Source organism: Pseudoalteromonas sp. 0802, assembly GCF_013350085.1.
GTDB lineage: Bacteria > Pseudomonadota > Gammaproteobacteria > Enterobacterales > Alteromonadaceae > Pseudoalteromonas.
This window is the reverse complement of record NZ_JABVXE010000001.1, coordinates 700,369-815,711: the sequence shown is the minus strand read 5'-3', so window position 1 is coordinate 815,711 and position 115,343 is coordinate 700,369. Positions and strand designations below refer to the sequence as shown.

The 115,343-nt window shown below is 41.8% G+C and carries 107 protein-coding genes and 5 tRNA genes (2 of these 112 only partly in view); 68 read left to right on the top strand and 44 right to left on the bottom strand.

Translation table 11 applies throughout. The features are described 5' to 3' along the window. A protein-coding gene (gene speA, locus HUS61_RS03755) for a biosynthetic arginine decarboxylase (RefSeq protein ID WP_175082140.1) crosses the window boundary here: on the top strand, positions 1–752 show its final stretch. 1,162 nt of this gene lie to the left of the window's left edge; 752 of the gene's 1,914 nt are visible here — the last part of the coding sequence; the start codon falls outside the window, past its left edge; it ends in the stop codon at positions 750–752. Between the two features lie 3 nt (positions 753–755). Beyond that, positions 756–1,679: an agmatinase gene (gene speB, locus HUS61_RS03750; protein WP_175082141.1), complete on the top strand. Its 924-nt coding sequence runs from the start codon at positions 756–758 to the stop codon at positions 1,677–1,679. 56 nt (positions 1,680–1,735) lie between these two features. Here the strand turns inward: speB and HUS61_RS03745 are convergent, their stop codons facing one another. Together HUS61_RS03745 and gloB are read right to left on the bottom strand one after the other, a co-directional pair. Next, positions 1,736–3,322: a LysM peptidoglycan-binding domain-containing protein gene (locus tag HUS61_RS03745; protein ID WP_175082142.1), complete on the bottom strand. Its 1,587-nt coding sequence runs from the start codon at positions 3,320–3,322 to the stop codon at positions 1,736–1,738. A 147-nt stretch (positions 3,323–3,469) separates the two neighbouring features. Next, positions 3,470–4,243, bottom strand: a complete 774-nt coding sequence (gene gloB, locus HUS61_RS03740; RefSeq protein ID WP_175082143.1) for a hydroxyacylglutathione hydrolase — start codon at positions 4,241–4,243, stop codon at positions 3,470–3,472. Between the two features lie 53 nt (positions 4,244–4,296). Between gloB and HUS61_RS03735 the strand changes: the two genes are divergently transcribed. Then, positions 4,297–5,055, top strand: a complete 759-nt coding sequence (locus HUS61_RS03735; protein ID WP_054551627.1) for a class I SAM-dependent methyltransferase — start codon at positions 4,297–4,299, stop codon at positions 5,053–5,055. On the opposite strand, the gene HUS61_RS03730 is transcribed toward HUS61_RS03735, so the two are convergent. Then, complete coding sequence (locus HUS61_RS03730; protein ID WP_175082144.1) at positions 5,026–5,889, bottom strand: MBL fold metallo-hydrolase; 864 nt, start codon at positions 5,887–5,889, stop codon at positions 5,026–5,028. The genes HUS61_RS03735 and HUS61_RS03730 overlap by 30 nt on opposite strands. Positions 5,890–5,979: 90 nt before the next feature. After that, positions 5,980–6,447 (bottom strand): ribonuclease HI, encoded by a 468-nt coding sequence (rnhA, locus tag HUS61_RS03725; protein ID WP_054561796.1) that lies wholly within the window; start codon positions 6,445–6,447, stop codon positions 5,980–5,982. 68 nt (positions 6,448–6,515) lie between these two features. On the opposite strand from rnhA, the gene dnaQ reads away from it, so the two are divergent. From dnaQ to HUS61_RS03685, 8 genes are all read left to right on the top strand, one after another. Then, positions 6,516–7,226, top strand: a complete 711-nt coding sequence (dnaQ, locus tag HUS61_RS03720; protein ID WP_054561795.1) for a DNA polymerase III subunit epsilon — start codon at positions 6,516–6,518, stop codon at positions 7,224–7,226. Between the two features lie 9 nt (positions 7,227–7,235). After that, positions 7,236–8,609, top strand: a complete 1,374-nt coding sequence (locus HUS61_RS03715) for a TIGR03503 family protein (RefSeq protein ID WP_054561794.1) — start codon at positions 7,236–7,238, stop codon at positions 8,607–8,609. Between the two features lie 98 nt (positions 8,610–8,707). Beyond that, positions 8,708–8,784, top strand: a tRNA-Asp gene (locus HUS61_RS03710). A 27-nt stretch (positions 8,785–8,811) separates the two neighbouring features. Next, a tRNA-Asp gene (locus HUS61_RS03705) sits at positions 8,812–8,888 on the top strand. A gap of 10 nt (positions 8,889–8,898) precedes the next feature. Then, positions 8,899–8,975, top strand: a tRNA-Asp gene (locus HUS61_RS03700). Between the two features lie 31 nt (positions 8,976–9,006). Next, positions 9,007–9,083, top strand: a tRNA-Asp gene (locus tag HUS61_RS03695). 50 nt (positions 9,084–9,133) lie between these two features. Beyond that, positions 9,134–9,210: transfer RNA gene (locus tag HUS61_RS03690), tRNA-Asp, on the top strand. Between the two features lie 251 nt (positions 9,211–9,461). Next, positions 9,462–10,184, top strand: a complete 723-nt coding sequence (locus HUS61_RS03685) for a helix-turn-helix domain-containing protein (RefSeq protein ID WP_175082145.1) — start codon at positions 9,462–9,464, stop codon at positions 10,182–10,184. Between the two features lie 23 nt (positions 10,185–10,207). Here HUS61_RS03685 and HUS61_RS03680 read toward each other — a convergent pair whose 3' ends face one another. After that, complete coding sequence (locus HUS61_RS03680) at positions 10,208–10,672, bottom strand: sel1 repeat family protein (RefSeq protein WP_054551621.1); 465 nt, start codon at positions 10,670–10,672, stop codon at positions 10,208–10,210. Positions 10,673–10,793: 121 nt separating this feature from the next. Between HUS61_RS03680 and HUS61_RS03675 the strand changes: the two genes are divergently transcribed. Further along, the gene (locus HUS61_RS03675) at positions 10,794–12,086 is read left to right on the top strand and encodes an NCS2 family permease (protein WP_055021512.1); all 1,293 of its coding nucleotides are present in this window, start codon (positions 10,794–10,796) and stop codon (positions 12,084–12,086) included. Positions 12,087–12,112: 26 nt separating this feature from the next. Here HUS61_RS03675 and HUS61_RS03670 read toward each other — a convergent pair whose 3' ends face one another. Beyond that, positions 12,113–12,871 carry a hypothetical protein gene (locus HUS61_RS03670; protein WP_130167058.1) on the bottom strand — a complete coding sequence of 253 codons (759 nt, stop codon included), beginning with the start codon at positions 12,869–12,871 and terminating at the stop codon, positions 12,113–12,115. A 297-nt stretch (positions 12,872–13,168) separates the two neighbouring features. Between HUS61_RS03670 and cysB the strand changes: the two genes are divergently transcribed. Further along, a complete protein-coding gene (gene cysB / locus HUS61_RS03665; RefSeq protein WP_054551618.1) occupies positions 13,169–14,146 on the top strand; it encodes an HTH-type transcriptional regulator CysB in 978 nt (325 codons plus the stop codon). A gap of 54 nt (positions 14,147–14,200) precedes the next feature. Here cysB and HUS61_RS03660 read toward each other — a convergent pair whose 3' ends face one another. The 3 genes from HUS61_RS03660 to pabB form a co-directional block, all read right to left on the bottom strand. Next, the gene (locus HUS61_RS03660) at positions 14,201–15,577 is read right to left on the bottom strand and encodes an L-serine ammonia-lyase (protein WP_062566218.1); all 1,377 of its coding nucleotides are present in this window, start codon (positions 15,575–15,577) and stop codon (positions 14,201–14,203) included. A 101-nt stretch (positions 15,578–15,678) separates the two neighbouring features. Then, positions 15,679–16,257 (bottom strand): CoA pyrophosphatase, encoded by a 579-nt coding sequence (locus tag HUS61_RS03655; RefSeq protein ID WP_175082146.1) that lies wholly within the window; start codon positions 16,255–16,257, stop codon positions 15,679–15,681. A 17-nt stretch (positions 16,258–16,274) separates the two neighbouring features. Continuing rightward, positions 16,275–17,618, bottom strand: a complete 1,344-nt coding sequence (pabB, locus tag HUS61_RS03650; protein ID WP_175082147.1) for an aminodeoxychorismate synthase component I — start codon at positions 17,616–17,618, stop codon at positions 16,275–16,277. Between the two features lie 181 nt (positions 17,619–17,799). On the opposite strand from pabB, the gene HUS61_RS03645 reads away from it, so the two are divergent. The 6 genes from HUS61_RS03645 to HUS61_RS03620 all read left to right on the top strand — a co-directional run bounded on the left by HUS61_RS03645 (position 17,800) and on the right by HUS61_RS03620 (position 28,803). Then, complete coding sequence (locus HUS61_RS03645) at positions 17,800–19,326, top strand: fumarate hydratase (protein ID WP_054551614.1); 1,527 nt, start codon at positions 17,800–17,802, stop codon at positions 19,324–19,326. 401 nt (positions 19,327–19,727) lie between these two features. Next, positions 19,728–20,768, top strand: coding sequence for a Glu/Leu/Phe/Val dehydrogenase (locus tag HUS61_RS03640; protein WP_055021514.1), 1,041 nt, complete (start codon positions 19,728–19,730; stop codon positions 20,766–20,768). Positions 20,769–20,901: 133 nt separating this feature from the next. Then, positions 20,902–21,558 carry a CatA-like O-acetyltransferase gene (locus HUS61_RS03635; RefSeq protein WP_181447714.1) on the top strand — a complete coding sequence of 219 codons (657 nt, stop codon included), beginning with the start codon at positions 20,902–20,904 and terminating at the stop codon, positions 21,556–21,558. 131 nt (positions 21,559–21,689) lie between these two features. Continuing rightward, on the top strand, positions 21,690–24,596 hold the full coding sequence (locus HUS61_RS03630) for a ligand-binding sensor domain-containing diguanylate cyclase (RefSeq protein ID WP_175082148.1): 2,907 nt from the start codon (positions 21,690–21,692) through the stop codon (positions 24,594–24,596). Positions 24,597–24,686: 90 nt separating this feature from the next. Beyond that, positions 24,687–25,511: a M90 family metallopeptidase gene (locus HUS61_RS03625; protein ID WP_175082149.1), complete on the top strand. Its 825-nt coding sequence runs from the start codon at positions 24,687–24,689 to the stop codon at positions 25,509–25,511. Positions 25,512–25,617: 106 nt separating this feature from the next. Beyond that, the gene (locus HUS61_RS03620; protein WP_175082150.1) at positions 25,618–28,803 is read left to right on the top strand and encodes an amidohydrolase family protein; all 3,186 of its coding nucleotides are present in this window, start codon (positions 25,618–25,620) and stop codon (positions 28,801–28,803) included. 54 nt (positions 28,804–28,857) lie between these two features. Here the strand turns inward: HUS61_RS03620 and HUS61_RS03615 are convergent, their stop codons facing one another. Both HUS61_RS03615 and HUS61_RS03610 read right to left on the bottom strand, forming a co-directional pair. Further along, the gene (locus HUS61_RS03615; RefSeq protein WP_175082151.1) at positions 28,858–29,019 is read right to left on the bottom strand and encodes a hypothetical protein; all 162 of its coding nucleotides are present in this window, start codon (positions 29,017–29,019) and stop codon (positions 28,858–28,860) included. A gap of 131 nt (positions 29,020–29,150) precedes the next feature. Then, on the bottom strand, positions 29,151–29,528 hold the full coding sequence (locus HUS61_RS03610; protein WP_054561783.1) for a hypothetical protein: 378 nt from the start codon (positions 29,526–29,528) through the stop codon (positions 29,151–29,153). 150 nt (positions 29,529–29,678) lie between these two features. Between HUS61_RS03610 and HUS61_RS03605 the strand changes: the two genes are divergently transcribed. Further along, positions 29,679–30,431 carry a Nif3-like dinuclear metal center hexameric protein gene (locus tag HUS61_RS03605; protein ID WP_175082152.1) on the top strand — a complete coding sequence of 251 codons (753 nt, stop codon included), beginning with the start codon at positions 29,679–29,681 and terminating at the stop codon, positions 30,429–30,431. Positions 30,432–30,436: 5 nt separating this feature from the next. Here the strand turns inward: HUS61_RS03605 and HUS61_RS03600 are convergent, their stop codons facing one another. After that, positions 30,437–31,201: a YdcF family protein gene (locus HUS61_RS03600; protein WP_175082153.1), complete on the bottom strand. Its 765-nt coding sequence runs from the start codon at positions 31,199–31,201 to the stop codon at positions 30,437–30,439. Between the two features lie 317 nt (positions 31,202–31,518). Next, positions 31,519–32,406, bottom strand: coding sequence for a LysR substrate-binding domain-containing protein (locus tag HUS61_RS03595; RefSeq protein ID WP_054551603.1), 888 nt, complete (start codon positions 32,404–32,406; stop codon positions 31,519–31,521). Positions 32,407–32,768: 362 nt separating this feature from the next. Here HUS61_RS03595 and HUS61_RS03590 point away from each other — a divergent pair, with 362 nt between their 5' ends. Both HUS61_RS03590 and HUS61_RS03585 read left to right on the top strand, forming a co-directional pair. Continuing rightward, a complete protein-coding gene (locus tag HUS61_RS03590) occupies positions 32,769–33,413 on the top strand; it encodes an alpha/beta hydrolase (RefSeq protein WP_282658896.1) in 645 nt (214 codons plus the stop codon). 2 nt (positions 33,414–33,415) lie between these two features. Further along, positions 33,416–34,240 carry an alpha/beta hydrolase gene (locus tag HUS61_RS03585; RefSeq protein ID WP_175082155.1) on the top strand — a complete coding sequence of 275 codons (825 nt, stop codon included), beginning with the start codon at positions 33,416–33,418 and terminating at the stop codon, positions 34,238–34,240. On the opposite strand, the gene HUS61_RS03580 is transcribed toward HUS61_RS03585, so the two are convergent. The 4 genes from HUS61_RS03580 to fadE all read right to left on the bottom strand — a co-directional run bounded on the left by HUS61_RS03580 (position 34,237) and on the right by fadE (position 40,078). Further along, positions 34,237–34,716: a YchJ family protein gene (locus HUS61_RS03580; RefSeq protein WP_175082156.1), complete on the bottom strand. Its 480-nt coding sequence runs from the start codon at positions 34,714–34,716 to the stop codon at positions 34,237–34,239. The genes HUS61_RS03585 and HUS61_RS03580 overlap by 4 nt on opposite strands. 40 nt (positions 34,717–34,756) lie before the next feature. Then, positions 34,757–35,194 (bottom strand): SulA-like leucine-rich domain-containing protein, encoded by a 438-nt coding sequence (locus HUS61_RS03575; RefSeq protein ID WP_054551944.1) that lies wholly within the window; start codon positions 35,192–35,194, stop codon positions 34,757–34,759. 302 nt (positions 35,195–35,496) lie between these two features. Next, positions 35,497–37,422, bottom strand: coding sequence for a S9 family peptidase (locus HUS61_RS03570; protein WP_175079039.1), 1,926 nt, complete (start codon positions 37,420–37,422; stop codon positions 35,497–35,499). A gap of 199 nt (positions 37,423–37,621) precedes the next feature. After that, positions 37,622–40,078 (bottom strand): acyl-CoA dehydrogenase FadE, encoded by a 2,457-nt coding sequence (fadE, locus tag HUS61_RS03565; protein ID WP_054551597.1) that lies wholly within the window; start codon positions 40,076–40,078, stop codon positions 37,622–37,624. A gap of 336 nt (positions 40,079–40,414) precedes the next feature. On the opposite strand from fadE, the gene HUS61_RS03560 reads away from it, so the two are divergent. Continuing rightward, a complete protein-coding gene (locus HUS61_RS03560; RefSeq protein ID WP_054561775.1) occupies positions 40,415–41,179 on the top strand; it encodes a class II glutamine amidotransferase in 765 nt (254 codons plus the stop codon). 15 nt (positions 41,180–41,194) lie between these two features. Here HUS61_RS03560 and HUS61_RS03555 read toward each other — a convergent pair whose 3' ends face one another. The 5 genes from HUS61_RS03555 to cmoA all read right to left on the bottom strand — a co-directional run bounded on the left by HUS61_RS03555 (position 41,195) and on the right by cmoA (position 45,567). Continuing rightward, positions 41,195–42,001, bottom strand: coding sequence for a DUF3108 domain-containing protein (locus HUS61_RS03555; protein ID WP_175079043.1), 807 nt, complete (start codon positions 41,999–42,001; stop codon positions 41,195–41,197). Further along, the gene (gene purN, locus HUS61_RS03550; RefSeq protein ID WP_054551594.1) at positions 41,946–42,593 is read right to left on the bottom strand and encodes a phosphoribosylglycinamide formyltransferase; all 648 of its coding nucleotides are present in this window, start codon (positions 42,591–42,593) and stop codon (positions 41,946–41,948) included. The genes HUS61_RS03555 and purN overlap by 56 nt, the downstream gene beginning before the upstream one ends. Further along, entirely contained in the window at positions 42,593–43,645 is a 1,053-nt protein-coding gene (gene purM, locus HUS61_RS03545) for a phosphoribosylformylglycinamidine cyclo-ligase (RefSeq protein WP_175082157.1), read from the bottom strand. Before purM ends, purN begins: the two co-directional genes overlap by 1 nt. 200 nt (positions 43,646–43,845) lie before the next feature. Continuing rightward, a complete protein-coding gene (cmoB, locus tag HUS61_RS03540) occupies positions 43,846–44,814 on the bottom strand; it encodes a tRNA 5-methoxyuridine(34)/uridine 5-oxyacetic acid(34) synthase CmoB (protein ID WP_054551592.1) in 969 nt (322 codons plus the stop codon). Positions 44,815–44,841: 27 nt separating this feature from the next. Further along, the gene (gene cmoA / locus HUS61_RS03535) at positions 44,842–45,567 is read right to left on the bottom strand and encodes a carboxy-S-adenosyl-L-methionine synthase CmoA (RefSeq protein WP_058585302.1); all 726 of its coding nucleotides are present in this window, start codon (positions 45,565–45,567) and stop codon (positions 44,842–44,844) included. Between the two features lie 118 nt (positions 45,568–45,685). On the opposite strand from cmoA, the gene HUS61_RS03530 reads away from it, so the two are divergent. Further along, a complete protein-coding gene (locus HUS61_RS03530) occupies positions 45,686–46,366 on the top strand; it encodes a DUF3334 family protein (RefSeq protein ID WP_054561772.1) in 681 nt (226 codons plus the stop codon). A gap of 60 nt (positions 46,367–46,426) precedes the next feature. Here the strand turns inward: HUS61_RS03530 and HUS61_RS03525 are convergent, their stop codons facing one another. Beyond that, positions 46,427–46,921, bottom strand: coding sequence for a hypothetical protein (locus HUS61_RS03525; protein WP_175086982.1), 495 nt, complete (start codon positions 46,919–46,921; stop codon positions 46,427–46,429). A gap of 150 nt (positions 46,922–47,071) precedes the next feature. On the opposite strand from HUS61_RS03525, the gene HUS61_RS03520 reads away from it, so the two are divergent. After that, complete coding sequence (locus tag HUS61_RS03520; protein ID WP_175082159.1) at positions 47,072–48,088, top strand: DUF5924 family protein; 1,017 nt, start codon at positions 47,072–47,074, stop codon at positions 48,086–48,088. A gap of 120 nt (positions 48,089–48,208) precedes the next feature. On the opposite strand, the gene HUS61_RS03515 is transcribed toward HUS61_RS03520, so the two are convergent. Both HUS61_RS03515 and HUS61_RS03510 read right to left on the bottom strand, forming a co-directional pair. Continuing rightward, positions 48,209–48,703: a M48 family metallopeptidase gene (locus HUS61_RS03515; protein ID WP_130167071.1), complete on the bottom strand. Its 495-nt coding sequence runs from the start codon at positions 48,701–48,703 to the stop codon at positions 48,209–48,211. A 22-nt stretch (positions 48,704–48,725) separates the two neighbouring features. After that, complete coding sequence (locus HUS61_RS03510) at positions 48,726–49,574, bottom strand: DUF72 domain-containing protein (RefSeq protein ID WP_166339428.1); 849 nt, start codon at positions 49,572–49,574, stop codon at positions 48,726–48,728. A gap of 227 nt (positions 49,575–49,801) precedes the next feature. On the opposite strand from HUS61_RS03510, the gene aspS reads away from it, so the two are divergent. The 5 genes from aspS (at position 49,802) to HUS61_RS03485 (ending at position 53,826) form a co-directional block, all read left to right on the top strand. Further along, positions 49,802–51,571: an aspartate--tRNA ligase gene (aspS, locus tag HUS61_RS03505; protein ID WP_175079050.1), complete on the top strand. Its 1,770-nt coding sequence runs from the start codon at positions 49,802–49,804 to the stop codon at positions 51,569–51,571. Between the two features lie 109 nt (positions 51,572–51,680). After that, positions 51,681–51,887, top strand: coding sequence for a hypothetical protein (locus HUS61_RS03500; protein ID WP_058585269.1), 207 nt, complete (start codon positions 51,681–51,683; stop codon positions 51,885–51,887). Continuing rightward, positions 51,884–52,474, top strand: coding sequence for a pentapeptide repeat-containing protein (locus HUS61_RS03495; RefSeq protein WP_175082160.1), 591 nt, complete (start codon positions 51,884–51,886; stop codon positions 52,472–52,474). Before HUS61_RS03500 ends, HUS61_RS03495 begins: the two co-directional genes overlap by 4 nt. A 31-nt stretch (positions 52,475–52,505) precedes the next feature. Then, on the top strand, positions 52,506–53,093 hold the full coding sequence (locus HUS61_RS03490) for a GNAT family N-acetyltransferase (protein WP_175082161.1): 588 nt from the start codon (positions 52,506–52,508) through the stop codon (positions 53,091–53,093). 28 nt (positions 53,094–53,121) lie between these two features. Continuing rightward, positions 53,122–53,826: an alpha/beta hydrolase gene (locus HUS61_RS03485; RefSeq protein ID WP_371319664.1), complete on the top strand. Its 705-nt coding sequence runs from the start codon at positions 53,122–53,124 to the stop codon at positions 53,824–53,826. Between the two features lie 7 nt (positions 53,827–53,833). Here the strand turns inward: HUS61_RS03485 and HUS61_RS03480 are convergent, their stop codons facing one another. After that, the gene (locus tag HUS61_RS03480) at positions 53,834–54,721 is read right to left on the bottom strand and encodes an MBL fold metallo-hydrolase (RefSeq protein WP_175082162.1); all 888 of its coding nucleotides are present in this window, start codon (positions 54,719–54,721) and stop codon (positions 53,834–53,836) included. 238 nt (positions 54,722–54,959) lie between these two features. Here HUS61_RS03480 and HUS61_RS03475 point away from each other — a divergent pair, with 238 nt between their 5' ends. Further along, on the top strand, positions 54,960–55,802 hold the full coding sequence (locus tag HUS61_RS03475; protein WP_054551580.1) for an isopenicillin N synthase family oxygenase: 843 nt from the start codon (positions 54,960–54,962) through the stop codon (positions 55,800–55,802). Between the two features lie 172 nt (positions 55,803–55,974). Then, positions 55,975–57,423, top strand: coding sequence for a DEAD/DEAH box helicase (locus HUS61_RS03470; protein WP_175082163.1), 1,449 nt, complete (start codon positions 55,975–55,977; stop codon positions 57,421–57,423). Between the two features lie 52 nt (positions 57,424–57,475). On the opposite strand, the gene HUS61_RS03465 is transcribed toward HUS61_RS03470, so the two are convergent. Then, a complete protein-coding gene (locus HUS61_RS03465) occupies positions 57,476–58,228 on the bottom strand; it encodes a DUF3307 domain-containing protein (RefSeq protein ID WP_175082164.1) in 753 nt (250 codons plus the stop codon). Next, positions 58,225–58,839, bottom strand: a complete 615-nt coding sequence (locus HUS61_RS03460) for a hypothetical protein (protein ID WP_175082165.1) — start codon at positions 58,837–58,839, stop codon at positions 58,225–58,227. Before HUS61_RS03460 ends, HUS61_RS03465 begins: the two co-directional genes overlap by 4 nt. Before the next feature lie 155 nt (positions 58,840–58,994). Here HUS61_RS03460 and HUS61_RS03455 point away from each other — a divergent pair, with 155 nt between their 5' ends. From HUS61_RS03455 to HUS61_RS03405, 11 genes are all read left to right on the top strand, one after another. Beyond that, positions 58,995–59,489 (top strand): NYN domain-containing protein, encoded by a 495-nt coding sequence (locus tag HUS61_RS03455; protein WP_175082166.1) that lies wholly within the window; start codon positions 58,995–58,997, stop codon positions 59,487–59,489. A 370-nt stretch (positions 59,490–59,859) separates the two neighbouring features. Beyond that, positions 59,860–60,774 carry an N-acetylglucosamine kinase gene (gene nagK, locus HUS61_RS03450; protein WP_175079057.1) on the top strand — a complete coding sequence of 305 codons (915 nt, stop codon included), beginning with the start codon at positions 59,860–59,862 and terminating at the stop codon, positions 60,772–60,774. Next, positions 60,774–61,886 carry an N-acetylglucosamine-6-phosphate deacetylase gene (gene nagA, locus HUS61_RS03445; RefSeq protein WP_175082167.1) on the top strand — a complete coding sequence of 371 codons (1,113 nt, stop codon included), beginning with the start codon at positions 60,774–60,776 and terminating at the stop codon, positions 61,884–61,886. Before nagK ends, nagA begins: the two co-directional genes overlap by 1 nt. Before the next feature lie 63 nt (positions 61,887–61,949). Then, positions 61,950–63,080, top strand: coding sequence for a transmembrane glucosamine N-acetyltransferase NagX (gene nagX, locus HUS61_RS03440; protein WP_175082168.1), 1,131 nt, complete (start codon positions 61,950–61,952; stop codon positions 63,078–63,080). 210 nt (positions 63,081–63,290) lie between these two features. Continuing rightward, a complete protein-coding gene (gene nagB, locus HUS61_RS03435; protein WP_138558935.1) occupies positions 63,291–64,085 on the top strand; it encodes a glucosamine-6-phosphate deaminase in 795 nt (264 codons plus the stop codon). Positions 64,086–64,199: 114 nt separating this feature from the next. Then, complete coding sequence (gene nudC, locus HUS61_RS03430) at positions 64,200–65,117, top strand: NAD(+) diphosphatase (protein ID WP_175082169.1); 918 nt, start codon at positions 64,200–64,202, stop codon at positions 65,115–65,117. Between the two features lie 19 nt (positions 65,118–65,136). After that, the gene (locus HUS61_RS03425) at positions 65,137–66,315 is read left to right on the top strand and encodes a cystathionine beta-lyase (protein ID WP_175082170.1); all 1,179 of its coding nucleotides are present in this window, start codon (positions 65,137–65,139) and stop codon (positions 66,313–66,315) included. Between the two features lie 115 nt (positions 66,316–66,430). Further along, positions 66,431–67,249: an ABC transporter permease gene (locus HUS61_RS03420; RefSeq protein WP_063705939.1), complete on the top strand. Its 819-nt coding sequence runs from the start codon at positions 66,431–66,433 to the stop codon at positions 67,247–67,249. Continuing rightward, a complete protein-coding gene (locus HUS61_RS03415) occupies positions 67,246–68,154 on the top strand; it encodes an ABC transporter ATP-binding protein (protein ID WP_058585256.1) in 909 nt (302 codons plus the stop codon). Before HUS61_RS03420 ends, HUS61_RS03415 begins: the two co-directional genes overlap by 4 nt. Positions 68,155–68,156: 2 nt before the next feature. Beyond that, complete coding sequence (locus HUS61_RS03410) at positions 68,157–68,531, top strand: PH domain-containing protein (protein ID WP_054561750.1); 375 nt, start codon at positions 68,157–68,159, stop codon at positions 68,529–68,531. Positions 68,532–68,751: 220 nt separating this feature from the next. After that, positions 68,752–69,540 (top strand): putative porin, encoded by a 789-nt coding sequence (locus HUS61_RS03405; RefSeq protein WP_175082171.1) that lies wholly within the window; start codon positions 68,752–68,754, stop codon positions 69,538–69,540. 57 nt (positions 69,541–69,597) lie between these two features. Here HUS61_RS03405 and HUS61_RS03400 read toward each other — a convergent pair whose 3' ends face one another. Next, on the bottom strand, positions 69,598–71,448 hold the full coding sequence (locus tag HUS61_RS03400; RefSeq protein ID WP_175082172.1) for a M2 family metallopeptidase: 1,851 nt from the start codon (positions 71,446–71,448) through the stop codon (positions 69,598–69,600). A 168-nt stretch (positions 71,449–71,616) separates the two neighbouring features. Here HUS61_RS03400 and HUS61_RS03395 point away from each other — a divergent pair, with 168 nt between their 5' ends. Then, on the top strand, positions 71,617–73,896 hold the full coding sequence (locus HUS61_RS03395) for an acyl-CoA dehydrogenase (protein WP_130167080.1): 2,280 nt from the start codon (positions 71,617–71,619) through the stop codon (positions 73,894–73,896). Between the two features lie 59 nt (positions 73,897–73,955). On the opposite strand, the gene HUS61_RS03390 is transcribed toward HUS61_RS03395, so the two are convergent. Beyond that, on the bottom strand, positions 73,956–76,325 hold the full coding sequence (locus HUS61_RS03390; protein WP_175082173.1) for an EAL domain-containing protein: 2,370 nt from the start codon (positions 76,323–76,325) through the stop codon (positions 73,956–73,958). A 191-nt stretch (positions 76,326–76,516) separates the two neighbouring features. Between HUS61_RS03390 and pyrC the strand changes: the two genes are divergently transcribed. The 10 genes from pyrC to HUS61_RS03340 all read left to right on the top strand — a co-directional run bounded on the left by pyrC (position 76,517) and on the right by HUS61_RS03340 (position 85,670). Beyond that, positions 76,517–77,563, top strand: a complete 1,047-nt coding sequence (pyrC, locus tag HUS61_RS03385) for a dihydroorotase (protein ID WP_175082174.1) — start codon at positions 76,517–76,519, stop codon at positions 77,561–77,563. Positions 77,564–77,903: 340 nt separating this feature from the next. Next, the gene (locus HUS61_RS03380; RefSeq protein WP_036967526.1) at positions 77,904–78,113 is read left to right on the top strand and encodes a cold-shock protein; all 210 of its coding nucleotides are present in this window, start codon (positions 77,904–77,906) and stop codon (positions 78,111–78,113) included. Positions 78,114–78,547: 434 nt separating this feature from the next. Continuing rightward, complete coding sequence (locus tag HUS61_RS03375) at positions 78,548–79,162, top strand: response regulator transcription factor (RefSeq protein WP_063705929.1); 615 nt, start codon at positions 78,548–78,550, stop codon at positions 79,160–79,162. A 474-nt stretch (positions 79,163–79,636) separates the two neighbouring features. After that, entirely contained in the window at positions 79,637–80,407 is a 771-nt protein-coding gene (locus HUS61_RS03370) for a DUF3450 domain-containing protein (protein ID WP_062564205.1), read from the top strand. Between the two features lie 6 nt (positions 80,408–80,413). Then, positions 80,414–81,778, top strand: coding sequence for a MotA/TolQ/ExbB proton channel family protein (locus HUS61_RS03365; RefSeq protein WP_054561743.1), 1,365 nt, complete (start codon positions 80,414–80,416; stop codon positions 81,776–81,778). Next, positions 81,778–82,302: a MotA/TolQ/ExbB proton channel family protein gene (locus HUS61_RS03360; RefSeq protein WP_054551558.1), complete on the top strand. Its 525-nt coding sequence runs from the start codon at positions 81,778–81,780 to the stop codon at positions 82,300–82,302. The genes HUS61_RS03365 and HUS61_RS03360 overlap by 1 nt, the downstream gene beginning before the upstream one ends. Positions 82,303–82,316: 14 nt before the next feature. Next, the gene (locus tag HUS61_RS03355; protein ID WP_054551557.1) at positions 82,317–82,721 is read left to right on the top strand and encodes a biopolymer transporter ExbD; all 405 of its coding nucleotides are present in this window, start codon (positions 82,317–82,319) and stop codon (positions 82,719–82,721) included. Continuing rightward, entirely contained in the window at positions 82,721–83,338 is a 618-nt protein-coding gene (locus HUS61_RS03350) for an energy transducer TonB (RefSeq protein WP_054551556.1), read from the top strand. The genes HUS61_RS03355 and HUS61_RS03350 overlap by 1 nt, the downstream gene beginning before the upstream one ends. 11 nt (positions 83,339–83,349) lie before the next feature. Further along, complete coding sequence (locus HUS61_RS03345) at positions 83,350–84,609, top strand: tetratricopeptide repeat protein (RefSeq protein WP_175079071.1); 1,260 nt, start codon at positions 83,350–83,352, stop codon at positions 84,607–84,609. Positions 84,610–84,665: 56 nt separating this feature from the next. Beyond that, on the top strand, positions 84,666–85,670 hold the full coding sequence (locus HUS61_RS03340) for a hypothetical protein (RefSeq protein ID WP_175082175.1): 1,005 nt from the start codon (positions 84,666–84,668) through the stop codon (positions 85,668–85,670). 14 nt (positions 85,671–85,684) lie between these two features. Here the strand turns inward: HUS61_RS03340 and HUS61_RS03335 are convergent, their stop codons facing one another. Both HUS61_RS03335 and HUS61_RS03330 read right to left on the bottom strand, forming a co-directional pair. Continuing rightward, on the bottom strand, positions 85,685–86,020 hold the full coding sequence (locus HUS61_RS03335) for a TraR/DksA C4-type zinc finger protein (protein WP_054561739.1): 336 nt from the start codon (positions 86,018–86,020) through the stop codon (positions 85,685–85,687). 51 nt (positions 86,021–86,071) lie between these two features. After that, positions 86,072–87,049, bottom strand: coding sequence for a tRNA-dihydrouridine synthase (locus HUS61_RS03330; RefSeq protein ID WP_175082176.1), 978 nt, complete (start codon positions 87,047–87,049; stop codon positions 86,072–86,074). A 173-nt stretch (positions 87,050–87,222) separates the two neighbouring features. Between HUS61_RS03330 and HUS61_RS03325 the strand changes: the two genes are divergently transcribed. The 10 genes from HUS61_RS03325 to adk all read left to right on the top strand — a co-directional run bounded on the left by HUS61_RS03325 (position 87,223) and on the right by adk (position 96,656). Beyond that, a complete protein-coding gene (locus HUS61_RS03325) occupies positions 87,223–87,711 on the top strand; it encodes a hypothetical protein (protein WP_175082177.1) in 489 nt (162 codons plus the stop codon). A 54-nt stretch (positions 87,712–87,765) separates the two neighbouring features. Continuing rightward, complete coding sequence (locus tag HUS61_RS03320; RefSeq protein WP_175082178.1) at positions 87,766–88,629, top strand: DUF692 domain-containing protein; 864 nt, start codon at positions 87,766–87,768, stop codon at positions 88,627–88,629. Next, positions 88,622–89,380, top strand: a complete 759-nt coding sequence (locus tag HUS61_RS03315) for a DUF2063 domain-containing protein (RefSeq protein ID WP_282658898.1) — start codon at positions 88,622–88,624, stop codon at positions 89,378–89,380. Before HUS61_RS03320 ends, HUS61_RS03315 begins: the two co-directional genes overlap by 8 nt. A gap of 85 nt (positions 89,381–89,465) precedes the next feature. Then, the gene (locus tag HUS61_RS21595) at positions 89,466–89,588 is read left to right on the top strand and encodes a hypothetical protein (RefSeq protein WP_254907726.1); all 123 of its coding nucleotides are present in this window, start codon (positions 89,466–89,468) and stop codon (positions 89,586–89,588) included. 161 nt (positions 89,589–89,749) lie between these two features. Beyond that, positions 89,750–90,295 carry an adenine phosphoribosyltransferase gene (gene apt, locus HUS61_RS03310; RefSeq protein ID WP_054551549.1) on the top strand — a complete coding sequence of 182 codons (546 nt, stop codon included), beginning with the start codon at positions 89,750–89,752 and terminating at the stop codon, positions 90,293–90,295. A 3-nt stretch (positions 90,296–90,298) separates the two neighbouring features. Continuing rightward, entirely contained in the window at positions 90,299–92,752 is a 2,454-nt protein-coding gene (gene dnaX / locus HUS61_RS03305) for a DNA polymerase III subunit gamma/tau (RefSeq protein ID WP_175082179.1), read from the top strand. Positions 92,753–92,811: 59 nt separating this feature from the next. Next, a complete protein-coding gene (locus HUS61_RS03300) occupies positions 92,812–93,138 on the top strand; it encodes a YbaB/EbfC family nucleoid-associated protein (protein WP_054551547.1) in 327 nt (108 codons plus the stop codon). 10 nt (positions 93,139–93,148) lie between these two features. Continuing rightward, entirely contained in the window at positions 93,149–93,757 is a 609-nt protein-coding gene (gene recR / locus HUS61_RS03295) for a recombination mediator RecR (RefSeq protein ID WP_054551546.1), read from the top strand. Positions 93,758–93,918: 161 nt separating this feature from the next. Then, positions 93,919–95,832: a molecular chaperone HtpG gene (gene htpG, locus HUS61_RS03290; RefSeq protein ID WP_175082180.1), complete on the top strand. Its 1,914-nt coding sequence runs from the start codon at positions 93,919–93,921 to the stop codon at positions 95,830–95,832. Between the two features lie 179 nt (positions 95,833–96,011). Next, positions 96,012–96,656, top strand: a complete 645-nt coding sequence (gene adk, locus HUS61_RS03285; RefSeq protein ID WP_036967590.1) for an adenylate kinase — start codon at positions 96,012–96,014, stop codon at positions 96,654–96,656. A gap of 80 nt (positions 96,657–96,736) precedes the next feature. On the opposite strand, the gene tpx is transcribed toward adk, so the two are convergent. Continuing rightward, the gene (tpx, locus tag HUS61_RS03280; RefSeq protein WP_175082181.1) at positions 96,737–97,318 is read right to left on the bottom strand and encodes a thiol peroxidase; all 582 of its coding nucleotides are present in this window, start codon (positions 97,316–97,318) and stop codon (positions 96,737–96,739) included. Positions 97,319–97,523: 205 nt separating this feature from the next. Here tpx and HUS61_RS03275 point away from each other — a divergent pair, with 205 nt between their 5' ends. Together HUS61_RS03275 and HUS61_RS03270 are read left to right on the top strand one after the other, a co-directional pair. After that, a complete protein-coding gene (locus HUS61_RS03275) occupies positions 97,524–98,528 on the top strand; it encodes a response regulator (RefSeq protein WP_175079076.1) in 1,005 nt (334 codons plus the stop codon). 3 nt (positions 98,529–98,531) lie between these two features. Beyond that, positions 98,532–99,494: a diguanylate cyclase gene (locus HUS61_RS03270; protein ID WP_175082182.1), complete on the top strand. Its 963-nt coding sequence runs from the start codon at positions 98,532–98,534 to the stop codon at positions 99,492–99,494. Between the two features lie 55 nt (positions 99,495–99,549). Here the strand turns inward: HUS61_RS03270 and HUS61_RS03265 are convergent, their stop codons facing one another. The 5 genes from HUS61_RS03265 to HUS61_RS03245 form a co-directional block, all read right to left on the bottom strand. Continuing rightward, positions 99,550–100,431: a universal stress protein gene (locus HUS61_RS03265; RefSeq protein WP_175082183.1), complete on the bottom strand. Its 882-nt coding sequence runs from the start codon at positions 100,429–100,431 to the stop codon at positions 99,550–99,552. A 6-nt stretch (positions 100,432–100,437) separates the two neighbouring features. Further along, positions 100,438–101,952: a SpoVR family protein gene (locus tag HUS61_RS03260; protein ID WP_175082184.1), complete on the bottom strand. Its 1,515-nt coding sequence runs from the start codon at positions 101,950–101,952 to the stop codon at positions 100,438–100,440. 20 nt (positions 101,953–101,972) lie between these two features. Further along, a complete protein-coding gene (locus tag HUS61_RS03255) occupies positions 101,973–103,259 on the bottom strand; it encodes a YeaH/YhbH family protein (protein ID WP_130167088.1) in 1,287 nt (428 codons plus the stop codon). 26 nt (positions 103,260–103,285) lie between these two features. Then, complete coding sequence (locus HUS61_RS03250) at positions 103,286–105,208, bottom strand: PrkA family serine protein kinase (RefSeq protein WP_054551538.1); 1,923 nt, start codon at positions 105,206–105,208, stop codon at positions 103,286–103,288. A 239-nt stretch (positions 105,209–105,447) separates the two neighbouring features. Then, complete coding sequence (locus HUS61_RS03245) at positions 105,448–106,029, bottom strand: superoxide dismutase (RefSeq protein ID WP_054551537.1); 582 nt, start codon at positions 106,027–106,029, stop codon at positions 105,448–105,450. Between the two features lie 264 nt (positions 106,030–106,293). On the opposite strand from HUS61_RS03245, the gene HUS61_RS03240 reads away from it, so the two are divergent. Then, on the top strand, positions 106,294–106,632 hold the full coding sequence (locus tag HUS61_RS03240; protein WP_054551536.1) for a Grx4 family monothiol glutaredoxin: 339 nt from the start codon (positions 106,294–106,296) through the stop codon (positions 106,630–106,632). 55 nt (positions 106,633–106,687) lie between these two features. Here HUS61_RS03240 and HUS61_RS03235 read toward each other — a convergent pair whose 3' ends face one another. The 6 genes from HUS61_RS03235 to HUS61_RS03210 form a co-directional block, all read right to left on the bottom strand. Beyond that, complete coding sequence (locus HUS61_RS03235; protein ID WP_175082185.1) at positions 106,688–107,980, bottom strand: PAS domain-containing sensor histidine kinase; 1,293 nt, start codon at positions 107,978–107,980, stop codon at positions 106,688–106,690. After that, a complete protein-coding gene (locus HUS61_RS03230; protein WP_175082186.1) occupies positions 107,980–109,308 on the bottom strand; it encodes a sigma-54 dependent transcriptional regulator in 1,329 nt (442 codons plus the stop codon). The genes HUS61_RS03235 and HUS61_RS03230 overlap by 1 nt, the downstream gene beginning before the upstream one ends. Positions 109,309–109,389: 81 nt before the next feature. After that, a complete protein-coding gene (locus tag HUS61_RS03225; protein ID WP_175079081.1) occupies positions 109,390–110,595 on the bottom strand; it encodes an ABC transporter permease in 1,206 nt (401 codons plus the stop codon). A gap of 11 nt (positions 110,596–110,606) precedes the next feature. After that, positions 110,607–111,920 (bottom strand): ABC transporter permease, encoded by a 1,314-nt coding sequence (locus HUS61_RS03220; protein WP_175079082.1) that lies wholly within the window; start codon positions 111,918–111,920, stop codon positions 110,607–110,609. 2 nt (positions 111,921–111,922) lie between these two features. Next, the gene (locus HUS61_RS03215) at positions 111,923–112,630 is read right to left on the bottom strand and encodes an ABC transporter ATP-binding protein (protein ID WP_054551528.1); all 708 of its coding nucleotides are present in this window, start codon (positions 112,628–112,630) and stop codon (positions 111,923–111,925) included. Positions 112,631–112,651: 21 nt separating this feature from the next. Continuing rightward, positions 112,652–113,905 carry an efflux RND transporter periplasmic adaptor subunit gene (locus tag HUS61_RS03210; protein WP_175082269.1) on the bottom strand — a complete coding sequence of 418 codons (1,254 nt, stop codon included), beginning with the start codon at positions 113,903–113,905 and terminating at the stop codon, positions 112,652–112,654. Positions 113,906–114,601: 696 nt separating this feature from the next. Here HUS61_RS03210 and gltB point away from each other — a divergent pair. Beyond that, positions 114,602–115,343: the 5' end (the start) of a glutamate synthase large subunit gene (gene gltB / locus HUS61_RS03205; protein WP_175082187.1), read on the top strand. It continues 3,716 nt past the right edge of the window; the window shows 742 of its 4,458 coding nt (coding positions 1–742); its start codon is at positions 114,602–114,604; its stop codon lies off the right edge, out of view.

The window sequence follows — 115,343 nt, the reverse complement described above, 5'->3', positions numbered from 1 at the left end:
TAAGTGATGACAATGACGACCGTGCATTAATCGAAATTTATCATGATAGCCAAGGCGATTTAGCCGAAGCACATAATCAATTTGCACTTGGTTTGTTAGATTTAACAGAGCGAGCATGGGCGGAGCAAGTTAACTTACGTGTATGTTATGAACTTAACAAACATATGGATAACAAAAACCGTTTTCATCGCCCGATTATTGATGAATTAAATGCGCGTTTAGCAGATAAGTTTTTTGTGAACTTTTCATTGTTCCAGTCATTACCGGATGCATGGGGTATTGACCAAGTGTTTCCTGTTCTACCATTAAGTGGTTTAACAGAAGCACCACAAAAACGCGCTGTGTTACTTGATATTACCTGCGATTCAGACGGTGCTATGGAGCATTATGTAGACGGTCAAGGTATTGAAAGTACATTGCCTGTGCCAGCATTTAGCGAAGAAAAACCTTACTTAATGGGCTTTTTCTTAGTGGGTGCTTATCAGGAGATTTTAGGTGATATGCACAACTTATTTGGCGACACACACAGTGCAATTATAAAAATGGATGAGCAAGGTCAGGCGCAAATCACTGAAGTTAACGAAGGTGATACCGTTGCAGACATGATGCGTTACGTACATTTAGATGTAGAAAGTTTCCAGCAATCTTACGCCCAGCTGGTGGCAGCTAAATTGTCAGAATCTGAGCAGCAAAGCGTTTTAGATGAGCTGCAAACTGGCTTAAATGGTTACACTTATTTAGAAGAGTTATAAGCAATGTCGACATTGTTTGACCACACAGATCATTCATTGTACTCAAACGGCATGACGTTTTTACGTCAGCCGATGGTGCAAAACATCACAGCAATCGATGCCGATGTAGTGGTGTTAGGTTTACCCTTTGATTTGGCGACCTCAGGTCGCCCAGGTGCACGTTTAGGCCCTGATGCAATTCGTCGTGCCTCAGTGCACCTGGCATGGGAAGAAACCAAGTACCCGTGGACGTTTCCGTTGTTTGAGCGTTTAAAATTAGCTGATGCGGGTGATTTTACTTACCCAGTAGGCGACCCAGAATATTTTACCGCGCAGTTAGAATTAGCGGCTGAGCAAATACTTCGTCAAGGTAAAACATTATTGGGTTTAGGTGGCGACCACTTTGTGACTTTGCCGCTACTGCGTGCCCATGCTAAGCAACACGGTAAAATGGCATTAGTGCATTTTGATGCCCACACAGATACTTACAGCAATGGTTCGCGCTATGATCACGGCACCATGTTTTATCATGCGCCGATGGAAGGGCTTATTGATGTTGATCACAGTATTCAAATTGGTATTCGTACTGACTTTGATCAGAGCAAGCATGAGTTTGCGGTGATTGATGCAATGGCAGCCAATGATTTGCCAGCGCAAGATATCGCAGAGCAAATCAAAGCACGTGTTGGTGACTTACCTGTGTATCTAACCTTTGATATTGATTGCCTTGATCCAGCATTTGCTCCAGGGACAGGCACTCCAGTGTGTGGTGGCTTAACCAGCGATAAAGTACTCAAAGTACTTCGTGCATTGAAAGGCATTAATATGGTCGGTATGGATGTGGTTGAAGTGTCGCCATCTTATGACCAAAGTGAATTAACGGCGATTGCCGCAGCGACCATTGCCAATGAGTTATTACACTTATGGGCTTTGAGGCATAAATACTAAATGAGAGAGACAAAGAGCGCCATTAGGCGCTCTTTTTTTGATATTAGATGAAGCAATTAAGCGCTTCTAACATCAACCTTTAATTTAAGCTTTTGCCCAGGTTGAATGTATTTTTGCCCAGCTAATGAGTTCCATTTAATAATATCTTCTACAGACACATTAAACTTAGCAGCAATGCGCGCTAACGAGTCACCACGACGAACTTTATAGGTAATGGTGCGCTCTTTGCTTTGTGTAGCAGCAAGTTGTGACTTTTCCTGTTTATACACAGTTAGCTTTTGACCAACACGCAGTACAGCGTCTTTTTTTAGCTTATTCCATGTTGCAAGTTCAGCTATGGTCACATCGTACTCACGGCTGATATCCCACAATGTATCGCCACTGGCCACTTTATGGCTAAGTTTTTTACGTGTTGTTTTATTCGCTGCCATACGCACTGATTTTGGTAAATGCTGGCTATTAATCTCCCCATCGCTCAGTGGCACAAGTAATTGCTGACCAACACGAATAGTATTCGATGAAAGCTTATTCAGGGTTTTAATCGCGTTTGTGCTTGTTGAAAACTTCTTCGCAATCACAGATAAACTGTCACCTCGTGCAACAACATATTGCTGCCAGCGTAGGCGGTCTTTTTGCTCTGTTTTAGCTAGCTTGTCAGTAAACGCTTCAACTTTATCAGATGGTAATAATAAAAAGTGTGGGCCGTTTGGATCTGTCGCCCAGCGATTGAAGCCAGGATTCAAACGATACAGCTCTGTTAAGCTAATACCTGCCATGTCAGCGGCAAGTGCTAAGTCAATTTGGCTCCCTACATTAACTGCTTCAACGACTTGAGCATTAATAATTGGTTGCCACTTAACACCAAATTCGTCACTGCGCTTTACTAGATCAGACAGCGCTAACAGCTTAGGTACGTAGGCAGTGGTCTCTCTTGGTAAATCAAGTGACCAAAAATCCGTTGGTAAATGCTTTTTACGGTTCTTTTTAATGGCACGCAGTAAACGACCTTCACCTGAGTTATAGGCTGCAATGGCATTTAGCCAATCGCCTTCTAAGGTTTTGTGTAAATATGATAAGTAATCTAGCGCTGCACGGGTCGATTGTACAATGTCACGGCGACCGTCATACCACCAGTTCTGTTTTAAATCGAAACGCTCACCAGTTTGTGGCATAAATTGCCAGATGCCAGAAGCACTGCGATGTGAATAACCAAATGGGTCAAACGCACTTTCTACAATAGGTAAAAGCGCAATTTCGATTGGCATTTGACGCTTTTCGACTTCTTCTACAATAAAGTATAGGTAAGGCTCAGCGCGCTTAGAGATACGATCTAAATAGGCCTGATGACGCGCATAATAGTTACGCTCAGCAACAACTGGGCGATTTTGTGGCACATCAATCGAAAGCTGATAACGAATACGCTCCCATACATCATCAAATACAGGAGGCGGTTCATCAATATCGGTTAATTGTTGATATTGAGCGTTAATCATCAATGCATCATTGATATCGCTCGGACTTGCGCCGTCTAATTGTTGCTCAACATTATTGCTTGCAACATCTGTACTTGCTGAATCAGAAGCTGTTAATTGACAGCCACTTAAAATCAGCGCAAGTGATAAAACTAAAGGAGACTTATACATATATACCCATACATCAGGTAAAAAAACTCGGCGAATATTACCTGCTCTGAGAACATATTGCCACTTTATGACCAGTTAATGTCAGCTTATTATTGCAAGATGCTGATCTAAATATACAAAATTGTAACTACCGGCATTTACGTTTTTTTAAAAGTTATCTTTCCAGGCTCTGAGACCTGCAAAGCGTTGCCAAGGTTCATTCAGATCCAAATTAATTTTTAGCTCATCAGGCAGTTCATCAGTGATTGTTGCTATATTGCTACGTAAAAATGGATTTATTTGTTTTTCCACGCCTAATTGAGTTGGTAAACTTATTTCGTCTTTGGCGCGCAGCGTATCAACGTTATCACTGTAGCTGAGTAAGTACTCATTGTTTGGTTCAACGGCTTTTGCGAAGGCTAAGTTGGCTTGCGTGTATTCATGGGTGCAGTAGATTTTACACTCATCTGGCAGGGCTCTTAGCTTACATAACGAGTGCCACATTTGTTCTGCGCTGCCTTCAAATAATCGTCCGCAGCCAGCACTGAATAAGGTGTCGCCAGTAAAACTTAATTCGTCGTTAATGTAACAAACATGGTCTAGGGTATGACCAGGTGTCGCAAGCACAGTAAAGGTGTAATCATACACAGTGACTTTATCCGCTTCTGATACGCCATGAGTAATACCTTTAAAAGGGCTATGTCTTGGCCCATAAACCGGAATATCACGAAATTCCTTAACCAGTGCAGCCACTCCATCAGTATGATCATAATGGTGGTGAGTAATCAAAATACCGCTAAGTGTTAAGTTATGCTCGCTTAGATAGTGTAAAACAGGCTCTGCTTGACCGGGGTCGACGACCCAGGCTGTTTGCTCAGCTTCATTGCTGATGCACCAAATGTAATTATCAGAAAAGGCTTTAATTGCTTTAACTTGCACCATGTTTAATTGCTCTATAAAGTGACAGTTAACACACAGTATAACGAGCTCAGAAAATGAAACCAGCCCTTAGTTTTCAAGAAGGTCCTAAGCCATACACTTGGCAGCAGTTCCCTCATGGTGACTATTTACGTGCTGAAATTGAACGTAAGCTAACACCATGGCTGCCACGCATGTTTGGTTATCACATGCTAAAACTTGGTAATTTAAGTGGCGAGCTGGCAACCAGTGAAAGCCCTATAAAGCATCAAGTTTGTGTCGCAGAGCAGGGGTTATTTACTGGTGTTATTGCTGATGTCGATGAGTTACCTTTTTATGAGCACAGTGTTGATGCCTGCATATTATCGCATTGCTTAGAATATCATTCTGATCCACACCACATCTTACGTGAAGCACATCGTACTTTAATTCCCGGTGGCTATCTGGTGATCACGGGCTTTAACCCGTTTAGCTTGTGTGGCTTGGCGCAGCTTTTACCTTTTAGTCGCCAAAAGTTACCTTGGACAGGGCGCTTTTTTACGCCATCACGAGTAAAAGACTGGTTGAATCTATTAGGCTTTGAGATTATTTCCGACGAGCGATTTATTCATTCATCGCTTGCAAGAGGCAACCGTTTGTCACGTTTTGCGGCGTGGCGCAGCTTTGGCCAGCAATATTTAAAGCCAATGGGCAGTGTGTATATGCTGGTGGCTCGAAAACGTGTGGCCCCGCTGACACCAATTAAACCTAAATGGCATGCAAGGCCGCAATTTTCGCCAGTGAAAGGAGCTGGGCTCAGGCAAACATCAAAGCAGCACTGTGAGCGGGATAGCTAAATAGTGTTGTTGTGTGTCTGTTTTGCTTGGGTACTGACCTGCACGAATATTTAATTGAATAGAAGGGTGCAACAGTTTTGGTACTGCTAATGTTGCATCGCGGCCTTCCCGAGTTTCAATAAAATGTTGCTTATCGCCTTTTAAATGAATGTTTTGCTCACGCTGCTCTTTCACTGTGGTTTTGTTCGCAAGAGGGCGGCCATCTGGTTGATAGTCATGACACATCCAAAGTAGCGTATCGTCAGGAAAAGCTAAAATTCGCTGTAGTGAATCGTATAACTCACCGGCACTGCCACCTGGGAAATCACAGCGAGCTGTGCCACTGTCTGGCATAAAGAAGGTGTCACCAACAAATACATTGCCATCAATGTGAAAACACACGCTGTCAGGGGTATGGCCCGGTGTGGCAATCACATCTACGGTGTAATCACCTAACTGAAATTGTGCTTTATCAGCAAATAAAATATCAAAAGGTTCACCATTACATGGCATATCAAGATTATAAAGTTGGCTAAAGTGTTGTTGCACTTGTGTGATCCCTTCACCCGTGCCGAGTTTACAAGGGTGTGTGTCTTGTAATTGCTGCTTTATGTAACTTGCTGCAGTGATATGGTCAGCATGGGCATGAGTTTCAAGGAGCCATTGTAGTGTCAGCTGCTCAGTCTTTATATAGTTGATGATCTCATTGGCGGTGGTAAAACTTAACTCACCACTTGGCATATCAAAATCAGCTGGCGCATCAATCAGCAAGCACTGTTTAGTGCTTTCGCAACTGACTAAGTAACAGAGAGTGGCGCTTTGTTGATGAAAAAAAGAGTGAATGCGCAGAGCCATAATGAATCCTTTATATTTCGTTATAGCCAAATCTTATAACATATAACAAAAATATAAAACGGCCTGCGCCAAGTTTATTTCAAGGGGCTTTTAATTACCGTCGTAACCTGTGTCTTCAAGTAATTGATCGCTGCCAGCTGCTTCGCGGGCTAGATCGTCAACAATCTCATTGTATTTATTGCCGCTATGGCCTTTTACCCAACGCCACTCTACCTCGTGTTGTTGGCAGGCAGCATCGAGTCGTTTCCATAAATCGACATTCTTAACAGGTTTTTTAGCAGCGGTTTTCCAGCCGCGCTTTTTCCAATTTTCAACCCATGACTCAATGCCTTGTTTCACGTATTGGCTATCGGTCGTCAGAATGACGTGACAAGAGCGGGTGAGGGTTTCTAGTGCAACGATAGCTGCGAGCATTTCCATCCGATTATTTGTTGTTAGGGTGTAGCCTTGACTTAACTGCTTTTCGTGGCCGTTGTATCGCATCACGATGCCATACCCTCCAGGCCCTGGATTTCCTAAACATGATCCATCGGTGTAAATCTCTACGGTTTTCTGCACTGTTTTACCTTGATATTGTGTACAATAAAGTGAATATAGAAAGATACCAGAGTCAGGCTTAAGACGATATGGCACATAGACAAATAGTTTTAGATACAGAAACCACGGGTATTGACCCAAAGCAAGGCCACCGCATTATTGAAATCGGTTGTGTTGAACTTGTAAATCGCCGTCTTACTGGCAACAATTTTCATGTGTATATCAATCCACAACGTGAAATAGAAGAAGAAGCAATAGACGTTCACGGTATCACCAATGAATTTTTGCGTGATAAACCCCTGTACCACCAAATTGCCCATGAGTTTTTAGAGTATATTCGTGGCGCTGAGCTTGTTATTCATAACGCAGCGTTCGATATCGGCCACATGGATAATGAGTTTGCATTGTTAAATCAAGGTTTTCCGAATACTGCCGATGTATGTACTGTACTTGATACTTTAAAAATGGCGCGTGACTTGCACCCAGGTCAAAAGAATAACCTTGATGCACTTTGCCGTCGTTACGATATTGATAACTCAAAGCGTACGTTACACGGCGCTTTACTGGATTCTGAGATCTTAGCCGATGTTTACCTGTCGATGACGGGTGGGCAAGTAAAGCTGAATCTTAATCAAAATAAAGATGAAGGCTCAACTCAACAAGCTGGTGGTATTCGCCGACTAAGTGCTGATAGAGCACCGCTTGTGGTATTAAGAGCAACAGAACAAGAGCACGCCGCTCACGAAGAGCGTTTAGACTTGGTTGCAAAGGGTGGCCAATGCCTGTGGCGTGCAGAATAAGGTAATAAAATGAGAAAACAACTACTAGCAGGATTAGTGTGTTTAATTCCCTTAGCGGGATTTGCCAACGAGCAAGATAAAATAACCCCATTAGAACGTGATGGGGTGCAAAATGAAATTCCCCTGCTAGAGAACCGTTTTCGTATTGACCATAAAGTCGATAAAGTAACCTTACTTTTCTTTCGTAAACGCGGTGCTCCTGCCGTTGTTTTAGTACGCCCTGACGGCACTAAGTATTACGCTACTGACTCAGTAAACAATGATGACCTCGACTGGCATGATGAACTGAGCTACGACCTGATCACCATTAGCAACCCTATGCCTGGCCCTTGGCAAGTGGTCGGCAGCATCTTGCCAGATAGCCGTATTATGGTGCTGGGTGAAATAGAGCTTAATGTTGATCCACTTCCGCCTATGCTGTTTCGTGGCGAAACAGTAAAACTGACTGGCCGCGTATTAAATGATGGTGAACCAATAGAAGTTGGTCAGTTTCGCGATGTGATAAGTTTGCACGTTGATTTTGTCAGCACTAATAATAGTGATTACGCAAACTTTGGTGCGGGCACGCAAAGTGTTACTGACTTTAGAGATGATGGCCGCGGCTTTGATGAGCGTCCGCTTGATGGTGTGTTTACCGGTGAGTTTAAGCTGGTCTTTCCGGCAGGAGAGTGGCAACCAGAACTATATATAGAAACGCCTATATTAAAGCGTACTGTAGTACAAAAGCCAATTGTGGTGCATGAGCCGCCTTTTGATTATGAAGTAGCACTTGCTGAGCAAGATGAAGATGACCACATTTTAACAATCAGCTTAAATCCTGAAATCGTCAAACCAGAAACTGTACTTATTCAAGGAAAAATATATTACCCCAATAATGAAGAGCAAATGTTCTCTTTAGATGCTGATAAATCGCAAACACGAGAGCTTGCAATTAAAAATTATGATTGGGGACGATACAGTGTTGAGCTCTCTGTATTTGGTAGCAACATAAATGACCGTGAATTTATGGCGACGTTACCGACTTATAAATTTGAAATTGAGCGACCAATTGAAGCTGTACCAGAAATTGTTCGCCCAGAAATTGATTTAGAAGCGCAAGCAGAGCAACAACGAATTCTTGAAGAAGAACAAAAAGCGTCCACCATGCTGATGGTGACCTTAATTGTTGTTGGAAATTTAACCGTCCTTTTATTAGGTTGGCTGGCAATTAGAATCTTTGTTCAGAAGAAACCGCTAAAATTTAAAATTTCTTTACCGTTTTTAAAGAAAAAAAATCAAACCGAAAATGATGAGCAAGCAACGAATGAAAATGAAGTTGGCAAAAATGGCTCAAAAAATGACAAATCAGGTGAAATTTTAAACCTTTCGATGTCAGATGACTAAAAAACCTGTAAAAATACAAAAAACCCCTTGACGAACCAGAGGGTGATTCGTATTATTCACGCCGCTGTCAGGGGAGACTCAGTCAGCAACGAAAATGTGGAGTGGTAGTTCAGTTGGTTAGAATACCGGCCTGTCACGCCGGGGGTCGCGGGTTCGAGTCCCGTCCACTCCGCCAATTTTCGACAATTTGTAAGTATGCGCTGGAGTGGTAGTTCAGTTGGTTAGAATACCGGCCTGTCACGCCGGGGGTCGCGGGTTCGAGTCCCGTCCACTCCGCCACTTATGGTGCGGAGTGGTAGTTCAGTTGGTTAGAATACCGGCCTGTCACGCCGGGGGTCGCGGGTTCGAGTCCCGTCCACTCCGCCAACAAATTAAGTAATAACAATGATATCTCTGCGGAGTGGTAGTTCAGTTGGTTAGAATACCGGCCTGTCACGCCGGGGGTCGCGGGTTCGAGTCCCGTCCACTCCGCCATTTGATATCATAAACAAATTAAGTGCATTACCCCATGCACATACCACTGCGGAGTGGTAGTTCAGTTGGTTAGAATACCGGCCTGTCACGCCGGGGGTCGCGGGTTCGAGTCCCGTCCACTCCGCCATTTGTTTTCCTCAAGCAAATGATTAGATAATTCTTTACTTTACACCTTACTATTTCCTTATACTGACAACGTATCTCGTATCTCGTATCTCGTATCTCGTATCTCGTATCTCGTATTTCGTATCTCGTATCTCGTATCTCGTATCTTTCATCCTATCTTGCTAATATTCTTCATTATTCCTATTTATTCAGCTTTTTATATCTGCATGAATAGCAAAGAATGGCGGCTCCACAACAAAAAGGAAATGCGTTATGAGTACATTCGGAACACAGCTAAAATACTACCGCAGTGAGCTGAAACTAAGCCAACCAGAATTTGCAGAGCAAGTTGGAATAGAGCAAAGTTACCTTTCAAAACTTGAGAACGATAAATCTGTGCCTTCTAATGACACATTTCGTTCAATATTAACGGCGCTCAATCTAACAATTTGCGACTTTATGGAGCCATTAAAACATTCTGTAGATAAAGCGAGATTAATTAATGTGCCTGACATTGAAGCTTGGTATAAGCAACAAAGTAATAAGCAATTCATTAAACAGCGCTCACTCGTCTATATTGCCATACTGTTAAGTGCGCTAGGTTGTGCCATGTTTTATTTAGGGCATCAAGAAAAGCTATTCAATACAAAGTTCTATGAGTACAAATCATATGGTGTAGTGAAAGATAATGAACCAGATGGCATTTTTCATGATTGGCGTACGCTACTCGTAGAACAAAGCCGCGAGAAAATAGATGCTAAACGTCGAGAAATGATCAGAAGGCATGATTTTAAATTTATTATTTCAGCGGACTATAAAGGTATTTCGTTTGTAGAACCTGGCGAGCAAGGCAGGCGTTTATATAGCCTTACTTCAAAAACACCTATTATCAAGCCCCATAAAGGCCATGTGTGGCTTGAGTTTATAGGTATCTTATTGTTTGTAGTTGGTGCAGGTCTCATCACATTTGAGAGTAAACTGACAAGACAGCATTAATGAGTTGTAGAACCTGACGCGTGTTAGCTGGCGTCAGGATCACGAGGAATTAAATGTGCAAATTGCTGCTGGTGGATTTGTTCATATAGGGTAGCTGCATAGCTTTGCGCATCATGTAATCTGCGCGTACTGATGTGTTTTCTAAGATCATCAAGTGCAGCCGTTGCAGGTTCATAACCTTGGCTACTTGCCAGACTTAACCATACCGCGCCATGAAAAACACTGTGCGGTACACCTTGCCCTTTGATGAAAAACAGCCCCATATAAAATTGCGCCCTATGGTTACCTGCCATAGCTGCTAAGCGCATCCATTTTGCAGCAAGGGGAGGCTGTTCATTTTTTAAATAATACAAAGCTTTGTTTAGTACGTTTTCAACAGATTGAGTACTTTTATTTGGCGCCGACCCTTTATCGGGTTGGGTAATAAAGGCAAGTACATTATCAAGCTGTTGCTCTAAATCTAAGCCTACTGGCGAATTATCAGACATAGTTTAGTTATTTTCTTGAAATAAAAGACCTTATTAGTTTAGAACATTGCAAGGTAAAATGTCCTCTTATTGAGATAAAATATGATAAAATTAGCCAATTAATCTCAACTTAAAGTTCAACATGTTCGAAAGACTTTTCAAAATCACTGAAAACAACACCTCTGTGCGCCGCGAGACTATTGCTGGCATCACAACATTCATTACCATGGTTTACATTGTATTTGTTAACCCTGCAATGCTTGCAGAAGCGGGAATGGATCAAGGTGCGGCATTCGTAGCAACCTGTATTGCTGCTGCAATTGGCTGTTTTATTATGGGTTTATGGGCAAACTACCCATTAGCACTTGCTCCGGGTATGGGCTTAAACGCCTTCTTCACTTATGGTGTTGTTTTGGGCATGGGCTACACTTGGGAAGCTGCATTAGGTGCAGTTTTTATGTCTGGCTGTATCTTCTTATTCTTAAGCCTATTTAAGGTGAGGGAGTGGATCATTGATGCTATTCCTCTGGTGTTAAAACGTGCCATTGCCACAGGTATCGGTGCTTTCTTAGCCCTTATTGCACTGAAAAACGCCGGTATTATCGTAGCAAGCCCTGCAACCTTAGTGCAGTTAGGCGATATCACAGCCCCAGGCCCACTACTTGCGATTTTTAGCTTCTTTGTTATTGCAGCACTGTTATACCGCGATATGAAAAGCGGCGTACTTATCAGTATTTTATTAGTAACCGCAATTGCCCTTGGTTTAGACCTTGTGGAGTATCAAGGAATTATTTCAATGCCGCCTTCAATTGCACCAACCTTTATGCAATTGGATTTTGCAGCAGCATTCGAAATCTCAATGCTAACAGTGGTTTTTGCGTTCTTATTTGTTGATTTGTTTGATACTTCAGGCACTTTAGTGGCTGTAACGCAAAAAGCAGGTATTGCTGATGAACAAGGTAAAATGCCTCGTTTAGGTCGCGCACTAAGTGCCGACAGTACAGCTACTATTGCAGGCTCAATGCTTGGTACGTCAACAACAACGTCTTATATTGAATCAGTTGCAGGTGTGTCTGTGGGCGGCCGTACAGGTCTTACCGCTGTGGTTGTAGGTATTTGTTTCTTGTTAATGATGTTCTTTGCACCACTTGCTGGCATGATCCCAGCTTATGCAACGGCAGGTGCAATTTTATATGTTGCTGTGTTAATGATGCAGAATTTAAAGCTAGTAAATTGGGATGATATGACAGATGCCATTCCAGTGAGCGTTGTATTATTGATGACGCCGTTAACTTTCTCGATTGCGCACGGTATCGCCCTTGGTTTTATCTCGTATACTGCCGTGAAGTTGGTATGTGGTAAAAAAGATGAAATCAGTATTAGTGTGTGGGTATTAACAGCGCTGTTTATTGTTAAGTTTGCGTTTTTATCTTAATTTGCACAAAGCAAAGAAAAAGTGGTTTACCACTTTTTCTTTGGTGCGAATAATACGTCTAAATCGTCCTGCTCTTGTTCTGCTTTCTTCTTTAGTGACGTTGCATTTGATGCTTTCAACTCAGAGCTAATCGTTTCTAAATAGCCTTCAACTTCTTGTCTTTTCGAGTTTACATATTCATCGCTATAGCTAACTGAGGTCAGTGTTGCTAGTGCTTTTTCAAAATACTGTCTGGCAGAGCCCACCATATTTGCTGAGCGAGCTGAAATCCCGCGCTTAATTTGGCTTTCTACATTGATTCTTAACTGCAATTTTTCAAGGCGTTTATCTTCAGCAACAAATACTTGGCTATCTACTTTGCCTTTACCATGCTCTGAGCGAAGTACTGCTCGTAATTTCTTTATACCTTGAATTAGAGCTATTAATTGTTTGTCGTTATCTGGTAGTGCTAATGCATCGCTATTATTTGCTTCGATAGGAGAGGCTAGGCGTTCTTTAGATTCTTTTAGTCTGTTTTTTAATTCTTTTGAGCTTGGAGAAAGCTCGACCATTGAAACAAGTGCATCATAAATACGGCGTTGAATAATACGCAGAATATTTTCAGACATGGGGATATTGGCACTGTTAAGCAGTACATCTTCTGCTTCTTCAATGATTTTTTTTTGTTTTGTAAGCTCTTTACGGCGCTCTGCTTCTTGTTTTTCTTTATGTTGCTGCACAGCGCTGACCCATAATGCGATCACGATTAATGCAACAATGAGCATGATGATGATAGAAACAATCATTACTAAATCTCAGTTTTAACTATCTAATTTTTTTATCTTACCTTAAAAAGATTAGATCTGAACAGTTTTGCGGTAGTTATCTCGAATAAACTTATTACGATTACTACTTTATAACGAGTATAGCGCTAAACTAGCACCTTTATTGAATATTTTGCGAGTAAACACGGCTACCGAGCAGTAATTTAATGTGTTAGCCTTAGAAACAATCGATATAAATGTATAGCGCGATGAAATATCGCTTGGCATTGCGCTTTGCAGCCTTTATAAATAAACAATAACAACGTTTACAATGCAGCCATGAAACTACAACAACTCAGATATATAGTCGAAGTCCAAAATCATAAACTGAATGTCTCTGCGACAGCCGAAAGTTTATTTACCTCGCAACCGGGGATCTCAAAACAAGTTCGTATGCTTGAAGACGAACTGGGTGTACAGATCTTTGGCCGTAGTGGCAAACACCTTACCCATGTAACCAGTGCCGGTAACGAAATTATTAATATTTCACGAGAAATACTGTCGAAAGTTGAAGGTATTAAAGCGGTTGCCAATGAGCATACCTTGCCTGATCAAGGTAAACTTAACATTGCGACCACTCATACTCAGGCTCGTTACGCATTACCGAATGTTATTCAAGGCTTTATGAAAAAGTACCCAGCAGTGTCTTTACACATGCATCAGGGTACGCCACAGCAAATTTCCGATGCGGCAGCACGCGGTGATGCTGATTTTGCCATTGCGACTGAGGCGCTGCATTTATATTCTGATTTAGTTATGTTGCCGTGCTATCACTGGAATCGTAGTATTGTTGTGGCAAAAACACACCCGCTTGCGCAAAAGGCCGATAATTTAACGGTTGCCGATGTGGCTAAATACCCACTTATTACTTATGTGTTTGGTTTTACTGGTCGTTCTGAGTTAGATAAAGCTTTCAATGCACATGGACTTGAGCCGCATATTGTTTTTACTGCAACAGATGCTGATGTAATCAAAACTTATGTTCGTTTAGGTCTAGGTGTAGGTGTTGTTGCGTCAATGGCGATTGATCAAATAACCGATACTGATTTAGTCTGTATTGATGCAAGCCACTTATTTGAAGCGAGCACCACTAAAATTGGTTTTAGAAAGGGCAGCTTTTTACGCAGTTACATGTATGATTTTATTGAGCGTTTTGCACCGCACTTAACGAAAGAACTGGTTGAGCGAGCAAGCTTATTACGTAACCAAGAAGATGTTGATAAGCTCTTCGAAAACATTGAGTTACCAGTAAAATAGAGATAAAAAAAGCCGTTTAAAGCGGCTTTTTTTATGCTGAAAGCGTGCTGTAAATTAACACTCGATGATATTAACCGCTAAGCCACCGCGAGCGGTTTCTTTGTATTTCGTTTTCATATCATTACCTGTGTCGAGCATGGTTTTAATAACCTTATCAAGGGTCACTTTTTGCTCGCCAGAACCACGCATTGCAAGGCGTGACGCATTAATTGCTTTAATTGAGCCCATCGCATTACGTTCAATACACGGTACTTGTACAAGGCCGCCAACAGGGTCACAGGTTAGGCCTAGGTTGTGCTCCATGCCGATTTCAGCGGCGTTTTCAACCTGTACTACATTACCACCCATGATTTCAGTAAGTGCACCGGCTGCCATTGAGCAAGCAACGCCCACTTCACCTTGGCAACCTACTTCAGCACCCGAAATTGACGCGTTCTTTTTGTATAAAATACCAATTGCTGCCGCTGTTAATAAATAACGAGTCGCAATATCACGGTCTACTTCTTTAATGAAAGTGTGATAATACATTAATACCGCTGGCAAAATACCTGCAGCACCATTGGTTGGTGCGGTAACAACACGGCCGCCGGCAGCGTTCTCTTCGTTTACTGCAAGGGCAAATAAATCAACCCAATCCATAGCACGTAATGGATCGTTGTTTACCTCAATATTTAATTTAAGGTGTAAACTAGGGGCGCGACGCTTTACCTTTAATCCGCCTGGTAAGATACCTTCTGTACGCATACCACGTTCAATACAGGCCTTCATTACTTGCCAAATATTAAACAGCTCATCTTTGATGTCTTTTTCGCTGCGCAGGGTTTTTTCGTTGTGCATCATAAGCGTTGATACACTGAACCCTGACTCACGGCATAGCTCTAACAACTCTTTTGCCGTGTTAAACGGATAAGGTGCTGGGTTTTCTTCGCGGATTTCGAGTGCTTTTTGTTTTTCGTTCTCGAACTCATCATCACTGACTATAAAGCCGCCACCGATTGAGTAATACACTTTACTGAATAACTTTTCGCCATTTTGGCTGGCAATGATTTCCATTGCATTTGAATGTTTTGGTAATGTTTTACGACGATGAAATACAATCGCACCTTGCTTCGGAAAGTTGGCTTTATGGCTTTGGTTTAAATAAATAACCTGTTCTTTTTCGATTTTTGCGAGGATATCGTCGACTAAATCAGCATCAATGGTTTCTGGATCATAACCGGCAAGGCCTAAGATCACAGCTTTACCAGAGCCATGGCCAATACCTGTTTGACCGAGTGAGCCAAATAGCTCAACTTTAATATCGGTGACGTTTGCAAGTAAGTTTTTTTCTTCTAGTTCGTTTACAAATAAACGCGAAGCGCGCATTGGGCCAACAGTGTGAGATGACGATGGGCCAATACCAATACTAAACATATCGAATGCACTGATCATAATTTGCTACTCATTTTTCTATTAACGGCATACTACCTGCCTTTGAACGGTGCCACATGATAACGTTTAAACGTGCCTGTGTAACCCTAAAAGCAGGATAATTAAACTGGTAGGGCGAGCTGTTTTATAAAGTTATTAATTATGCTCGCTGTTGCTCCCCAAAGCAGTCCGTGGGGGGTCATCAAACCTTGCAAAGTAATGGTTTTGCCATTTCGCACAAAGGGAAGGGGTTGCCAATTTTGTTGATTACTTAAATAAGATAAGGGCAGTAAAAAGCTGGCAGCAACTTCGTTGGGATCTGCTTGCCACGTTGTGCCTTCACTAAGTACACACACAAAAGGCTCAATAGTGAAACCGGTTAGGGTCGCGTACTGATGTAATTTACCGTGGACAGTCACTTGATGTGTGCCAATATTAAGCTCTTCATTGAGCTCTCGAAGGGCGGTGTGCATTAACGTGTCATCTTGTTCTTCATACTTGCCACCCGGTAAGCAAATCTCCCCCGGGTGATGAAGTAAATAACTAGGTCGCTTGCACAGCAACAAATGCGCTTCGTCGTTAACATCAAGCAGAGGTAACATTACGGCACTGGCACGCTTTTCGGCATTAAAGCGAATGGTTGCTGGGCGCTCTGTGGTTTGACTTAAACTAAAACGGGCAATTATTTGCTGGCTATTCAAGGTGGTTACTTCAACTTTTACTTTAATAAAGGCAGTATTTTATTTACTTTATCGTAAGTTTCTTGGTACTCCAAATCGACCTTTGAATCAGCCACAATACCACCGCCAGCCCAGCAATAGATTGCACCTTTGTGGCACACTAAAGTACGAATTGTGATACTGGTATCCATGTTGCCACAGGCACTCAAATAGCCAATTGAGCCGCAGTACACACTACGGCGATGTGGTTCGAGTTCTTCAATAATTTCCATAGCGCGAATTTTCGGTGCTCCGGTAATTGAACCACCCGGGAAAGCGGCATGAATTTGGTCAACGGCATCTTTGCCATCCGCTAATTCTGCGCGCACAGTACTTACTAAATGATGTACAGCCGGAAAGCTTTCAATGGCAAATAACGAGGGTACGGTGACACTACCTGGACGAGCCACTTTGCCTAAATCGTTGCGCAGCAGATCAACAATCATGACATTTTCTGCGCGGTCTTTTTCTGATTGCTGTAAACGAGTTGCTTGCGCTTGGTCTTGTTCAGAGTCAGCCAAACGAGGGAGCGTTCCTTTAATTGGCTTGGTTTCTATTTGGCCCTGATTAATCGAAATAAAACGCTCTGGTGAAATAGATAAAATAGCGCCATCAGGGTGATTTATATAGCTTGAAAATGGTGCTTTATTGGCTTCTCGAAGTTGTTTATATGCTTGCCATGTTGAACCTGAAAATTCAGCTTTAAAACGCTGTGCAAGGTTGATCTGGTAGCAGTCACCACTTTTTAAATAAGCTTGAATTTTCTCGAATTTTTCGCTGTAGCTGGCTTTGCTCATATTTGACTGCCAGTCGCTTTGTAGCGCGAACTTTGCACTTGTTGGTGTTTCGTTTAGCTGCTGCTGATATAGCGCTAAGCGATTATGATTTGGCTGACAGACGTAAAACCAGCTTTGCTGTTGCTTATCATAAATAAGCGCATCTGGATAAAGGCCTACAGCCATTTGCGGCATGTTAATGTCGTTTTCGGCAGTACTTGGCATGCTTTCAATCACACGACCTAAGTCATAACCAAAATAGCCAAGCCAACCACCTGTAAAAGGGAGGTTATTAGGGTTAGCTGTGTGATTAAATTCCTGAAGGCCTTTTTTCATCAAGCTAAAACAATCACTTGATTGCGCCTTGCCGTCGACAAAGCATGTATTGTCACGCACTTCTAATTGCTTTAATGGCGCAATGGCAATGATATCGAAGCGGCTATTTACATGCTCGCTATTGGCTGAATCGAGCAACACAGCATGAGGCAAATGAGCAAAATGACTAAATAGCGCGATGCAATCACCACTTAAATCTAATTTAATGCACAAATTTTCATCGTTTATCATCTACATTGCCCTGAATAACTAGCCCGAAACGGGCGAGGAGGGTATCATAAGTTAAATTTGATTGGCAGCGTTATGATTTCCTTTATAGTGATGCCATGACTAACCCGTAGAGTAAATCTTCGTCACCGGTTTACTCAGGATCACGTACAGCGCTACGCGATAAAAACTTAAGGAACCCGTAATGAGTACAATTCGTCAGCAAGACTTCATTGATAGCATTGAAGATGCATTGCAATACATTTCTTTTTATCACCCTCTCGATTTCGTACAAGCCTTAGAAAAAGCTTACAACAAAGAGCAAAGCAAAGCGGCAAAAGATGCCATTGCGCAAATTTTAATTAACTCTCGTATGTCTGCTGAAGGTAAACGTCCACTGTGCCAAGATACAGGTATCATTACTTGTTTCGTAAAAGTAGGTATGGATGTTAAGTGGGATAAAACAGACATGACTGTTCAGCAAATGGTTGATGAAGGTACACGTCGCGCATACTTAAACCCAGATAACCCATTACGTGCATCAATAGTTGCAGACCCTGCTGGTACGCGTAAAAACACCAAAGACAATACTCCATCAGTTGTTCATATCGACTTAGTGCCAGGCGCTGAAGTAGAAGTAATGGTGGCAGCGAAGGGCGGCGGCTCAGAAAATAAAACGAAAATGGTTATGCTTAACCCATCTGATGATGTGGCTGCATGGGTTGAAAAAACATTACCAACAATGGGTGCGGGCTGGTGTCCACCTGGCATGCTAGGTATAGGTATTGGTGGTACTGCAGAAAAAGCTGCGGTACTTGCTAAAGAATCATTAATGGATCCGGTTGATATTCACGAACTGATTGAGCGTGGCGCAGAAACAACTGAAGAAAAAATGCGTATCGATATCTTCGAACGTGCTAATAAATTAGGTATTGGTGCACAAGGCCTAGGTGGTTTAACAACCGTGGTTGATGTGAAAGTTAAAACGGCACCGACTCACGCAGCATCAAAACCAGTGGTTATGATCCCGAACTGTGCGGCAACTCGTCACGTTCACTTCACATTAGATGGTTCAGGCCCAGCTGATCTTAAAGCGCCTAAACTTGAAGATTGGCCAGAAGTTACGTTTGAAGTGGGTGAAGGTACACGTCGTGTTGATTTAAACACACTGACTAAAGAAGACACGCAAGAATGGAAGATGGGCGAAACGGTTCTTCTATCTGGTACTATCTTAACGGGCCGTGATGCCGCACATAAACGTTTACAAGATATGATCCAATCAGGTGAAGGTTTACCTGAAGGCGTTGATTTTGATAACAAGTTTATCTACTACGTTGGCCCTGTAGATGCAGTGGGTGATGAAGCGGTAGGTCCTGCTGGCCCTACAACTGCAACGCGTATGGATAAATTCACTGATATGATGTTAGAAAAAACGGGCATCATCGGTATGATTGGTAAAGCAGAGCGTGGTCCTGCAACAGTTGAATCAATCAAAAACAATAAATCTATCTACTTAATGGCAGTAGGTGGTGCAGCGTACCTTGTATCTAAAGCAATCAAGAAAGCACGTGTTGTTGCGTTCGAAGATTTAGGTATGGAAGCAATCTACGAGTTTGAAGTAGAAGATATGCCAGTAACGGTTGCTGTTGATAGTGAAGGCGCCAATGCGCATACGCAAGGCCCTGCTATTTGGAAAGCAAAAATCGAAGAACTTGATGGTAAATTAAAGTAACCATCTTGCAACTCTCTTAAAAAAACGGCGCACCTGCGCCGTTTTTTTTCAGCTCTGACCAGTCTCAGCTATTTCTCTAACATCTCTTTAAAAGCTGATTTTACTTGGCTTTATCGGCACATTTTTCTTGTCACTTTTTCTTTACGCTATACTTTACCTTTACGTTCACGTAATAAAGTTTGTAATGTTAATATTTTGTTTTGAATTAACAATGCTTAATTCGTACATTGGTTGGTATATTTTTTCCATAAAGTGTTAGTTTTTGAGTTGTTATTTCGGCTTGAGAACTTTGCTTAGTTTTATCATCTCATTTAGTGGCAAGGGAGCAAACGAAGTGATAAAGTCTCGGCACTTTCAGCGCTCACACCCCTTAGGGTAAGAAAATTTCGGAGTATTTAACTGTGGCTGTATTTAATAAAGTCGACTTTGATAACCACGAGCAAGTGGTGTTTTGTTCAGATAAAGAATCAGGCCTAAAAGCTATTATCGCGGTTCACAATACCAAGTTAGGTCCAGCGGTTGGTGGTTGCAGAATGTGGGACTACACAACTGATGAAGATGCTGTTACTGATGCACTTCGTTTATCAAAAGGTATGACCTACAAAAATGCTGTGGCACGTTTACCATTTGGTGGCGGTAAGTCAGTGATCATCGGTAATGCTAAAGAAATTAAATCAGAGCAACTTTTCCGTGCATTTGGTCGTCAGTTAGAGCGTTTAAGCGGTAGCTACTATTCAGCTGAAGATGTAAACATCACATGTGATGATGTGGCTATCATGAATAAAGAAACTAACTATGTATTAGGCCTTGAAGGTAAAAGTGGTAACCCTTCACCGTTCACAGCATATGGTACATTCTTAGGTATTAAAGCGGCTTTACAACATCAACGAGGTCATCAAGATCTTGCTGGTATCAAAGTAGCGGTGCAAGGTTTAGGTGCAGTAGCATATGGCCTTTGTAAACACCTACATGAAGCGGGCGCTACATTATTTGTAACAGATATCAACGAGCAAGCTGTTGAGCGTGTTGTAAATGACTTCAATGCAACGGCTGTGGGTATTGATGAAATCTACGACTTAGATGTTGATGTGTATGCACCATGTGCACTTGGCGCAACGGTAAATGACACGACTATCCCGCGTTTAAAAGCAACAATTATTGCAGGTTGTGCGAATAACCAATTAGCAGAGTCTCGTCACGGTGAGATCATCCGCGAAAAAGGTATCTTATACGCACCAGATTACGTCATTAACGCAGGTGGTATTATCAACGTTTATTACGAAACTGCACCAGAAGGTTATAGTGCAGAAGCATCAACGAAGCACGTTGAAGGCATTTTTGATACGCTAACAGAAATCTTTGCTCGCTCTGAAAAAGAGCAGAAGTCGACGCATTTAATTGCCGATGAACTAGCATTAGAAATCATCGAAAACGGCTTATAATTTAGTAAATCGATAAATTTACAGGTAAAAAGGTGCGCAAGTCGCACCTTTTTTTTCTCTGTTATTTATCGCATCAAGGTGACGAAGTCACGCAGGCTAGGTAAACTCGGTTTTTAAATCTCGAGGGCACCTAATGAAAACTCCATCTTGTGAAATCACACCTATTGATCTAGCTACTTGGCCTCGCAAACAGCATTTCGCTTTTTTCAAAGAATTTTCTCTGCCATATTTTAATGTGTGTGTTTCACTCGACATGGCGGCTCTTTACAACAAGTGCAAAGCAGAACCTTATTCGTTCTTTCACAGCTATGTTTACCTAACACTTGAAGCATGTCATGACTATGCACCAATGCGTCAACGTATTATTGACTCGTTGCCGGTACAGCTGTCATCGGTAAGAGGCAGTGTGGTCGAGCTTGCAGAAGATGAAACATTTCGCTTTAGTTATTTTGAAAAACAAGCGTCGATGGCAGACTTTTCAAAACACGCTATTGCTGTGGGTAAAACAAGTAAAGCAAAACCATTTTTCTCTGATGCATTTGCTGCAACAGAAGGGCAGCCTGACCTTATTCATATCTCAGTACTTCCATGGTTAAACTTTACCGGCTTCTCGCATGCTGTGAGTGAGGGGCATGGCCTTGGTATTCCTAAGTTTGTGTTTGGTCAGTATGACTCACAAACTGGCAAGATGCCGCTTTCAATTGATGTGCATCATGCTTTGATGGATGGCTTGCATGTGGCGCGATTTGTGAAAATACTGCAAGAAAAAATCACGAATTTTTGTAATTGATTGTTGCTAAATGTCATTAAAGTGAGTAAAAATTGCAACTAATGTAGTATTATCTGAAGTTAGGGATGACTTTGGCTTCACAGAGCTACATCACTGAATAGAACGATAATAAATATCAGGGTTTTAGTTTTATGGTGCGGGTAGTTAGTTGTATTTTTCTTTTATTGAGTTTCAGCGCTTTAGCTGATTCTGCACGCCTCTCTTTAAGTGATTACTTTACAGAGACTTGGAGCACTCGCGCCGGCCTTCCTCACAATAGCATTAATGGCGTAACGCAAACCAAAGATGGTTACATTTGGATAGCGACTTGGGAAGGGCTTGCTCGCTTTAATGGTCGTGAGTTTAAACTCTTTACTCGAACAGAAATTCCTGGTTTACCTGACTCAGGCCTACGCAGCCTGATTCCGATGGATAATGGTGATTTATATATCGTGGGTGCCCGTGGCGGTATTGCGCTTCGCTCACAAGGGCAATGGCGAGCATTACCAAGTTCATCAGCCATGGTTAACCATGCACTTGTTACTGAACAAGGTGAGCTATGGCTGGCACTTGAAGGGCAAGGCATTGTTTACCGCGCTTCTGAAACTGCCACTGAGCAAAAACTGCTTGATAAGCTAAGCGCATACCGTCTTTTACAAGACAAAACAGGGACTATTTGGGCTGCCACCAGTGATGGTCTTTATCAAATAAAGAATAAGCAAGTCATTAAGGTCAGTGAAAACTCTGGGCTCCCTAATGCCTCTGTGTTTACCTTATTACTAACTCAGTCGGGCACATTAATTGTCGGCACCGAAAAAGGCGCATGGCAAAAGCAAAACGATAAGTTTGTTGCTATTAATCCTGTCCTTAACAATGAATCAATTGCCAGCTTACTCGAAGATGCGCTGGGCGATTTGTGGTTTGGCACCATTAATAAAGGGGTGTTCAGACTCAGCAGTTTAGGCCTTGAAAACTTAGCCGCAGATGATGGCTTACCCAACAACCGTATTTTATCTTTACTGCAAGACCGCGAAAAAAGTATTTGGGTTGGTACGAATGCCGGATTATTTCGCTTGCGTGAAGCGCCATTTACAAACTGGAGTCAAAGCCGTGGGCTTGCATCTGACTATGTGCGTACTGTGTTATCGCATTCTGATGGCAGCTTATGGGTGGGCAGTAGTAATGGCTTAAATCGTATTGAAAATGGCAAGCTCACCACCCTTACTCAAGCCTATGAAAAAGATCCGCTATCCGTATTAAGTTTAACTGAAGATAAACAGGGCGGAGTATGGGTTGGTACTTACACTGCCGGTTTAATGAAAGTGGTCAATGGGCAAATTTATCCCGTAAAAAACCGCAGTAATGGCCTGATCAGCAACGAAGTTCGCGCTGTGTTTTTTGATAAATCGGATAACTTATGGATTGGCACCGCCGGTGGTTTAACCAAAATAGACCCTGCTGGGCAAACTGAATTATTCACCACCGAAGATGGCTTAATTGGTGATTTTATTATGGCCCTTGTTGAGGATGAGCATGGCAGGTTATGGGTCGGCACGGGAGTGGGTGTATCCATTTATGACCCAGCGACAAAGCAATTTAAAACTCTCGAGTTTCCAAAGCAGTTCAGTACTGAGTATGCATTCGGCTTTTACTTAGATGGCGATAAAATGTGGCTTGCAACCGATAGAGGCTTAGTTCGTTACAATCTCAGTACAGATAAAATGAGCTTGTTTGGTCGAGACCAAGGTTTACCGGTCGATAAGTTGTTCCAAGTGATTGAGCAAGGTGACTCATTATGGTTGACCAGTAACCGCGGTGTTATTCAGGTGAACAAAGCTCAGTTAGTTGCACTTTTAGATAACCCTGAAAAAGTTCAACCAATGAGTGTTTCGATGCAGCTTTATGATGAAGGCGATGGCATGCTAAGCGCGCAAGCAAATGGCGGTTCAAACCCTGCTGCTGTGCTTCATTCAGATGGTCAAGTATGGGTTGCAACAGCCAAAGGCGTCGCTATTGCGACACCAGAACGCTTAAAAGAAGCCAGTAAACGCCGTTTATCGACGGTTATTGAAAGCTTTGAAGTCGATGGCAAACCCATGACTTTACCTGTTGGTAATGAGGTTTTGAGCTTACCTGCTGGTGTTTCTCGTGTTTCGTTTAACTACGCTGGGCTAAGTTTTATCATGCCTGGGCGGTTAAATTACCAAACTCAACTAAGTGGTTACAATCAACAATGGGTAGACAGGGGCCGCTTGGTCATTACCGAGTACACCAATTTACCACCAGGTAAATATACCTTTAAAGTGCGTGCAGGTTACCCAAATAGTGACTGGCAAAATAATGAGCAAGTTCTGCGTTTTAAAATTGCCCCTTATTTTTGGCAAAAAACCAGCTTTAAGTTATTTGTCTTAGTTGCAGTGCTTTTTGCTGCTTATGCTATTTATAAATACCGCTTATATCACTATAAGCGCATCGAAATTGAGTTAACGGAAAAAGTTGAACAGCAAATGCATGATTTACAAACGCAAGCTGATGCTTTTGCTCATTTAGCGAATCATGACCAATTAACGCAATTACCGAATAGACGCGCTTTCGATATGTGGCTGTCTGAAAACTTTAATCAGTTTCAGCGTGACAATAAAACGCTTAGTATTGCCATTATGGATATTGATCACTTCAAACTCATTAATGACAATTTCTCGCACTTAATTGGTGATAAAGTGATTTGTGAAATCGCACGCTTACTGCGTATGAATTTCCCTGATGAAGGTTATGCGGCGCGTTGGGGTGGTGAAGAATTTACCCTTTTGTTCCCATACAAAAATGCTGAAGAAGCCGCAAGATTGTGTGAAATTATCCGTTTAGAGATAGCGGGTTATGATTTCTCAGAATTAGCAGATAGCCTTTCTGTAACGGTAAGTTTTGGTGTGGCAGACAACGCGCAGGTTACTGACTATGACCGCTTGTTAGCACATGCCGATAATGCTTTATACAATGCGAAGAATAACGGCCGAAACCAAATTTTTATTTATAATCAAGGCTGTATCACGCTCGATTAATCAGCTTTTAAAATAAAAATGTGTGTAAACAATTGATCTTTTTTTGTTTGCACACATTAAAGTATCAAGATTGTTTTTTAGGCGATAGTAATGCTTAACCTGGTTTTGATACTTTTTTTAATAATTTTTGTTGTGTTTTACTGGCGCTGGGACGATATCCGTAATCACTTTTGGCAGAAAAAATACCTTAATAATTCCCTCAATGTTCAGCAAAAAAATCTGCTGTTAAAATATATGCCTATCTACCGAAAGATGACGGATGCCGATCGTGAAAAGCTGGAGCGTCACATCGTTTGGTTTTTAAATGAAAAACGCTTTATTGGTTGTGATGGTCTTAAGCTTAATGATGCAATGAAGCTGATTGTAGCGGCAGATGCCTGTATTTTAGTGCTTAATAAACCGTGGCCTCTGTATCGTAATGTAAAAGAAATCCTTTTATACCCAAGCGCGTATTATGCCCCGCAAACTTCCCGTGATAATGCTGGGCTTGTTAGTTATCACAATACCGTGCGTCAAGGTGAGTCATGGCCAGGAGGAACCTTGGTATTGAGTTGGCATGATGTCCTTGAGGGAAACCGTTTACCAAGTGATGGTCATAATTTGGTATTTCATGAATTTGCCCATCAGCTCGACCAAGAAACCGGTAAAACCACGGGTACACCACTGCTTTCGAGTAACGAAGATTACCAAAAGTGGGCAAAAGTATTTAGCCGCGCGTTTAATCAACTCAAAACCCATTTAGCTTATGGCATGCCCCATGTTATTCATAGCTATGGTGCGACCAACGAGGCAGAATTTTTTGCTGTTATTACCGAAACCTTTTTAGAAAAACCCGCTGAACTCAGACAGTTTGACCCAGAAATTTATCATTTACTGGTTGGCTTTTATCAGTTTGATCCAATTGCGTGGCATTAGTCGACTATTTACGTCTGTTTAACACGAATCACTGGAATCTTGCTATGCTATTTGGTGCAATCTTAAAAGTGTGCATATAAGCAAAACAATAAAAAGTGAGATTTCAATGAAGAAAATGCTTCATACAGCGCTCGCTGTATCTATTTCACTTGCTCTAACTGGGCAAGTGGCGGCAGCTGAGCAATCAAATGACGACAAATGGCAGGTGGACGCACCGAAAGGCCAATTCCTAGACGCTAAAATTAGTGTTGAGCAGGGCACGTGGATGAACGTAGATATTAGCCCTGATGGTAAAACAGTGGTGTTTGACCTACTCGGCGATATTTATATCATGCCAATGTCAGGCGGCACAGCAACGCAATTAACCAGTGATATTGCATGGCAAATGCAACCTCGCTTTAGTCCTGATGGTAAGCACATTGCGTTTACTTCAGACCAAGGTGGTGGCGACAATATTTGGGTTATGGATTTAAATGGTGAAAACCAAAAAGCCGTAACGAACGAAACATTTCGTTTGTTAAACAGCCCAGCTTGGAGCCCTGATGGTGACTACTTAGTTGCGCGTAAGCACTTTACAGCAAGCCGCTCTCTAGGGGCTGGTGAAGTATGGCTTTACCACAAAGCGGGTGGTAAAGGTGTACAGCTAACTGCACGTGAAAACGACCAAAAAGACTTAGGCGAGCCAATGTTCTCACCGGATGGTCGTTATGTTTATTTCTCTCATGATGCAACGCCGGGTAAAACATTCCATTACTCAAAAGATTCTGTAGCGGGTATTTATAAAATTAAACGCTATGACCGTGAAACCGGTGAGATTGAAACAATTATAGATGGTATGGGTGGGGCTATTCGACCAACACCTTCACCAGATGGTAAAAAGCTTGCGTATATCAAGCGCGATGATTTCCAAACAAGCTTGTACTTATATGATCTTCACACCGGTGAGCATACCAAGCTGTATGGCGAGCTTGAGCGTGATATGCAAGAGACATGGGCAATTCATGGCGTATACCCAACAATTGCTTGGACGCCAGATAACGAACAGCTGGTCTTTTGGGCGGGTGGTACCATTCATAAGCTAGATGTAGATGATAAGTCTGTCTCGACTATTCCATTTAAAGTTGAGACCAATAAGCAAATTCAAAAAGCGGTGCGTTTTACACAAAACATCGATAGCGATAATTTTGATGTGAAAATGCTGCGTAATGTACAAATTTCACCGGATGGTGAAACGGCTATATTTGAAGCGCTAGGTCATATTTATAAACGTGATTTAGAGTCTGGCAAAGTAAAGCGCCTGACTAAGCAAGACGACCACTTTGAATTATTCCCGCAGTTCTCTCGTGATGGTAAGAAGATTGTTTACACCACATGGGATGATAACGAACAGGGCTCAGTACGTGTTGTATCTGCGCGCAGTGGCCGTGGCGATACCATTACTAAGGAGCCGGGTAAATATGTAGAGCCAACTTTCAGCCCTGATGGCAAAACAGTTGTTTACCGTAAAGCGTCTGGCGGCAGTATCCTTAACCCAACATGGTCATTAGAGCCAGGCATTTACTCAGTAAGTGCTAAAGGCGGTAAAGCGACGCTAATCACTAAATCAGGATATCAGCCGCAATTTGGTGCAGCGAATGACCGTATTTATGTGATGAGCCCTTGGCCGAAACCAACATTAAGTGTTGTTGAGCTTGAATCAAAGCAAGTTCGTAAACTTTACGAATCAGAACATGCTACAGAGTTTAGAGTATCACCAGATGGCCAATACTTAGCGTTTGCAGAGCGTTTTAAAGTATTTGTAACGCCATTTGTTGAGCGTGGCAAAACCATTAATATTGGCCCGAAAGATAGCCAATTCCCAATTGAGCAGCTTTCTGTTCGCGCGGGTGAAAACATCAGCTGGAGTGGCACAAGCGATAAACTTTATTGGAGCTTAGGCCCAGAGTTATATCATGCAAGCCTAGCGGGTTTATTTGATATTAACCAAAATGCAGAGACTGACTTTAAAGTTAAAAGCGGCGACAACATCGGTTTTACAAAAACCATGGCTGAGCCTAAATCAGTATTCGCGTTAACTGGTGCGCGTATTATCACCATGAACGGTGAGCAGGTCATTGAAAACGGCGTTATTGTTACTGATGGTAAGCATATTAAAGCGGTTGGCAGTAAAGACAGTGTTGCTATTCCTAAAGGTGCAGAAGTAATTGATGTAACTGGCAAGACGATTATGCCGGGTATTGTTGATGCGCATGCGCACGGCTCGCAAGGCAGCGATGAGATCATTCCACAGCAAAACTGGAAGAACTTAGCTGGCTTAGCGTTAGGTGTGACAACGATTCACGATCCATCAAACGACACCACAGAGATTTTTGCTGCAAGCGAAATGCAAAAAGCAGGCATGATTGTCGGCCCTCGTATTTTCTCAACGGGTACCATTTTATATGGTGCAAATATGCCAGGTTATACATCGCATATTGACTCGTTAGAAGATGCTAAATTCCATCTTGAGCGTTTAAAGAAAGTAGGTGCGTTTAGTGTTAAATCATATAACCAACCTCGTCGTGAACAGCGCCAGCAAGTTATTGAAGCAGGTCGTGAACTTGAAATGATGGTTGTGCCAGAAGGCGGTTCATTACTGCAGCACAACTTAACTATGGTAGTTGATGGTCATACGGGTATTGAACACTCAATTCCTGTTGCTAATATTTACGATGATATTCGCCAGCTTTGGTCTCAAAGCGATGTGGGTTACACGCCGACACTGGGTGTAGCTTACGGTGGTATTTGGGGTGAAAATTATTGGTACGACAAGACGGATGTGTGGAATCACCCGCGCTTAAGTAAGTTTGTACCTAAGAATCAGCTTTTACCTCGCTCAATGCGTCGTGTTAAGGCGCCCGATCATCACTATAACCACTTTAACAATGCCCGCGTTGCCAAAGAGCTGCAAGACTTAGGTGTCTTAGTGAACTTAGGTGCTCACGGTCAACGTGAAGGTTTAGCGGCACATTGGGAAATTTGGATGTTTGCGCAAGGTGGTATGACACCACTTGAAGCTATTCGTGCAGCAACCTTAGATCCTGCTAAATACATTGGCCTTGATAACAACATCGGTTCTCTTGAGCCGGGTAAACTTGCCGATTTAATTGTTATTGACGGTAACCCGCTAACTAACATTCGTGATACAGATAAAATCGATTACACCATGATCAATGGTCGTCTATTTGATGCTGCAACCATGAACGAAGTGGGTGAGAAAAAACGCGAAAAGTTATATTTTGAAAAAATCTAACTTAGCGGAAATCTAAACTGAAAGCGGCCATTGTGCCGCTTTTTTATTGTTTATTTATTGCTTTAAATGAGGAAACTGTTTAATTCCTACTAGTTTTGTTTGGCAGATCATGCCCTCTACAAGCGTCATCAAATCGTGGCTGTGCGAGTCTAGCTGCAAGCTTTCCATGTTTTCACACGCTGATAGACGCTGTTTAATTAACTGCTGTACTGCCATTTTATGCTCTTTGCAGGCTTGATTTATCGAGCTTGCAGGATCAGCAAACTCAGCGGCAGTGTTAATAAATAAACAGCCATAAAAAAACCGCTAACGAGTAGCGGTTTTTAAAATTGCTAAGTGTAATTTTATTACACAACACCACGCGGTAAACGACAATCGTGGTCTTTTTCAGCTAGGTTAACAATCCAAAGCTCTTCAGCTTTGTAACCATCATCGTTTGCTGTAACAACAGTGAACGATGCTTTCTTAGCTGTTTTAGCCGGTGCAGCGGTTTTAGTTTTGGTTTTTTTCGCTGGTGCTTTAGGTGCTTCTTCTGCTTTAGGCTCAGCTGTTTTACCAGAAGTGAGCTCTTCAGTCAGCGCTGCAACATCAGCAAGGCGCATATTTTTGCCACCGTCGATGCTATACCAACCAGGTTTTGTTGTGATTTCAGGTTTCTTACCATTCGCTGCTTCGTATGCTGCTTCGAAGGCATTTAACACTTCTGTTTTGTCTAGTTTGCTCATCAGAGACCCTATACGTTGTAAACACAGATTAAGAATATATATTTATACCTATTTTCAGCTTACTTTTCAATTTTTTGCGATTTTCCTTCCATTTTTCACTCATAAACGCCAAAATTTGCACAAAATAGAGGGTTGAAGGACGATTTTTATATGCAACGAAAACAATTTACTCAATTATTAAACGACATTCTTAAACCTGATTCTATCGCTGACTTTTGTCCAAATGGCTTACAAGTTGAAGGTGCGAGCGACGTAAAAAAGATAGTGACGGGTGTCACAGCTAGCCAAGCATTGATTGATGCTGCTATTGCAGAAAATGCAGATACTATTTTGGTACATCACGGCTATTTCTGGAAAGGGGAATCGCAGCCAATCACGGGCATGAAAAAGCGCCGTATTGCAGCGCTTTTAAATAATGATATTAACTTATATGGCTATCATTTACCGCTAGATATACACCCTGAAATTGGTAATAACGCGCAACTGGCTAAGTTACTCGATATTGAGTTCACAGGTGGGCTTGAATCTGGTCCAAATAGTGTGCCGGTAAAAGGCCGTTTAAAAACACCTTTAAGTGGTGAAGAATTTAGCGCCAAAATAACCCAAGTACTTAATCGTGCACCATTAACTAGTTTGGTAAGAAAAGAGAAAATCGAAACCATCGCTTGGTGCACAGGTGGCGGACAAGGGTATATTGATTTAGCGGCTGCGCAAGGAATTGATGCTTATCTTACAGGTGAAGCCTCTGAGCAAACGATTCATAGTTCACGCGAGCAAGGTATCGACTTTTTTGCAGCTGGTCACCATGCTACTGAGCGTTATGGCATTAAAGCCTTAGGCGAGCTTTTAGCTGAGCAGCACGGTTTTGATGTAACGTTTACCGATATCGATAATCCAGTCTGATTGTTCTACAGCGCTTCTGGATCAATCCAGCGGCGCACACTCACCCAAGCACAGCCAATTTTCTCATGCGCTACTCTGGTCACTGCAACAAGTACTGCAATGTTAGGTATAAACTGCTTATACGTTGGATACTGACTAAAATCTTGAAAGTCGGTTGCCGCTGGGATCACATCAACACCTTGTGCATTAAATAAGTCTTTCGCTCGCGGCATGTGGCTCGCTGAGGTGACAAGCGCTGTTTTTTTATCGACTAAATAAATGGCAAGTCGTTTCGCTTCTTCTGCGGTATCCATAGCTAGGGGGTTTTGTTTAATTCTCGTTGCAGAAATACCTAACGCTTTTGCTGTTTCAAACATGAGCTGGCTATTGGTAGTATTGGCAAAACCGCCTCCTGATACATAGAGGGTGGCATTTGGGTAGTGGTGGGCAAGTTTAACACCTTCAAGTAATCGAGCAAGCGCACAATCGCCTAACTGGTGGTTTGCTTGAAGGCGCGAGTTGGGCATTATAGAGCAGCCAAGTACCACTATATTATCAAGTTTAGGGTGTTTTGCTTGGTTAAATTGCCATGCAGGGTTATTGCTTGCAGCTATCAGTGACTGGCCAATAAATGGCGTGCTTATCAGCATTAAAGTTAAAATGCTAACAAAGCCAAAATAGAGTGCTTTGCGTTTATGGGCAATGGCTAAAAATACCATCACTAAAGTAAGCAGCCCGAGCAAAGGCAGGGGCATTAATAATGAGCCAATGATCTTTTTAATCTCAAACATGTATACCCAAGCCTCCTCAAGGTACAGAATTCAGCGTTTCACAGGTGCCTTAATATCAAGGCGTTACTTTGCAAAAATGGCAGCCCCTTTTAAGAAGTAACAACGATGAGAGTAAGCACCTGTGAAGCGCCCAAAGGGTTGGTTTAAAAGCGAATTATACTGCGTTATTGATTTTAACCATAGAACCACTATTGTTTGCAATCAATGCCTTGCCTAAATCGCTTTTAATTCCAACTGAAACTCGCACCTTGAGGTGGTTTGGGTATTAACATTATTGTCTGTAACAGATGCAGCTATGTTAGTTATTTTGCCTTGCTTTAGCGACCGTTATTTTGCTTACACGTATTTAAAAAGTGGCGATAAACAGGGTTATCTTTCATATTCTTTTTCATCGCTAAATACATAGGGCGAGTAAGGCCTAGCGCACCTAACGGAATAGACTTAATGAGTCCTTGGCTTTCATAAGGAGTGACTAGCCAGTCTGGTAATGCTGCAACCCCCATACCTGCACTCACTAATTGGAATATCAATAAGCCTTGGTCAACCGTTTTAAGCGTGCCATCAAAGCGTGCATTTTGAATAAAATGTTTAAAGATATCTTGGCGCTCACGCGGAATAGGGTACGAAATAATTGTTTCGTTTTTTAAATCAAGGGCGGTGACATAGGCTTTTTTTGCCAACTCATGATCCGGTGCAACGATTAGTTTTAATTTAAAATCAAACAGGTGAGCATACTCAAGCTGATCGGGTTCACGAATATCGGAAGTCAGCACAAGATCTAACTCATCATTAATTAAATCTGGAATGGCGTCATAACTAAAGCCGCGCTCATAATCAATTTTAATATCAGGCCAAAAGTTATTAAATTCTTTGATGGTTGGGAGCAACCAATGAAAGCAGGCATGACACTCAACACTTAAACGTAAATTTGAGATTGGCTGGTTAAGGCTTTCTTTTAACCGACATTTTGTTGCCTCAACACGAGGTAATACTTCATTAGCAAGTTCAAGAAGTAGCATACCTTGCGGAGTAAAACGCACAGGCTGTGTTTTACGTTCGAACAGCTGGCAATCTAACTTATTCTCGAGATCTTTAATTTGATGCGATAAAGCCGATTGAGTTAAAAACAACTCACGGGCGGTATTGACCAAAGAGCCTGTTTCTTTAAGGGTCGCTATGGTTTTTAGGTGCTTTATATCAATCATCTTTAAAAAATCTCATGGAAAATGTGAGTCTAACTCAGATTACGAACATACTACGCCTTAGAATTTAATTTTTCAACGTCTAGACGTCTAAAACCTGAAGATATTTTAACTGCTTTTTTACAATACGCCTTTTTATAAATAATTGATAGCGTTGTCATGTGGTTTTTTGTAGTTTAACTATGAAATTCCATGAATTTACCTCAAGTTGAAACTTGCAGTTTAAATCGTGATACAGCTTGCGATTAGTAATTTGATATTTAATTAAAATTACTGAGAGTAGGGTTTAGTTGTTTGCTAAGATATTATTTTTAAGGTGTTATTATCTTCTATTAGGTGTAACGTGATTTTTTAAAGGAATGCTTGTGATACGTACCGTACTTTTACTCTGTGCATGCTGGGTTTTGCCTGTTTGCGCTGGCACTATTTACAGCCAGTTTCCAACAGAGATTGACCCGCATGGTCACTATGTTTTTTATTCACATGGTTTTATCGTCGAAGGGACAAACCCTAAGCCTGCTCACAAAACCTTTGGTGTTTATGACTTTATTGCAGTAAAAGAAGCACTGACAGATGAGAGCTATCATCTAATTGCCTATCACAGGCCAAAAGGTACTGAGCCATTTACGTTTGCGAAAAAACTCGCTGCAGATGTTGAAGCATTGATCAGTGCCGGTGTTGCTGAGTCAAATATTAGTTTGATTGGTTTTTCACGGGGCGGGGCATTATCGATACTGGCAGTCAATGAACTTAAACGCACACATATCAACTTAATTATATTGGCAGGTTGCGCAGGCCTTATAAAAAATCACACATCAGTTAAGGCTTATGGCAAGGTGTATTCTATCTTTGAGCGCTCAGATCAGGTTGGCTCTTGCCAATTTTTAATCGATAGAAGTGACGTAACTAAGTTTGAAGAAATAAGCATTAATACAGGGCTCTCCCATGGCGCATTTTATAAACCAAAAGATGAGTGGCTGTTACCAATTAAGAAGTGGCTAAAGGATTAACTATGCCTTATTTACTGTTAGTTATTGTGATCAGTGTTTTGGGCGTGAGCGATGTAAGCCATGCTGAGCCGTTTACTTTGCCACGTACTAATACTGTGTTACTTAAAGATAAACATACCAAAAACGAATACCCCATTACGATTAAGTTGCCACGCAGCTACCAAAAGCAAAACCAGAAGCGCTACCCAGTTGTTTACCTGTTAGATGCAAACTACAGTTTGCCAATTACCTCTGGTGCTAGTCGCTTTATGATGAATTCGGGGACTATAGAAGAGGTAATTATCGTTGCAGTAGGATATCAAAAAGGTGTATCTGGACTTAATAGCCGTATTTATGACTATACGCCATTTGAAGATAAAAATTGGCAGCGTAAAACTGGCGGAGCAAGTCAGTATCTAAACTACCTAAAACATACTGTATTGCCTTATATTGAGGCCGACTTCAGAACAACCCAAAAAAGTACGTTAGTCGGTAACTCTCTTGGTGGTTTATTTGCGGCTTATACCTTATTCACTGAGCCTTCGCTTTTTTCAAATTATATTATCGGCAGTCCTTCAGTGTGGTTTAAAGAAAACTCAATATTAGCTATGGCTGTAAAACCAGCTGCTAACACAACAAAAGTTTACATCGCAGTAGGAGAACTTGAAGAAAGCGAAGGCGAAAAAATGGTGTCGGGCGCAAGGCAATTAGCAGCTAAAATTACTAAACAAAGCGGCGCGCTGGTTACAACAAATTTATTTGTTATTCCTCAGGCACGCCATGCAACGGCATTCCCAACAACGATTACCCAAGCCTTAGACTGGATTTACCAGGTTAATGATAACTAAAGAGCGTGACACTTTTTATATTTTTTGCCGCTACCACAAGGGCACTCGTCGTTACGGCCAATTTTAATATCTGCAACTGGCGTTATATCACCATCTAGGTAACGCCATAGGCCATCTTCTTTAATAAAACGCGACTTCTCGTGTAACTCACAATACAAGCTTTGATAAAAGTAATTAGCTTTAAATTCTACAAAACCTTCTTGCTCGTTATGTTCAGTATCTAAAACACTTAGCTTGGTAAAACGGCAGCTATTAGCAAAATCTTTAATTTCGCGAACAGGGTTCGCGGCTTGCTGGCTTTGTGCATAAGTACTAAATACATATTTTGCATCTTTTAGCGCGTATGCACTAAAACGAGAACGCATAAGTTGCTCTGGGGTATCAGCTTGGCTTGCACCTGTATGAAAAGGCTGGCAGCAAAGCTCGTAAGTCGATTCGCTGCCACAAGGACAAAGGGAGTGTGTGAGTGATGTCATAACAACTTACCTAAAACTATAAATTGTTATTTTAACAAGCCTATTGTGGCTGCGGTACTAAATTGTTTAATTGAGCGCTTTTTGTAAAACAATAAAATTTTGCAGATGCCTGCTCAAGGTTTAAGTTCATCGAATCAAGTTGATGATTGTTTACAATATCTGTCCATGTGATCACAGCAGCAAAATTACCGTTATGTAATGCTGAACTAAGAACGTATTCAAGATTAACTAAATGTTTTTGTCTGATCACAAGTAGTTTGCTGGTATCAATCGAACACGAATCTAGTAAGGCTTTACTAGGAACATGATCAGGAGCAATTAATAGTGTCCATGCATTTTGGCTATTGTAATGATGCAATACTTTTAATAGCTCAAAAGTTGCTGAAATTTCGTCTTCAATCTGAATTAAATTAACAGACGCTTTATCGTTATCTTGTTGGTAGCTTTTAACTGTTCTTAAGGTAATTGGCTGTAACATAACTTTCACTCACTGGTTGTTTATACAGTATGTGTATACAGTAGTTTATACAGTGTTTTTGCGCAAGTACTTTTTTGCTATTTTTTAACCAATGATTCAGTTTTATTTTAGTCAAAATAATTTAATTGTTATTAAACAGTGGTTTACGGTTTTATTTTGAAGGTTGGAAAAGGTGAAAAATTTACTAGTAAAGATATACAGTATTTTATACAGTACTGTGTAAACTGTTAAATTTTGATTCTATACAGGTGTTTTGCATAAAAAAGCCGGCATAATACCGGCTCTTTATCTTTGCAATTTTGCTACTTATCTAAGTAGGTATTTAAGAACTCAAGGTATGCATTTGAGGCTTTTATGCGGTTTTCTTTTTTAGTAAAACCATGGCCTTCATCATCGAATAATACATATTCAACAGGCACACCATTTGCCTTTACAGCGGCAACAAGTTCATCGCTTTCAACTTGTAAAACGCGTGGGTCGTTAGCACCTTGGATCACCATTAATGGCTTGGTGATGTTTTTAGCATGAAATAGTGGCGAAATGGCACGGTGACGTTCACCGTCTGTCGCTGGGTCGCCCATTTCATCATACAGTGCCTTTTTAAAGCTTTCCCACCATGGTGGAATCGAGTTTAAGGTTCTAACCCAGTTTGTTACACCAAATATATTAATGCCTACTTTGAACTCTTCAGGTTCAAAGGCAAGTGCTGCGGCGGTCATAAAGCCACCATAGCTGCCCCCCATGATGCCAATTTTATCAGCATCAACCCAATCTAGGCTTTGCAGGTGTTTTTTACCGTAAACAATATCTTGTAAATCGTCAGTGCCGTGTTTTTTATCATCTAAATGAAAGAAGGTTTTACCATAGCCTGAGCTGCCACGGTTATTAACTGCAAAAATGGCATAACCATGATTGACTAGATGCTGTTGCATTGCACTATATCCTGTGCGACTTTGGCCGCCAGGACCGCCGTGCACCCAAACTAAAGCTGGTACTTTGTTGTTGCTATTAGCTTGCTTAGGCTTATATAAAACCCCAGGGATCTCTAAACCATCGAAACTTTTAAAGCGCACAATTGTGCTTTCAACCAAGTCATTTTGATCAATTGCATCACTTAATGTGTTGGTTAATTGTTTAGCTTTTGATTCACCGAGTTGCCAAACAAATAGGTTACTTGGTGAGGTATCTGAATTTAAATAAAACGCCATGGTCTTTTCATCAGCTGAAAAGTTCACACCACGTAAATTACCAGCTGGCAGCGATGGCATGGCAATACCTTTACCGGTGGTGGTATCAATTATCGACACTTTAGTGCTTGCGTCAGCATTAACACCGCTTACTTGATAACGGCCAGATTTAGAGAAGTAAATAAAGCTCACATCCCACTCATCTTTGAGGGCAGGGCTGTGCTCGCCAGTCGTTAAGTCATAGCGCCACACTTCTGCAAATTCACCTTTGGCATCGGTTGAGTAATATAATGATTTACTGTCTCTTGAGAAGGTTTCGGGGCCATATTTAGCGTCATCGTCATGACGGGTAATGAGCTCTGGTTTCAGTGTTTTCTTACGCGTATCGAGAATAAATACATCGCTGTCTTTGTTCGAATTGTTTTTCGATAAAGCAATAAAGCGGCCGTCAGGGCTTATCGCACCGACATCTAGCCCCATAGTATTTTGATAAACAGGCGTTACTTCATAGCTGTTAGCATCAACACGATATAGGTCCATAAACTTAGCATCACGCTGATTGCTGGTTATAAAAAAGTGTTTACCGTCTTCTGTGAAGCCTGCAAACCCTGCACGGGTTTCTTCACCTGGCGTAAGATCTTTAACTGTGCCATCTGTTTCGCGAACGTAGATGTGATAACGCTCGTTACCGCCTGAGTCTTTAGTAAATAGTACGCGCTCATCTTTAGGGAAATAAGCCACAGCATAAGTACTGTCTTCAAAGTCTGTTAAGCGGGTTTTTTTGGCGGTTTTTATATCTACTTCATAAAGGCTATAAATGCCGCTTTCGTCACTGCTAACGAGTATTTTGTCGCCTTTCGGTGAAAAGCTGCTGCCCATAATTGAGGTTGTATCAAAAAAGGTTTCAGCATCATACTGTTTAACAGTTTGGCTTTGTTGCACGCTTTCGGTGCTACTTGTTGATGGGGTTGATTGAGAACATCCTGCAAGCGCAAGGCTAAGCGCGCATGCAACGGCAGCTAGTTGAAAACTCGGTTTCATTGTAATTATTCCTTGTTAATTTTTCGTTATCAAGTGTTGCCTGTTCATAATCTAAACGCAAGTTTTACCACTTCGATATTTGTTACAAATCATGTAAATAAATAGGGACAAGGAATGTGCTAGAGGGTTTATAAACAAAAAAACCAGCGCAATTTGCGCTGGTTTGGTTTTTCATAACAATTGGAATTGTTTTGCTAGCTTAAGCAGCGTCGGCTTTTTTATCGCTCTCGCCGCGGGCAACATTACCTGCAACTAAGTCTGCTGGGTCAAAGTCGTCAACGTTAATAACGTCAAGACGGGCTTTTTCAACAGCAGCTAGTTTGTCGGCTTCAGCTTGGCTTAAAATGCCTGCTTCTAGGCCCATTTGCGCTACTTTATCAAGTTGGAAGAAAGGCAGTTTTACGCCTTTTTCACGGCATACCTTGTCAAACAGAGGCTCAACTTCAAGAATGTCTTTAAGCGTTTGCTCTTGACGACCAACAAGGTTAAGTGGCTCGTTTTTAAGGTAAATGTAGTTAGCTAAACGGTTACGAGTTTCGCTTGGTACTTGTAATAAGTGTGCAAGTTTGTGCTCAAGCTTATCAGTAGGCTTACGTACTGGACGACCGAATGGGAATAACATGATTTTTAGCATCGCACGTAGTGGTGCAGATGGCATGTTATTGATTAAGTCAGCGAGTGCACGTTGGCAGTGGTAAAGGTGATCTTGGCAGCTCCATTGAACAAGCGCAAAATCTTCTTTTTTACGGCCTTCGTCGTTGTAACGTTTAAGTGTTGCAGATACAAGGTATAAGTAGCTTAGTAAGTCACCTAAACGTGCAGAGATACGCTCTTTACGTTTTAATGAACCACCAAATACCGCCATGCTGATATCTGACATTAATGCTAATGATGCACTGAAACGTGACGCAACACGATAAAACTCAGCTGTTTCGTCTTTGTACGGTGTACTTGTGAAGCGAGCATTTGTTAATGCTAACCACTTAGTACGAACAAGGTTCGAAATAGTAAAGCCAACGTGACCCATTAATGCTTTATCGAATACTGCTAGCGCTTCTTCGCGGTCTTCAATAGCACAAGCACCTAGCTCAGTTAACACGAATGGATGACAACGAATTGCACCTTGACCATAAATGATCATGTTACGCGTTAAGATATTTGCACCTTCAACGGTAATTGCAATTGGCGCACCTTGGTAACCGCGACCTAAGTAGTTGTTTGGACCAAGCATGATGCCTTTACCACCATGAACATCCATGCCGTGAATAGTCGCTTCACGCATTTGCTCAGTTAAGTGGTATTTGATAATCGCAGAGACAACCGATGGTTTTTCACCAAGGTCAACAGCCCCTGTAGACATGCTAACAGCAGCATCAGAGCTATATGCGTAACCTGCAAGTTTTGCCATTGATTCTTCAACGCCTTCCATTTGACCAATAGGTAAACGGAATTGACGGCGAATACGGCTGTAAGAGCCTGTTGCAAGCGCAATTGTTTTAATGCCACCTGTTGAGTTAGACGGCAATGTGATTGCACGACCAACAGATAAACATTCAACAAGCATACGCCAGCCTTGGCCGGCCATTTTCGGGCCACCAATGATGTAATCAAGTGGTACGAAGATGTCTTTACCGCGAGTAGGACCATTTTGGAATGGAACGTTTAGCGGGAAGTGACGACGGCCAATTTCGACCCCTGGAGTATCTGTAGGGATCAGCGCACAGGTAATACCAGGCTCTTTGTCATCACCTAGTAAACCGTCAGGATCTTGTAGTTTAAATGCAAGACCAAGCACAGTCGCAACTGGAGCAAGAGTAATGTAACGTTTGTTCCACGTTAGGCTAATACCAACAACTTCTTCGCCGTTCCATTGACCTTTACAAACAACACCGTAATCAGGAATTGCACTTGCGTCAGAACCAGCTTCTGGTGATGTTAAAGCAAAACATGGGATCTCTTGACCACTTGCTAAGCGTGGTAAGTAATGATCTTTTTGTTCTTTAGTACCATAGTGCTGAAGCAATTCGCCCGGACCTAATGAGTTAGGTACACCTACGATAGAAGAAAGTAGCGTCGATTTACTGGTTAGCTTTTGCAGTACACATGATTGTGCATAAGCAGAAAACTCTAAACCGCCAAATTCTTTTTTGATGATCATGGCAAAGAATTTATTATCTTTTAGATATTGCCAAACATCTTGCGGTAAATCAGTTAGTTCGTGAGTTGCGTGCCAGTCATCTAGCATGCTACACACTTCTTCAACTGGACCATCAATAAACGCTTGCTCTTCGATAGTCAGTTTAGGTGCTGGGTATTGGTGTAATTTGTTCCAGTCAGGACGACCACAAAATAGATCCGCTTCCCACCACGTAGTACCGGCATCGATTGCTGATTTTTCAGTATCCGACATCGTCGGGGTTACTTTTTTGAAAGCAGCGAAGATAGGTTTAATGATGTATTGTTGACGAACGCCAGTCACAGAAAGTGGCACAGCGATAAGTAAGAATAGTAGCCAACTAATTGCGCCAAACGCGCCAGCAAATGTGCCAACAAGTAAAGTCGCAACGGCAATACCTAAGCAGGTATTCCAGCTTGCTCTGTGGTAACTCGCAATACTAAGCAGCACGAGTAAACCAAGTAAAAATATGAGAGTCATTGATTATTCCTTAATAGAGGTCAGACCACCTCTTTTAGAGTAGCGCTAGAAAAGCGAATTATCAAGAGGGGAACAAGGATTAAAACGGCTTGTTTGGTGAGTTTTATTATTTTAAAAATGGCTATCAGTGCAAAAACATTTACAGCAGGTGAAGAATTGTTGAGTAATTACTTATAATCAGCACCGTGACGGCAGCGATTAGTTGTGAATTGCTCAGATAGTTCTGAAAATCTCAGCATAGCAGTTGCCATCCTTTGCGGTATGTTTAACAATGAGCTCAGGCAGGGATCAGCCCATCATGCCTTCCTTCGATTAGTTTTATAGGTTAAGAGTTCTATGTGTGAGTTGCTTGGCATGTCGGCCAATGTACCAACGGATATTTGTTTCAGTTTTTCAGGATTATTAGAACGCGGTGGTAATACTGGCCCGCATAAAGATGGCTGGGGCATCACTTTTTATGAAGGTAAAGGCTGTCGTACATTTAAAGATCCAGAGCCAAGTTGCCAATCAGAAATTGCCAAACTCGTAAAAGCTTACCCAATAAAAAGTATTTCGGTGATAAGCCATATTCGCCAAGGTAATCGTGGTCGAGTGTGCCTTGAAAATACCCACCCATTTACTCGCGAGTTATGGGGACGCGAAATTACGTATGCTCACAACGGGCAATTATCAAATTATCATGATTTAAAACCAGATTACTATCGACCTGTTGGCAATACCGACAGTGAGCTGGCGTTTTGCTGGCTGCTCGATAAAATTCGCGAAAAATACCCAAAGCGTCCATCAAATATGGCGTCTGTATTTCGCTATGCTGCCAAGCTTGCTCACACATTGCGTGAAAAAGGCGTATTTAATATGCTACTTACCGATGGTGTTTTCGTTTTAGCTTATTGCACCAATAATCTACATTGGATCACACGCCGTGCGCCGTTTGGCAAAGCGACATTAATTGATGCTGATATGGTGGTTGATTTTCAAAAAGAAACCACACCGAACGACGTGGTTACTGTGATTGCAACAAGGCCACTCACCAATGATGAACGCTGGCAGAAAATGGAGCCAGGTGAGTTTGCACTTTTTAAAATGGGCGAAAAGATTTAAATAAAAGGTGAAGCGCTACTCAGGCGCTTCATTACTCACTTCATTATTTGTTACGGCGACTGGCGTGGTCACGGTAAATGAATTAAGTTGCACTTCAAATTGCTCTACGCCTTTTTCACCTTTCCACATACGAACTAGCATGTAGTCCATTTCTGGGGCAAACCAAGCGAGTGCTTGACGCTTGTCGTTATCGTATAAACGTTTTACTTTAATCGCTTCTACATTGCCGATGGGCAATGAAATCATTTCTGTGCCGACAACTTCAAAGTTGTAGTTACGTAAATTGCCTTTTTTATCAACCAGTGGGTAAGATAATTGCGTTTTACCTTGTTTTAGCTCTTCGCGAACTTGCACTTGATAAGACAGTGAATCTTGAAATTCATCTGACCAATCAATTTTAAGAGGATATTTACTTTGGCTGCTTTGAACTTGTTTTTGCGTCGCATCAAATTTCAAGCTGTATTCTTTATCAGGCCCTGTGCCTGAGCGCTCCATGGTGTAACTCATTGGAGAAATTTTCTGATCGTGATAAGTAAACATGGATGTTTCTTTTCGTGAGTCCGAAAAAATCATCCATTCTATTTCACTGTGATAGGTGATCACGTAGTTACCGTCAGCGGCTTTTTTCAGCTCGCGTACTGCTTTACCATGGGTTTCGCCTTTACGAAGTACATCGTATTTGGCTTGGTATTGAGTGAGGTCGCCAGCTAAAACACTGGTAGGAAGTAATAAAGTGCCCACACAAGCGAGTAGGGCACTTAGATTTTTATTCTGGGTAGTGCGCGCCGTGTGCAGGAAGTTTCTTTTCGTCAAAAACTGCATAATCTGCTTCCATCTTGAGTCGTTGTTCACTGAACCACTTGACCACCAATGGATAGATTATATGTTCTTGCTGATGAACACGTTGTGCGAGTGTCTCTGCGGTATCGTTTTCGAGTACCGGAACTTTGGCTTGAAGAACAACGGGGCCGCCGTCTAGCTCTTCTGTGACAAAGTGAACACTAACACCATGAACGTCATCTTTTGCATCTATCGCTCGTTGGTGGGTATTCAGCCCTTGGTACTTAGGCAACAAAGAAGGGTGAATGTTCAACATTTTTCCCTTAAATTTTTGCACTAAGCTAGGTGTAAGAATACGCATAAAACCAGCTAATACAACTAGATTTGGTTCAAAATTGTCAATAATGTCCATTAACTCAGCATCATAGGCCTCGCGCGAGTCAAAATCTTTATGGCTAAGTACACGTGTTTGTATACCTGCATTTTTTGCTCGCTCAAGGCCATAGGCGTCGGCTTTATTACTAATTACAGCGGCGATTTCGGCCTTTATCTCACCACGCGCACACGCGTCGATGATGGCTTGAAGGTTTGAACCGCTACCAGAAATTAATACAACAAGACGACAAGGGGTCATTAGTCACGACCACCTAAAATTTCTACTTGCTCTTCGCCTGCTTTCGCATCTTGGATCTCACCGATATGCCATGCATTTTCGCCAAGATCTTTAAGGATTGTTAAGCTTTGCTCAAGTTTGTCAGCTGGAACAACTAAAACCATGCCTACACCACAGTTGAATGTACGGTACATTTCGTGTGTTGTGATGTTGCCGTTTTCTTGTAACCAGTTGAAAACAATAGGCCATTCCCAGCTATCACCTTTGATTACTGCTTTTGCAGATTCAGGAAGTACGCGCGGGATGTTTTCCCAGAAACCACCACCCGTGATGTGAGATAACGCGTGAACGTCAACCTGCTTGAATAGCTCAAGTAGTTGTTTAACGTAGATACGAGTTGGCTCTAAAAGGTGATCGCCTAGTGTTTTGCCTTCAAGCTCTGCGCTTGTGTCTGCGCCAGATACTTCAAGAACTTTACGAATTAATGAGAAGCCGTTTGAGTGAGGACCACTTGATGCAAGGGCGATTAATTGGTCGCCTGCAGCAACTTTAGTACCGTCGATAATTTTTGATTTTTCTACAACACCAGTACAGAAACCAGCCATGTCGTAGTCTTCGCCGTCGTACATACCTGGCATTTCAGCAGTTTCACCACCGATTAAAGCGCAGCCAGAAAGCTCACAGCCTTTACCAATACCTGTTACAACATCAGCCGCAGTATCTACGTCTAATTTACCAGTTGCATAGTAATCAAGGAAAAATAGTGGCTCTGCACCTTGTACAATAAGGTCGTTTACACACATAGCAACAAGGTCGATACCCACTGTGTCGTGCTTTTTAAGATCGATTGCTAAACGTAGTTTTGTACCAACACCGTCTGTGCCAGCAACCAGTACAGGCTCTTTATAGCCAGTTGGTAGTTCGCAAAGTGCGCCAAAACCACCGATACCGCCCATTACTTCAGGACGTCTGGTTTTTTTAACTACGCCTTTAATACGCTCAACAAGTGCATTACCGGCATCGATATCTACGCCCGCGTCTTTATAGCTAAGAGACTGTTTTTGTTCGCTCACAGGTTTTCCTCAAAAAAGTTGCATGTGGGTTGCTTAGAAACGCGCGTATTTTACAACAATTGCACTGGCGCGGCTAGTTGAAAAATCACTTTAACCGACTTGACAAGGACAGTTGTCCGGTTTTTTGTTTTCAAGTTCCAAGGCAAAAGTATCAGGCAAATGAACTTTTAACCTTGAAACTCGAAACTTCTCACTATTTGTTAAGCTTTCGCTGTTAAAATAGCGCGAAGAGGGGCAGGGTAACCTTCAATGGTTTTGCTGGTGTCATTTGGGTCTAAAAAGTCGACTAATGATTCGTTTTCCATCCACTGGGTTTTACGTTGTTCTTCAAGCGTTGTGATTGCACAGTCTTTAACTTGTACATCTTTAAAGCCAACGCGCTCCATCCATAGTTTTAATGCCGCGGTGCTTGGGATAAACCATACATTACGCATTTTCGCATAGCGGTCAGTTGGCACTAAAACTGTGTGCTCATCACCTTCAACAACCAGTGTTTCAAGGACTAACTCACCCCCTGGGCGAAGCTGTGCTTTTAATTGCGCTAAAAAGTCGATAGGCGAACGACGATGATATAAAACACCCATTGAAAATACCGTATCGAATGCTTTTAGCTCTGGCAGAGCTTCAACACCTAACGGCAATAAATGCACGTTTTCATCTTGGTGATAATGCTTTATCGCTTGGAATTGGCATAAGAACAAATCGGATGGATCAATGCCCACTACAAAATTAGCGCCTTCACCGCGCATGCGCCACAAGTGATAACCTGAGCCACAGCCAATATCAAGCACAGTGCGACCTTTTAACGGTTCGATATGAGGCAGTAAACGATCCCATTTCCAATCACTGCGCCACTCAGTATCAATTTCGATACCGTGCAAGCTAAATGGCCCTTTACGCCATGGCATCATGCGCTTTAATAAATGCGTTAACTGTTTTTGCTGACCTTCAGATAGCTCATCACCGGTGCCAATTTGTACTTTATCCTGAAGATTCACATGGTTTGTGCTTACCTCAGGTAAGTTTTTCAGCACTTTTTGCCATTTCGGTAAATCACCGTGGCTGGCTTCTAGTTCCCAGTGCTTTAATTGACCTGGCAAAGTTTCGAGCCAGTGGCTAAGCGGGCTTTGTGCAATCGCAGCGTAAAATTGGTTAAACCATTGAGACATGAAATACTCTTTATATCGTTGTGATGATTACTTGATTGCAATCATCGAGCAGAAGTTAAAACATTGATACCACACTTGCGTTTGGCTAAAACCAATTTCACTTAATCGGTTTAAGTGGGTAGATAAATGATCAGGGCGCATGACATTTTCGATAGCCGTACGCTTTTGGCTGATCTCAAGCTCTGAATAGCCGTTGTGACGTTTGAAATCATGGTGTAAATCAATGAGCAAATTATCGCATTGCTCATTTTCACCTCTAATTTTTTCGCTCAGCAGCAAAACACCGCCTGGTTTTAAATTTGCGTAAATCTTTTCAAGCACCGCTTGGCGCTTTTCAGGTGGAATAAACTGTAGTGTAAAGTTCATTGCGACCACAGAGGCATTCTCGATAGCTAAATCGTTGATATCACCTAGTGTAACTGTGACTGGTACTTCAGAGCGAAAACCTTGTAAATGTAATTTACAGCGCTCAACCATCGCTTCTGAATTATCAACAGCAATGATATTACAGTTATCAGTGCGAATATTGCGGCGCATACTTAACGTTACAGCACCAAGAGAACAGCCTAAGTCGTATAGGTTTGAATTGCTTTGCGCGTACTCGCCAGCCAGCTTACCCATGGTGCTAACAATAGTTGCATAACCAGGCACCGAGCGCTGGATCATATCAGGGAAAACTTCTACTACATGTTGGTCAAAGCTAAAGTCTTTAACCGCTTGCTCAGTGGCATAAATACTGTCTTTTTGCGTCACGTGAACAGTCTCTTTAAAAAATAATACCGCTATTTTAGCATTTTTAACTGGATAGTCAGTGATAAATTCAGTAGCTTGGCTAGAATTATCAATAACAAGTACAAAAAAGAGAAGTTTAATGACAAAAAGCAAAGTGATCAGTACAGAAGATATCTTATCAACTCTGTGTCATTCAGTGACTGGAGTTCTGTCTTCAGCAAGCGGTAACAGTATTAGTTATTCTGCCATGGTTCAAAAAATCACCCGCACCTGTATGCGCCCAGATATTGGCTGTTTTGTATTGTTCGATGGTGGCTTTACCGGTCTTGTGGTAACAAACTTCACAGCGCAAGCAGCCATGGAAATTTACCATGACTATATGCGTAACATGGGTATGCCTGAGGACGAAATTGCACAAAGCCATTTATCAGATGATGTGGCAAACGTACTCGGCGAGCTGATGAACCAAATCGTTGGTGACTTTACGTCAAAAGTACGCGACCAGCTGCATACTTCTATCACGCAAAACCAACCTAAGATGATGGCGATTAACAAGCAGGTGCAAATCTCTGTTGATACCACCATGGATAGGCCACAAGCACGCCGTGTGACATTCACTACTGCGAAGCAAAATATCTTCTATCTAGAGCTTGCGATGGATAAAACTGAATTTATCAAACTACATGATTTTGATATTTCAGAAGCCGTTGACCCAGATGACATCATCGAAAATGAAGCTAAACAAAAAGCTGAAAAGCAAAAAGCATCATCACAAGCAGACGATGCAGATGATGATTTTATGGCAGAACTTGGTTTGTAACCCAACGACTTGAGTTGTCAGCCATCAGCTTTCAGCTGTCAGATAAAATAGAGGCGCGGGTCAGACCGCGCTTTTTTGTGCTTTAGAGCAATTGATAACATCTTTGTCAGGGATCCCAATTAACATAATAGTCTCATCGTCTATTTTTTTGATTTTCGATTTAACTGTCACTGATGGCCCTCGAGTGAAGCTTTTAACAGACTCTGGTGAAAATAAATTTAGATCGTCTTTGATTAAATTTGTTTTATGGGTTTTAGAATTAAAGCTGATCATGATATCACCCTCGAAATCCATTTTTTCTGAGGATTCAACAGAGATAACAGAGACCAAATCAGGGTTTTGTTTAAAATAAAATTTAAAAAAGCTTTTTGAATATGAGTTTAAATCTTTAATTGAAGTAGTTATGTGGCTATCAACTTCTAGTATTGCATCGTTTGGTAATACTGATTTCATTTTGCAAGACCATTCACCATTTAAAAAACTATAATCTTCAAATGCGTTTGCAGTTGTACACTTAGAAATTAATAAAAGTATTATCAATACTCTATATAACATTCCATTTTTTCCTTTTAGAAAATACTCTATGCTTGTTCACTTCATCTAAATACCTTACAGCTTATAGCTTTGAACTTAAAGCTCGTTTAAAGCTTACATTCATCCAATTTATGCTTTACTCATAAAGCCTTAAATGGATTTGATGATTGCATGAATTACTTAAAAAACTTCATAACTAAATTTGTTTTCATGATGCAGAAGCGGCCGGGGTTGATGGCGGTGTTGGCTTTTTGCAGTGGTGTAGCAAGCTATGTCTTTGTTGAGAGAAAAGAGTCGTTTTCGCAGCTTATCTCTATTTTATTATTAGTCACTTGGTTGTGGTTGTTAATAGATAACTGGCTAAGAGATAAAGTAGAGGAGCGTTTTGGTGTGGCAGTGTCGCCCAACGTGATGCGCTTTGCGCTGCAAGTTGTGCAGCAAGAAAGTTTGTTTTTTGCTTTACCATTTTTCTTAGCGGTTACTACTTGGGACCATGGCCAGGCCGCGTTTACCGCTTTAATTATACTTTGTGCGTTCGTTTCTGTTGTTGATCCTCTCTATTATAAAAAGCTTGCAAGGCACAGTATCTGGTTTAGTGTGTTTCATAGCTTTTCTTTGTTTGTCGTGCTGTCGGTTACCTTGCCTATTTTATTAAAGTTAACGACCAGCCAAAGTTTTGAAATTGCACTAATAACAGCTGTTATTTTAACGGTCCCCAGTCTTGGCAATTTGATGCCCAATGCTAAATGGTGGCGTTTCCCGTTGTTGGGGTTATTGCTTTGTTCATTAGGTGCCGGGCTTTGGCAATTACGTAGTTTTGTGCCACCTGCAGCACTGCGTTTAACCGATATGAGTATGTCATATCAGTTAGATGCACAAGCTCGTAAACCGCTTTCGCCAATAACAGAACTCACTGAGCAGAGCTTACATGAAAACGGTCTATATAGTTTTAGTGCGGTAAAAGCCCCGCGAGGTTTAAATGAAAAAATCTTCCACGTTTGGGTGCATAATCGAAAAGAAGTTGACCGTATAGCCTTGGATATTTCTGGTGGTCGTAAAGAGGGCTATCGAGCGTGGAGCCATAAAACGAATTTCCCTGCAAATGCAGCAGGGAAATGGGTCGTTAAAGTGGTTACCGAGTCTGGGCAGCTGATAGGGCAAAGAAGGTTTGAGGTTTCGGAAGTTTAGCTGTCAGCTTTCAGCCGTCAGTTTTTAGCTGATCGAGATGGGGGATAGTTATTAGTGTTTTTGAACAACAAGAGCTTAACATTCATTCCCCAGGTTTTATGTTTTTGGTAGCTGATAGCTTTAGTACGGATTTTTCCCTTCACCTACCAGCACACTGAATATTCTTAAATCCAGTTCTAGTTGATGGTATTGCGGCTCCATGTGGCAGCATAGTTGATAGAAGGCTTTGTTGTGGTCTTTTTCCTTAAAATGAGCTAGCTCGTGTACGACGAGTGCTTTGAGAAGTGGCTCAGGAGCGCGAAGCAGGTCGCTATTAATGGCAAGATCGTGTTTTCGGGTTTTACCTTGCATACGAAAAGTATGGGTCCCTAAGGCATTTGTGACCATATCGCCTTGTTTTTTGAACGCAGCACGGCCAAAAGGCAGGGCATTTTTAAGGTAGCGCTTTTTCAGCTCAGTGGCGTAATTGTATAAAGCTTTATCGCTGGTAATGCTATGCGCATCAGGGTATTTGCCTTTAAGGTATTTTGCGGCTCTGTCACCATTAAATAGCTGTAACACTTGCTCAATGATATGGGGCGGGTAACCTTGAAAATAACGGCTGTAATCTTTCATATTTTCTCTGATAAATCGGGCGCTAAAATAAACTACTTTGGCTTGCTTCGCGTTCACCCATAAAAGGCGCAAGCACGGGGTGATTGTAACCTAAATCTTGGCAAAACTGTCTTGCTAAAAGTGGTGACTGGCGATTATCTGCGGTATGAAAAAACAAATAGGGTGATTTTCCTTCATCAAGCCATTGCTTTACTTTTTTCAGCCATGGCTGGTAATACGACTTGTATTCATGTTCAAGACTGGCAATCACAAAGCGCAGCATAGGCTGATTTCCTGTTGCAATGGCATGCACAGGTAAATAAGGCTTTTTCTTTTGCGCATCAATGAGTGCATCGGTATCGGCGGGTACAGCAAATAAAGCGCGGGTATCCATACTGATACGGTCTATATTATTTTCAATTAATAGCTGATTTAAACGAATTTCAGCATCATCTTTATTAAAAAAGCCGGGGTGACGTACTTCTACACCGTAACTAAGTTGTTTGGGGAGTTGTGCAATAAAATTAGCAAGAAGGGGTAGAGCATCTGGTCCAAAGGCGCGGGGTAGCTGCAACATAATTTGCCCCGTTTTAGCAAAAATTGGCTCAAATAAGTTTAGCCACGCATTAAGCTCACTAGTTATATTCGTCAGCTGTAATTCGTGACTAAAACGCCGATGAAACTTAAAAGTAAATTTAAAGTCTTCGGGTACCGCATCATGCCAGCGTAATAATGACTCGTGACTCGGATCAGCATAAAAACTGGTGTTGCCTTCGACTGAGTTAAAGCATTGCGCATACTCACTGAGCATGTCGGCGCTTTTACAGTGACTAGAGAGCAAATTTCCTTTCCATGCGGTGCTAGACCACTGCGGACAACCTAAATACAGCATTAAATCAACCAATAAATTTAAACTTTAGCTAGTGTATCAAAAGAAATGTTTGCTCAGAAGTCGAGGTATATATTTAGCCCCCGACAGGCACTGCTGGCACTCGCATTTTGCGATGGTTTGGGTATAATGCTCTGCCTTAAATGATTACTTTGTATAGTGGCTTTTGCTCTCAAAATAGCGAACTCTTAAGAGCAGGCGGCTATAAGTCTTTAACTGACAGGAATACTATGCGCTCTATATATTGCGGACAGCTAAATAAATCTCACGTAGATCAAGAAGTTGAACTATGTGGTTGGATCAACAAACGCCGTGACCTTGGTGGCCTTATCTTCGTCGATTTACGTGACAGAGAAGGTTTAGTACAAGTTGTTTTTGATCCTGAAGTAGAAGGATTAATGGATACTGCGAATAAACTACGTCAAGAGTTTTGTGTGCAGTTAAAAGGTGTTGTTCGCGCACGCCCTGATAGCCAAGTAAATAAAGACATGGCAACAGGTGAAGTTGAAATTTTAGGCACAAGCTTAACTATCATCAACCGTTCAGAGCCATTACCACTTGACTTTAATCAGCAAAACTCTGAAGAGCGCCGCTTAAAATACCGTTACCTTGATTTACGTCGTCTTGAAATGAGCGACCGTATCAAACTTCGTGCAAAAGCGAGCAGCTTTGTACGTCGTTTCTTAGATGACAATGGTTTCTTAGATATCGAAACACCGGTACTAACAAAAGCAACACCTGAAGGTGCGCGTGACTACTTAGTACCTAGCCGAGTTCACAAGGGTAGCTTCTACGCTTTACCTCAGTCACCACAGTTATTTAAACAATTATTAATGATGTCGGGCTTTGACCGTTACTATCAAATTGTTAAATGTTTCCGTGACGAAGACTTACGTGCTGACCGTCAGCCAGAATTCACACAAATCGATTTAGAGACGTCATTCATGAGCTCAGATGAAGTGCGTGCAATGACTGAGAAAATGATCCGCGAAATGTGGCAATCATTATTAGACGTTGACTTAGGCGACTTCCCAGTAATGCCATACAGCGAAGCAATGAGTTTATATGGTTCTGATAAACCAGACCTACGTAACCCAATGCAACTTGTAGACGTTGCTGATTTAGTGAAAGACGTTGAGTTTAAGGTATTCTCTGGTCCTGCTAATGACGAAAAAGGCCGTGTTGCTGTATTAACTGTACCAGGCGGTGCTGAGCTTTCTCGTAAACAAATCGACGATTACACTAAATTCATCGGTATCTATGGCGCGAAAGGTCTAGCATGGATGAAAGTGAACGACCGTGCAGCGGGCGTTGAAGGTGTTCAATCACCAATCGCTAAGTTCTTAAACGAAGAAGTGATCAACCAATTACTTGAGCGTACTAACGCACAATCTGGCGACATCATTTTATTTGGTGCTGACAAGCGCAACGTTGTAAACGAAGCAATGGGTGCGCTACGTCTTAAGATTGGTGTTGATTTAGGCATTACTGATCTTGATAGCTGGAAACCATTATGGGTTGTTGATTTCCCTATGTTCGAAGAAGACGACGAAGGTACATTGCATGCGGTTCACCACCCATTCACTGCACCGAAAGGTATTTCTCCTCAAGAGCTTGAAGCAAACCCAGCTGGTGCACTATCAGATGCATACGACATGGTATTAAACGGCTACGAAGTTGGTGGTGGTTCGGTACGTATTCACAATGCAGAAATGCAAGAAACAGCATTCAGAATCTTAGGTATCGAAGCGCAAGAGCAACAAGACAAGTTTGGTTTCTTACTTGACGCACTTAAATACGGTACGCCACCGCATGCAGGTCTTGCGTTTGGTCTTGACCGCTTAGTTATGTTGTTATGCGGTACTGATAACATTCGTGACGTTATTGCTTTCCCTAAAACAACTCAAGCATCATGTTTATTAACAGATGCACCAAGCAAAGCAAATGCAGATGCATTAACTGAGCTTGCAATTGATGTTATAGCGAAAGACGCTGAATAATTCATAATAACCTGAATTATAAGACTTAATGAATAATAACCCTAAGGTGTATGCCTTAGGGTTTTTTTGTGTTTAAATAAATATTTAGTATGTTCTTCAAGGAAAGAGTATGAATATCAATGCAACTTTAATCGGCCAAATAATTGTTATTTTAATCCCTGTGTTTGCCGCTATCAGCTATTACTTAGGTAAGCGCAAAACCTCAACACCAATCGTGGTGGCCGTTATTGGTGGGTTACTAGCGCTAATTCCATTGTTTGGTCTTATTTTTATTGCAGTACTTGCGCTTAAACAAGATATTGAGACCACCGCGTGATCGCAAGCCATTCGCTTTATTTTGAACACACCTTTGAAGCAAACCTTGCAGGGCAAACATTTTCGCATTGCGAATTTGAGCAATGTGAATTTATCGACTGTGACTTTAGCAATAGTCAGTTTGAAAACTGTCGGTTCATAGAGTACGAGTTTAAAAACTGTAATTTAGCTGCCCTTGGACTTAGATACACCTCGCTTGAAGAAGTAAGCTTTAAACAGTGTAAATTAACCAGCGTGCGCTTTACTGATGTTGATTGGCCGCTACTCGCCAACCGTGCTCCAGTGAGTTTTGTTGGTTGTGAACTTAGCCACAGCAGCTTTTTTGAACTTAGTTTAAAAGCTTTAAAAATGCGTAGCTGTTTTGCCAAAAATGTTGATTTTAGACATGCAGATTTATCTTCAGCTGATTTTACTGATACGGACTTTCGTGACAGCTTGTTCCAACAAACCAACCTCAGTAAGGCTAACTTTATTGGCGCTAGCCACTTTGCTATTGATATAACTGCTAACAATATCAGTAAGGCCAAATTTGAACGTTATGCTGCTTTGGATTTATTAGCAGGGCTCGATATAGAGCTGGTGGATTAAATATTATTGCTACTTAAGGTTAAGAAAAGTTATGGATTTAAGTCCCATCACCTTAGAAGGTCAATTTGTTAAATTAGTGCCGTTAACGCTTGAGCACCGTGATGCTTTAGTTAGCGCCGCTTCAGATGGAAAGCTTTGGGAGCTTTGGTTTACCTCAGTGCCCAATGAAGAACGCGTTGACGATTATTTAAGTATGGCGTTTGAACAACAGTCACTTGGTCGCGCAATACCATTTGCTGTTATCGATAAACACACCGATGAGGTGATAGGCTCAACTCGCTTTTGTAATATCGACAATAAAAACCGCCGTTTAGAAATTGGCTATACCTGGTATGCCAAGCGTTTTCAGCGTACTGGGGTTAATACTGATTGTAAAAAACTGCTGCTGAGTTATGCATTTGAAACACTTAATGTGATTGCCGTTGAGTTTCGTACTCATTGGCATAACCAGGCTTCGCGCAATGCCATTGCTCGCTTAGGAGCGAAACAAGATGGGGTGCTTCGAAATCACCAAATAATGGCCGATGGATGCATACGCGACACCGTGGTGTTTTCAATTATTGATGGTGAATGGCCTATGGTTAAACGTAGCTTAGAATTCAAATTAGAGCAGTTATAGTATGTTAAATATTAAAAAGGCGGCGCTAATGCTCGCGTTAACCCTTAGCGGGCAAACAGCCTTTGCAAATCAAACAGAGACACTGTTTGATACTGAGCGGGCACGCCATATTCCGGTGACCATTACAGCAGCCGATAGCAAATGCACGATAAAGACAAAATGCCCCGTGGCGTTTATTGGGGCAGGCTATGGTATGGCACATACAGACTATCAATTTGCCCAGCAGGCCTTTCATCAGAATGGTTATTTAACGGTTGAAGTTGCTCATGAGTTAAAAGGTGATCCGAGTTTAAACCCAGAGCCACCATACATGACCACACGCATGGAAAACTGGCACCGTGGTGTACAAACCCTTGAGTTTTTAGCCGTAGAACTTGCAAAGCGTTATCCTGCGTATGACTTTAATCAGCTCACTTTATTTGGTCACTCAAATGGAGGTGATATTGCAGCATTATATGCCGCTATTTATCCCGCTAAGGTGTCTAAGCTGATCACCCTTGATCATCGCCGTATGCTGATCCCGCGAAACAAAAATATTGCTGTACTGACACTACGCGGTTGCGATTACCCAGCAGATGACAACGTATTGCTAACGCCGCAAGAGCTCGCTGTATACCCAGTGACGCAAATTAAGCTTAAAGATTCGCGTCATAACGACATGTATGATGGTGGCCCAAAAGCGCTTGTAGCGCGTATGAGTAAAGAACTTAACGCGTTTTTATCCCGCTATTGATGCTCAGTTAAAACTGAGCATCAATGTCGCTGCGAAAATTAAAATAGCCCATCTCGACAAGGTTGTTATACACACCCTCAATATTCAGTGGTAGCCATTGCTGGTACATTTTTAAATGGCTGTATTGAGGCAAGCTTATTTCTTTTTGTAAGGTCGCAAGGTTCTTACCTTTTAACATGCCATCGCGCACGGCAGTATGTAAGTCTTGAATATAGTGTAAATAAGAGACAACATCATCGCGGTTGCCAGTATCTGCATGGCCACCTATAAATGCAGCAAATTCTGGCTCATTTAACACCGCTTTGGTTGAATGCAGCATGCCGTTAATATCGTAACCAATCAGGTTTTTATATGGCATGCGGCCGAGCACAACCCAATCAACAACATAAAGTACATTGGCAGGCATAAAACGCATACTGACATTGCCGCGGCCATTATTGGGCCCATAATATTTCAGCTGCACGTAACTATCACCTAAATCGACTTTGAGTGTATCGGTAAATGTAAGATCAGGCAGGGCAGTAGGCACTTTATTTAATTTAAGGTCCTCAGCTGCAAATTGATGAGCGACGACCGTGGTGTTGTTATCGATTAGCTCATTACCGCCCATTGCATGGTCAACATGGCTATGGCTGTACAACATGTACTTGATATCGGCGTTAAAGGTTTTCTTGATGTAGCTTTTTAAGTATTTTGCGGCATCGCTATTAATAGGATCAGTCACTAAGGCCAGGTTATCAACAATCATAAAAGCGCTATGGTAATGGCCAGCACTAAATCGATATACGTTGTCTTTAATATTTTCGATTTTATAGTTGGCTTGTTCTGCACAGATGGCCTGATTGGTTACGAGTATCAGCACACTGAAAAGTAAGATTTGCAGATTTTTGAACATTAGCGATCCTTGTGCGTTGAAACGTGTCTAATTAACCATATCAAAGTTTAGGTAATAGTACATATTATACTACTTAAGGGCTTATTTGATCTGTATCAAAGTAAAGGAGCTAAGCAAGGTGGGGCGGACATAAGTCCTTATGTTTTTGCCTGTGTTTCTCTATCCTCGCGAAGCGCTATAATGAAGAAATGCTATGCTTAGCACAGACTTCTAGAACCTTATTCACTGGAAAAGACAAATGCAACATTTACCTACCGTTGATTATAAAGCGAGCGATGCGGCCGCTCAATTTGTTGAGTCACTAAGAAACACAGGTTTCGGTGTATTAAAAAATCACCCAATTCCTCAGTCATTAGTTGAGTCTATTTACAAAAATTGGCAAGAATTTTTTAATTCTGAGCAAAAGCACGAGTTTTTATTTTCAAAAGAAACACAAGATGGTTACTTCCCACCATCAGTGTCAGAAGTTGCAAAAGGCTTTACCGTTAAAGATATTAAAGAGTACTACCACGTCTATCCAAAAGGCCGTGTTCCAGCACAGCTAGAAGAAGAAATTCGTGAGTACTACCGTTTAGCAAATGAGTTTGCAGCAACATTATTAAGCTGGGTTCAAGCTGAGGCACCAGAAGAGGTGCGTGCTAAGTTCTCTATCGACCTTAAAGATATGATTGCTAACTCTGAGCAAACACTCCTGCGTATTCTTCATTACCCACCAATGACAGGTGATGAAGAGCCAGGTGCTATCCGTGCAGCAGCGCATGGCGACATCAACTTATTAACTGTATTACCTGCGGCAAATGAGCCAGGTTTACAAGTACAAAAAACAGATGGCGGTTGGTTAGACGTACCATGTGATTTTGGTAACCTGATCATCAATATTGGTGACATGCTACAAGAAGCGTCAGGTGGTTACTTCCCATCAACGATTCACCGTGTGATCAACCCAACGGGTAAAGCGTCAACGAAATCACGTATTTCGTTACCATTATTCTTACACCCGCGTCCTGATGTTGTGCTTTCTGAGCGCTACACAGCAGACAGCTACTTACAAGAGCGTTTACGCGAACTTGGTGTTAAGTAAAGATTGAGTATGAGAACAAAGCGGCATTAGAGCCGCTTTTTTTATGCCTAAAATTAGTCTGCTAAGTTCAGCATTAAGTGTTAGTTTGAAAATAATTCCATGCATTATTGACTATCCTAGGTATAATGCGCGCACTTCGCCGAATCGGCTGAATTTTTTAAAGAGAGATAGTATGAGTTTTGATGGGTTAGGTTTATCACCAGCTTTAGTAAATGCAGTTTTAGAAAAGGGCTATGAAGCACCTACGCCTATTCAATCACAAGCTATCCCTGCGATCATTGAAGGCCGCGATGTTATGGCCGCAGCGCAAACTGGCACAGGTAAAACAGCAGGTTTTACGCTGCCGTTAATTGAGCGTTTGTCAAAAGGCCCTAAAGCGGGTGGCAACAAAGTACGTGCATTAGTATTGGCACCAACCCGTGAGCTGGCTTTACAAGTAAGCGAAAATGTTGAGCAATACGCTAGGCATTCAAATGTTAGCTCATTTGTTGTTTATGGCGGCGTTAAAATTAATCCGCAAATGATGCGCCTTCGTAAAGGTGTTGATATTTTAGTTGCCACACCTGGTCGTTTATTAGACCTACACAATCAAAATGCTGTTAAGTTTGATGATTTAGAAGTGCTGATCCTTGATGAAGCCGACCGTATGCTTGATATGGGCTTTATTCATGACATCAAACGTATCATTGCTAAATTGCCTGCTAAACGTCAAAACCTGATGTTCTCAGCGACTTTCTCTGATGAAATTCGTGAACTTGCAAAAGGGCTCATTAACGACCCCGTTGAAATTTCAGTCGCGGCAAAAAACACCACAGCTAAAACGGTTGCTCAATCTGTTTATGCGGTAGATAAATCACGCAAAACAGCATTACTTAGCCATTTGATCCGTACCAATGATTGGCAACAAGTATTAGTATTTTGCCGTACCAAGCATGGTGCAAACCGTTTAGTTAAGCAGCTTGAACGCGATGATATTGTGGGTGCTGCCATTCACGGTAATAAATCGCAAGGCGCTCGCGTTAAGGCACTCGAAGGCTTTAAATCGGGTGAAGTGCGCGTATTAGTGGCAACCGATATCGTTGCTCGTGGCCTAGATATTGTTGAGCTACCTCACGTTGTTAACTACGATTTACCGAATATTTATGAAGATTACGTTCACCGTATTGGCCGTACAGGCCGAGCGGGTGCATCGGGTCATGCTATATCGTTTGTAACAGCAGATGATGCCGACGATTTATATGGTATTGAGCGCTTTATTGGTGAGCTTATTCCGCGTGCAACCGAAGCAGGTTTTGAGCCAAGCAAACCAGTTGCTGAAAAGCCACTAGATACGCGTCCAATCAAGCCGAAAAAACCAAAGAAACCGAAAAAGCCAAAAGCACCAGCTCAAGATGGTCAAGGTGCAGCAAAACCTGCACAAAAGCCAAAACCTAAATCGCAAAAGCGTCCTTCACAAGGTAAGTGGCAGGGTAAGGGTAAAGAGCAAGGCCAAAACCAAAAAGGCGCTAACAACGGGAATAAATCAAATAACACTAAACCAGCAGGTAATAAACCTGCGGGTAATCGTCAGCGTGTATCGGGGCCATCTCGCCCAAGACGTAAACCCGCTGCGGATAGTTAATAACAGTTAAAACAAAAAACGCGCAATTGCGCGTTTTTGTTTTTCTAAGCGATTAAACGAGTTTAATGCAATATAAGGTGGCGACACCAATAAAGAGTGTTACGGTGACACTTAACAAAGTGCCCAGCATGACATATTCAGTGAGTTGTTTTTCGCTACTTTCTTTTAAATCACCAAATCGGAAGATAGACTTGGCCGCTAGCAGAAAGCCCACGCCGCCGTATTCACCTAGCAAGATAAAGCTCAACATCAACACTCGTTCGAGCAAGCCAATAAAATGCCCCGCAGCAGGAATACTACCTTCATTGTTTATCTGAATATTGATTTTCTCTAGCATCATGCGAATAAACACAGAGCTTGGGTTGAGCACCAACAAATAAGCTGCAATAACAAACAAGGTATCGAGGGCAATCAGCTTTTGCCACGCTAAGCTATAAAATTCATTCTTATCACTAAGCCAAACGCTTAGCATTACAATCACAACAAGATGCGCCAACTGGTCGAGTAAAAACGGCACTACGCCTTTATTTGAATACGACTTAGCCAAGTCAATGACATAGTGGCTTAGCATAATCGCAACCGTTGCTATCAATACACGAGAGGACTCGTGCCAGCCGTATGTGTATTCCCACAGTGTGAGTACAGCTAAAGAGGTCACACCATGTGTCAATACGTGCAAATAGAGCTTACTGGCACGAAAGTGACGGTTGTTTCTATCGTGCACCCAGCTCATTGGCTGCCAATAGAAGTCTGCAAGTAAGTGGCCCAGTACTAACGCGGTGAGTAATAGAGCAAAACTGGTCATAACAATCCTTTGAGTGTGGTTTGGCTGTAATTTATAAAGCGCTCGATAAGTTGATAATGGGCTAGGTTGAGTAACTTAGTGACATTCTCTCGGCTTGTATTTAGCTCTTTGGCAAGCTCTGCATGGCTGTTGTTCTCGGCGGTTAAATAATAAAACAGGGCATTAGCCTGCTTTTGACTCATTTTTTCAAGCAGGACTTCGACAAGCGCAATATTAAGCGCAAAGCCTTCTTCAAGGGGGTTATTTTCAATATTTAACACTAAGCGTTGCTGGCCGATGTTATCTAAACCACGGCCAGATAATGTATAAGCACTGCCTGTGGCTGTTTTTATATCGGCGCGTGGGTTGTCGAGTGAGCCAATAGCCAAGCTTTGTCGCAGCTCATAATTGGCTGCCTTCATTTGCAAATACAACAAGATGGCAGCATGACATACCAGCTCAGGCTCTGTTAGCTGTACTTGCAATGCATCGCCACGGTAAATGGTAAAGCTTGCGTTAAAGCGCTTAGCAACAAAGCGTAAGCTTTGATCAAGCTGATAAAGCATGGCGTCGTATTCTTGTTGTGGAATTTTTTGTGATTTAATTAAATCACCGCTGATCACCGCAATCATTATGATCCCTTAGATTAAGTAACTTAATTTAGTTACATCGCGATAAGTAACCAAATTTGGTTACTTTGTTTTATGTAACCAATTTAGGTTACTTTTTCGTAAATATCAACCTAGATATGCTACAGTGGACACAAATCACTAAAAACAGAAAAGTTATGTCAGCAGTTGATAAGCCAAAAGTCGGTATTTTTGTAGATGTACAAAACATTTATTACACCTGTAGAGAAAGCTACAAGAAAAATTTTGACTACAATGCCTTTTGGGCACAAATGAGCGAACGCTACCAAATCGATTGCGCCATTGCGTATGCAATTTACCGTGGGGATGAAAAGCAATCGCAGTTTCAAAATATTTTGCGCGCAATAGGCTTTGAGGTAAAACTGAAACCTTTTATTCAGCGCAAAGATGGTAGTGCGAAAGGGGATTGGGATGTTGGCATTACCATTGACATGCTAGAGCATGCTAAGCAGCTCGATAAAATGGTATTACTTTCGGGTGATGGTGATTTTGCGTTATTGCTTGGTCACTTAGCAAATAAGTATCAGCTACCGTGTGATGTCTATGGTGCAGAGTACCTCACCGCTGATATCTTAAAGCAATCTGCTGCTGAATTTCATTGTATTGACGATTCACTGCTACTATCAAGGTAAAAAAATATTCCTATAAAAATAAAATGTTTAACTAAAGTATTATTTCAGCTAAGCTAACATTAGCTACACTTGATGATAAATAAAGGAATAGTCACGCACAACGCATTAAATTATGCAAAAAAGCATAAATAAAGGTGTTATAGGACATTGTTGATGTGGTTTCTAATTTTCTTGTCTGTTAAATAAAGCGTTTTAATTCAATAAATTAAAAATAAATATGAAAGTTATACGAATTTTTATAAAAAATATAATGACAACGCTGTCATTTGTTGTGTAACATTAAATCAACAAAGGTTGAGATGATTTCGCATTCTGATAAGAAAAATAATGCGATTTAGACAAAAACTAAACGAAGGCTAGGGGTCGTTAAATGATGGCGAAGAGTGTGAATGAGGACCAATTGTTTATTGGTATCGATGGTGGCGGAACGAAATGTCGAGCAACTATCTACTCTGTTAAACAAGGTGTATTAGGAACTGGCCTAGGTGGTCCTGCAAATCCATTACATGGTTTGGAACGTACTCTCGAATCAATTATGGTCTCAACACAATTAGCACTTCGTGATGCGGGTTTACCGCTTGAAACCGTTCACCAGCTTTATGCCGGCTTAGGTTTAGCAGGTGTAAACCTACCAAGTTTGTACGACAAGATTATGGAATGGGAGCATCCATTCAAACAAATGTTCCTCACCACCGACTTACACACAGCCTGTATCGGCGCACACGAAGGGAGTGATGGTGCAGTGATCATCACAGGCACTGGCTCATGTGGTTTTTCATGTGTAAATGGTCGCACAACTAACTTTGGCGGTCATGGCTTTGCTCTAGGCGATAAAGGCAGTGGTGCCTGGATGGGTCTTGAAGCAATAAAAGCGACCTTGTTAGACCTTGATGGCCTAGGCGAATCAACAAATCTGACTAACGTGATCACCGAGCATTTTGCAGCTGACAATGCAATGGCGATTGTTGAGAAAATGTCTGGTCAGCCTTCGAGTAGTTTTGCCAAATTAGCCCGCTATGTATTTGAAGCAGCCAATAACAATGACAAAGTTGCGGTTTCGATTGTTAAAGAGGGTGCTGATTACGTTAGTAAATTAGCTCAGCGTTTATTAGAGAATAACCCGCCACGTTTATCTATGATTGGTGGCTTAGCTGAGCCATTAAATAAGTGGCTTGCAGAGGATATTGCGAAACGCGTTGAATCTCCTATTCAACCACCAGAAATGGGCGCGGTGTATTTTGCTCAGCAATCTGTGCTTGAACAAAACCAAGAGGTAAGTTTGTAATGACGATTTATCATGCAAGTTCATTGTTTACCGGTGACGAATTTTTATCTGACGTGTATTTTAGCGTCGATAATGGTGTGTTTAAGCGTGTTGAAGCAGATGCTAATGCCGTTGCATTAACGGGTTTAGTGGCCCCCGGTTTTATTGATGTACAAGTGAATGGCGGTGGCGGGGCGTTTTTTAACGCTGAACAAACGCCAGATTGCTTAGATAGAATAGCCAAAGCACATGGTAAGTTTGGTTCAACTGCGATTATGCCAACCCTGATCACTGACCAAGTCGAAGTCATGGTAAATGCGGCCGATGCCACTGCACAAGCAATTGCTGAAGGTGTTCCGGGCGTAATGGGTGTTCACTTCGAAGGCCCGCACCTTTCATTAGGGAAAAAAGGCACCCACAGCGAGCAATTCATTCGCCCTATTACAGAACAAGAATTTGCGATTTATGCCCGCCAAGATCTAGGCATTAAAATGGTTACCTTAGCACCTGAGAATGTCAGTGCTGATGATATCGCACGCTTAGTCGAGAGTGGTGTAAAAGTGTGTATTGGCCACACCAATGCAGACTTTGCGACCACCAATGCAGCACTTGCGGCAGGGGCTGATGGTTTTACCCACTTATTCAATGCCATGTCAGCATTTACATCACGAGAGCCGGGTGTTGTGGGTGCTGCACTTTGGGATGATAACAGCTGGTGCGGTTTAATTGTTGATGGTCACCATGTACACCCATCATCAGCAAAATTAGCAATTCGCACCAAACAGCGTGGAAAAATTATGCTAGTCACAGATGCAATGCCACCTGTGGGGACTGATGACATGGAGTTTGATTTCTTTGATGGTCGTAAAGTTATTCGTACTGGCGATAGATTAAATTCAACGACCGGTGAATTAGCAGGCAGCGTGCTTGATATGGCAAGTGCGGTGCGCAACACAGTGAACACATTGGATGTTAGCCTTGCTGAGAGCTTACGTATGGCATCACTTTATCCTGCACAATATTTAGGTTTACATAAAAAAGGTCGCTTACTGAGCGGGTTTGACGCTGACTTTGTGGTGTTAGACGAACAGCAAAATGTACAAGCCACCTTTATTGCTGGAAAAGCGCTATAACAAGCTTCCCTGGTAAAAACCCCGCCGTTGTATCGCGGGGCTTTTTCTATTTAAGGTAATACAATGACAACAACACAACCAACAAGAAAACGTTTGGCATCACTGGATGCACTGCGCGGCATGGATATGTTTTGGATATTAGGCGGACAGTCACTATTCGCAGCGCTCTTCGTTTTAACAGGCTGGACTGGCTGGAAAGTTTTTGAAGCACACACCGTGCACAGCGTTTGGCATGGCTTCACATTTTACGATCTAATTTTCCCATTATTTATATTTTTATCGGGTGTGGCGATGGGGCTAGCCCCGAAACGCATTGACCATTTACCGTTTGATGAGCGAAAAGTGTATTACCGCAAGGCGGGTAAACGTCTTTTACTATTGTGTTTATTAGGTATTTTGTATAACCACGGCTGGGGCACAGGGATGCCGATGGCGTTAGATGAAATTCGCTATGCCAGTGTGCTTGGCCGCATCGCTATTGCGTGGTTCTTCTGTGCAATGTTGGTTTGGCATACTAGTTTACGAACACAAATTATTACCGCTGCGGCTATTTTAGTGGGTTATTGGTTACTACTTTGTTTTGTTCCAGTGCCGGGTGGCAGTGCTGGTGACCTTTCAGCGGCAGGGAGTTGGAATGCATGGTTTGATGCACACTTACTGCCGGGGATTAGTTATCAAAACCGTGTGGTAGACCCAGAAGGTGTGTTGTCGAATATCCCAGCAATAGTTAATGCATTAATGGGTGTGTTTGCAGGTCAATTAGTGGCTCGAGCTCAGCAAATTGGCGAGTGGAAAATGACCGCCTTATTATTCGCCGCAGGTGTGGTAAGTGTGTGTTTAGGTTGGTTATGGGATTTACAGTTCCCAGTAAATAAAGAACTTTGGACCAGCTCATTTGTGCTTGTAACCGTTGGCTGGAGTGCCATATTGCTCGCCGTTTTTTATGCACTGGTTGATATTTTACCGGGGCAACGCGCTGCGTATCCATTTGTGATCATAGGTGCAAACTCGATTATTATTTATTTAGCGTCAAGTCTTGTGAATTGGGGCTATGTAAGCCAAAGCGTATTTGGTGGGGTGGTTCGAGCTGTGCCAGAGGTGTGGCAACCTCTGATAGCGGTAATTGCGTTATTAGCAGTACAAATGCTGGTATTGCATTGGATGTATCGCCGTAAGATCTTTGTTAGTGTTTGATAATTATTAAACACTAACAGAAAGAGTAATTTTTTATTCACTTTTACTTTACAAAGTTAAAACTAGAAGTGATAATGACAGCGTTGTCATAATGGTTATAGCTACTGCATCGTATCCTGGCAGTGGTTTGATCTAAAACCCAGCTCGATTGCACGTGGGGTTGGGTTTTAGGTCCCATTTTTTTCCAACTTATAATTAGAGCTAATCGATATGCAAATAGTGATTCTTGATGATGCAGCCCAAGTTGCAGCGTATGGTGCTAACATCTTTGCTAAACAACTATTAAAAAAACCTGCATCAGTACTAGGCCTTGCAACTGGTTCAACGCCGGTTGCTTTATATCAAGAGCTGATTGCTAAAAATAAAGCTGGCGAGATTTCGTTTAGCCAAGCGACAACATTTAACTTAGACGAATACTTAGGTTTAACTGGCGAGCATCCACAAAGTTACCGTTACTTTATGAATGAGCAGCTGTTTAACCATGTTGATATCGACAAACAAAACACCCATGTACCGCCGGGTGATGCAGTAAACCCGCTTGTTGCTTGTACTGAATATGAGCAAAAAATCACAGCGGCTGGTGGTGTTGACATACAACTACTTGGTATTGGCCGTAATGGTCATATTGGTTTTAACGAACCTTCATCTGGTTTGACATCACGCACCCGTGTTAAAACACTGACGAAAGCGACAATTGAAGACAATGCGCGATTTTTTGCTGAGGGTGAGTATCAACCGCATTTATCAATTACTATGGGTATTGGCACTATTTTAGAAGCCAAAAAAGTAGTGCTTTTAGCAACCGGTGCAAGTAAAGCGGATGCCGTTCACGCCATGGTAGAAGGCCCGTTAATGGCTAAATGCCCAGCTTCAGCACTGCAACTTCATAAAGATGCGGTGATCATCATTGATAAAGCTGCCGCAAGTAAATTAGAAGATTTAGAGTTCTATCAGCATATTGAAGCTGAGAACCAAAAACTACAAGCGCACCTAGCGACCTTGTAAAATTGTGAGAGAGAATAAAAAAGCCCAGTTTGGGCTTTTTTTATGCCTGTAATAAATTGGGTTTATCATCCGCTTATGGTAGTTTTAGCGAGTAAACTATTTTCAAGGAATGCCATGCTGAATTACTCTCAAATGCCATTGGATCGTGCATCAAATCGTCGTAAAGATCCAAAGTGGTTAAAGGCTCAAATGAATTCTCAGAGTCGCTGGTTATTGGTCAATAACAATCAAAGTTTATTTGTTAAAGACAGTCCTGAAGTGTGTTATTTACGCTTATCTCAAGTGGATCATCTCGATTTATCAAAAAGCATTTTATTGGGTTTAGACGACGATGATGTGGCTCATTTTGCTTTAGATGTCAGCCATGTTCCAGACTCACTCATTGAGCCTATGCTTAATGACGCTGAATTTGTAGATATTCGCAAGTTAGGCCCACAAGTTGAGCTAAAACAAGGCTCGATTGCTGCACTGGCAAGGGGCTTGTGTTTTTGGCACGCAACACACCGTTTTTGTGGTCGTTGTGGTCATGAAAATAACATGGTTGAAGCTGGGCATTCACGATTATGTGAGAACCAAACTTGCCAGCATCAAACCTTTCCGCGAACCGATCCTGCGGTGATAATGATAGTCACTAAAACCTTTTCAGATGGGGTTGAGCGCTGCTTGTTAGGCCGTCAAGCAAGCTGGCCTGAAGGTGTTTTTTCAACTCTTGCTGGTTTTGTTGACCCAGGTGAAACACTAGAGCAGGCCGTTGCCCGCGAAGTTATGGAAGAAGCTGGTGTTGCGGTGACAGATATTCAATATATCGCTTCACAGCCTTGGCCATTTCCATCATCAATTATGTTTGGTTTTATGGCTTCAGCGGTTTCAGAAGATATTCAGGTAGATAAAGACGAGTTAGACGATGCAAGATGGTTTAGCCGTGCTGAACTTAATGAATTCGGCCAATGGCATGAGCAGGGCAGCCATCTTAAACTAACCCGACAAGATTCTATTTCTCGATTTTTGGTTGAGCACTGGCGCAACCTGTAAAGCACAGCTTGGACAAATTATGACAAATACAAATAAAAATACCCAAATCGTCTCTGCAGGGCGTAAAAAAGCGTACACACAAGGGGTTGTGAATCCTGTGGTGCAACGTGCATCAACGGTAGTATTCGATTCAGTGGCTGATTTAAAAGCAGCGGCGAAGAAACGAGGCGACAAAACGTTATTTTATGGCCGTCGCGGTACGACGACACACTTTGCTCTGCAAGAAGCAATTGCAGAACTAGAAGGCGGCGAAGGCTGTGCGCTATATCCATCAGGTGCGGCTGCAATAAGCAATGCGCTACTCTCGTTTGTGAAAACGGGCGATCATATTTTAATGGTGGATACCGCTTACGAGCCGACCCGTGATTTTTGCGACAAAATACTGGCTGGATTAGGCATTGAAACAACTTATTACCCGCCGGGAATTGGTGCAGGGATTAGTGAGCTTATTAAAGATAACACTCGCGTATTGTTTTTAGAATCACCTGGCTCAATCACCATGGAAGTGCAAGATGTGCCAGCCATGGTTGCTAAGGCAAATGAGCGTGGTGTAATGACCATGCTAGATAACACCTGGGGTAATGGCCTGCATTTTAGACCGCTTGAGCATGGCGTAGATATTAGTATTCAAGCTGCAACAAAATATATCGTTGGTCACTCAGATGTGATGATGGGGGTGGCGGTTGCCAATAAAAAATATTGGCCAACCCTTAGAGAAAATTCATACCTACTAGGGCAATGTACCTCTGCTGATGATGCTTATTTAGCGCTACGTGGTCTACGTACTATGGCTGTGCGTTTAAAACAGCATGAACAAGCCGCCATCGAAGTGGCTAAATGGCTTGAAACACACCCATTGGTTGATCATATTCGCCATCCTGCTTTTGCAACGTGCCCGGGTCATGAGTTCTTTAAACGAGACTTTGATGGCAGTAACGGCTTATTTTCATTTGTAATGAAGCAAGGTAATCAACAAGCGATTGATGCGTTTTTAGATAGCCTGCACCATTTTAAAATGGGCTTTTCTTGGGGTGGTTATGAGAGTTTAGTCACAGCAAACCTGAGTATGAAAGGGCTTCGCTCTGAAACAGGTTGGTCGCAAGGCCCGGTAATAAGGCTACACATTGGTCTTGAAGATGTGGCTGATTTACTAGCCGACCTTGACCAAGCGCTTGCAGTGTACGAAAGCCACCTCTAGGTTAAAAGTTTATACTTTGTTACATAAGACCCGCTTGTCGGGTCTTTTTTTTCTGGTAATTCAAGCTGTTTCAACTTAGTGTAATTCTAATAATAAAATTCATTAAGGATTATGAGTGACGCAGTTACATCCTAAACGTCTTGCACAAATTGCCCAATTTGAGCTGGTACGACTATTTCTGACCAAACGTGGTTTGTTGGCGGTTGCCGCTTTTGCCATTTGTTGGCTACTTATTTTACGCTATCCCATTGCCCAATCTGTGACCTTGATTAGCTCACCTGATTTTGCCGACTTTGCTAGACAAGCATTTGGCGCCATTGGCATCAGTAAATTACTTGATTGGCCTGAATCTGAACTGGCTGTGTATTGGCTGATTGCCTTATTTAGTTTCCCAAGTTTTTGTTTGTTTTTATGTAGTGATCAAACAGTGGGCGACAGACAACGAGGTACGTTACGCTTTTTATCACTTAGAGCGACTCGTTCAGAAATTATTATTGGTCGCTTTTTAGGGCAGCTACTCATTTTAGCGGCATTGTTATTTGTTACCTTGATGGCAACCGTTGCAATGCTCGGTTATCGTGAGCCAAGTTTGCTGCTTTCTGGCTTATCGCGAAGCTTTATGTTGTTATTTTATTTGCTTGTTGCGGTTATGCCATTTATTGCTTTGATGAGCTTTTTGAATACATTTGCCCGTTCATCGCGTCTTGCGTTTGTATTGGCTATTTTGTTCTTTGCTGGCGGTAATATTGTTATTGGCTTACTAACATGGCAATGGCCTGCATTTGAGGTTTTAAATTACATATTTCCGGGCTATCAACTTGATTTAATGGCAGGTCAGCGTGCAGGTGTTACATTGGCTCTAGGTTTACCACTTTTACAAACGGCAGTGCTACTGCTTGCTGGTGAACGAATTTTTGCGAGGAGCTCATTATGACCGTTTTAATTCAGGCACAAGGCTTGTCAAAAAACTACGGGGCTAAACGAGCGCTCGATAACGTTAGCTTTGAGATAAACAAAGGGGCACCGGTAGCGCTAGTTGGTCCTAATGGTGCGGGTAAAACAACGTTATTCAGTTTGTTATGTGGCTATATTTTACCAAGCTCAGGAAAGCTATCGGTAATGGGGCATACCCCAGGCAGCGCGGCGTTATTTGGTAAGCTAACCGCGTTACCGCAAGATGCTCAGCTTGATCCTCGTTTTAGTATTGCACATCAACTTAACTTTTATGGTCAATTACAAGGGCTCAGTGGTGCGGTTCGTAAAAAAGAAACGGCTCGTGTTTTAGAGCTGGTTGGTTTGTCAGAAGTGGCTAAGCAGCGACCGGATGACCTTTCTCATGGTATGCGTAAGCGAGTGACGATTGCACAGGCATTAATTGGTTCACCTGAAATAGTGATGCTTGATGAAGCAACTGCAGGCCTGGATCCAATTCATGCTCGTGAGGTGAGAGAGCTGGTAAGTTCTTTAAGTAACGAAGCAACATTTATCTTAAGCTCCCATGACTTAACTGAGCTTGAGCGATTATGCTCTGGGGTTTTACACCTCGATAAAGGGGTGTTAAGTGAGCATCAAGCCCGTTCTAGCACGCAGGATAATAAACACTTTATTACACTGCAGTTAAATCAACAATATGATGATGTAGAAGCAAAGCTTGCTGGCCTTGCCCATGTACATCATGTTTATATGAGCCAAGCAAAAGAATATGTGATCGAGTTTGAAAAAACCGCTGAGCCTTTTGATATCAATCTTCTACACTTTTGTTATCAACAAGGTTGGCAGTATCGTCAACTGGTAAATGGTCACACACTCGAAAACCAAATTTTTCATAAGGAGAGCTAATTATGGGTCTATTAAGCGGATTAATGGGTAACGCAAGTGAAGTCGATAATGATGATTTAGAAGAGCTGCTTGCTAATACCTTGATTGATGGTGAAACAGTACAAAAAGCCTATAAAGTCATTCGTGATATGTTCATCTTTACCAATAAAAGATTAATTATTATTGATAAACAAGGTGTTACTGGCTCTAAAGTTGAAATGCTGAGTATTGCTTACTCAAAAATTACTAAGTTTAGTAAAGAGAGTGCTGGGCATTTTGACCTTGATGCTGAACTAAAAATTTGGGTTGGTTCAGATCCAACGCCAATCAGTAAAGACTTTAAAGCAGGAGATAACATTAATGAGGTTTATAGAATTATAAGCGAGTTTGCTTTATAAGGTACTGACAAGCTTTATTTTTTCACTAAAAGTTGGTTTAGAGACGCAAGTTTCGGCCAACTTTTTCTTTACATTTGCCGACACTTTATTACAATTAATCAAGTAAAAACAAAAGCTTAGTTAAGTTTCCATTCAGTTTTCTCACGTTAGCATGTGCCCAACTTAGCCATCAGGCTAGTTTTCAACAGCAATGAAACAATGTTAATAGGGAAATCTGTTTATGAAAAAGTTAGCAGTTATTATTTCGAGTATGCTTCTGTCAACTGCCGCGACTGCTGCGGATAGTTACCAATCAATCAGCCATTTAGGTTACATGGACACCGATGGCAACGACACAATAAGTGTTGATTCAACGTATTACTTCGCGCCAAAGAAAACAATGGGTCCATACGACCAGTTTGAATACATCAACAGAACAACCAACGTGTTTGGTTCGTACGCAGATGATGACTTTGGTGATGTAACTAACATCGGTGGTGAATACTTCGTACAAGATTTTGTATTTGGTGCGGGTTACAGCAACTACGATTACGGTTCAGATACTGATTTATTCAATGTGTCTGCAGGTTACTTCTTTAATCCTAACCTTCTTCTTAAAGCGACATTTATCGACGTAGAAGATGGCGATAACACTGTAATGTTCGACCTTAAGTACAATCACCAGCTTAACAGCACTGATTACTTAGGTTTCACATTCACAGCTGACGATGAGTTTGATTACCGTGCAGTAAATGCAAAATACTTCATGGATCTTCAACAAGGTAACTACCTAACAATTGAAGGTACAATCTCAGATACAGACGATAGCGGTAGCTCTTGGGAACTAGGTTCTAACTACTACTTCTCTAAAGCAACGTCAGCATTTGTAACATTTAATAAAGAAGATGACTACAGCTTTGGTGCACAGCACTTCTTTAACAAAAACGTTGGTTTAAAAGCAGGTTATGCAAACAACTGGGATGACTCAGACTACGATGCATACTTTGCAAACGTAAGCTTACAGTTTTAATCATTAATTTGATGATATAAAAAAGCCCGCATTATGCGGGCTTTTTCGTTTTTATCATTACCAACCGCACTGGCGGCCTTCATTTTGCTCATCAAGGTATTTTTGTAACGGTGCAAAGTAATCTAAGATTGCTGTTGCATCCATTTCTTCTTTACCAGTGATAGTAGCAAGAGCTTCTTGCCATGGGCGGCTTGAGCCCATTTCTAACATAGCATTTAGTTTTTCACCTGCCTCAGCAGAGTTGTATACAGAACAACGGTGAATAGCTTCTTCGTTACCGGCAATTTCACATAAACTTCTGTGGAAGTCGAATTGTAAAATGTGCGCTAAGAAATAACGTGTGTAAGGCGTGTTGCCTGGTACGTGATACTTAGCACCTGGATCGAAGTCTGCTTCGCTACGTGCGATAGGCGCTTGTACACCTTGGTATTTTTCACGTAATTCCCACCACGCTTTGTTGTAGTTCTCTGGTGTTACTTCACCTGAGAAAACTTTCCAGCGCCATTGGTCTACTAATAAACCAAATGGGATAAATGCTACTTTGTCTAATGCCATTTTCATTAACAGGCCGATATCTTTTGATTCATCAGGCACTTCATCTAATAAACCAATTTCTTTTAAATAACCTGGCGTTACAGAAAGAGCAATGGTGTCACCAATCGCTTCGTGGAAACCATCGTTCGCACTTTCTTGATAATAAATAGGCTGCGTGTTGTACGCGCGTTGATAGAAGTTATGGCCTAACTCATGGTGAATAACAGAGAATTCTTCACCTGTGCGTTGAATACACATCTTAATACGTAGGTCGTCTTTGCTATCAATATTCCAAGCTGACGCATGGCACTGTACGTCACGATCTTGTGGTTTAGTGAATAGTGAGCGTTCATAGAAGGTATCTGGCAATGGTGCAAAACCCATTGAGGTGAAGAACTTCTCAGCGCCACGTACCATTTTAAGTTCGTCGTAATCGTGCTCAGCTAATAGTTCTGTTACGTCATAACCAGGATCGGCATTTTCTGGTGCAACAACATCGTAAATGTTACCCCACGTTTGTGCCCACATATTACCCAAAAGGTGTGCAGGGATAGGCTGGTCTTGTGGTACTTTATCTTCGCCATATTTTTCACCTAGCTTGGCACGAACATGACAATGTAATGAATCATAAAGCGGTTTAACTTGGCCCCAAATACGGTCGAGTTCTTTTGCAAAATCATCGGCTGGCATGTCGTATTTACTACGCCACATAGCACCTGTATCTGCATAACCTAGCTCTTTTGCACCTTCATTGGTGAGGGCAACTTGTTGCTCATAAAGCGGGCGCATAGGTTTTGAAACTTGACGCCAACCTTGCCATAAATCAAGCAATTCATTGTAATCACGGCTCGTTGCCATTTTAGCGGTCATGTCGCCAAGGCTTAAACAGCTACCATCTTCTTTACAGTATTTACCTTTACCATAAATACCCCCTAGCTCAGCCACTAATTGTGAGAGCTTAGCTGTTTTTTCAGCATCTTGTGGTGCAGGTAAGGTAAGCGCTAGTTTAAGTTTATCGAGTTTACGACGCGCATCGTAATCTAGCTCTAAACTATCGAATTTTGCAGCTTCATTAGCAAGGCGAACAACGGCTTCGGTCATCTTGCGATTTACTTCAGCAGATAGTTCCGCAGTATCATGGGTAATGAAGTTGGCATAAATCCACTCAGCACGGCTTGCTTCTAAATAAAGCGCGCTTAATTCTTTTTCAGTATCGGCGATAAATTTAGCGGCATCTTGTGCTGTTACTTGGCTTGCTTTGACTTCAGCAGTCGTTGTTTTATTGCTCGTAGCGTCATCATTACAGCCTGTAAGTGCTAGTGCACTTGCGACCATAAGCGCGCTGATGCTGAGCTTAAATGGAGTCTTTTTCATAACGTTCCCTAGAAGTTTATTGTTATTTATTGCCCATGCATAATAGCAGTGTCTTAGTAAACAACAAACTGCATCGGTAAAAACAACCTAAGTAAGAGCTGCTTACGTTGTATTTATGGCATGATCAGTCATACTTGAACCAGTTAATTAAAATAAAAGGATTGCACAATGACGACCGTAATCATTCTTTTACTGGTTGCTGTGATTGTAATTTTTGCTGTGAAAGACATTCGCATCAATCTTGTCACACGACCTACGTTTAGTATGTTTAAAAAAGTTTTGCCGCCGTTATCGCAAACAGAACGTGAAGCCATGGAAGCAGGTGATGTTTGGTGGGATGGTGAATTATTCAGTGGTAACCCAGATTGGCAAAAACTGCATCGTTTTCCTAAACCTGAACTTAGCGAAAAAGAACGCGCATTTATGGGCGAGCAAGTCGAAACCTTGTTAGCCATGCTTGATGATTATCAAATTGTGCAAAAAGATAAAGACCTACCAAAAGAAGTGTGGGACTACCTAAAAAAAGAAGGTTTTTTTGCGTTAATCATTCCTGAAAAATTTGGTGGTCGCGAGTTTTCGGCGATTGCAAATTCAACCATCGTATCGAAAATTGCCACTAAGAGCTTAACCGCTGCGGTCACCGTAATGGTGCCCAATAGCTTAGGTCCAGGTGAATTACTTCTTCACTATGGTACTACCGAGCAACAAGAGCGTTGGTTACCAAGCCTAGCTAAGGGTGATGATGTGCCTTGTTTTGCATTAACGGGTCCAGAGGCAGGCTCTGATGCAGGCAGTATTCCTGATACAGGGGTGGTTTGTAAGGGCATGCATAATGGTGAAGAAGTGATTGGTTTAAAACTTAACTGGTCAAAACGTTATATCACCCTTGCGCCAATTGCCACAGTGCTGGGTCTTGCATTTAAAATGTACGATCCTGAGGGCTTATTAGGAGATAAAAAAGAGCTTGGCATTACGTGTGCGCTTATTCCAACTGATCATGAAGGTGTACAAACAGGTGAGCGTCATTATCCGTTAAACATGGCATTTATGAATGGCACAACATACGGTAAAGATGTGTTTATTCCGCTTGATTGGATCATCGGTGGTGAAAAGGGCGCTGGTCGAGGCTGGCGTATGTTAGTTGAATGTTTAAGTGCGGGCCGCGGTATTTCGTTACCGGCACTTAGTACAGCAACTGGCCATTTGGCTTCAAGAATGACATCAGCCTATGCAACCGTACGCCAACAATTTGGTGTGTCGATTGGCCAATTTGAGGGTGTCCAAGAGGCATTGGCACGTATTGGTGGATTAACTTACACCTTAGAATCAGCAAGGCTAATGACCGCAGGGGCGATTGACTTAAAATTGAGTCCGTCTGTGGTTACCGCTATAGCTAAGTACCATATGACTGAAATGGGCCGTACGGTAATGAATGATGCTATGGACATTCATTCTGGTAAAGGTATTCAAGTCGGGCCAAATAACTATTTAGCCCATGGCTATATGGGGATCCCGGTATCGATTACCGTTGAAGGTGCAAATATTCTTACTCGTAATTTGATGATCTTTGGTCAAGGCGCTACTCGCTGTCATCCGTTTGTTTTAAAAGAAATGGAAGCAGCAGCAATGGAAGACCATGATGTTGCCTTAAAAGAATTTGACTCATTACTACTGCAACATATTTTATTTGCTGGCAGTAATGCAGGTATGGCATTTGTGCACGGTTTAACACGCAGTTACTTCGCTAAAGCCCCTGTATGTGGCGCAACCACGGTTTACTACAAACAGTTAAGCCGGATGAGTCGTGGTTTAGCATTTTGTACTGATGTTGCGATGCTAGTATTAGGTGGTGAGTTAAAACGCAAAGAGATGATTTCGGCACGTTTAGGTGATGTGCTTAGCCACTTGTATCTTGCTTCATGTGTACTGAAACGCTACGAAGATGAAGGGCGTCAGCAAGCTGACCTACCATTTGTGCAATATGCCGTTGAGCATTCGTTATTCTGCATTGGTCAGGCATTCGACGGCTTCTTTAAAAACTTCTCTAATCCTGTAATTAATTTCTTACTGAAACGTATTGTGTTCCCACTAGGTAATCATTATCACCGTCCAAGTGATGAGTTAGCCCAAACAATGTGTGAGCACATGAGCAAACCTGGGGTCTTTAGAGACAGATTAACCCACCTTTGTTATGTCGATGAAAATGCAGGGACTGGTGTCATGGAAAATGCCTTTTTAGCCATGATTGATACCCATGAAGACTTTAAGCAGCTTCGTAAATGGCAAAAAGAAGGCACTATTGCTAAAAACCTTGAACTGGAGGGCGCAATTGCCGCAGCGGCAGAGAAAAACTTAATTAATGAAACGGTAGCAGAGCGTATGAATCAAGCCAATGAGCTACGTAAACAAGCAATAGCCGTTGATAACTTTGCACCCGGCGAGCTGTAACTTTTTGTAAAGTATAAACAAACTAAGCCTTGCATTTGCAAGGCTTTTTTATATTAGCATTATAGGCCGTGAGTGATGACTTTTTCTGCTTCACTGGCTGGCATGGGTTTCGCTTTTAAGAAGCCTTGACCAAACTTACATTGAGTTTGCTTTAAGATTGCCAATTGTTTTTCTGTTTCAATCCCTTCAGCAACAACATCGAGCTTTAACGATTGGGCTAACGATAAAATGGCATCAACCAAGGGGTTATGCGCTTTATTTAAATGATCGATAAAGCTTTTATCGATTTTTAAAATATGGATAGGTAATTGGTGTAAATAACCAAGCGCAGAGTAGCCAGTACCAAAGTCATCTAAACACAGTTTTACTTCAAGAGGCTCAAGGCCTTTTATGATTTTTGTAGCCAGCTCTAAATTACCAATAAGGCCAGACTCTGTGATTTCTAAGCATAGTGAGCCAAGTGGCAATTTATATTGTTTGTATAAGGAATGTATTTGCGCTACAAAATCTAGGCTCGCAAAATGACGTGATGATACATTCACGGTAATTCTGCCAAATGCTTTACCTTCACTCGTCCACTTTGCGATTTGCTTTGCAGCAAGCTCAAGCAAATGTAAATCTAGATTAATAATTTGGCCTGTGTCTTCTGCAACGGGAATAAAATCATTTGGCGAGACAAAGCCTTTACTTGGGTGGTGCCAGCGCACAAGTGCTTCAAAACCAACAACTTTTGTGTCTTGAATGGTAAAAATGGGCTGGTAGTAAAGCTCAAAATCGTCGTGCTCAATACCATGCTGTAAATCATTTTCTATATCCGCATGATTTTTAAGTTTTTTACGCATGGTATTGTTGAAAAACTTAACCTTACCACGGCCAGATGACTTAGCTTCATACATTGCTGCATCGGCATGTTGTAATAGCTTATAAGCTTGGTCGCGACTGCTTTCACAAAAGGCAACGCCTATACTGGTAGATGCTTGCAATAGGTGGCCGTCAATATTGAGAGGCTCTGATAGTACCTGTTGAATACGCTCTAGAGCATCATTAATTTGTTGTTTATCGGTGATGTTTTCCATAAAGATGGCAAACTCATCGCCCCCTAAACGGGCAAAAGTATCCGTATTGCGAATAGTACCTAAGATCAACTCACAGATTTTGACCAAAAAGTGGTCACCAACCTCATGACCTAATGAATCATTGATACTCTTAAATCGGTCAAAGTCTAGATAGAGCAGGGCGTGTTGATTGCGCTTATCAGCTCTTGCTAGGCGAAGGATCGCATGTTTGATGCGTTCAATTAACAATGAGCGATTGGCAAGGCCGGTTAATTCGTCGTGAAGAGCGCGGTGCTCAAGCTCTTGTCTTGATAATTGACGGTCTATCGCCATGCTAATTTGGCGGCTCACATACGTAAGTAAGGCACGATCATGTTCGTCATAGTGATAGCTTTTACTGTAACTTTGTACGGCAATGACACCGCTTATACGCTCATTTACTTTAAATGGCACACCTAGCCAAGACTCGGCCTGGCGACCAACCATTTTAAAATGGCCCGCATCAATGTGCTGTTGAAATTCTTCTTTCGTAAAAAGTAAGGACTGGTCGATATTTAATAAGTAATAAGATGCAGTATCTTTTAATTGTTCTTTTGATATTTTTTTATGCGCGTTAGAACGCACGCCTTCTTCGATAATGTACACCAAATCAAGCACATCGAGCTGCTTATCATACAGGCCAATGAAGAAGTTATCAGCCCTCAGTAAAGAGGTAATAATGCCGTGTAAAGATTCAAAGAAGCTATCTAGCTCGCTTGATTGATAGGTTAAGTTAGCAATTTGCAGCATCGAGCGTTCTAGCTTTTGCGCATCGTTTAACTGCATAACGGTTTGCTGTAAGTCTTCTACAGTACGAACTTGATTTATCTTGGCACTTAATAGGTGCGCCACTGTTGATAAAATCTCTAAATGCGCATCGTTGTAGTAATCTTTTTGCGGGTGCTCACAGTCAATGACACCCAGTACTTTTTCTTTGTAAACTAATGGTACGCAAAGCTCAGAAAGAGCAGGGCGAGAATCAGCGATATAACGTGGGTCTTCACTGACATCGCCAATCATTAACGGTTTACCAGTGCTTGCGACATAACCCGTAATACCTTGATCAAAGCTGATTTCTGTACGATCGATATGGTAAGTATCGTGGCTGCTTGCTGTGCCAATAGACGCCATTTCTTTGAGGGTGCGAGTTTTGTCATCGGCTAGATAAATAACACACTCTATAAAACCTAGGCGGCTTACCACTTCTGACGTGACATATTCTAACAATTCTTCAACCGTGTCTAACTGCATCACAGAGGATGAGAACTGATTAATAATATGTAGTTGGTCTGTTTTGACCTCAAGTGCAAAAGCAGCGTCTAAACTCTTAGGCATAGAATAAAAGGTAACCGAAATGTTGTATTAATTTATTACGTTAACCTACTATCAAACTATCCACAAAGTTATTTTCAAAAAAAACTGGAACTGGTGTAAACTAGGCACCTGAATATGAACTTGGGTAAATAAGCGAGGTTATTTGCTCAATGTTTACGCTATCCCCCTAACTTTAGCCGTGGAAACCAGCAATGTCAGATTTAAATTCGATGCAAACTCTAACAATTACACGCCCAGATGATTGGCACATTCATTTACGTGATGGCGAGCAACTCGTTGATACCGTTCGTGATGCTAGCCGTTACATGGGGCGCGCGATCATCATGCCGAACCTTGTTCCACCGGCAACCTGCACAGACACTGCTTTATCTTACTACGAGCGAATTAAAGCTGCGGGCCCACAAGGTAACTTTGAACCATTAATGGTGCTTTACCTAACAGATAAAACTACACCAGAAGAAATTAAAAAAGCTAAAGCAACAGGTAAAATTGTTGCTGCTAAGTTGTACCCGGCTGGTGCGACTACCAACTCAGATTCAGGTGTAACCTCAATCAAAAACATTTACCCTGTACTTGAGGCAATGCAAGAAGTAGGGATGTTACTGTTAGTACATGGTGAAGTAACCGATTCATCAATTGATATTTTTGACCGTGAGAAGGTATTTATAGAAACAATTCTAGCGGACGTGGTAAATGACTTCCCGAGTCTTAAAATTGTGCTTGAGCACATCACCACGAAAGATGCAGTAGAGTTTGTTAATAATGCACCAGAGAATGTTGCTGCAACAATTACTGCTCATCACCTTCTTTATAACCGTAATCATATGCTAGCAGGTGGTATTCGCCCGCATTATTACTGCTTACCTATTCTAAAGCGTAACATTCACCAGCAAGCGTTAATTGGTGCTGCAACAAGTGGTAGCAAAAAGTTCTTCTTAGGTACTGATTCTGCACCACATTACAAAGACAAAAAAGAAGCAGCCTGTGGTTGTGCAGGGGCTTATACTGCTCACGCAGCTATTGAGCTTTATGCTGAAGCGTTTGAAGAAGCAGGTGCTTTAGACAAGCTAGAAGGTTTCGCGAGCCACTTTGGCCCAGACTTCTACGGTATGCCTCGAAACCAAGATACCATTACATTGGTAAAAGAGAGCTGGACAGTACCAGCAAGCTATAAACTAGGTGATTCAGAAGTAGTGCCAATCAAAGCAGAGGCGCAAATGGATTGGCAAGTTAAATAAGTTTTAGCAAGCTACAAATTGAGAATTAAAAGCCCATCTATTTGATGGGCTTTTTTCATTGATAATTAATTGTTTATAAATAGTACTGTCATATATTTTTGTTTAGGCAGTTGACCTTAAAATTATTTTCGATTAATAGAGCTAAAAGCAATTTAATGTGTTAGTCTTAAATTGCTTTGAGTTTTTGCGTATTGAATTTACGGATAATGTGCGGCTGTACGGTTACCGGTTTGGTTATTGGTTCTTCCTGTACTTTACCCCAAGTTTTTTGGGCATTCACTCAGGGAGGATAGAGCCATTATGGCTGAATTTTAATAATTGACTTACAGGAAAATTTGGTATGTCAAACACGGTTACTGGTAAAGTTAAGTTCTTCAACGAAGCTAAAGGTTTCGGTTTTATTGAACAAGAAAATGGCCCTGATGTATTCGTACACTTCAGCGCTATCACAGGTACAGGCTTCCGCACTCTAAGCGAAGGTCAGCAAGTATCTTTCGGCATCAAACAAGGTCAAAAAGGCCCTGAAGCTGAGAACGTAGAAGTAGCATAATTAATTATGCGAACCTAAGCATTTTGGTGAAACAGTTTCTGTTTCACCAAAAATTCATTTTATCTCCTGCTAAACCCCAAGTTTTAACTCTCTATAAATAGTCATAAACTGTACCGAATTTATATTCCTCCAAAGGCATTGTTTAAGACTAAATTAATCAGCCAATAAGCTAGAACTTCGCATTCTATGCCCTAAAAGCTACTCTCCATAACTAAAGTATTATATGCTGTACCGATAGGATTTATTTAACATGACATCACCCGTTATGTTTAGTTTGTAGTTTTGATCGAACTCGAAAGTGAGCAGCTAAAAAAGTTTATAGTTATTTTTCACCAATCTAGAAATAACCCGCTAAACTTAAATTATCCACATGTGGAATAAATGCTGAGTAACTTATACTTGTTTGATGAAATATAATGAAGGTTTGCTAATCGATGAGCATAGGAAACAATATACTTTTGGTAGACGACCACCCGATGGTGGCAACAGCAATTAAAATGGTACTCGCTAAGTCTACATTAGTTAACGAAGTACAAGCTGTTGGAAGTCAAAAGGAAGCATTGCAGTTTTTAAAAAGTAATAATGTAGCGCTGGCAATTTTAGACATTGAGTTAGAAGACTCAGATGGCTTTAGTTTATATAAGCGCGCAGTCAGTAGTGGCTTTACTGGCAAAGTATTGTTTTTATCTGCTAAGCAAGACAAACACATTATTCGCACTGCAGCAAAGCTAGGTGCTCAAGGATTTGTTAACAAGGCCGAAAGCCTTGAAGATATCTCCTCTGCAGTTGAAATGATTTTGCGCGGCTATACTTTCTTTCCACAAGAGCACCTAATAGCGTCTGAAAAAGACATAGACGAGTTACTCACTGAACGTGAACTCGCAGTGATGAATTATCTACTACAAGGCTTATCAAACAAAGATATTGGTGAAAAACTTTTCATCAGTAATAAAACGGTAAGTACATACAAAGCGAAAATATTTGAAAAACTTGAAGTTGATTCAATTATCTCACTCGCTAAGCTAGTTAAAGACCGCGCCGTATTTTAACTCTCTCACCCGTAGCGGTGAGAGATTTCAACTCTCTCATTCTTGTGTTTAGTGTCTGATTTGGCTGCTTTTTGAGCGGTTAGATGTAGTGAGTGCATAAAAATTCTTCAAAACAGATTTTTTAGATGAACAAAGTGAATTTTTTTTTCATTTTTCTTCAGCACTTTCAGATTTCATAAAATGTTACATTTATGTTTAAGGTTGAACCTAATATGAATGCAATGTTCGCCAGTAAAGGGCTATAGAAGTACCACATGAATACCTCTGTTATATTTTTGTTAATTCGTTGTTTTGGTTATTTTCATCTCAACGACGAGTCACCAAATTTTTCCGATGAAAGCCGAACATCAAGTTGACAGACTCTGAAGCATTTAGCATTATTGGAGAGTTGATATCTATTAAAAGATATCAGGGTTGTCCTCTTCGGAGGATAATTAAATTATAAAAGTAACATTACTTAATTGGTTGGGAACTATGTCTGTTAAAATCAGAAAGAGTCTTGTAGCATCAGCGTTGGTTGGCGCTTTTGCATTTGCAAGCAGCAATGTGATTGCAGATCCTTTGAAAGATGTGCAAGATGCAGGTCAACAAATTCAAAAGGCTGCTGTTAAGTCTCAAACTAAAATTGACAATGTATATGGTCAAACTCAAGAGCTAATCGCTGAGTACCGTAGCATTGTTGACGAAACTGAGCTAATGAAGGTTTATAACGATCACGTAGCACGTTTGGTCGCTGACCAAAACGCTTCAATCGAATCGTTTGACCGTCAAATCGCAACTATCGATAACACGAAACAAAACGTTGTGCCTTTGATGTATCGCATGATCGATACGCTTGAGCAATTCATCAAAGCGGACGTTCCGTTCAATCTTGAAAACCGTCTTGCACGTGTTGAAAGACTTCGTGACATCATGGCGTCAGCATCAGTTACTACATCTGAAAAATTCCGCCAAGTTCTTGAAGCTTACACTGTTGAAACTGCATACAGCTCAGCTGTAACTGCTTCTCAAGGTACTCTTGAGATCGATGGTAAGAGCATCAACGTTGACTTCGGTCGTTTAGGTCGTATCACTTACGTAGCTCAGTCTTTTGACCTTAAGCACGCGTGGGTGTGGGATAACAACACTAAACAGTGGAAAGAATTAGGTGAAGAATACCTAAAACCTGTTAAAGAAGTTATCCGTATGGCGCGTAAACAAGCGACATTAGAACTTGTTAAACTACCAATCTTTGGCGCGGAGTAATCAATAATGAAGAAACTATTTAAAGGTTTTGCTGTTGCAGCAGTACTATCTGTTTCTGCAGGTACCGCGCTTAATGCACACGCAAACACTGATGCTTTAGACAAAATTCTTGAGCAAGTTAAGCAAGAACGTATCTCTGAAGGCAAATTAAATAAGCAACGTGAACAAGAGTTCCTTTCAGCTCGTGCTGACAAGCAAGCGTTACTTAACAAAGCTAAAAGCGACCTAGCTGCTGAAAAAGCACGTGGTGACCGTTTAGCTAAAGAATATGCTCAAAACGAAAATACTTTAGCTGAAAAAGAGCAAGCTCTTTTAAACGCTCAAGGTACATTAGGTGAGATGTTCGGTGTTGTACGTCGTGCAGCTGCTGATGCAATCGGTTCAATCGAAGCATCACTTGTTTCTGCTGAAAAACCAGGACGTGCTGAAGTACTTCGCTCACTAGCTGCTGCGAAAGAACTTCCAACTGTTCGTGAACTAGAAGAGCTTTGGATTTCTCTTCAAACTGAAATGACTGAGTCAGCTAAAGTTTCAACTTTCGAAACTGAAGTTGCAGGTCTTGACGGTTCATCTTCTGTGAAGAAAGTAACTCGTATCGGTAACTTCAACTTAGTAACTGACGACGGTTATTTAATCTACTCTCCAGAAACTAAAGCGATTCAACCTCTAGGTAAGCAACCTGATAGCTACATCTTAGCTGGTATCAGCGATTTAGAAGGTACTTCTGCAGATAACTATGCTGGCGTATACATCGACCCGACTCGTGGCGCGATCTTACGTATCAACACGCAGAAGAAATCACTAATGGAATACTACGAGCAAGGTGCTGAAGTAGGTTACATCATCACATTACTATTAATTGTTGGTCTACTTATCTTCATCGTTCGTTTCATTGATCTTGCGCTTACTAGCACTAAGATTAAGAGCCAGCTTAAAAACCTTTCTACTCCGAATACAAACAACCCACTGGGTCGTATTCTTAAGGTTTACGCTGACAACAAGAATCAAGACGTTGAAAACCTTGAGCTTAAACTTGACGAAGCAATCCTACGTGAAACGCCTCGCATCGAAGCTGGTATCAACATCATCAAGATCTTGGCAGCAATCGCTCCATTACTAGGTCTACTAGGTACGGTAATCGGTATGATCCTTACGTTCCAAACAATCACATTGTTCGGTACAGGTGATCCGAAGATCATGGCTGGTAATATCTCTCTAGCACTTGTTACTACAGCGTTAGGTCTAATTGCAGCTCTACCACTTATTCTACTTCACTCAATTGTTGCGGGTCGTAGTAAGTCGGTTCTACATGTCCTTGATGAGCAAAGCGCTGGTATCATCGCTGCTCACGCGGAGAAGGAGAAAGCCTAATGCTAGTCCTGATGGAGATCTGGGAATCTATCAGGGATTTTGTTGGCACAGGCGGCCAGGTATTATACGTGGTCGCGATAGCACTCTTTCTTATGTGGGTTTTAATGATTGAGCGCTATTGGTTCCTACTAGCTGAGTTTCCTCGTATGACGAAGAACATTGTAGCTCAGTGGGATGCCCGCCAAGACACTACGTCTTGGTACGCACACAGAATCCGTGAAGCATGGATTTCTGAAGCGTCTGAAAAATTAGATCAGCGTATGTTGTTGATTAAGACATTAGTAGCTGTTTGTCCTTTAATCGGCTTATTAGGTACTGTAACGGGTATGATCGCGGTTTTCGAAACCATGGCTACTCAAGGTACTGGTAACGCACGCTTAATGGCATCAGGTATTTCAATGGCAACAATCCCAACAATGGCTGGAATGGTTGCGGCACTATCTGGAGTATTCTTTAGCTCACGTCTTGAAGCGAGAGCGAGAATGGCGAAAGCTAAACTTGTAGATAGCATGCCTCATCACTAGAGAGAGAATTAAATATGGCACGTAAACAACGTTTTCGTGAAGAAGAAGAAGCAGCGGTTGACATGACGCCAATGCTTGACATCGTATTTATCATGCTTATTTTCTTTATCGTAACTACATCGTTCGTTAAAGAGGCTGGTATCGAAGTCAATAAACCTAAAGCAGCTGCAGCTACGAAGCAAAAAAATGCAAACATTTTTGTTGCTATCCGCGCTGACGGTGCGATCTGGATTGATAAACAACAAGTAGACGTTGAGCGTGTATCAGCTAAGCTTGAAAGTTTATTAGCAGAACAACCTACTGAAGTTGTAATTTTGCAAGCTGATAAAGAAGCAAAACACGGCGTAGTAGTTAAAGTTATGGACCAGATCAAAGCGACGGGTGATAACCTTAAAATTTCAATAGCTGGAGATCAGTAATGATTCGTTTTCTGTTTTCACTGATTGCAGGTGGGGCAGTTACTTTCGGCTTGTTCTACTTCATGGCGTACCTCATCTCCGGTGGAGCTGACCGTGCGACTGAACAAAAAGAACAGATCGTAGTCGAAATTATGACGAATCCGCCTGAATCTAAGGTGCAGGAGAGGAAGCGTGTTCCGCCTCCGCCTCCGCCACCGCCAAAGCAGCCGCCTAAGCCGCAGCCGCCTCAGCCGGAAAACAGCAACCCGAACACTGGTGGTTTGTCATTTAATATGCCAAGCATCGATGTGGGTAGCACAGCTGGTGGCCTAAGTGGTCCAGGTGCATTTGGACGTGATGGTGACGCGACACCTATCGTTCGTATTGAACCAAAATACCCTACGCAAGCAGCGCGTGATGGTAAAGAAGGTTGGGTACAACTTTCATTTACTATCAATGAAGTGGGTGGTGTAGAAGATGTTGAAGTGATCGACGCAGATCCTAAACGTATCTTCGACCGCGAAGCTAAACGTGCGCTACGTAAGTGGAAGTACCGTCCGAAAATCATCGATGGTAAACCACAGAAGCAATTTGGTCTTCAAGTACAATTAGACTTTAAACTTAACCAAGGCAACTAAGGAGGCGAGTAATGAGAAATTTATCTAAAGTAACTGCACTTGCGCTTCTTATGTCTCTATCAGGTGTAGCTTTCACTGCACCTGCTTTAGCGGCGCCAGATTACGCGAAGATTGAAGCGCGTAAAAAAGCAAAAACTAAAGTTATGGGCGAGCGCGTTGGTAAGAAAGTTATTAAAGCGTTTGACTTGTACAATGAAGATAAGCTTGATGAAGCGATTGCACTACTTAAAGAAATTGATCCTTCAGATGATTTCGATAAGGCAACAGTTGATCGTTACTTAGGTCAAATGTACGCTCAAAAAGAGCAGTACCAATTGGCTATTAAGCACATCTCAGCGGCAGTTAAACCTGACGTTTTAAACTTTGCTGACCAAGAGCAAGGCCTAAAACTTCTAGGTGATATGTACGCGGGTACTGAGCAATATGCAAAAGCAAAAGAAGCTTATGCATCTTGGATGGACTTCACAGGTGAGGAAGACGACAAAGTTTATACACGTATTGCGCAAGCAAACTACGAGTTAAAACTTTACAAAGACGTACTTCCTGCTGCAGACAAAGCAATCGAATTGGCAAAAGAACCAGCTAAAGCTTCTTACCAATTAAAGCTAGCTGCCTATTTTGAACTTAAACAGTACAAAAACATGGTAGAAGTAGCTGAAGAGATTGTTCGTGTTTGGCCTGAAGACAAAAAAGCCTGGGTTGGTTTAGGTAAATACTACCTACAAACCGAAGACTTCAAGAAAGGTCTTGCGACCATGGAAGTTGCCTATAAAAATGGCTATTTTGAAAACGAAGTTGAATACAAAGTACTTTCTAACTTCTATTCGTTAAATGATATTCCTTACAAAGCAGCAGTCGTGCTTGAAAAGGCAATCAACGAAGAAAAAGTTAAGCGTAACAAGCAAAATATCAGTGCAGTGGCATCTAACTACCACCGTTCTAAAGATATTGAAAAAGCAGCTAAATACTATGAAGAAGCGGCTAAATTTGATGACGATGCAGAGCTTTATCGCAAAGCTGGTTCATTACTTTTACAATCGCAAAACTATAGTGCAGCCGTTGTTCGTTTGAACAAGGCATTAGAGTTAGGTTCTGACAAAAAAGGAACTATCTACTCTGATTTAGCTGAAGCTTACTACTACCAAGAGAAGTACAAGCAAGCTTACAACGCTATCACTAAAGCAATGGATGATCCGCGCACGCGTCGTTTCGCGAAGAGCTGGTCAACCTTCATCAAAGATAAAGCCGCTCGTAACGGTGTAAAAATCTAATTGATGTTGTTTTAAACTAAAAAGCCCCTCTGGGGCTTTTTTTATGGAATTTTAAAATGCTAAGACAGATCGTATTATTAGTTGTCGCAAGTGTGATGCTGATAGCTTGCTCTGAGCAAACATCAGGTTTCAAAACATTTAGTGAAGGGCAGCAAGCGCTGCAAACTATTAATAATTTATTATCGACTCAAGAACAGCAAAGTGAAGCTGCTAGCTGGCCTTTCTCAGAAAGTTATTTGCAAGCGCGTCATCAAGCTTATCAAGGACTAAAAGCGACTAAGTTAGATGTGTCACAACAGGCGCAATTAAATTATTTAATTATTGCTGAGCGTTATCCTGAGCGTTACTTTGTATGGCCTGTACAACGTGATGTTATTAGCCAAGCTCGTTCATTAGATGACTACTCAGAAAATGCACTAGCTAACTGGCTAGAGTTAGTTGAAACACAGTTAATTGCAGCTGAGCAAAGCAATCTGAAATTAAATAAAATCGAATTAACGCTTTTACATAATATGGTCAAATCGTACCTTGATAATAGCGATGACAGTGTACAAGCAGCACTAAACAAACTTAATCAATATTTAACTCAGTATAAACCGCGTACAAAACTTGGTTTAGTTGGTTTGGCAAACGGTAAAGATTGGTATCAAAGTAAACTTAATTACTTTAGTGGTGAAACTAAGCCACCTTTAAATTGGTTAAGTGAGATACAGGCTTCGTTAAAGCAATCGCAGAGTGCAGATTTTGTATTACCTGTATCAGACTCTCACGCTAAACCATTAGTAATGAATTATTTTGTAGAAAATCATCAGCACACAGGCCTTGATTGGCAACTTGATTATCTCGACCCGCTCAAAAGTAAGCGTAAATTAACACAAGGCGAGCAATACTTCTGGCAAGTTATGATGGAAACTGACTTAGGTATTCATTATCACACGTGGAGTGAACAGCAAGCACGTGTTAACTTGATGAAGCGTTTAGGTGTAGATCAGCAGCAAGCTGATTGGTTAATTGAGGATATCGTGCTTTATCCTGCGATGAGCTTTATTTTTATAAATTAGTACAGCGCTGCGCTCTATGGAGCGCAACGTCGACAGCGTTGGCTTGCAGGATCTGCAAGTAAACGTTCGTCATCAATTTTTTCTTCACAATCACAGCAATAGCCATACTGCCCAATATCGATTTGGCATAGTGCTGCTTCTAACTTTTCTATTCGAGCAATCAATATTTGATACTCAGAACCGAGATTATTTGCTGTCAGCTCTAACCAGTCTGAAGGGGGATTATCCTTGAGTTGCGATAGCAGTTGCTGATGATAAGCTTGATCAGAATTAGCCAGCATATCGAGTAAACGTTGTCTAACCTGCGCAAGTTCCGCAGATAACTTTGTTTGAATTTCAGTATTGTTCATCGCTTTTCTTCCAAGTGGGCAATACTAGTATTATCAAACAAAATCGATTGGCTAATTATGATTTGTATCAATACTCGGCGCTTTCGCGTACTTTCTTAGTACATCTGCAACTTCATCTTTGGCTTTTAGGCGGCGGATCTCATCAAAAAGTGTGTTAGCTTGTGGGTATTGGCGTTTTAAATAGCCGAGCCACTGCTTAGTACGAGAAGCAAAATACTTTTCACATTTGCTCTCGTCTTGATGCATAGATGAATGAATAATGTGGTATATCACATGCTCCCATAACATCGGAGTGTAATGCTCGTTTTCTGCATGAGATTTTATTTGTTTTGCTAAATCAGGCATCGCTAATGCACCACGACCAAGCATTAGGTCTTGGCAATGACTGCGCTTTTGACAAAGCATGGCATCTTCAACTTGCCAAATTTCGCCGTTAGCAACGACCGAAATATTTTTATCTTTGATCAATGGGGGGATTTTTTCCCAATATGCCGGTGGGTTGTAACCATCTCTTTTAGTTCTGGCATGAATAGCAAGACTTGAAGCACCCGCGCTAACAACAGCATCAACAATTTCTTGGCTATTACTATCATCATCAAAACCAAGCCTAATTTTGGCACTAACTTCATGGCAAGGATCAACAGCATCACGCACGGCCTTAATAATTTCGTACATGTGCTCAGGGTCTTTTAACAGTACCGCACCACCTTTACTTTTGTTCACTGTTTTAGCAGGGCAACCAAAATTTAAGTCGATGCCATGGGAGCCTAGGCGTATTGCTTTAACAGCATTTGCTGCCAAAGCATCGGCAACTTGACCTAATAATTGAATACGCACTGGCGTACCTGCACGGGTATAGCCACCTGTTTTCAGCTCCGGACAATAACGATGAAATACGCGTTCGGGCAGTGTGTCTTCAACGACACGAACAAACTCTGTTACGCATAAATCAAATCCACCTAAATCAGTTAGGAGTTGTCGCATTTTAAAATCCACAACGCCTTCCATCGGTGCTAAAACTAGTCGCATGATACCTGTTAACTCATCAAAAATTAGGACGCGTATTCTAGCTGTTCTGGATTGTTTTATAAATCGTAATTTGCATTCTGGGTAGTTTCAGAAAATAATTATAAAAATTTTGAAAGTAATTTTTAGTTCTCGGGTCTTGTTTAATAACCCTTTATAAAAAAGAGAGTCATCGAATGAACACAGTTAAGAAAAATTCAATTGCATTAACATTAGGTGCGGTTGTCGTAGGTGCGTCAAGTTTTGCAGCCACTGATGCCAGTGCAAACCCATTTGAATTTCAGCAAATGCAAGCAGGCTATCAACTAGATGCCGCAGAAGGTAAATGTGGTGAAGGTAAATGCGGCGGCGATAAAAAAGCTGAAAAAGAAGGCAAGTGCGGCGAAGGTAAATGCGGCGCAGACAAAAAATCAGCTAAAGAAGGCAAGTGCGGCGAAGGTAAATGTGGCGCAGACAAAAAAGCAGCTAAAGAAGGCAAGTGCGGCGAAGGTAAATGTGGCGCGGACAAAAAAGCAGCTAAAGAAGGCAAGTGCGGCGAAGGTAAATGTGGCGCAGACAAAAAAGCAGCTAAAGAAGGAAAGTGCGGCGAAGGTAAATGTGGCGCAGACAAAAAGAAAGCTAAAGAAGGTAAGTGTGGCGAAGGTAAATGTGGTTCTAACCACTAAGCGCTCATTTAGCTTTTAAAAGGGCCGTAAAGGCCCTTTTTAGTAGGAGGTAGTATGTTAAAAGAATCAGTAGCTGATTTTGGGCAGGTTGGTTTAGGTTTGCGCCGAGAAATGCTTGATGAAATGCTCATTGATGTTCCAAAACCCATTGAGTTTTTAGAAGTTGCACCAGAAAATTGGCTCAAGCTAGGCGGGCGTTTTGGTAAACAGTTTAAACAGCTTACCGAACAACATGCCTTTGTATGCCATGGTTTATCGTTGTCGATTGGCTCACCTGCAGCACTTGATATTGACTTTGTGCAATCGCTAAAAGCTTTCTTTAAAGAGCATAATATTCGTTTATTCAGCGAACACTTAAGCTACTGCTCGGGCGAAGGGCATATGTACGATTTAATGCCTATTCCGTTTACTGAAGATGCAATTAAACATGTGGCCTCTCGTATTATGCAAGTACAAGATATTCTAGAGCAGCCAATTGCCATCGAAAATGTCTCTTACTATGGCGCGCCCGGCCAGCAAATGACAGAACTTGAATTTACCAATGCCGTTTTAGAAGAAGCGGATTGTAAACTACTGCTCGACGTGAATAACATTTACGTTAATTCGATTAATCATGGTTACGACGCTGAGCAATTCCTAGCGGCGTTACCAACAAAACGTATTGCCTATGGGCATGTTGCGGGCCACTACACTGAGGCAGAAGATTTACTGGTTGATACCCACGGTGCGCCAGTTATCGATCCTGTTTGGCAATTACTTGAAAAAGCTTATGAAGTTCATGGGGTATTTCCCACCTTGTTAGAGCGTGATTTTAATATTCCGCCGATGAGTGAGTTGTTAACCGAGCTAAAAACCATTGAAGCACTGCAGCAAACAGCGAGCAAGCAAAACCAAGCCAGGGTGAAACACAGTGCCTGAACATTTTACTCAAGTACAGCAAGCGTTTATGGCGCATATCCGCGACCCTCAGCAACATGCTAAGCCTAGTGATGTTGAAGAGCGCCGGATGGCGATTTACCGAGACTTATTTTTTAACAATGTGGATGGCTTTGTTAGCTCTGCGTATCCAGTACTAAAAAGTTTATATTCAGAGCAAGCTTGGTATAGCCTCGTTAGGCAGTTTTTTAGCCAGCATGATTGTAAATCTCCTTATTTTTTAGATATTGCAGGGGAGTTTTTGACCTTTCTTGCTAATGACTATGAAGTGCAAAGTGATGATCCCGCGTTTATGTTAGAACTAGCGCACTATGAATGGGTTGAGCTTGATGTATCGGTTGCTCAAGAGGTGGCAGAAGAAGTGAGCTTATCGGCTCATCAAGTGACAAGCTCTGCATTATTCTTAAGTTCACTTGCGCGTAACTTGAGTTACAGTTTTCCTGTTCATACCATCAGTGCAGATAATCAACCAAGTGAACCGGCAGCACAACCAAGTTACTTTGTGGTTTATCGTGATAGCGATGACGAAGTACAATTTTTATCGACAAATGCGATGACCGCATTACTTCTTAATATCATAGAATCTCAGCCGGGTGCAGATTTAAATGATGTATGCCAAGCAGTTGCAGAGCATGCGCCTCAATTTAGCCAAGAGCAGCTGTATCAGGGAGCGCTCAATACCTTAAGTGCCATGGCAGAGCGCGGCATTGTGGTGACTAATACATTGGTTTAAAAATCGGCTAAAGCTCTTTATTGATGAGGGCAGTTCGACTATTATGTGCGCCTTATTTTGTCGTGCTTAAATAAAGGTAGTAACTATGTCGAATGATAAAGACTTTAAAGATCCGTTCAATGCAACTTATTTCATTGCGTTTTTAGCTGTATTCGGTGGCATTGGCTGTCTAAACGCTATTCTTGGTTGGATCACTTCTTTATCTTAATCTGCGTAAGCAAATTTAAGACAATAGGCTGCATAATGCAGCCTTTTTTATAGTTGATATTTCTTGTTAAGTGATTAATTTCGAAACTTGCTACCGACTTTCCCCTAAGGTGATGTTATACTCTCGAGCTTTGTTAGATAAACTTTTTGAGCAGTATAATTATGACTCAAGCAACTTCAACGCTCATCAAACAGAGCATTGCAACGATCGCTGATTACCCAAAGCCGGGCATTATGTTCCGCGACGTAACAACTTTAATGGCTAATGCTGACGCATTTAAAGCAACTATCGACAGCTTTATCGCAGCATATAAAGACCAAGGTTTTACAAAAATCATCGGTACTGAATCTCGTGGCTTTATCTTTGGTGCACCACTTTCTTATGCACTAGGTATTCCATTCATTCCAGTTCGTAAACCAGGCAAACTTCCTCGCGAAGTGATTTCACAAAGTTACCAATTAGAGTATGGTGAAGATATTCTTGAGCTTCATACAGACGCAATTGTCCCTGGCGATAAAGTGTTACTGGTAGATGACTTACTAGCGACAGGTGGCACAATCGAAGCAACTGCAAAATTAGTTGCTAAACTAGGCGGTAACGCAACTGATGCAGCATTTGTTGTTTCTTTACCTGAGCTTGGTGGTGAACAACGAGTTGCTGATATGGGCATCAAAATCTTAAAGTTGGTTGAATTCGAAGGCGAATAATTAATGAGTTATCAGGTTCTGGCAAGGAAATGGCGACCACAAACCTTTCACGAGTTAGTGGGGCAGTCTCATGTTAAACAGGCATTGGTTAATGCATTAACACAAAATAGACTCCATCATGCTTATCTCTTTACTGGAACCCGTGGGGTGGGTAAAACAACCATTGCACGTATATTCGCTAAAAGCCTCAACTGCGATAAGGGTATCTCTGCTGAGCCATGCGGCCAATGTTCAAGTTGTACTGACATAGAAGCAGGCCGTTATATCGATTTATTAGAAATCGATGCGGCATCACGTACCAAAGTAGAAGATACCCGCGAAATCCTTGATAACGTTCAATACGCACCAACACGTGGTCGTTACAAGGTATACCTAATCGATGAAGTTCACATGCTGTCAAAGCACAGTTTCAATGCATTACTTAAAACATTGGAAGAGCCCCCAGAGCATGTGAAGTTTTTATTAGCGACAACCGATCCGCAAAAACTGCCAGTGACGATTTTATCGCGTTGCTTACAGTTTAATTTAAATGCTTTGTCGCAATCAGAAATTCATGATCAGCTTGCCCATGTTCTTAATCAAGAACAGCTAAGTTTTGATGATAAATCATTGTCTATTTTAGCTAAGGCAGCCGATGGTAGTATGCGTGATGCACTGAGTCTTACAGACCAAGCAATTGCGCAAACCAATGGCAATATTAATCATCAGGCTGTGCAAACTATGCTTGGCTTGATGGATACTCAATATAGCCAAACCATGTTAGCAGCGTTATTGTGCCAAGATGGCGATGCGTTACTTCAAGAAGTAAAAGCGGTCGTTAGCCGAAACCCTAACTTTGTAGCCTTGCTCGACGATTTAATTGCCCTGACGCATCTTATTCAGCTTGTGCAACTTGTGCCTAGTGCAGCGGCACTTGATGATACTAACCGAGATTTTATTGAGCAGGTGGCACAAACCACTGATGCACAGCAGATGCAGGTTTACTACCAATTGCTATTAAATGGAAAAAAAGATTTGCAATGGGCACCCGATGCTAAACTTGGCTTTGAAATGATCATGTTGCGACTGCTTGCATTCCAACCTACGCAATTTGCACAAAGCCAAACACCAACGAATACCCAGCAACAGGTTAAGCCAAGTGGTGCCGGTGCACTGCGTGATATTTTGAAAAAATCTACGGCGCAACGTGAACAAGCAGCTTCAGAGCAAGCACCAGTTGCACATAGCTCTGCACAGACAACTGCTGTTCCTTCAGAGCCACAGCCAACACAAGCTGAGCCTATTCAAGCAGAACCTAATCAAGCTGCCAAGGCAGAAACGGCACATAGCCATGAGCCTGCCCAGCAAGTTGAAGCAACAGCAGTAGAGCAGCCTGGTGTTGGTCAACAGCCTCAGCAATCAGTTGAAACTGCAATGGTTGCTGAAGTTCAACCAGCGCCTCAACAGCAAGAGCAAAGCCACTCAGAGCAAGTGCCTGCAGCTGAGTACTCATCACCAGAGTATTCTTCGCAAGATTACATGGACGATCATGATGCAGAAATGGACTCATCACTTGCTGCGCAATACGATGATGTGATGAATAGCGCCTATGATCAGGGCTTTACTGCCAATGAAGCATCTGCGCCTCAGCAACAGCAAACTGCACCTGCACAATTACAACAGCAGCAAAGTCAGGCGCAGTCAGCCATTGCTCGTATTTTACAAGACCGCAATATTTCAGGTGCCGGGCGTTTAAGTGGTGCAGCAACACAAACTAATGCTAAAGCAGAACCACAGCCTGAAGCTAAGCCCAAAGCAGAGCCGCCAGCGCAACAAAGCACAGCCACGACCAACATTCAGCCTCAGCAGCAAGCAATGGCTGCTGAAGTAAAAAAGCCCATCCCCCAGCAAACGGGGGAGAGCAGTAGTAAAGTAAAAAAAGTCGACTTTCGAGAAAAGCATCAAACAATCACCGAAAACTTAGCGCCAGAGTTACTTGAGCAGATCAATCCACAAAAAGCGCCAGAGCCAGTAGTTGAAGAAGCCAGTATTCCGATACCTGATGATTTTGAAAGCCCGATCAGCAGTATTAAATTTGCACATGAACAAGACGAATGGGCGTATTTAATTAAACGCATGGGACTGGGTGGTCGCATGCGCCAATTTGCGCTGCATTCAATCTTTACCAAGCAGAATAATCAGCTGCACATTGAAGTTGATTCATCACAGCGCCATTTAGATAGCGCAGTGCTTAGACAAAAGCTCAATGCTGCATTGAGTGAAATTTACGGCCATAATGTTGAGCTTAGTATCGAGTTTGCTGATGGCGTAATTGATTCACCGTACTTGATTCAACAAAAAATTGATGCGGGACGTCACCAACAAGCGATTGATGTAATAAATAGCGATGAGAATATAGTGCAATTTCAGCAGTTATTTAGCGCTATAATCGATGAAAACAGTATTCAGGCATTGTAATTAGTTACAATAGCCCTTATCTTCATGCCAATTAAAGTAGTTTAGAAAGAGAGACAGTTATGTTTAAAGGTGGAATGGGTAACATGATGAAGCAAGCGCAGCAAATGCAAGAGCGCATGCAAAAAGCCCAAGAAGAAATCGCAAACCTTGAAGTTGTAGGTGAAGCAGGTGCAGGCCTAGTTAAAGTAACTATGCTTGGTAACCACAATGTTCGTCGTGTTGAATTAGATGACAGCCTAATGGAAGACGACAAAGACATGATCGAAGATTTATTAGCGGCAGCGTGTAACGATGCTGTACGTCGTGTTGCTGAAGAAACTCAAGAGCGCATGAGCAAAGTAACTGGCGGTATGCAATTACCACCAGGTATGAAAATGCCATTCTAAGTGATTTTGTATGCAACTATCTCCTAGTTTAACACAGCTAATAGAAGCGCTACGATGCCAGCCGGGCATAGGTCCTAAGTCGGCACAGCGCATTGCTTTTCATTTGCTTGAGCGTGACCGTCAGGGTGGTAAACAGCTTGGTCATGCATTAACCAAGGCAATGGATGAAGTAGGGCACTGTCAATCTTGTCGTACTTTTACAGAGCAAGCGGTATGCGATATTTGTTCAAGTGTTAAACGCCAAGATAGTGGTTTATTGTGTGTGGTTGAATCACCAACCGATGTACTCGCTATTGAGCAAACTGGTCAATACCAAGGTCTTTACTTTGTTTTAATGGGTCACTTGTCGCCAATTGATGGCATAGGACCAAAAGAAATTGGCCTTGATATTCTTGAAAGCAAGTTGCAACAAGGCGGCATTAATGAGGTGATCCTCGCAACCAATCCAAGTGTTGAAGGTGAAACCACTGCCCACTACATTGCTGAGCTTTGTCATAAGTATCAGGTTGGTGCATCTCGTATTGCTCACGGTGTCCCTGTCGGTGGAGAGCTCGACTTGCTCGATGGTATGACATTGATGCACGCATTTAGCGGACGACGCGCCGTAAACCAAAACTAATACCGAAAATGGTATCAAAAGCCTGCTTTAAGCAGGCTTTTTTGTGTATAGCTCCCCAATTTAGCCGTAAATTTAATTTTTTGCCTTGAAGTTCAAAAAGCCTGCCCCATATAAAGACTCATAGTGCAGATTAGACACTTTGTTAATTGGAGATTTACACAATGACTGCAGCACAAAAAGAAACATTAGGCTTTCAAACAGAAGTCAAACAACTATTAAACCTGATGATTCACTCTCTTTACTCTAATAAAGAGATTTTCCTACGTGAGCTTGTATCAAACGCGTCAGATGCGGCAGATAAATTACGTTTCCTTGCGCTTTCTAATGGCGATTTATACGAAAACGATGCGGAATTAAAAGTACGTATCAGCGCCGATAAAGACGCAAACACGGTCACCATTACTGATAACGGTATTGGTATGAGTCGTGAAGATGTGATCAATTCACTAGGTACAATTGCAAAATCAGGCACCGCAGAATTTTTCCAAAACCTAACTGGTGACCAAAGCAAAGATTCACAATTGATTGGTCAATTTGGTGTTGGTTTTTACTCAGCATTTATCGTTGCTGACAAAGTTACCGTGCGTACGCGTAAAGCAGGTGAAAGCCAAGGTATTGAATGGCAATCTGCAGGCGAAGGTGAGTACACATTACAAGAGATTGATAAACCATCACGTGGTACTGAAATCATTCTTCACCTTCGTGAAGACGAAACAGAGTTTGCTGATGAGTTCCGTCTACGTAGCATCGTCACTAAATATTCAGACCATATTTCTATTCCAGTAGAAATGTATAAAGCAGAAGTACCTGAATCAGAAGGTCCTGACGGCGAGAAGATTCCAGCACAGCCAGGCGAGTGGGAAGGTATTAACCGCGCGACAGCACTATGGACTCGTGATAAGTCAGAAGTAACAGACGAAGAGTACAAAGAGTTTTATAAGCATATCGGCCATGATTGGGAAGAGCCACTAAGCTGGGCACATAACAAGGTTGAAGGTAAAACAGAATACACCAGCTTGTTATACATCCCGAAAAAAGCACCTTTCGATTTATGGAACCGCGAACGTCAATCAGGTTTGAAACTGTATGTGCAACGCGTTTTCATTATGGATGATGCTGAGCAGTTCATGCCAAGCTATTTACGCTTTGTAAAAGGTTTACTTGATTCAAACGACTTACCACTAAATGTGTCGCGTGAAATCTTGCAAGACAACAAAGTAACGCAAGCAATCCGTAAAGGGTGTACATCGCGCGTACTTAAGATGCTTGAGCGTATGGCGAAAAACCGCGAAGAGGATTACCAAACGTTCTGGAACGAATTTGGTCAGGTGTTGAAAGAAGGCCCTGCTGAAGATGCTGCTAACAAAGAAGCGATTGCTAAGCTACTGCGTTTTGCCTCTACACATACTGATGAAAGCACTCAAAATGTATCGCTTGAGCAATACATTGAGCGTATGAAGCCAGAGCAAGACAAAATCTACTATGTAGTTGCTGATTCATTTGCTGCTGCGAAGAACTCACCACACCTAGAGATCTTCCGTAAGAAGGGCATCGAAGTATTGCTTCTAAGCGACCGTGTTGATGAGTGGATGATGAGCTACTTAACAGAGTTCAACGAAAAATCGTTCCAGTCAATTACCCGTGGTGACTTAGATTTAGGCAACATGGATGACGAAGAAACGAAAAAAGCGCAAGAAGAGTCAGAAAAAGAAGTTGCTGGCCTAGTCGAGCGTATTAAAACAGCACTAGGTGATAACGTTAAAGACGTACGCTTTACGCACCGTCTAACTGACTCGCCTGCATGTGTTGTTGCTGATGAGCACGATATGAGCTCGCAAATGCAAAAGTTAATGGAATCAGTTGGTCAAACAGTGCCTGAGCAAAAGCCAATTTTTGAGCTTAACCCAGAGCATCAGCTTGTTAAACACCTAAATGTTGAACAAGACGAAGACAAGTTTGCTCAGTGGTCACAAGTACTTCTAGATCAAGCATTACTGGCTGAGCGCGGTACTTTAAAAGACCCTGCAGGCTTTGTAACTCGTTTGAACAAACTTATGCTAGATTTAAGCAAATAAGCGTTTTAGCGCAATGAGTTGGAAAAGGGAGCAAGGCTCCCTTTTTTATTGCTGCTAATATAGGCAATTGGTATAAGTTACTTGAGGTATAGCTTCAGTTGTGGAAGAATTCAGGCTCTAAAAACAAAACTCCACTGATCGACCATTTTTAAGATTAGTATCACACAGAGGACAATGATATGCGCATTATTCTTTTGGGCGCGCCGGGTGCAGGTAAAGGTACTCAAGCTCAGTTTTTGATGGACAAATACGGTATTCCACAAATTTCTACGGGCGATATGCTGCGTGCAGCAATCAAAGAAGGTACACCACTTGGTCTTGAAGCTAAAAAAGTAATGGATGCAGGTCAATTAGTATCTGACGAAATTATTATCGGTCTAGTTAAAGAGCGCATTGCTAAGCCAGATTGCGAAAAAGGTTTCTTACTAGACGGTTTCCCTCGTACTATTCCTCAAGCAGATGCAATGAAAGAGAATGGCGTGGTAGTTGATCACGTTATCGAATTTGACGTTGCTGATGAAATCATCGTTGAGCGTATGGGCGGCCGTCGTGTCCACCCTGGCTCTGGTCGTGTTTATCACGTTGTTTATAATCCACCTAAAGTTGATGGCAAAGATGACATCACAGGTGAAGACCTAATCATTCGTGATGACGACACTGAAGAAACAGTTCGTAAGCGTTTAGGTATTTACCACGACCAAACTAAACCATTAGTTGATTACTACCAAGCTGAAGCGAAAGCAGGCAACACTCAGTACCACAAATTAGACGGTACTCAAGCTGTTGAAGCTGTTAGCCAACAACTTGGTGAGCTTTTAGGTTAATTTACCTTTTAGAATCACAAATAAAAAACCGCCTCTGGGCGGTTTTTTTGTGTCTGTCTCACTGCAAGTAAAATTGAGCTTTACAGTTTCTTTAATGCCGCAATAGCACTGTCGTAATCAGGCTCTTTTGAAAGGTTATCGACAAGCTGCTTGTAAACGATGTTATGTTCTTTATCGAGCACAAATACGGCGCGGGTTAACAAGCCCATATCTTTGATAATCAAACCATAGTTCTTACCAAAGTCACGCCATACTGAGTCAGATAAAGTCACTACTTTGTCTATATTCTCCGCTTTACAAAAACGCTTCTGTGCGAACGGTAAGTCTGCGCTTAAGGTTAGCATCGCCACACTTGGGTATTCTGAAGCTACTTTTTCATTAAAGTGTTTGGTTTGAATACTACATACACCGGTGTCTAAACTTGGCACAACGCTTAAAAGCACGGCTTGGCCTTGATAGTTGTCTAGTGTGACTGGCGTAAAGCTGCCATCTACTACTTTAAAATTAGGCGCTTTTTGACCAACTTCAACACCTTGTCCTAGTAAAGTGACTGGCTTAGACTGGGCAGAAACCTTACCAGCATCTAAACTATTTTCTGATAAATCACCTGCATAACTAAACGTGCACACTGCACCTAATGCAAATATAAGTGGACGTAACATAATAAGATTCCTTCAAATTAACGCATTTAACATCAGTGTATTATACTCATGAGGTGGCTCCAAGGATTAGTACAATTTAAAATTGTAAATAACCAGTAGTTTGATTAACATGTGTTCGTGACCCTATTTTTTATATATAAAAATAAGAATAAAGTTGCTAGGCTAATTTGCGTCTAGTTAAAAAGTACGGATTTAGAGAGAGAGTATGTCAACATCGGTATTAGTTTGTGATGATTCAAAGTTAGCTCGTCGACAATTAGCACGCTCTTTACCCGATGATTGGGATATTAAAGTTGAGTTTGCTGAAGACGGTGTTCATTGTATTGAGCAAATCAAAAAAATTCAGCCTGAAATACTGTTTCTCGATTTAAACATGCCTGAAATGGATGGCTACGAAGTACTTCAAGCTATTCAAGAACAAGACCTTCATGTTCTTACCGTGGTTGTGTCTGGTGATATTCAGCCTAACGCTCACCAACGTGTGCTTGAGTTAGGCGCTATCGACTTTATTCAAAAACCTTGCTCTGCAGAAAAGCTTGCTAATATCATCGAGCACCATGGCATTAAAGATAAAGCCATGCGTGAGCGCCTTGCTAATAAGCTAGGTGAGCAAGTTGACCCTGATGTACGTGACATCTATCAAGAGCTCACAAACGTGGCTATGGGGCAAGCAGGGGACTTATTAGCGCGTCTTCTTAATGTATTCGTTAAGCTTCCTATTCCTAATGTAAATGTATTAGAGGTAAATGAGCTCGATATGGCTTTACGCTCGATTGATGCGAATGCCACTACATCTGGTGTGTGCCAAGGTTTTATCGGTGGTGGTGTATCTGGTGAAGCCTTATTGCTATTGAATGATTCAAGTTTTAAAGAAATTGCGTCACTTATGAATTACGAAGGCGAGCTTAACGATAAAGTTGAGCTTGAGCTGCTGATGGATGTCAGCAATATTCTAATTGGCGCGATTTTAACTGGGCTTTCTAAACAGCTCGATATGCGTTTTAGCCAAGGTCATCCTGTGGTGCTAGGACAGCATTGTGATGTGACCGACTTAGTAAAAGCCAATAAATCTCGCTGGCAACGAACGCTGGCGATTGAGATCAGCTATGGCATCGAAAATCATAATATTAACTGTGATTTGATGTTGCTGTTCACCGAGGACTCATTAAAAACCCTTAAGTACAAAGTAGCTTATTTATTAGAAGACTAAACTATGCCTGCAGCCGATTTTAATATGAATGAACTCCATTGGTTAATGGATATGTTTAATACCGTTGATGTAGGCCTAGTGGTGCTCGATAGAGACTACAAAGTATGCATCTGGAATGGGTTTATGGAAAACCATTCCGGCTTATTGCCAAGCGCGGTGAAAGATAAAGACCTGTTTGACTTATTTCCATCAATTGATGAAAAATGGTTTCGCAGCAAATCTGAGTCTGTGTTCATTCTAAATAATCGCTCGTTTACTATTTGGGAGCAGCAGCCGTATATTTTCCGTTTTAAAAATTACCGTCCGATTACCGGTAAAGCGGATCATATGTATCAAAATGCCACTTTTATTCCGCTGACGACGACCACAGGTGAAGTATCGCATATCTGTATCATTATCTATGATGTAACCGATGAAGCGGTGAATAAAAAAGAGCTAGAAGAAGCCAACAGTAAGCTTGAACAAATGAGCCGTACCGATGCACTTACTAAGCTTACTAACCGTGGTTATTGGGAAGAAAAGCTACGCAAAGAATACATGCGCATAGTGCGTAGTGGCGGGTGCAGCACCTTGTTAATGTTTGATATTGATCACTTTAAAAAGGTGAATGATGAGCATGGCCATCGTGGCGGTGATGAGGCGCTGCGTCATATTGCAGACTTACTACGTAAAACTCTACGTGAAACAGACTTAGCAGGTCGCTATGGCGGTGAAGAGTTTGCGGTAACCTTGCTTGATACTGATCATCAAGGTGCACATATCTTTGCTGAGCGACTAAGAACACTGATTGAGAACTCATCAATTTACTTTGATGGCAAACAAATTCAACTGACGGTCAGTATTGGTTTTGCGTGCTTCGACGAGAAGTTTGATCGCTACGAAAAGTGGGTTGAAGCAGCCGATAAAGCCTTATATCACTCAAAAGAAAACGGCCGTAACAAGGTCACAGCTTATACAGATTTATAAACAAACAAGGGGCAAATAAGCCCCTTTTTGATATCAACTTGGTTAAGTTTGCGGGTTAAACCCCAAGTGGCGGTAGAACAAGAATATCTGTTTTAAGTAGCTTCATGACTTTTTCGGCAGTATTACCAATTAAATGACCTTTAATACCCGTATTACCCACCGACCCCATAATCACTAAGTCTGCATTTAATTTAGCTGCAACACTTGGGATCACTTGCTCAACGACACCGGCTTTGATTTTAAGCTTGTCTTTTAAGTCGTGCGCTTCGATTAAGGTACGCTGTGCTACGGGTAGCTTTTCAAAGGCGTTAATCACTTGCTCATCTGAAAATACAATGCCTAAATCACGTAAAAACGGCGATACATGTACGGTATAACAAGCGTAAAACTCGCTGTCGTAGTCTTTAGCATAGGCTAAGCCTGCTTTGATAATTGCTTCGTTTAAACAGTATTTAGTCGCCTTTTCGCTGCCTAAATCAAGGGCTGCCAGTACATTGGTATTGTTACGCCACTTGTTATCGGCGGCTAAATAAAGCGGTAGTGGACTAAAGCGAATAAGCTGCCAGTCTAGCTCTGTAAATTGCGTTTCTTCGTCGATGTGGCGAGTTTTAATCACCATTTCATAATCTGACGTATCAAGCTCATTGGCTAGCCACTGTACTGGGCTTTCATGCCACAGGGTTTGCAAAGTATAGCTACCATCAACTAAATGCTCACTGATAAGTGGACCAAGTGCTGCACGGACTTTAGCGAGCTCTTTGTCTTGAATAGCGAGCGCTTCATCAGGTGGAATAGAGAATAAAATGTTATTGGTGTCTTCGTAGCTAAAAGCAACAATATCAATATGCTTCACGCCTTTGGCTTTTTGCTTTGCATGTAATATAGACGTTTTAGCATCGGCTGTAGAGTCGATGATCACCAGTATTTTTTTATTCATTTTTGGCTACTCTGTTGTGTGTCGGGTATCACTGCTTGGGCATTCACCCAATAATGAAACTTCACCTGTTGCGGTTTCTTGTTCCAGTTTTACCTTAAAGCCCCATAGCCTGTAAAGGTGTTTTAACACTTCATCTTTGGATTTAGCTAACGGAATATTGTTATGCGGTACATAACGCAGAGTAAGTGAACGATCTCCTCTAATATCAACATTATACACTTGAATATTTGGTTCGTGATTACTTAGATTGTATTGTGCCGACAGGGTTTCACGAACCTGGTGATAGCCCATTTCATCATGGATGGCGCCGACATTGAGGGTCGGCTCTTTTTCATGATCAATAATGGTAAACAACTTAAAATCACGAATAATTTTTGGCGATAAAAACTGGCTAATAAAGCTCTCGTCTTTAAAGTTTTGCATTGCAAAATGCAGGGTATCTAACCAATCGCTGCCGGCATACTCCGGAAACCATTTCTTGTCTTCTTCTGTTGGGTTTTCACAAATACGGCGAATATCAACCATCATGTTAAAGCCAAGAGCATAGGGGTTGATCCCTGAATAATAATTGCTGTTGTAGGGCGGTTGATACACCACATTGGTGTGACTTTGCAAAAACTCGAGCATAAAGGCATCGGTGAGCTTACCTTCATCGTACAGGTGGTTCAAAATGGTATAATGCCAAAACGTAGCCCAGCCCTCATTCATCACTTGAGTTTGTTTTTGTGGGTAAAAATATTGCGAAATTTTACGCACAATTCGAATTATTTCTCGTTGCCATGACTCAAGTAGTGGGGCATTTTTTTCGATGAAGTACAAAATGTTTTCTTGTGGCTCTTCTGGAAAACGGCGCTCACGCTTTTTCGACTCTTGCTGCGAAGTAGGGATTGTGCGCCACAACTCGTTGACTTGTGATTGTAAGTAGTCTTCACGTTCTTGTTGGCGTTTTTGTTCTTCAAAAAGTGAAATACGTTGCGGGCGTTTGTAGCGGTCAACACCATAATTCATTAACGCATGGCATGAATCAATCAGGTTTTCGACCTCGGTAATACCGTATTTCTCTTCGCACTTGGCAATGTAATTTTTGGCAAATAATAAGTAATCGATAATTGAGCTGGCATCAGTCCAGGTTCTGAATAAGTAATTGCCTTTAAAAAATGAGTTGTGACCATAGCAGGCGTGGGCCATTACCAAGGCTTGCATAGGCAGGGTGTTTTCTTCCATTAAATAGGCAATACACGGGTCTGAGTTAATAACTATTTCATAAGCAAGGCCCATTTGCCCACGTTTATAGTTTTGCTCTGTTTGAATGAATTTTTTACCATACGACCAGTGGCTGTAGCCAATCGGCATACCCACACTCGAATAGGCATCCATCATTTGTTCAGCAGTGATCACCTCAATTTGATTCGGGTAGGTATCGAGCTTATAAATTTTCGCTACCCGTTCAATCTCAGTTTGATACTCTGTTAGTAGATCAAATGTCCAATCAGGACCGTCGCTAATACGTTTATCGGCCATACTTTACCTCACTGGCAAGGCTATGCGGCGCCTTGCTGCTGACGATTCTTTTTAAATAATTCACGGAAAATAGGGTAAATGTCCTCAACGCCACGAATGTGTTGCATGGCAAAATTGTCGTGGGTTTGCACTATTGATTGATACTCTCGCCATAAACTTTGATGAGCACGGGCAGTAATTTCGATATAGGCGTAATAGCGCACCGCCTTTAACAGTTTATTTCGTAAGATTTCACCACAGTTTGGCGAATCATCAGCCCAGTTATCGCCATCAGAGGCTTGCGCTGCGTAAATGTTCCACTCTTCAGGGTTATAACGTTCAGCGATGATTTCGTTCATCAGTTTTAATGCACTTGATACTATGGTGCCACCCGTTTCTTGAGAATAGAAAAACTCTTGCTCATCGACTTCTTTCGCTTGGGTATGATGGCGAATATAGACAACTTCTATATTTTTGTAGCTACGAGTTAAAAATTGATAAAGCAGAATATAAAAGCGTTTTGCCATGTCTTTCGTTGCTTGATCCATCGAGCCAGACACATCCATTAAACAAAACATCACAGCTTTGCTTGTTGGGTGTGGTTGCTTTTCATAATTACGAAAACGTAAGTCGTAATTATCAATAAATGGCACTGCTTTAATGCGGTTTTGCAGCTCCTCAATTTGTCGTTCAAGTAAAGCAATTGCCGCCTTGTCTGGCTGCTCTTCAGCTTGTAGCAGAGCGAGCTGACCCTCAAGCTCTGCAAGGTGACGTTTTTTTCCTGCAGTCATTGCCACTCTTCGAGCAAGCGAGCCTTGCAATGAGCGAACAATATCAATATTGCTTGGCATGCCGTCGTTACAAAAACCAGCGCGATGGGTTTTCATTTGCACCAGTTTATCGAGCTGGTTTTGCTGCAGGTTAGGCAGTTCAAGATCTTCGAACAGTAAATCTAAGTATTCATCTTTTGAAATAGAAAATACAAAGTCGTCTTGTCCTTCACCAGAGTCACTGGCTTCACCTTCGCCGCTACCACCACCTTGACCGCCTCCTTGCGGGCGCTTGATTTTGTCGCCCGTAGAGAATTGGTCATTGCCTGGGTGGATCTGTTCACGGTCGCCACCACGTCCTTGATGAAAAATAGGCTCACTGATATCACGCTGCGGAATAGAGATACTCTCGCCGCTGGTGGTATCGGTTACGCTGCGCTTATTAATGGCATCAGATACCGCTTCTTTAATCTGTTTTTTATAACGCCTGATGAACCGTTGACGATTCAAGGTACTTTTGTTTTTTCCATTCAGGCGTCGGTCAATAAAATGCGCCATAACAACCCCCTTAAAACAAACGTTTTTTACTGCGATTTTCTAACGCGTAAATACCATTCAGAAAGTAAACGTACTTGTTTTTGGGTATAGCCTTTCTCAACCATACGATTGACAAAGTCTTCGTGTTTTTTCTGATCTTCAGCCGAGGTTTTCGCATTGAAGGAAATAACCGGCAGCAGATCTTCGGTATTTGAGAACATTTTCTTCTCAATAACTGTGCGAAGTTTTTCGTAGCTGGTCCAAAGCGGATTCTTGCCTTGGTTGTGGGCACGCGCCCGCAGTACGAAATTAACTATCTCATTACGGAAATCTTTAGGGTTTGAAATACCCGCAGGTTTTTCAATCTTCTCAAGCTCTGCGTTAAGCGCTGCACGGTCAAATAACTGGCCGGTATCTGGGTCACGGTATTCTTGATCTTGGATCCAAAAATCTGCATAAGTGACGTAGCGGTCAAAGATGTTTTGCCCATATTCTGAGTACGATTCTAAATAGGCTGTTTGTAACTCTTTCCCGATAAACTCTACATACTGAGGAATGAGGTATCCTTTCAAGTGGCTTAAGTAACGCTCTTCAACATCGGCGGTAAATTGCTCTCGCTCAATTTGCTGTTCAAGAACATAGAATAAGTGCACTGGGTTGGCTGCCACTTCAGTGGTATCGAAGTTAAATACCCGCGATAGGATCTTGAACGCAAAGCGAGTAGAAAGCCCTGTCATGCCCTCATCAACACCCGCGTAATCGCGGTATTCTTGATACGACTTCGCTTTCGGATCAGTATCTTTTAAGCTTTCGCCATCATACACCCGCATTTTTGAATAAATACTTGAGTTTTCTGGCTCTTTAATACGCGAAAGAGTGGTAAATTGTGCCAGTGTTTTTAATGTGCCCGGTGCACAAGGTGCATCATGTAATTCACTGTTTTCAAGAAGCTTATTGTAAATCTTAACTTCTTCAGACACACGTAAACAATAAGGCACTTTGACGATGTAAACACGGTCTAAAAATGCTTCATTGTTTTTGTTGTTCTTAAATGTTTGCCACTCAGATTCATTTGAGTGAGCTAAAATCATGCCATTAAACGGCAGGGCGCTAATGCCTTCTGTGCCGTTGTAATTGCCTTCTTGCGTTGCTGTAAGCAGTGGGTGTAGCACCTTGATTGGCGCTTTAAACATTTCCACAAATTCCATTAAGCCTTGGTTCGCTAAACAAAGTGCACCTGAGTAGGCATAGGCATCAGGGTCGTTCTGTGCAAAGTGCTCAAGCTGGCGAATATCGACTTTACCCACTAACGCTGAAATGTCTTGATTGTTTTCATCGCCAGGCTCTGTTTTCGCAATCGCGACTTGATTTAAAATAGATGGGAAGCGCTTAACCACTCTAAATTGGCTAATATCACCGTTAAATTCGCTTAAGCGTTTTGCAGCCCATGGTGACATCACTGTTTTTAAATAACGCGGTTTAATGCCATATTCTTTTTCTAATAGCTCAGCGTCTTCATTTGGGTCAAATAACGCTAAAGGGTGGTCGTTAACAGGCGAGCCTTTGATTGAGTAAATAGGTACCTGCTGCATTAAGTATTTTAGCTTTTCAGCAATAGATGATTTACCGCCACCTACCGGTCCAAGTAAATACAGGACTTGCTTACATTCTTCTAAGCCTTGCGCAGCATGTTTTAAATAAGAGACGATTTGTTCAATGGCATCTTCCATACCATAAAAATCGTGAAATGCAGGGTAGCGTGCGACTACGCGATTAGAAAACAGCCTGCTTAAACGCGCATCGGTTGATGTGTCGATAATCTCCGGCTCACCGATGGCCATTAATAGCCGCTCAGGTGCGCTGGCATAAGCTGATTTATCCTTCTTACAGATCTCGAGAAATTCCTCAATACTGTATTCTTCTTCTTGCGCTGCTTCGTATCGTGATTGGTAATGCTCAAAAATACTCATAGAGACCTCCGAAAACCCGCTAAAATGACGTGTAATTAGATTAAGAGAAAAGCAAAGGCTAATTAAAGCTTAGTCACGATTTTGAATTTTTGCGCAAGAAAATTAAGAATTTAATTGAAAAAAGCTCATCTTGATTACGCTTTTTGGCTGAGGGTTTGGCTGCGACTTAGAAGGGGCGTGCACTGGCAATAAAAAAGACGCCGAAGCGTCTTTTTTTGATTACTGCTAGTAACAGAAGATTAAGCGAAGTTAGCGTTCGCGAAGTCCCAGTTAACTAATGCCCAGAAACCTTTTAGGTAATCTGGACGAACGTTACGGTAATCGATGTAGTAAGCGTGTTCCCAAAGATCCACAGTTAGGATTGGAGTAACACCTTCGTCAGTTAAAGGCGTTGCAGCATTTGATGTGTTAACGATATCAAGTGTGCCGTCAGCTAGTTTAACTAACCAAGTCCAGCTTGAACCGAAGTTGTTTACTGCTTTGTCGTTTAACGCTTCTTTGAATGCGTCGAAAGAACCCCATTTAGCGTTGATCGCGTCAGCGATTGCGCCTGTAGGCTCGCCACCGCCGTTTGGAGATAGGCTGTTCCAGTAGAACGTGTGGTTCCAGATTTGTGCAGCATTGTTAAATACGCCACCTTCTGAAGAACATACGATTTCTTCTAGAGATTTGTTTTCGAATTCTGTGCCTGGGATCAGACCGTTTAATTTCACAACGTAAGTGTTGTGGTGTTTACCGTGGTGAAACTCTAGAGTCTCTTTTGAAATATGTGGCTCTAATGCATCGATTGCGTATGGTAGTGACGGTAGTTCAAATGCCATTTTTTATCTCCATCTTCTTGGTTGATAGTCCACTCAGTTATAGGTAATAGCAAGGTAAACCGCGTACTTCCCTATACCAAGTGGTATTATAGTGTTACTATAATTGTTGAGTATTTTACTCAAGTTTTAGCAAACAGCAATGCTATTGCTAAAGACTATTTAAAATTGTGGCTACGAATGCCGATTTTAAGTTATATATCTGAGGCCACAGTGAAACTTTTTCAAGGCCAATGTAGTAAGCCAATGTCTTTTTTGAGGTTGTAAATGGAAACCATCGATAAAATTAAACAGCAAATTTCTGAAAATCCTATCCTTCTTTACATGAAAGGATCACCAAAGTTACCTAACTGTGGTTTTTCTTCACAAGCATCACAAGCACTTATGGCGTGTGGTGAGCAGTTTGCTTACGTTGACATTCTACTTAACCCAGATATCCGTGCAGAGTTACCTGCATACGCAAACTGGCCAACTTTCCCACAACTATGGGTAGAAGGCGAGCTTATCGGTGGTTGTGACATTATCATCGAAATGTTTCAACGTGGTGAATTACAGCCACTAATCACTGAAACAGCAGCAAAGTACAAAGAAAAAGACGCTGAATAATTATATTTAGTGTAGAGAAAAGCCGCTGATTGCGGCTTTTTTTATATCAAGTTTTTCAAGCTGGCAGCAAAACATGCACGCTTAATCCACCTTGCTCGCGGTTATGTAAGCTAATTTGCCCGTGGTGCGCTTCAACTATTTCTCTGCACAGTGCTAGCCCCAAGCCACTGCCTGTTGCTTTGGTCGAGTAAAAGGGAATAAGTGCGTTCGCCATTACAGCTTCACTCATACCTTTGCCTTTATCACTCACCGTGATGTGTGTGCCACTTGCTTCTTGTTGCACAGTTAAGCTGACATCTTCTGGGTTTGAACCCGATTCATAGGCATTTTTTAATAGGTTTATAAGTAACTGTTCGAGCTGAGTGTGATCAGCATCAGTTGTTACACGTTCATCAAGTAATACTTCAACCTGCCACTGACTTTTTAATGGCTCAATCAGCGTTGGCCAGTTAATCGTTGATAGTTGAGGGGTGGGTAACTTAGCAAATTTGCCATAGCCTTGTACAAACTCATTAAGGTGTTTTATGCGCTCTTCAATGGTGGTAAATACCCGTTTTAAACGAGGTTCATCGACTTCTTTCGTTAAAAGTTGCGCACTATGGAGCATAGATGACATTGGCCCTAGTGAGTTGTTAAGCTCATGGCTAATAATACGAATAACTTTTTTCCATACCTCAACTTCTTGGCGGCTTAGTTCACGGGTCAGTTGTTTAAAAACATACAGTTGATGAAACTGATTATTAAGCAATAATCGGCCTGTTGCCATATGCCAAGTTTGTGATTCTTGGTCTGCTTTGTCGAGGGTAAATAAACCATCAACGCCTTTGTGTATGGCACGCGTTAATTGCTCGCAGCTTGAATCTAGTAAGTTTTCAAGCTTGGCGCCTTCAAGGGCTGATTTAGCATCAAGTAAGCTGCGGGCACTGTGGTTGCTATAAACAATAAAGCCTTGGTCGTTAGTCAAAAGCACGGCTTGTGGCGAGCTTTGCAGTACTTTGTCGAGCATCAACTCACGCTGATAAATCCATTGTTTTTCTTGGCGAAGCTGTTTTGCGGTTTGGTTATAAAGCCGGCATAAATCACCAAGTTCATCGCTGCCATCATAAGCTAATAATGTAGCCAGCTCACCATCTTTAAAATTAAGCAGCCCGGTTTCGAGTGAGTTCATACCATCAATGAGCGGAGATGATAATTGGGCGGCAAAAAATCCGCTGATCAAAGCGCAAGCGAGCAGGGCTAATAGGCTGTAAAGCAAGCTTATGCCCGCAAAATAACAAACCAATATAAGCGGCAAGGTAGACGCTGCAATACACAAAGTTATGATTTTATATCGAAACGAAAAACGCATTAGTACTCAATCTTAAATTTATCAAGCCTGCGATAAAGCGCTTGGCGGCTTAAGCCAAAATGGCGAGCGACTTTAGCAATCACACCTTTGTACTCGCGCATGGCAAGCTCAATCTCTTGTTTGTTAGGCTCTGCTCTTGTTTGTGTTGGGCTGTTTGTTTCAACTTGTAAGCCAAAATCAGCAAGCTCAATCACTCCTGTGGGTTTTAAAACGCCAGCGCGTTTACAGGCATTTTCAAGCTCACGAACATTACCCGGCCAGCTATGGGCGAGCAGGGCTTTTTCTGTACTTAGTGACAGTGTGCGCTCAGGTAAAAAGTGTGCGACCAAAGCTAAAATATCATCGGGGCGATGGGCAAGGCTTGGTAAATTTAACTCAATTACATTTAAGCGGTAGTAAAGGTCTTCTCGAAATTGACCTGCTTTAATTGCATGGCTTAAATCTTCATTGGTTGCTGAAATCACACGCACATTCACTTTACGTGTTTGTGTTGAACCTAAACGTTCAAATTCACCGGTTTGTAAAATGCGTAATAATTTCATTTGCCCAGAAAGTGGCAAGTTACCAATTTCGTCTAAAAATAGGGTGCCACCATCGGCCGCTTCAAAACGACCAATGCGCTGTTTAGTAATACCTGTATAGGCGCCAGCTTCTGCACCAAATAACTCAGCCTCAATAAGCTCGCTTGGTAAAGCACCCGCATTAACAGTGATAAAGGGTTTATCTGCTAATAATGAATTGGCCTGTATTATTTGCGCAATGCGCTCTTTACCACTGCCGTTGGGGCCTGTGATCAGCACTGAAATATCCGATTTAGAAACTTGAATCGCAAGATTAACAATGTGCTCCATAGCGGTACTTTTATAAACCAAGCCCACCAAATTTGCTTGTTGTACAGATGCGTCACGCTCTTGCTGGTGGCGGGTAAAAGTCTCGTTTTGCTGTTTTGCTTTACCCAGCTCGATTAGGTTATTTACACAAGTAAGTAGCTTGGCATCATCCCATGGTTTTGGTAAATAATCAGCAGCCCCTGCTTTGACAAGTTCAACGGCAATAGAAAGCTCTGTCCATGCGGTGATCAAAATAATCGGTAGGTGAGGATTAATGTCTCGTAAGGCATAAAAAAGTTCTTTGCCTTCTTCGCCGGAAGTGGTGTCGGCGGTAAAGTTCATGTCTTGAATAACAAGCGCTATGCGTTGGTATTGTACGGCTTGAATTGCCTCAAACGGGTTACTTGCTGTAACAACATCAAAGCCGTGAATTTCGAGTAATAACGACAATGCATCCAAAATTGCTGGGTTATCGTCGACGATAAGTATTTTTTCCATATTATTGTTTTAGTTATTTTCCTAATAAGGGTGCAAGATGAATGCTACACTGTTAATCCAGTGTAGCATAGGTTGGGAGAACTAAATGGTTCGAGTTGCAATGCTCGGTGAGATATTCGCAGCCCGTTTTGCAGGGGCAAGTACCGCTAATAAACTCATAGCGAACACTGCCAGCGCAGTAGCAAGTACGTAGCTAATATCAAGCTGAGCAATTGAAAAGTGCTGCATCAGTAATTGCCCTAAATACACGGCAGCAATCACACCAATCACTAAACCAACTATACATATCATGGCGTTTTCAACTAAGAAGTAGCTGATGATGGCAGATTTTCTGGCGCCTAAAGCGCGGCGAGTGCCTATTTGTTTAGTACGCTTACTAATATTGAACAGCGTTAGGCCGAAAATACCGAGGGCCGTCACCAACACTAAAATAGTAATAAGTACAATCAGCATGCGCATCATTAATGTATCTTCAGCCATGTATGACTCTTTATCGTCATCTAAGCCACGAATGCGAGAAATAACACGTTTGTTGTAGTTTTTCAGCATGGCTTCTTCAACACGGTTCATGACCGATTGACGTTGACCAGGCTCTGTTCTAACCACAAAGCGTGCATTTGTACCAGGCTTAATAAAAGGCAGCAGTGCTACGTTATCTGGGCGGCTGTCTTTAAGCCATGGGCCTTTCATAAGATCAATTACACCAATTATTTTCATTGGAATATCACCAAAATAGACAGTTTGCCCTAAACCATTGCCGTCAGGGAACAGCTCATCAAGTAGAGTTTTAGTGACAACGGTTACTTTTGAAAGCTCATCATAGTTATCGGTAACGATCACTTCGTCTTCGGTGTAGTTACGCCCAGCAATGAGTTTTACACCATAAGTATTGATACCATGCTCATCGATAAACATGTAAGAGCTACGCGCTGATTTACTCTCTTCAGGTGCTGGCTTTAAACTAAAATCTGACGAAGAGCCACTGCCCGAAAGCGGTGTATTACTTGAATAAGCAGCATCAACTACACCAGGTATTTGACGAAGCATGGCTTCATCAAGCTCATATTGCTGAGACGGTGACACATCTTTGCCAAACATCATGACATTAAAAACGAAAATGTCTTGTTCAGGATAGCCAGTCTCTTGGCTTAAATAGCTAATTCTGTCTTGAATAATAAACGCTGCGTTACTGACAATCGCAGTGGTGATGGCAATTTGGATCAGTAATAAAATAGCGCCAACTTTTGAGCGGCATAAGGCGTGAAAGATAGGTTTAATTTCTAACATGGGTGTCTTCCTTATTGGCTCTTAAGATAAATAGCAGGGTTGGTTTTACATACCAGCCAAGCAGGGTACAGACCCGCTATCACACAGGTGCTAATTGCAATCACCGGTGCGCTGAGTAGCATGGTCAAATCCATAGTGGCTAAGCTTTGGTAGTAGCTATAGCTTTGACGTACGCCTAATAAGCCCACTTGCGCCAAAATAATTCCGAAGATGCCACCTAAGAAACCTAACATCGCGACCTCAACAATATGTTGAAAGAATATTTGGCGTTTGCTGGCACCTAATGCACGGCGCACACCGACTTCCGGAGCGCGGCGTAAAAATTTCGCTAGTAATAAACCTAAAATATTGGCAAGGCATACTGCTAAAAACATAAAGCTTAGGCCAACCAGAATTTCGTTGTCTTCGCTAACGACATTGTTGTACTGCATCCACTCATTTACATCGCGTAAGGTAGCGGTTAATTTTTCGCGGTTAAAACGACCTAGCTTTTGTTGTTCTTGCATATAGGCCATTAAAAAGTCTTGGTAAGCTTGCTTTTCTGCAGGAGTTTTTAGTTCAACCCAAAATTGTAACCACACCATTTCTGAATTGAGTTTATCGTTAAAGGTATTGGTTTTTTCGTGCTTCCAACCATTGGTATTACCCCAGTTTTCAAGCTCTCGTGCTTTCATTAGGCTAAATGGTAAAAATAGTTGCTCGGTCTTATTAAATGCACCGTTGTTCAGATCATAGTATTTGGTGGTGATATCCCAATCATCAATCACGCCAATAACTTCGTAGCTGGCATCATCGAGGTACACCATTTTGCCGACAGGGTTTTCACCTGCGAATAGTTTGTCGTTTAATTCTTTATTGATCACCACAACAGGGGCCGCATCGGCTTCTTGTTGCGCGCTCCAAACCCCACCGTAAATAAACGATAGGTTAAACATATCGAAAAAATCAGGCGTGGTTAGGCGTGCTTGTCCAATAAATGGTTTAACTTTATCTGAGTCTAAATAAACCGAAAAACCCGTTCTAACCATAGTGACACGTTTACCACCTGCTTTGGCTTGATTAAGGTTAACGGCATCTTGATAAGTTAATTGCAGTGGCATGTTATCGACAGTCCACCACGTACGGCCTTCATCCATGGTTTGTAACTGTACAGAATAAAGGTCGCTACTTTTTTCAGGAATAGGATCTGCCGACATCATGTGATACACAGATAAGCTTGTCATGGTTACGCCAATACCAATGGCAATGGCCAATACCATTAAAAAGCTCACAAGTGGCGTGCGCTTAAAGCTGCGCCAGCTTAAATCTAAATAATGAAGGAACATGGTTACACTCCAGCCGCTTTAAGGTTTTGAGTGCCTTGATACAAGGTGAAGTCAGCTAGTTGGCCGTCAACAACTTGGATGTTACGTGGTGCTCTGCGGGCAAGCTCTGGATCATGGGTAACCATGATGATAGTAGCGCCATCACGGTTGATTTGTTCAAGTAGCTCCATCACTTGACGCGCCATTAAGCTATCTAAATTACCGGTTGGCTCATCGGCAAGTAAAAAACGCGGTTCACCAGCAAGGGCTCTGGCAATAGCGACACGTTGTTGTTGACCACCAGAAAGTTGTTGCGGTAAGTGTTTAGCGCGTGATGCTAAACCAACTTGCTCTAGGCATTGCTCAATTCGGCGCTTACGCTCAGCAGCTTTAATACCGCGATAACGCAGTGGTACTTCAATATTTTCATAGAGGTTCAAATCTGGAATAAGGTTGAAGCCTTGGAAAATAAAACCAATTTTTTGATTACGAAGATCTGCACGCTGGTTGTCGTTTAGTTTACCCACATCAATACCGTCTAACATGTATTGGCCTTCGCTAAATGGTTCTAACATACCGGCGATGTTTAAAAATGTGGTTTTACCTGAGCCACTTGGGCCCGTTACGGCAATAAATTCACCTTCTTCTACTTGGAGATTAAAGTCACGAAGGGCATGTGTTTGTACCATATCTGTTTGATACACTTTGCTGATGTTGTTCATTGTAAGCATGTTGATTATTCCTTTTATTTGTTAGCGTAAAACCAGTGTGGGTGCTTTTTTAAAGCGATCGTAGTTTGAGATAATTAACTTATCGCCAGGCTCTACACCTTCAATTATCTCAACAGCATTGATACTGCTTGCACCGGTTTTTATATCGATTAAATAAGCCATGTCACCGTCAACTTTATAAGCATGGGTGCCACCTTGTTGTAAGAATGCGCCGCGTTTTACTTGTAATACATCGTCGCGATTCTCTAGTAAAATACGTGCGGTTAAGCGTTGGTTTTGGCGAATGCCAGAAATCTCATTGTCAAAGCGTACGCGGGTTGTGACCTCGCGATTATTTACTTCAGGTGATATAGCCGATAGGGTACCTGTGACATGACGAGCACCTAAAGTAAGCTCAACTTGCATACCAAGACCCAGCTCATTGGCGTAGCTTTCTGGTACTTGCAGTTCTGCTTCAAAGTTACTTAAATCGACCAATGTCATTAGTGGTTGGCTTTGTGTGACCGCTTCTTTTTGTTGCACTAATAAGTTACCCACAATGCCGCTTACACTTGCGGTAATAGTGAGTTCATTTACTTGTCTGAGTAAGTCATCAACAATTAGTTGCTGACGTGCCAGATCACGCTCTGCTGCTTTTAGCTCAAATGCGAGGGTATCTTTAGCTAAGCTGACTTCTTGCTTGGCGTGCTTATATGAAAGCTTGGCACGAGCTAAGTCATCAACGGCTTTTTCTAAATCTATTTGGCTAATTAAATGTTTTTCGATTGAGATTTTAGCTCGGCGGTTTTCTCTATCTGCGGCATTGAGTTCAACTTGCGCTAAATCTAGTGCTTTAGTCAGGCTTAGTTTTTGTCTGCGCGCTTCAAGTTGCTTGCGTTGTAATTCGCCTTCTAATCGCGCTAATACTGATTGTTGCTGTTTTAGTTCGTTAGTTAGCTCAGGGCTGGTTACGGTTGCGATCACTTCATTTACTTCAACGCTGTCACCGGCTTTTACTTTTAAATCGACAAAGCCGCGTTCAGGGCTGTAAACCTTTGGCGCATTAGCTGCAACGATTTTACCGCTTGCTGCCACATCTCTGGTGAGTGTCTTTTGGCTTACCTCACTAATTTGTAGGCTTGCTACATCAACCGAAATGCTGCCATCGTTACTGGCGAATAATGCTTGAAAGCCGAGCGCACCAACAAGTATTACACCTGCAGCTATTATTATTGGCTTTTTAATGGTGTTTTTCTTGGCCACGGTAATATCTTGGGCACTGGTATCCTTAATCATCATAACTCCTTACGATTCTCAAAACACACAATCATGAAGCCAACGGCAAGCATGGTAAGTGGAGAAGCCATAAACAAACTGATAGTGAACATTTTGAAATCCTCAATTTCGCTGATGTCTTATCTATACCAGTAGCGTGCCAGTTTTTAATTTATTGATTTTTAATGATTTTATGTTTGATTGGTGAGTTAAAGCCTGTCCGCGGACAGAAAAAGTGTCCGCAGCGGACACTTTTAGATTGCTGATTGTTGACGCAAGGGTAAAGAAACTCAGTCATTGCGACTAAGGTAGTCTGCTCAGATGCATAGTTTGTAACTATGCTAAAGCCAATAGTAAATAATGATGCAGTTAGGCTAGCCGAGACCCCGTCAAAAACTGCATTGATATTCATGAGGTGAATAATTATTCAAAACAAGTTGCAGTTTACGTTAACGTAAAGAGTCCGGATTTTAGATTGTTTTTTTACAAGTTGTTAAATTTGACACCAGTGTCATAAAAAAATAACGGGTAAAATACGACTAAATGTAAAAAAATAGCATAGAATTTAAAAAGTGCCTTAAGTGAGAAATATTCATGAATATGAATATGTATTCAAAACTCTATTGACTCATGAGGTATTTGGCGATAGTTTTGTTCGTCTGCTAGCACTGTCACAAAAGACTGAACCGCTAGTCGTTGTAGCAAGGGGAGGGGTCTATGTTATACGACTCAAAATTAGAAAAAGATAATTGTGGCTTTGGCTTAATAGCCCAGGTCAATGGTCAGGCGAGTCACCGCTTGATTCGAACAGCAATCACTGGCTTAGATCGCATGGAACACCGTGGTGGTATTTCTGCTGATGGTAAAACAGGTGATGGCTGTGGTTTATTAATGCAAAAACCTGATAGTTTCTTTCGCGCTATTGCCAGCGAACATGATTGGCACCTAGGAAAGAACTACGCCGTTGGCATGGTATTTTTAAATGCCGATCCTGTACTTGCGCAAACAGCTAAAGATGTGTTGAGTGAAGAACTCGAAAAAGAAACCTTGAGCATTCAAGGCTGGCGCGTTGTACCTACTGATGCGTCTTGTTTAGGGCCAATTGCAAAAAAACAACTACCAGGCTTTGAACAAATTTTTGTAAGCGCACCAGAAGGCTGGCGTCCAAAAGATTTAGAGCGTCGCTTGTATGTAGCGCGTCGTCGTGCTGAAAAACGCCTCGAAAACGATGAACATTTTTATATTGCCAGCTTATCTGGTTTGGTCACTGTCTATAAAGGCTTAATGATGCCTGTAGACTTACCTAACTTTTATTTAGACCTAGCTGACATTCGCATGACCAGTGCGATTTGTGTATTCCACCAACGTTTCTCTACTAATACACAACCTCGTTGGCCACTGGCGCAACCATTCCGCTATTTAGCGCATAATGGTGAAATTAATACGATTCAAGGTAACC

Bases quoted from the DNA above. Each gene is read 5' to 3' on its own strand.
- speB (WP_175082141.1), top strand. From the start codon at position 756: ATGTCGACATTGTTTGACCACACAGATCATTCATTGTACTCAAACGGC.
- HUS61_RS03745 (WP_175082142.1), bottom strand. From the start codon at position 3,322: ATGTATAAGTCTCCTTTAGTTTTATCACTTGCGCTGATTTTAAGTGGC.
- gloB (WP_175082143.1), bottom strand. From the start codon at position 4,243: ATGGTGCAAGTTAAAGCAATTAAAGCCTTTTCTGATAATTACATTTGG.
- HUS61_RS03735 (WP_054551627.1), top strand. From the start codon at position 4,297: ATGAAACCAGCCCTTAGTTTTCAAGAAGGTCCTAAGCCATACACTTGG.
- HUS61_RS03730 (WP_175082144.1), bottom strand. From the start codon at position 5,889: ATGGCTCTGCGCATTCACTCTTTTTTTCATCAACAAAGCGCCACTCTC.
- dnaQ (WP_054561795.1), top strand. From the start codon at position 6,516: ATGGCACATAGACAAATAGTTTTAGATACAGAAACCACGGGTATTGAC.
- HUS61_RS03715 (WP_054561794.1), top strand. From the start codon at position 7,236: ATGAGAAAACAACTACTAGCAGGATTAGTGTGTTTAATTCCCTTAGCG.
- HUS61_RS03685 (WP_175082145.1), top strand. From the start codon at position 9,462: ATGAGTACATTCGGAACACAGCTAAAATACTACCGCAGTGAGCTGAAA.
- HUS61_RS03680 (WP_054551621.1), bottom strand. From the start codon at position 10,672: ATGTCTGATAATTCGCCAGTAGGCTTAGATTTAGAGCAACAGCTTGAT.
- HUS61_RS03675 (WP_055021512.1), top strand. From the start codon at position 10,794: ATGTTCGAAAGACTTTTCAAAATCACTGAAAACAACACCTCTGTGCGC.
- HUS61_RS03670 (WP_130167058.1), bottom strand. From the start codon at position 12,871: ATGATTGTTTCTATCATCATCATGCTCATTGTTGCATTAATCGTGATC.
- cysB (WP_054551618.1), top strand. From the start codon at position 13,169: ATGAAACTACAACAACTCAGATATATAGTCGAAGTCCAAAATCATAAA.
- HUS61_RS03660 (WP_062566218.1), bottom strand. From the start codon at position 15,577: ATGATCAGTGCATTCGATATGTTTAGTATTGGTATTGGCCCATCGTCA.
- pabB (WP_175082147.1), bottom strand. From the start codon at position 17,618: ATGATAAACGATGAAAATTTGTGCATTAAATTAGATTTAAGTGGTGAT.
- HUS61_RS03645 (WP_054551614.1), top strand. From the start codon at position 17,800: ATGAGTACAATTCGTCAGCAAGACTTCATTGATAGCATTGAAGATGCA.
- HUS61_RS03635 (WP_181447714.1), top strand. From the start codon at position 20,902: ATGAAAACTCCATCTTGTGAAATCACACCTATTGATCTAGCTACTTGG.
- HUS61_RS03630 (WP_175082148.1), top strand. From the start codon at position 21,690: ATGGTGCGGGTAGTTAGTTGTATTTTTCTTTTATTGAGTTTCAGCGCT.
- HUS61_RS03625 (WP_175082149.1), top strand. From the start codon at position 24,687: ATGCTTAACCTGGTTTTGATACTTTTTTTAATAATTTTTGTTGTGTTT.
- HUS61_RS03620 (WP_175082150.1), top strand. From the start codon at position 25,618: ATGAAGAAAATGCTTCATACAGCGCTCGCTGTATCTATTTCACTTGCT.
- HUS61_RS03615 (WP_175082151.1), bottom strand. From the start codon at position 29,019: ATGGCAGTACAGCAGTTAATTAAACAGCGTCTATCAGCGTGTGAAAAC.
- HUS61_RS03610 (WP_054561783.1), bottom strand. From the start codon at position 29,528: ATGAGCAAACTAGACAAAACAGAAGTGTTAAATGCCTTCGAAGCAGCA.
- HUS61_RS03605 (WP_175082152.1), top strand. From the start codon at position 29,679: ATGCAACGAAAACAATTTACTCAATTATTAAACGACATTCTTAAACCT.
- HUS61_RS03600 (WP_175082153.1), bottom strand. From the start codon at position 31,201: ATGTTTGAGATTAAAAAGATCATTGGCTCATTATTAATGCCCCTGCCT.
- HUS61_RS03595 (WP_054551603.1), bottom strand. From the start codon at position 32,406: ATGATTGATATAAAGCACCTAAAAACCATAGCGACCCTTAAAGAAACA.
- HUS61_RS03585 (WP_175082155.1), top strand. From the start codon at position 33,416: ATGCCTTATTTACTGTTAGTTATTGTGATCAGTGTTTTGGGCGTGAGC.
- HUS61_RS03580 (WP_175082156.1), bottom strand. From the start codon at position 34,716: ATGACATCACTCACACACTCCCTTTGTCCTTGTGGCAGCGAATCGACT.
- HUS61_RS03575 (WP_054551944.1), bottom strand. From the start codon at position 35,194: ATGTTACAGCCAATTACCTTAAGAACAGTTAAAAGCTACCAACAAGAT.
- HUS61_RS03570 (WP_175079039.1), bottom strand. From the start codon at position 37,422: ATGAAACCGAGTTTTCAACTAGCTGCCGTTGCATGCGCGCTTAGCCTT.
- fadE (WP_054551597.1), bottom strand. From the start codon at position 40,078: ATGACTCTCATATTTTTACTTGGTTTACTCGTGCTGCTTAGTATTGCG.
- HUS61_RS03560 (WP_054561775.1), top strand. From the start codon at position 40,415: ATGTGTGAGTTGCTTGGCATGTCGGCCAATGTACCAACGGATATTTGT.
- HUS61_RS03555 (WP_175079043.1), bottom strand. From the start codon at position 42,001: ATGCAGTTTTTGACGAAAAGAAACTTCCTGCACACGGCGCGCACTACC.
- purN (WP_054551594.1), bottom strand. From the start codon at position 42,593: ATGACCCCTTGTCGTCTTGTTGTATTAATTTCTGGTAGCGGTTCAAAC.
- cmoB (WP_054551592.1), bottom strand. From the start codon at position 44,814: ATGTCTCAATGGTTTAACCAATTTTACGCTGCGATTGCACAAAGCCCG.
- HUS61_RS03530 (WP_054561772.1), top strand. From the start codon at position 45,686: ATGACAAAAAGCAAAGTGATCAGTACAGAAGATATCTTATCAACTCTG.
- HUS61_RS03525 (WP_175086982.1), bottom strand. From the start codon at position 46,921: ATGTTATATAGAGTATTGATAATACTTTTATTAATTTCTAAGTGTACA.
- HUS61_RS03520 (WP_175082159.1), top strand. From the start codon at position 47,072: ATGAATTACTTAAAAAACTTCATAACTAAATTTGTTTTCATGATGCAG.
- HUS61_RS03515 (WP_130167071.1), bottom strand. From the start codon at position 48,703: ATGAAAGATTACAGCCGTTATTTTCAAGGTTACCCGCCCCATATCATT.
- HUS61_RS03510 (WP_166339428.1), bottom strand. From the start codon at position 49,574: ATGCTGTATTTAGGTTGTCCGCAGTGGTCTAGCACCGCATGGAAAGGA.
- aspS (WP_175079050.1), top strand. From the start codon at position 49,802: ATGCGCTCTATATATTGCGGACAGCTAAATAAATCTCACGTAGATCAA.
- HUS61_RS03500 (WP_058585269.1), top strand. From the start codon at position 51,681: ATGAATATCAATGCAACTTTAATCGGCCAAATAATTGTTATTTTAATC.
- HUS61_RS03490 (WP_175082161.1), top strand. From the start codon at position 52,506: ATGGATTTAAGTCCCATCACCTTAGAAGGTCAATTTGTTAAATTAGTG.
- HUS61_RS03485 (WP_371319664.1), top strand. From the start codon at position 53,122: ATGCTCGCGTTAACCCTTAGCGGGCAAACAGCCTTTGCAAATCAAACA.
- HUS61_RS03480 (WP_175082162.1), bottom strand. From the start codon at position 54,721: ATGTTCAAAAATCTGCAAATCTTACTTTTCAGTGTGCTGATACTCGTA.
- HUS61_RS03475 (WP_054551580.1), top strand. From the start codon at position 54,960: ATGCAACATTTACCTACCGTTGATTATAAAGCGAGCGATGCGGCCGCT.
- HUS61_RS03470 (WP_175082163.1), top strand. From the start codon at position 55,975: ATGAGTTTTGATGGGTTAGGTTTATCACCAGCTTTAGTAAATGCAGTT.
- HUS61_RS03465 (WP_175082164.1), bottom strand. From the start codon at position 58,228: ATGACCAGTTTTGCTCTATTACTCACCGCGTTAGTACTGGGCCACTTA.
- HUS61_RS03460 (WP_175082165.1), bottom strand. From the start codon at position 58,839: ATGATTGCGGTGATCAGCGGTGATTTAATTAAATCACAAAAAATTCCA.
- HUS61_RS03455 (WP_175082166.1), top strand. From the start codon at position 58,995: ATGTCAGCAGTTGATAAGCCAAAAGTCGGTATTTTTGTAGATGTACAA.
- nagK (WP_175079057.1), top strand. From the start codon at position 59,860: ATGATGGCGAAGAGTGTGAATGAGGACCAATTGTTTATTGGTATCGAT.
- nagA (WP_175082167.1), top strand. From the start codon at position 60,774: ATGACGATTTATCATGCAAGTTCATTGTTTACCGGTGACGAATTTTTA.
- nagX (WP_175082168.1), top strand. From the start codon at position 61,950: ATGACAACAACACAACCAACAAGAAAACGTTTGGCATCACTGGATGCA.
- nagB (WP_138558935.1), top strand. From the start codon at position 63,291: ATGCAAATAGTGATTCTTGATGATGCAGCCCAAGTTGCAGCGTATGGT.
- nudC (WP_175082169.1), top strand. From the start codon at position 64,200: ATGCTGAATTACTCTCAAATGCCATTGGATCGTGCATCAAATCGTCGT.
- HUS61_RS03425 (WP_175082170.1), top strand. From the start codon at position 65,137: ATGACAAATACAAATAAAAATACCCAAATCGTCTCTGCAGGGCGTAAA.
- HUS61_RS03415 (WP_058585256.1), top strand. From the start codon at position 67,246: ATGACCGTTTTAATTCAGGCACAAGGCTTGTCAAAAAACTACGGGGCT.
- HUS61_RS03410 (WP_054561750.1), top strand. From the start codon at position 68,157: ATGGGTCTATTAAGCGGATTAATGGGTAACGCAAGTGAAGTCGATAAT.
- HUS61_RS03405 (WP_175082171.1), top strand. From the start codon at position 68,752: ATGAAAAAGTTAGCAGTTATTATTTCGAGTATGCTTCTGTCAACTGCC.
- HUS61_RS03400 (WP_175082172.1), bottom strand. From the start codon at position 71,448: ATGAAAAAGACTCCATTTAAGCTCAGCATCAGCGCGCTTATGGTCGCA.
- HUS61_RS03395 (WP_130167080.1), top strand. From the start codon at position 71,617: ATGACGACCGTAATCATTCTTTTACTGGTTGCTGTGATTGTAATTTTT.
- HUS61_RS03390 (WP_175082173.1), bottom strand. From the start codon at position 76,325: ATGCCTAAGAGTTTAGACGCTGCTTTTGCACTTGAGGTCAAAACAGAC.
- pyrC (WP_175082174.1), top strand. From the start codon at position 76,517: ATGTCAGATTTAAATTCGATGCAAACTCTAACAATTACACGCCCAGAT.
- HUS61_RS03380 (WP_036967526.1), top strand. From the start codon at position 77,904: ATGTCAAACACGGTTACTGGTAAAGTTAAGTTCTTCAACGAAGCTAAA.
- HUS61_RS03375 (WP_063705929.1), top strand. From the start codon at position 78,548: ATGAGCATAGGAAACAATATACTTTTGGTAGACGACCACCCGATGGTG.
- HUS61_RS03370 (WP_062564205.1), top strand. From the start codon at position 79,637: ATGTCTGTTAAAATCAGAAAGAGTCTTGTAGCATCAGCGTTGGTTGGC.
- HUS61_RS03365 (WP_054561743.1), top strand. From the start codon at position 80,414: ATGAAGAAACTATTTAAAGGTTTTGCTGTTGCAGCAGTACTATCTGTT.
- HUS61_RS03360 (WP_054551558.1), top strand. From the start codon at position 81,778: ATGCTAGTCCTGATGGAGATCTGGGAATCTATCAGGGATTTTGTTGGC.
- HUS61_RS03355 (WP_054551557.1), top strand. From the start codon at position 82,317: ATGGCACGTAAACAACGTTTTCGTGAAGAAGAAGAAGCAGCGGTTGAC.
- HUS61_RS03350 (WP_054551556.1), top strand. From the start codon at position 82,721: ATGATTCGTTTTCTGTTTTCACTGATTGCAGGTGGGGCAGTTACTTTC.
- HUS61_RS03345 (WP_175079071.1), top strand. From the start codon at position 83,350: ATGAGAAATTTATCTAAAGTAACTGCACTTGCGCTTCTTATGTCTCTA.
- HUS61_RS03340 (WP_175082175.1), top strand. From the start codon at position 84,666: ATGCTAAGACAGATCGTATTATTAGTTGTCGCAAGTGTGATGCTGATA.
- HUS61_RS03335 (WP_054561739.1), bottom strand. From the start codon at position 86,020: ATGAACAATACTGAAATTCAAACAAAGTTATCTGCGGAACTTGCGCAG.
- HUS61_RS03330 (WP_175082176.1), bottom strand. From the start codon at position 87,049: ATGCGACTAGTTTTAGCACCGATGGAAGGCGTTGTGGATTTTAAAATG.
- HUS61_RS03325 (WP_175082177.1), top strand. From the start codon at position 87,223: ATGAACACAGTTAAGAAAAATTCAATTGCATTAACATTAGGTGCGGTT.
- HUS61_RS03320 (WP_175082178.1), top strand. From the start codon at position 87,766: ATGTTAAAAGAATCAGTAGCTGATTTTGGGCAGGTTGGTTTAGGTTTG.
- HUS61_RS21595 (WP_254907726.1), top strand. From the start codon at position 89,466: ATGTCGAATGATAAAGACTTTAAAGATCCGTTCAATGCAACTTATTTC.
- apt (WP_054551549.1), top strand. From the start codon at position 89,750: ATGACTCAAGCAACTTCAACGCTCATCAAACAGAGCATTGCAACGATC.
- dnaX (WP_175082179.1), top strand. From the start codon at position 90,299: ATGAGTTATCAGGTTCTGGCAAGGAAATGGCGACCACAAACCTTTCAC.
- HUS61_RS03300 (WP_054551547.1), top strand. From the start codon at position 92,812: ATGTTTAAAGGTGGAATGGGTAACATGATGAAGCAAGCGCAGCAAATG.
- recR (WP_054551546.1), top strand. From the start codon at position 93,149: ATGCAACTATCTCCTAGTTTAACACAGCTAATAGAAGCGCTACGATGC.
- htpG (WP_175082180.1), top strand. From the start codon at position 93,919: ATGACTGCAGCACAAAAAGAAACATTAGGCTTTCAAACAGAAGTCAAA.
- adk (WP_036967590.1), top strand. From the start codon at position 96,012: ATGCGCATTATTCTTTTGGGCGCGCCGGGTGCAGGTAAAGGTACTCAA.
- tpx (WP_175082181.1), bottom strand. From the start codon at position 97,318: ATGTTACGTCCACTTATATTTGCATTAGGTGCAGTGTGCACGTTTAGT.
- HUS61_RS03275 (WP_175079076.1), top strand. From the start codon at position 97,524: ATGTCAACATCGGTATTAGTTTGTGATGATTCAAAGTTAGCTCGTCGA.
- HUS61_RS03270 (WP_175082182.1), top strand. From the start codon at position 98,532: ATGCCTGCAGCCGATTTTAATATGAATGAACTCCATTGGTTAATGGAT.
- HUS61_RS03265 (WP_175082183.1), bottom strand. From the start codon at position 100,431: ATGAATAAAAAAATACTGGTGATCATCGACTCTACAGCCGATGCTAAA.
- HUS61_RS03260 (WP_175082184.1), bottom strand. From the start codon at position 101,952: ATGGCCGATAAACGTATTAGCGACGGTCCTGATTGGACATTTGATCTA.
- HUS61_RS03255 (WP_130167088.1), bottom strand. From the start codon at position 103,259: ATGGCGCATTTTATTGACCGACGCCTGAATGGAAAAAACAAAAGTACC.
- HUS61_RS03250 (WP_054551538.1), bottom strand. From the start codon at position 105,208: ATGAGTATTTTTGAGCATTACCAATCACGATACGAAGCAGCGCAAGAA.
- HUS61_RS03245 (WP_054551537.1), bottom strand. From the start codon at position 106,029: ATGGCATTTGAACTACCGTCACTACCATACGCAATCGATGCATTAGAG.
- HUS61_RS03240 (WP_054551536.1), top strand. From the start codon at position 106,294: ATGGAAACCATCGATAAAATTAAACAGCAAATTTCTGAAAATCCTATC.
- HUS61_RS03235 (WP_175082185.1), bottom strand. From the start codon at position 107,980: ATGCGTTTTTCGTTTCGATATAAAATCATAACTTTGTGTATTGCAGCG.
- HUS61_RS03230 (WP_175082186.1), bottom strand. From the start codon at position 109,308: ATGGAAAAAATACTTATCGTCGACGATAACCCAGCAATTTTGGATGCA.
- HUS61_RS03225 (WP_175079081.1), bottom strand. From the start codon at position 110,595: ATGTTAGAAATTAAACCTATCTTTCACGCCTTATGCCGCTCAAAAGTT.
- HUS61_RS03220 (WP_175079082.1), bottom strand. From the start codon at position 111,920: ATGTTCCTTCATTATTTAGATTTAAGCTGGCGCAGCTTTAAGCGCACG.
- HUS61_RS03215 (WP_054551528.1), bottom strand. From the start codon at position 112,630: ATGCTTACAATGAACAACATCAGCAAAGTGTATCAAACAGATATGGTA.
- HUS61_RS03210 (WP_175082269.1), bottom strand. From the start codon at position 113,905: ATGATTAAGGATACCAGTGCCCAAGATATTACCGTGGCCAAGAAAAAC.